The sequence below is a fragment of the Nitrospira sp. genome (genome assembly GCA_035968315.1).
GTDB lineage: Bacteria > Nitrospirota > Nitrospiria > Nitrospirales > Nitrospiraceae > Nitrospira_D.
This window is the reverse complement of the sequence record JAVYIN010000003.1, coordinates 1-115,343: the sequence shown is the minus strand read 5'-3', so window position 1 is coordinate 115,343 and position 115,343 is coordinate 1. Positions and strand designations below refer to the sequence as shown.

Annotated in this window: 106 protein-coding genes (1 of these 106 running past the window's edge); 84 read left to right on the top strand and 22 right to left on the bottom strand. The window is 56.1% G+C overall.

The window, feature by feature from the left end; all coding sequences use genetic code 11:
* The 34 genes from RI101_02470 to cysE form a co-directional block, all read left to right on the top strand.
* Positions 1–580: the end of a radical SAM protein gene (locus tag RI101_02470; protein ID MEC4888901.1), read on the top strand. It extends 977 nt beyond the left edge of the window; only the last 580 of its 1,557 coding nucleotides appear in the window; the start codon falls outside the window, past its left edge; it ends in the stop codon at positions 578–580.
* 45 nt (positions 581–625) lie between these two features.
* Positions 626–1,627 (top strand): kinase, encoded by a 1,002-nt coding sequence (locus RI101_02465; GenBank protein ID MEC4888900.1) that lies wholly within the window; start codon positions 626–628, stop codon positions 1,625–1,627.
* Complete coding sequence (locus tag RI101_02460; protein MEC4888899.1) at positions 1,627–2,607, top strand: GDP-L-fucose synthase; 981 nt, start codon at positions 1,627–1,629, stop codon at positions 2,605–2,607. The genes RI101_02465 and RI101_02460 overlap by 1 nt, the downstream gene beginning before the upstream one ends.
* A 160-nt stretch (positions 2,608–2,767) precedes the next feature.
* Positions 2,768–3,367, top strand: coding sequence for a thiamine pyrophosphate-dependent enzyme (locus RI101_02455; protein ID MEC4888898.1), 600 nt, complete (start codon positions 2,768–2,770; stop codon positions 3,365–3,367).
* Positions 3,368–3,377: 10 nt separating this feature from the next.
* Positions 3,378–3,914: a hypothetical protein gene (locus RI101_02450; GenBank protein ID MEC4888897.1), complete on the top strand. Its 537-nt coding sequence runs from the start codon at positions 3,378–3,380 to the stop codon at positions 3,912–3,914.
* A 106-nt stretch (positions 3,915–4,020) separates the two neighbouring features.
* Positions 4,021–5,190, top strand: a complete 1,170-nt coding sequence (locus RI101_02445; protein MEC4888896.1) for a DegT/DnrJ/EryC1/StrS aminotransferase family protein — start codon at positions 4,021–4,023, stop codon at positions 5,188–5,190.
* Positions 5,191–5,197: 7 nt separating this feature from the next.
* Positions 5,198–5,902, top strand: coding sequence for a nucleotidyltransferase family protein (locus RI101_02440; protein ID MEC4888895.1), 705 nt, complete (start codon positions 5,198–5,200; stop codon positions 5,900–5,902).
* 41 nt (positions 5,903–5,943) lie between these two features.
* Positions 5,944–6,882 (top strand): NAD(P)-dependent oxidoreductase, encoded by a 939-nt coding sequence (locus RI101_02435; protein MEC4888894.1) that lies wholly within the window; start codon positions 5,944–5,946, stop codon positions 6,880–6,882.
* Positions 6,883–7,162: 280 nt separating this feature from the next.
* Positions 7,163–7,831, top strand: a complete 669-nt coding sequence (locus RI101_02430; GenBank protein ID MEC4888893.1) for a DUF268 domain-containing protein — start codon at positions 7,163–7,165, stop codon at positions 7,829–7,831.
* On the top strand, positions 7,824–8,576 hold the full coding sequence (locus RI101_02425; protein MEC4888892.1) for a class I SAM-dependent methyltransferase: 753 nt from the start codon (positions 7,824–7,826) through the stop codon (positions 8,574–8,576). Before RI101_02430 ends, RI101_02425 begins: the two co-directional genes overlap by 8 nt.
* Positions 8,577–8,825: 249 nt before the next feature.
* Positions 8,826–10,103 carry a hypothetical protein gene (locus tag RI101_02420; GenBank protein MEC4888891.1) on the top strand — a complete coding sequence of 426 codons (1,278 nt, stop codon included), beginning with the start codon at positions 8,826–8,828 and terminating at the stop codon, positions 10,101–10,103.
* Positions 10,104–10,224: 121 nt separating this feature from the next.
* A complete protein-coding gene (locus RI101_02415; protein ID MEC4888890.1) occupies positions 10,225–11,430 on the top strand; it encodes a glycosyltransferase in 1,206 nt (401 codons plus the stop codon).
* 3 nt (positions 11,431–11,433) lie between these two features.
* Positions 11,434–12,312, top strand: a complete 879-nt coding sequence (locus RI101_02410; protein MEC4888889.1) for a glycosyltransferase family A protein — start codon at positions 11,434–11,436, stop codon at positions 12,310–12,312.
* Positions 12,313–12,357: 45 nt separating this feature from the next.
* On the top strand, positions 12,358–14,328 hold the full coding sequence (asnB, locus tag RI101_02405) for an asparagine synthase (glutamine-hydrolyzing) (GenBank protein ID MEC4888888.1): 1,971 nt from the start codon (positions 12,358–12,360) through the stop codon (positions 14,326–14,328).
* A 4-nt stretch (positions 14,329–14,332) separates the two neighbouring features.
* The gene (locus tag RI101_02400; protein MEC4888887.1) at positions 14,333–15,499 is read left to right on the top strand and encodes a glycosyltransferase family 4 protein; all 1,167 of its coding nucleotides are present in this window, start codon (positions 14,333–14,335) and stop codon (positions 15,497–15,499) included.
* A 15-nt stretch (positions 15,500–15,514) separates the two neighbouring features.
* Positions 15,515–16,600: a glycosyltransferase family 4 protein gene (locus RI101_02395; GenBank protein ID MEC4888886.1), complete on the top strand. Its 1,086-nt coding sequence runs from the start codon at positions 15,515–15,517 to the stop codon at positions 16,598–16,600.
* A gap of 53 nt (positions 16,601–16,653) precedes the next feature.
* Positions 16,654–17,385 carry a glycosyltransferase family 25 protein gene (locus tag RI101_02390; GenBank protein MEC4888885.1) on the top strand — a complete coding sequence of 244 codons (732 nt, stop codon included), beginning with the start codon at positions 16,654–16,656 and terminating at the stop codon, positions 17,383–17,385.
* 15 nt (positions 17,386–17,400) lie between these two features.
* Entirely contained in the window at positions 17,401–18,636 is a 1,236-nt protein-coding gene (locus RI101_02385) for an O-antigen ligase family protein (protein MEC4888884.1), read from the top strand.
* Between the two features lie 9 nt (positions 18,637–18,645).
* Positions 18,646–19,449 carry a glycosyltransferase family 2 protein gene (locus RI101_02380; protein ID MEC4888883.1) on the top strand — a complete coding sequence of 268 codons (804 nt, stop codon included), beginning with the start codon at positions 18,646–18,648 and terminating at the stop codon, positions 19,447–19,449.
* Positions 19,446–20,270 (top strand): glycosyltransferase family 2 protein, encoded by an 825-nt coding sequence (locus RI101_02375; protein MEC4888882.1) that lies wholly within the window; start codon positions 19,446–19,448, stop codon positions 20,268–20,270. The genes RI101_02380 and RI101_02375 overlap by 4 nt, the downstream gene beginning before the upstream one ends.
* Positions 20,267–21,148: a class I SAM-dependent methyltransferase gene (locus tag RI101_02370; protein MEC4888881.1), complete on the top strand. Its 882-nt coding sequence runs from the start codon at positions 20,267–20,269 to the stop codon at positions 21,146–21,148. The genes RI101_02375 and RI101_02370 overlap by 4 nt, the downstream gene beginning before the upstream one ends.
* Positions 21,149–21,151: 3 nt before the next feature.
* Entirely contained in the window at positions 21,152–22,366 is a 1,215-nt protein-coding gene (locus RI101_02365; protein ID MEC4888880.1) for a glycosyltransferase family 4 protein, read from the top strand.
* Positions 22,363–24,255 (top strand): nucleoside-diphosphate sugar epimerase/dehydratase, encoded by a 1,893-nt coding sequence (locus tag RI101_02360; protein MEC4888879.1) that lies wholly within the window; start codon positions 22,363–22,365, stop codon positions 24,253–24,255. Before RI101_02365 ends, RI101_02360 begins: the two co-directional genes overlap by 4 nt.
* 176 nt (positions 24,256–24,431) lie before the next feature.
* Positions 24,432–25,001, top strand: a complete 570-nt coding sequence (locus RI101_02355; protein ID MEC4888878.1) for an HAD hydrolase family protein — start codon at positions 24,432–24,434, stop codon at positions 24,999–25,001.
* Complete coding sequence (locus RI101_02350; protein MEC4888877.1) at positions 24,998–26,443, top strand: mannose-1-phosphate guanylyltransferase/mannose-6-phosphate isomerase; 1,446 nt, start codon at positions 24,998–25,000, stop codon at positions 26,441–26,443. The genes RI101_02355 and RI101_02350 overlap by 4 nt, the downstream gene beginning before the upstream one ends.
* Positions 26,444–26,530: 87 nt before the next feature.
* Positions 26,531–27,931 carry a phosphomannomutase/phosphoglucomutase gene (locus tag RI101_02345; protein ID MEC4888876.1) on the top strand — a complete coding sequence of 467 codons (1,401 nt, stop codon included), beginning with the start codon at positions 26,531–26,533 and terminating at the stop codon, positions 27,929–27,931.
* 44 nt (positions 27,932–27,975) lie between these two features.
* Positions 27,976–28,743: a DUF3108 domain-containing protein gene (locus tag RI101_02340; protein ID MEC4888875.1), complete on the top strand. Its 768-nt coding sequence runs from the start codon at positions 27,976–27,978 to the stop codon at positions 28,741–28,743.
* 53 nt (positions 28,744–28,796) lie between these two features.
* Positions 28,797–29,801: a class 1 fructose-bisphosphatase gene (gene fbp, locus RI101_02335; protein MEC4888874.1), complete on the top strand. Its 1,005-nt coding sequence runs from the start codon at positions 28,797–28,799 to the stop codon at positions 29,799–29,801.
* Positions 29,802–29,839: 38 nt separating this feature from the next.
* Positions 29,840–30,763: a class I fructose-bisphosphate aldolase gene (locus RI101_02330; protein MEC4888873.1), complete on the top strand. Its 924-nt coding sequence runs from the start codon at positions 29,840–29,842 to the stop codon at positions 30,761–30,763.
* A 36-nt stretch (positions 30,764–30,799) separates the two neighbouring features.
* The gene (locus tag RI101_02325; protein ID MEC4888872.1) at positions 30,800–32,350 is read left to right on the top strand and encodes a DegQ family serine endoprotease; all 1,551 of its coding nucleotides are present in this window, start codon (positions 30,800–30,802) and stop codon (positions 32,348–32,350) included.
* Between the two features lie 52 nt (positions 32,351–32,402).
* The gene (locus RI101_02320) at positions 32,403–33,428 is read left to right on the top strand and encodes a TRAM domain-containing protein (GenBank protein MEC4888871.1); all 1,026 of its coding nucleotides are present in this window, start codon (positions 32,403–32,405) and stop codon (positions 33,426–33,428) included.
* Positions 33,421–34,161 carry a 2-C-methyl-D-erythritol 4-phosphate cytidylyltransferase gene (ispD, locus tag RI101_02315; protein ID MEC4888870.1) on the top strand — a complete coding sequence of 247 codons (741 nt, stop codon included), beginning with the start codon at positions 33,421–33,423 and terminating at the stop codon, positions 34,159–34,161. Before RI101_02320 ends, ispD begins: the two co-directional genes overlap by 8 nt.
* Positions 34,161–34,655 (top strand): 2-C-methyl-D-erythritol 2,4-cyclodiphosphate synthase, encoded by a 495-nt coding sequence (gene ispF, locus RI101_02310; protein MEC4888869.1) that lies wholly within the window; start codon positions 34,161–34,163, stop codon positions 34,653–34,655. The genes ispD and ispF overlap by 1 nt, the downstream gene beginning before the upstream one ends.
* Positions 34,656–34,667: 12 nt before the next feature.
* Positions 34,668–35,318, top strand: coding sequence for a serine O-acetyltransferase (gene cysE / locus RI101_02305; GenBank protein MEC4888868.1), 651 nt, complete (start codon positions 34,668–34,670; stop codon positions 35,316–35,318).
* Positions 35,319–35,487: 169 nt separating this feature from the next.
* Here cysE and RI101_02300 read toward each other — a convergent pair whose 3' ends face one another.
* The 3 genes from RI101_02300 to RI101_02290 form a co-directional block, all read right to left on the bottom strand.
* Positions 35,488–35,799 carry a PsiF family protein gene (locus tag RI101_02300; GenBank protein ID MEC4888867.1) on the bottom strand — a complete coding sequence of 104 codons (312 nt, stop codon included), beginning with the start codon at positions 35,797–35,799 and terminating at the stop codon, positions 35,488–35,490.
* Positions 35,800–35,868: 69 nt separating this feature from the next.
* Positions 35,869–36,603, bottom strand: a complete 735-nt coding sequence (gene truA, locus RI101_02295; GenBank protein MEC4888866.1) for a tRNA pseudouridine(38-40) synthase TruA — start codon at positions 36,601–36,603, stop codon at positions 35,869–35,871.
* Between the two features lie 28 nt (positions 36,604–36,631).
* A complete protein-coding gene (locus RI101_02290; GenBank protein MEC4888865.1) occupies positions 36,632–37,918 on the bottom strand; it encodes an N-acetylmuramoyl-L-alanine amidase in 1,287 nt (428 codons plus the stop codon).
* A gap of 121 nt (positions 37,919–38,039) precedes the next feature.
* Between RI101_02290 and RI101_02285 the strand changes: the two genes are divergently transcribed.
* Complete coding sequence (locus tag RI101_02285) at positions 38,040–38,555, top strand: NYN domain-containing protein (GenBank protein MEC4888864.1); 516 nt, start codon at positions 38,040–38,042, stop codon at positions 38,553–38,555.
* On the opposite strand, the gene RI101_02280 is transcribed toward RI101_02285, so the two are convergent.
* Complete coding sequence (locus RI101_02280; GenBank protein ID MEC4888863.1) at positions 38,542–39,321, bottom strand: TatD family hydrolase; 780 nt, start codon at positions 39,319–39,321, stop codon at positions 38,542–38,544. The two genes, RI101_02285 and RI101_02280, sit on opposite strands and share 14 nt — an antisense overlap.
* Positions 39,322–39,360: 39 nt before the next feature.
* Positions 39,361–40,419, bottom strand: coding sequence for a 3-deoxy-7-phosphoheptulonate synthase (locus RI101_02275; GenBank protein ID MEC4888862.1), 1,059 nt, complete (start codon positions 40,417–40,419; stop codon positions 39,361–39,363).
* 192 nt (positions 40,420–40,611) lie between these two features.
* Here RI101_02275 and RI101_02270 point away from each other — a divergent pair, with 192 nt between their 5' ends.
* The 4 genes from RI101_02270 to RI101_02255 all read left to right on the top strand — a co-directional run bounded on the left by RI101_02270 (position 40,612) and on the right by RI101_02255 (position 44,698).
* Positions 40,612–40,938, top strand: a complete 327-nt coding sequence (locus RI101_02270; GenBank protein MEC4888861.1) for a hypothetical protein — start codon at positions 40,612–40,614, stop codon at positions 40,936–40,938.
* 90 nt (positions 40,939–41,028) lie between these two features.
* Entirely contained in the window at positions 41,029–43,446 is a 2,418-nt protein-coding gene (locus RI101_02265; GenBank protein MEC4888860.1) for a TonB-dependent receptor, read from the top strand.
* A gap of 181 nt (positions 43,447–43,627) precedes the next feature.
* The gene (locus tag RI101_02260) at positions 43,628–44,062 is read left to right on the top strand and encodes an energy transducer TonB (GenBank protein ID MEC4888859.1); all 435 of its coding nucleotides are present in this window, start codon (positions 43,628–43,630) and stop codon (positions 44,060–44,062) included.
* Positions 44,063–44,140: 78 nt separating this feature from the next.
* Complete coding sequence (locus RI101_02255; GenBank protein ID MEC4888858.1) at positions 44,141–44,698, top strand: phosphatase PAP2 family protein; 558 nt, start codon at positions 44,141–44,143, stop codon at positions 44,696–44,698.
* Here the strand turns inward: RI101_02255 and RI101_02250 are convergent.
* The 3 genes from RI101_02250 to RI101_02240 form a co-directional block, all read right to left on the bottom strand.
* Positions 44,691–47,093, bottom strand: a complete 2,403-nt coding sequence (locus RI101_02250; protein MEC4888857.1) for a PAS domain S-box protein — start codon at positions 47,091–47,093, stop codon at positions 44,691–44,693. The genes RI101_02255 and RI101_02250 overlap by 8 nt on opposite strands.
* A 180-nt stretch (positions 47,094–47,273) precedes the next feature.
* Positions 47,274–48,230 carry a GTP-binding protein gene (locus RI101_02245; protein MEC4888856.1) on the bottom strand — a complete coding sequence of 319 codons (957 nt, stop codon included), beginning with the start codon at positions 48,228–48,230 and terminating at the stop codon, positions 47,274–47,276.
* Between the two features lie 71 nt (positions 48,231–48,301).
* The gene (locus tag RI101_02240) at positions 48,302–49,246 is read right to left on the bottom strand and encodes a cation diffusion facilitator family transporter (GenBank protein MEC4888855.1); all 945 of its coding nucleotides are present in this window, start codon (positions 49,244–49,246) and stop codon (positions 48,302–48,304) included.
* A gap of 158 nt (positions 49,247–49,404) precedes the next feature.
* Here RI101_02240 and RI101_02235 point away from each other — a divergent pair, with 158 nt between their 5' ends.
* Both RI101_02235 and RI101_02230 read left to right on the top strand, forming a co-directional pair.
* Entirely contained in the window at positions 49,405–49,671 is a 267-nt protein-coding gene (locus RI101_02235) for a BrnA antitoxin family protein (protein MEC4888854.1), read from the top strand.
* Between the two features lie 103 nt (positions 49,672–49,774).
* A complete protein-coding gene (locus RI101_02230) occupies positions 49,775–49,942 on the top strand; it encodes a hypothetical protein (GenBank protein ID MEC4888853.1) in 168 nt (55 codons plus the stop codon).
* A 137-nt stretch (positions 49,943–50,079) separates the two neighbouring features.
* On the opposite strand, the gene RI101_02225 is transcribed toward RI101_02230, so the two are convergent.
* The 8 genes from RI101_02225 to RI101_02190 form a co-directional block, all read right to left on the bottom strand.
* A complete protein-coding gene (locus RI101_02225; protein MEC4888852.1) occupies positions 50,080–50,619 on the bottom strand; it encodes a DUF6680 family protein in 540 nt (179 codons plus the stop codon).
* Positions 50,620–50,832: 213 nt separating this feature from the next.
* Positions 50,833–51,012, bottom strand: a complete 180-nt coding sequence (locus RI101_02220; GenBank protein ID MEC4888851.1) for a hypothetical protein — start codon at positions 51,010–51,012, stop codon at positions 50,833–50,835.
* Positions 51,013–51,086: 74 nt separating this feature from the next.
* The gene (locus RI101_02215) at positions 51,087–51,587 is read right to left on the bottom strand and encodes a VOC family protein (GenBank protein MEC4888850.1); all 501 of its coding nucleotides are present in this window, start codon (positions 51,585–51,587) and stop codon (positions 51,087–51,089) included.
* Positions 51,588–51,813: 226 nt separating this feature from the next.
* Positions 51,814–52,572 (bottom strand): hypothetical protein, encoded by a 759-nt coding sequence (locus RI101_02210; protein MEC4888849.1) that lies wholly within the window; start codon positions 52,570–52,572, stop codon positions 51,814–51,816.
* A gap of 107 nt (positions 52,573–52,679) precedes the next feature.
* Positions 52,680–54,740: a methionine--tRNA ligase gene (gene metG / locus RI101_02205; protein MEC4888848.1), complete on the bottom strand. Its 2,061-nt coding sequence runs from the start codon at positions 54,738–54,740 to the stop codon at positions 52,680–52,682.
* A 37-nt stretch (positions 54,741–54,777) separates the two neighbouring features.
* Complete coding sequence (holB, locus tag RI101_02200; GenBank protein ID MEC4888847.1) at positions 54,778–55,806, bottom strand: DNA polymerase III subunit delta'; 1,029 nt, start codon at positions 55,804–55,806, stop codon at positions 54,778–54,780.
* A 102-nt stretch (positions 55,807–55,908) separates the two neighbouring features.
* Entirely contained in the window at positions 55,909–56,292 is a 384-nt protein-coding gene (locus tag RI101_02195; protein ID MEC4888846.1) for a response regulator, read from the bottom strand.
* A 176-nt stretch (positions 56,293–56,468) separates the two neighbouring features.
* On the bottom strand, positions 56,469–57,035 hold the full coding sequence (locus RI101_02190; protein ID MEC4888845.1) for an AAA family ATPase: 567 nt from the start codon (positions 57,033–57,035) through the stop codon (positions 56,469–56,471).
* Between the two features lie 337 nt (positions 57,036–57,372).
* Here RI101_02190 and RI101_02185 point away from each other — a divergent pair, with 337 nt between their 5' ends.
* From RI101_02185 to glmS, 3 genes are read left to right on the top strand one after another with little or no spacing between them, the layout of a single operon-like run.
* The gene (locus RI101_02185; protein ID MEC4888844.1) at positions 57,373–58,041 is read left to right on the top strand and encodes a DUF502 domain-containing protein; all 669 of its coding nucleotides are present in this window, start codon (positions 57,373–57,375) and stop codon (positions 58,039–58,041) included.
* Positions 58,038–59,642, top strand: coding sequence for a bifunctional UDP-N-acetylglucosamine diphosphorylase/glucosamine-1-phosphate N-acetyltransferase GlmU (glmU, locus tag RI101_02180; protein MEC4888843.1), 1,605 nt, complete (start codon positions 58,038–58,040; stop codon positions 59,640–59,642). Before RI101_02185 ends, glmU begins: the two co-directional genes overlap by 4 nt.
* A 6-nt stretch (positions 59,643–59,648) precedes the next feature.
* On the top strand, positions 59,649–61,478 hold the full coding sequence (gene glmS, locus RI101_02175; GenBank protein ID MEC4888842.1) for a glutamine--fructose-6-phosphate transaminase (isomerizing): 1,830 nt from the start codon (positions 59,649–59,651) through the stop codon (positions 61,476–61,478).
* A gap of 257 nt (positions 61,479–61,735) precedes the next feature.
* Here the strand turns inward: glmS and wecB are convergent, their stop codons facing one another.
* Complete coding sequence (gene wecB / locus RI101_02170) at positions 61,736–62,836, bottom strand: UDP-N-acetylglucosamine 2-epimerase (non-hydrolyzing) (GenBank protein ID MEC4888841.1); 1,101 nt, start codon at positions 62,834–62,836, stop codon at positions 61,736–61,738.
* 558 nt (positions 62,837–63,394) lie between these two features.
* Between wecB and gatC the strand changes: the two genes are divergently transcribed.
* From gatC to glgA, 14 genes are all read left to right on the top strand, one after another.
* Positions 63,395–63,682, top strand: coding sequence for an Asp-tRNA(Asn)/Glu-tRNA(Gln) amidotransferase subunit GatC (gene gatC, locus RI101_02165; GenBank protein MEC4888840.1), 288 nt, complete (start codon positions 63,395–63,397; stop codon positions 63,680–63,682).
* Between the two features lie 108 nt (positions 63,683–63,790).
* Positions 63,791–64,156, top strand: a complete 366-nt coding sequence (locus RI101_02160) for an aspartate 1-decarboxylase (GenBank protein MEC4888839.1) — start codon at positions 63,791–63,793, stop codon at positions 64,154–64,156.
* Entirely contained in the window at positions 64,153–65,619 is a 1,467-nt protein-coding gene (gene gatA / locus RI101_02155; protein MEC4888838.1) for an Asp-tRNA(Asn)/Glu-tRNA(Gln) amidotransferase subunit GatA, read from the top strand. Before RI101_02160 ends, gatA begins: the two co-directional genes overlap by 4 nt.
* Before the next feature lie 112 nt (positions 65,620–65,731).
* On the top strand, positions 65,732–66,139 hold the full coding sequence (locus RI101_02150; protein MEC4888837.1) for a DUF948 domain-containing protein: 408 nt from the start codon (positions 65,732–65,734) through the stop codon (positions 66,137–66,139).
* A complete protein-coding gene (locus RI101_02145; GenBank protein MEC4888836.1) occupies positions 66,129–66,449 on the top strand; it encodes a YtxH domain-containing protein in 321 nt (106 codons plus the stop codon). The genes RI101_02150 and RI101_02145 overlap by 11 nt, the downstream gene beginning before the upstream one ends.
* Before the next feature lie 2 nt (positions 66,450–66,451).
* The gene (gene gatB / locus RI101_02140) at positions 66,452–67,882 is read left to right on the top strand and encodes an Asp-tRNA(Asn)/Glu-tRNA(Gln) amidotransferase subunit GatB (GenBank protein ID MEC4888835.1); all 1,431 of its coding nucleotides are present in this window, start codon (positions 66,452–66,454) and stop codon (positions 67,880–67,882) included.
* 33 nt (positions 67,883–67,915) lie between these two features.
* Positions 67,916–69,202, top strand: a complete 1,287-nt coding sequence (gene eno / locus RI101_02135; protein MEC4888834.1) for a phosphopyruvate hydratase — start codon at positions 67,916–67,918, stop codon at positions 69,200–69,202.
* Between the two features lie 18 nt (positions 69,203–69,220).
* On the top strand, positions 69,221–69,580 hold the full coding sequence (locus tag RI101_02130; GenBank protein MEC4888833.1) for a septum formation initiator family protein: 360 nt from the start codon (positions 69,221–69,223) through the stop codon (positions 69,578–69,580).
* Positions 69,577–70,461, top strand: coding sequence for a GTPase Era (gene era / locus RI101_02125; GenBank protein MEC4888832.1), 885 nt, complete (start codon positions 69,577–69,579; stop codon positions 70,459–70,461). The genes RI101_02130 and era overlap by 4 nt, the downstream gene beginning before the upstream one ends.
* A gap of 7 nt (positions 70,462–70,468) precedes the next feature.
* Positions 70,469–71,932 carry a magnesium transporter gene (mgtE, locus tag RI101_02120; protein ID MEC4888831.1) on the top strand — a complete coding sequence of 488 codons (1,464 nt, stop codon included), beginning with the start codon at positions 70,469–70,471 and terminating at the stop codon, positions 71,930–71,932.
* Between the two features lie 55 nt (positions 71,933–71,987).
* The gene (gene recO / locus RI101_02115) at positions 71,988–72,746 is read left to right on the top strand and encodes a DNA repair protein RecO (GenBank protein MEC4888830.1); all 759 of its coding nucleotides are present in this window, start codon (positions 71,988–71,990) and stop codon (positions 72,744–72,746) included.
* A gap of 22 nt (positions 72,747–72,768) precedes the next feature.
* Positions 72,769–73,128 (top strand): DUF971 domain-containing protein, encoded by a 360-nt coding sequence (locus tag RI101_02110; protein MEC4888829.1) that lies wholly within the window; start codon positions 72,769–72,771, stop codon positions 73,126–73,128.
* Between the two features lie 20 nt (positions 73,129–73,148).
* Positions 73,149–73,634, top strand: coding sequence for a hypothetical protein (locus tag RI101_02105; GenBank protein ID MEC4888828.1), 486 nt, complete (start codon positions 73,149–73,151; stop codon positions 73,632–73,634).
* A 21-nt stretch (positions 73,635–73,655) separates the two neighbouring features.
* Positions 73,656–75,164, top strand: coding sequence for a glycogen synthase GlgA (gene glgA / locus RI101_02100; protein MEC4888827.1), 1,509 nt, complete (start codon positions 73,656–73,658; stop codon positions 75,162–75,164).
* A 23-nt stretch (positions 75,165–75,187) separates the two neighbouring features.
* Here the strand turns inward: glgA and RI101_02095 are convergent, their stop codons facing one another.
* Complete coding sequence (locus RI101_02095) at positions 75,188–75,691, bottom strand: hypothetical protein (protein MEC4888826.1); 504 nt, start codon at positions 75,689–75,691, stop codon at positions 75,188–75,190.
* Between the two features lie 178 nt (positions 75,692–75,869).
* Positions 75,870–76,409, bottom strand: a complete 540-nt coding sequence (locus RI101_02090; protein ID MEC4888825.1) for a LuxR C-terminal-related transcriptional regulator — start codon at positions 76,407–76,409, stop codon at positions 75,870–75,872.
* 399 nt (positions 76,410–76,808) lie between these two features.
* Between RI101_02090 and RI101_02085 the strand changes: the two genes are divergently transcribed.
* From RI101_02085 to RI101_01990, 20 genes are all read left to right on the top strand, one after another.
* Complete coding sequence (locus RI101_02085) at positions 76,809–77,156, top strand: PilZ domain-containing protein (GenBank protein ID MEC4888824.1); 348 nt, start codon at positions 76,809–76,811, stop codon at positions 77,154–77,156.
* A gap of 94 nt (positions 77,157–77,250) precedes the next feature.
* The gene (locus RI101_02080) at positions 77,251–77,907 is read left to right on the top strand and encodes a polysaccharide biosynthesis/export family protein (protein ID MEC4888823.1); all 657 of its coding nucleotides are present in this window, start codon (positions 77,251–77,253) and stop codon (positions 77,905–77,907) included.
* An 84-nt stretch (positions 77,908–77,991) separates the two neighbouring features.
* The gene (locus tag RI101_02075; GenBank protein ID MEC4888822.1) at positions 77,992–78,591 is read left to right on the top strand and encodes a polysaccharide biosynthesis/export family protein; all 600 of its coding nucleotides are present in this window, start codon (positions 77,992–77,994) and stop codon (positions 78,589–78,591) included.
* Positions 78,592–78,636: 45 nt separating this feature from the next.
* Positions 78,637–79,938 (top strand): hypothetical protein, encoded by a 1,302-nt coding sequence (locus RI101_02070; protein MEC4888821.1) that lies wholly within the window; start codon positions 78,637–78,639, stop codon positions 79,936–79,938.
* Positions 79,939–79,957: 19 nt separating this feature from the next.
* On the top strand, positions 79,958–82,297 hold the full coding sequence (locus RI101_02065; protein MEC4888820.1) for an AAA family ATPase: 2,340 nt from the start codon (positions 79,958–79,960) through the stop codon (positions 82,295–82,297).
* A complete protein-coding gene (locus tag RI101_02060; GenBank protein ID MEC4888819.1) occupies positions 82,272–83,348 on the top strand; it encodes a TIGR03013 family PEP-CTERM/XrtA system glycosyltransferase in 1,077 nt (358 codons plus the stop codon). Before RI101_02065 ends, RI101_02060 begins: the two co-directional genes overlap by 26 nt.
* 328 nt (positions 83,349–83,676) lie before the next feature.
* Entirely contained in the window at positions 83,677–85,521 is a 1,845-nt protein-coding gene (locus tag RI101_02055) for a carbamoyltransferase (GenBank protein MEC4888818.1), read from the top strand.
* Positions 85,522–85,961: 440 nt separating this feature from the next.
* Positions 85,962–86,114: a DUF5989 family protein gene (locus RI101_02050; GenBank protein ID MEC4888817.1), complete on the top strand. Its 153-nt coding sequence runs from the start codon at positions 85,962–85,964 to the stop codon at positions 86,112–86,114.
* Positions 86,115–86,326: 212 nt separating this feature from the next.
* The gene (locus RI101_02045) at positions 86,327–87,604 is read left to right on the top strand and encodes a 4Fe-4S dicluster domain-containing protein (protein MEC4888816.1); all 1,278 of its coding nucleotides are present in this window, start codon (positions 86,327–86,329) and stop codon (positions 87,602–87,604) included.
* 439 nt (positions 87,605–88,043) lie between these two features.
* Positions 88,044–89,183: a hypothetical protein gene (locus RI101_02040; GenBank protein ID MEC4888815.1), complete on the top strand. Its 1,140-nt coding sequence runs from the start codon at positions 88,044–88,046 to the stop codon at positions 89,181–89,183.
* Positions 89,184–89,648: 465 nt separating this feature from the next.
* The gene (locus tag RI101_02035) at positions 89,649–91,157 is read left to right on the top strand and encodes a lipopolysaccharide biosynthesis protein (GenBank protein ID MEC4888814.1); all 1,509 of its coding nucleotides are present in this window, start codon (positions 89,649–89,651) and stop codon (positions 91,155–91,157) included.
* 87 nt (positions 91,158–91,244) lie between these two features.
* Positions 91,245–92,402, top strand: a complete 1,158-nt coding sequence (locus tag RI101_02030) for a glycosyltransferase family 2 protein (GenBank protein MEC4888813.1) — start codon at positions 91,245–91,247, stop codon at positions 92,400–92,402.
* Between the two features lie 137 nt (positions 92,403–92,539).
* Positions 92,540–93,967 (top strand): glycosyltransferase, encoded by a 1,428-nt coding sequence (locus RI101_02025; GenBank protein ID MEC4888812.1) that lies wholly within the window; start codon positions 92,540–92,542, stop codon positions 93,965–93,967.
* A gap of 95 nt (positions 93,968–94,062) precedes the next feature.
* Complete coding sequence (locus RI101_02020) at positions 94,063–95,265, top strand: hypothetical protein (protein MEC4888811.1); 1,203 nt, start codon at positions 94,063–94,065, stop codon at positions 95,263–95,265.
* A 22-nt stretch (positions 95,266–95,287) separates the two neighbouring features.
* Entirely contained in the window at positions 95,288–96,595 is a 1,308-nt protein-coding gene (locus RI101_02015) for an O-antigen ligase family protein (GenBank protein MEC4888810.1), read from the top strand.
* A complete protein-coding gene (locus RI101_02010; GenBank protein MEC4888809.1) occupies positions 96,592–97,680 on the top strand; it encodes a GDSL-type esterase/lipase family protein in 1,089 nt (362 codons plus the stop codon). The genes RI101_02015 and RI101_02010 overlap by 4 nt, the downstream gene beginning before the upstream one ends.
* A gap of 56 nt (positions 97,681–97,736) precedes the next feature.
* The gene (locus RI101_02005; GenBank protein ID MEC4888808.1) at positions 97,737–98,864 is read left to right on the top strand and encodes a hypothetical protein; all 1,128 of its coding nucleotides are present in this window, start codon (positions 97,737–97,739) and stop codon (positions 98,862–98,864) included.
* Positions 98,865–98,950: 86 nt separating this feature from the next.
* On the top strand, positions 98,951–100,840 hold the full coding sequence (gene asnB / locus RI101_02000; GenBank protein MEC4888807.1) for an asparagine synthase (glutamine-hydrolyzing): 1,890 nt from the start codon (positions 98,951–98,953) through the stop codon (positions 100,838–100,840).
* 40 nt (positions 100,841–100,880) lie between these two features.
* Entirely contained in the window at positions 100,881–102,011 is a 1,131-nt protein-coding gene (locus RI101_01995) for a glycosyltransferase (protein MEC4888806.1), read from the top strand.
* A gap of 106 nt (positions 102,012–102,117) precedes the next feature.
* The gene (locus RI101_01990) at positions 102,118–104,301 is read left to right on the top strand and encodes a bi-domain-containing oxidoreductase (GenBank protein MEC4888805.1); all 2,184 of its coding nucleotides are present in this window, start codon (positions 102,118–102,120) and stop codon (positions 104,299–104,301) included.
* A gap of 69 nt (positions 104,302–104,370) precedes the next feature.
* Here the strand turns inward: RI101_01990 and RI101_01985 are convergent, their stop codons facing one another.
* Positions 104,371–105,438: a glycosyltransferase family 4 protein gene (locus RI101_01985; GenBank protein ID MEC4888804.1), complete on the bottom strand. Its 1,068-nt coding sequence runs from the start codon at positions 105,436–105,438 to the stop codon at positions 104,371–104,373.
* A gap of 375 nt (positions 105,439–105,813) precedes the next feature.
* On the opposite strand from RI101_01985, the gene RI101_01980 reads away from it, so the two are divergent.
* From RI101_01980 to RI101_01965, 4 genes are all read left to right on the top strand, one after another.
* Positions 105,814–106,425 carry a hypothetical protein gene (locus tag RI101_01980; GenBank protein ID MEC4888803.1) on the top strand — a complete coding sequence of 204 codons (612 nt, stop codon included), beginning with the start codon at positions 105,814–105,816 and terminating at the stop codon, positions 106,423–106,425.
* A gap of 61 nt (positions 106,426–106,486) precedes the next feature.
* Positions 106,487–107,449: a D-glucuronyl C5-epimerase family protein gene (locus RI101_01975; protein ID MEC4888802.1), complete on the top strand. Its 963-nt coding sequence runs from the start codon at positions 106,487–106,489 to the stop codon at positions 107,447–107,449.
* Between the two features lie 4 nt (positions 107,450–107,453).
* A complete protein-coding gene (gene asnB, locus RI101_01970; protein ID MEC4888801.1) occupies positions 107,454–109,328 on the top strand; it encodes an asparagine synthase (glutamine-hydrolyzing) in 1,875 nt (624 codons plus the stop codon).
* On the top strand, positions 109,325–110,470 hold the full coding sequence (locus RI101_01965; GenBank protein ID MEC4888800.1) for a glycosyltransferase: 1,146 nt from the start codon (positions 109,325–109,327) through the stop codon (positions 110,468–110,470). Before asnB (RI101_01970) ends, RI101_01965 begins: the two co-directional genes overlap by 4 nt.
* 108 nt (positions 110,471–110,578) lie before the next feature.
* Here RI101_01965 and RI101_01960 read toward each other — a convergent pair whose 3' ends face one another.
* Positions 110,579–110,851 carry a hypothetical protein gene (locus RI101_01960; GenBank protein ID MEC4888799.1) on the bottom strand — a complete coding sequence of 91 codons (273 nt, stop codon included), beginning with the start codon at positions 110,849–110,851 and terminating at the stop codon, positions 110,579–110,581.
* A gap of 232 nt (positions 110,852–111,083) precedes the next feature.
* Positions 111,084–112,865 carry a hypothetical protein gene (locus RI101_01955; protein ID MEC4888798.1) on the bottom strand — a complete coding sequence of 594 codons (1,782 nt, stop codon included), beginning with the start codon at positions 112,863–112,865 and terminating at the stop codon, positions 111,084–111,086.
* A gap of 1,120 nt (positions 112,866–113,985) precedes the next feature.
* Between RI101_01955 and RI101_01950 the strand changes: the two genes are divergently transcribed.
* Together RI101_01950 and RI101_01945 are read left to right on the top strand one after the other, a co-directional pair.
* Positions 113,986–114,171, top strand: coding sequence for a hypothetical protein (locus RI101_01950; protein MEC4888797.1), 186 nt, complete (start codon positions 113,986–113,988; stop codon positions 114,169–114,171).
* A gap of 196 nt (positions 114,172–114,367) precedes the next feature.
* On the top strand, positions 114,368–115,162 hold the full coding sequence (locus RI101_01945) for a hypothetical protein (GenBank protein ID MEC4888796.1): 795 nt from the start codon (positions 114,368–114,370) through the stop codon (positions 115,160–115,162).
* The last annotated feature ends 181 nt before the right edge of the window (positions 115,163–115,343 follow it).

Here is a 115,343-nt window from a genome sequence, read left to right as displayed (position 1 = left end):
CTATGCGCGAGTCGATACTGTGCGTCATGAGTATATCGAACTGTTCAGAAAGGCTGGCATCAATTGGCTAGCACTCGGTATTGAAGCCGGCAATCAAACCGTGCGGCAAGAGGTCTCGAAAGGTTCCTTCCAAGAAGTTAACATTCGAGGAGTGTGCGAGAAGGTAAGAGCCGGCGGCATGAATGTTATCAGTAACTACATCTTCGGCTTCCCGGACGATACGCTGCAGACGATGGGGGAAACGCTGGATTTGGCGCTCGAGTTGAACACGGAGATGGCCAACATGTATCCATGCCAGGCGTTGCCCGGCAGTCCGATGTATCACATGGCCAGACAGTATGGATGGGCGCTCCCGGAAACCTACAGCGGGTATGCGTTTCTCTCCTACGATAGCCAGCCACTTCCGACGAAACACGTGGCGGCGGCGGAAGTGCTGAGGTTTCGCGATGAGGCGTGGCAAAAGTATTTCTCCAATCCGGCCTACTTGAAATTAGTTGAAACCAAGTTCGGGGAAAAGGAGCGGGCGAACGTCGAAGCTATGGCCAAAGTGCGGCTGCGGCGCAAGTTGCTCGGTGATTAGCTCTCCCTCTCGACTGGCCAGCCAGGAAAGGATGCGGTTGCGAACATGATTATCACAAGGACTCCTTTCCGCATTTCATTTTTTGGCGGCGGCACCGACTATCCCGCGTGGTATCAACAGCATGGCGGGGTTGTGCTGGCCACCTCGATCGACAAGTATTGCCATATTAGTTGCCGCTACCTTCCGCCGTTCTTCGAACATCGACATCGTATTGTGTATTCTGTGATCGAGAACGTGCAGCGGGTTGAAGAGATCAAGCACCCAGCCGTTCGTGCCATTCTTGATTGGGCAGGCTGCGACGATCATGGACTCGAAATTCATCACGATGGCGATTTGCCTGCACGATCAGGACTTGGGTCCAGTTCATCCTTCACGGTTGGGTTGATCCATGCTCTTGCCGCGTTGCGTGGAAAATATGTTTCGAAAGACGATCTGGCCGCGCAAGCCATCCACATGGAGCAGCAGATCATCAAGGAAAATGTCGGATCGCAGGACCAGGTTTCTGCGGCATTTGGCGGATTCAATCGAATCGATTTCAAGACGAATGACACATTCCAGGTTTCGCCCATCATTTTGACGAAGGACCGGTTGCATGAGTTTCAGTCGCATTTGATGCTGTGTTTTACCGGGTTTTCAAGGATTGCTTCGGAGATCGCCAAGTCCAAGATCGACAATTTCAAGAGCCGCGAGAACGAGCTCAATCGTATGAAAGAGATGGTCGATGAAGCCATCCACATCCTCCAAGACATGAAGACGCCGATCGAGGAGGTGGGAGGGTTACTGCATCAGAGCTGGTTGTACAAGCGAAGTTTGTCGGACAAGGTGTCAACTCCCGAGATTGACCATCTGTATGAGGAGGCTCTGCGTGTGGGAGCGACTGGCGGCAAGATCCTAGGGGCCGGCGGCGGAGGGTTCTTGTTGTTATTTGTGAAGCCTGACCTGCAGTCCAAAGTCCGAGAGCGGCTCAAGCATCTGATCCATGTGCCGTTCCGGTTTGAGAATTCCGGCAGCCGAGTTGTGCTATATCAGCCGAATGGGCTTTTCTGATGGCGAGGATGAAGAAAAATACGGTCGTGTATGTTGCGGGTCATGCCGGTCTGATTGGGTCGGCAATCGTCAGACGGTTGGAGCGTGAGGGCTATCAGGCTCCAATCACGAGACGCCGAAGTCAAATGGATTTGCAGAATGCCGGACAGGTCGACGAATTCTTCGCGGACGCCCGCCCTGAATGTGTGGTGCTGGCTGCCGGTCGAGTCGGCGGGATCGTCGAAAATCAGACATTCCCGGCTGACTTTATGGATGAAAATATTGCCATTCAGCTCAATGTCTTGAAGGCTGCGCGCAGGACCGGTGTGCGCAAACTGATCCTCTTCGGCTCTTCCTGCATGTACCCCAGAGAATGTCCCCAGCCCATGACTGAAGACGCCCTCTTATCAGGGAAGCCGGAACCGACGAGTCTACCGTACGCCATTTCCAAGCTTGCAGGAACATACATGTGTCTGGCCTACAATAAGCAAGATCGTGCCACCCGGTATATTCCTGTTATCCCCAATAGTGCTTATGGTCCGCATGACAACTTCGATCCAAAATCCGGTCATGTTCTGTCTGCGCTCATGGCGCGATTTCATCAGGCCAAGGTGAGCGGGGCCAAATCCGTCACGCTGTGGGGAAGCGGTTCGCCGCGGCGAGAGTTTATTCATGCAGACGATATTGCCGATGCCTGCCTGCATCTCTTGGCGCAGGACGATATCGCGGTCGATCTTCCTCTTAACATCGGGGTCGGTGTCGATGTTTCGATCAAGGAGTTGGCCGAATTGATCGCCGGGGTGGTGGGCTACAAGGGGCGGCTGGAGTGGGATCTCACAAAGCCTGACGGGGCACCGCGGAAGCTGCTCGACAGCGCGCGGATTCAGTCGTTAGGCTGGGCACCGAAGGTCAGACTCGCCGAGGGGCTGGCTGCAACCTATGGGTGGTATGTCGATCATGCCGATCGCGAGACTGCGCCCATGCGTGAGACCAGAGGATAGCGTCCTGTGCAGGCTTGCAGGATGTGAGCCCGTCACAATGAAGGTGAGGTGGTAGTTGCGGAATCGATATAGTATTTTGGATTTCCGCAGGAGCCGATATGAGCGAATCTGAGGGGATAATCGTCTGCGCCCGAGTGCGCAGCCTGCGAAGGATGGAGAGATGACGAAAGAACAGCTGATCGCATTCGAGGAAGAAATTGCCGCCCTGTTCAACGCGGGGAAAATTCGCGCGCCTGTACACCTGTATTTCGGCAACGAAGAGGCAATGATCGGAGTATTTCGGAACATTCGTTCCCAGGATTGGGTGTTTTGTTCGTGGCGGTCACATTACCAATGTCTTTTGAAGGGAGTGCCCACGGAATTGGTTCGTGAGGAGATCTTGGCTGGGCGTTCGATCTCCCTATGTTTCCCCGAGCATCGTATTTATTCCTCGGCCATCGTCGGCGGGGTGTTGCCGATTGCTGTCGGGACAGCCATGTCGATTCAGCGGCGAGGCGAGGACGCCAGGGTGTACTGTTTTGTCGGAGACATGACGGCTGAGACTGGGATCGCCCATGAGGCGATCAAGTACAGCCGAAATCACCGCCTGCCGATCCACTTTATTGTCGAAGACAATGCGAAATCGGTCTGCACCGATACCAGGGAGGCCTGGAATCAGCCCCGTCTGAGCTTCGAGGGCGCGGCCGATGAGTACATCAGTTACTACCGCTACGAAACCAAATATCCCCATGCTGGTGCCGGCGTGCGGGTTCAGTTTTAAGGTGATGGGTATGAAGTACTTTGACGAGTTGAAGCGATCGATGGAATTTTTGGCCCAAGATCCCCGTACGATTTTCATTGGGCAGGCAGTGGCCGTTCCAGGGACGGCTATGACCAATACGCTGAAAGATGTGCCCCGCGACCGTCTCATCGAACTGCCCGTTGCCGAAGAAATGCAGATGGGGATGACGACGGGTATGGCTCTGACGGGACTTGTCCCTGTCAGCATTTTCCCGCGCTGGAACTTTCTTCTCTGTGCCATCAATCAGCTGGTGAATCATTTGGACAAGATTCAGGTCATGTCGAACGGCGGCTACAAGGCCAAGGCCATTATTCGCACGGGGATCGGGTCGCAGCGGCCGTTGCACCCCCAGCATCAGCATGTGGGGGATTTCACCGAGGCGCTCCGCGCCATGTGTAGCACGATCGAAGTGATTCGGCTTGATGAGCCAGCGGATGTTTTCCCGGCCTACGAGCGTGCCCTGCTTCGCGAGGACGGGCGCAGCACCATCCTGGTCGAGTATGGCGATTACTATGGAGAGAAGTAGGCGGCACTCACCCAGGCAAGGGGCGGTCAGCGAGAAGGATTGCTTTAGCCGTATTCCGGAGTGCGAGTGTCATGAAATCGATCAGCCATTCATTGGGTAGGGATGTATGAAATATCCGTTGATGCGCAACAATATTCTTCGTGAGGATCTGGATGCAGTGATTGAGCATCTCAAGCAGGACGATCCCATCCTAACGCATGGCGCCCAGGTGCGGGCCTTCGAAACCGAATGGTCTGTGTGGTTAGGCGTCAGGCACAGTGTTTTTGTCAATTCCGGTGCATCGGCCAATCTCCTGACCATGGCCATCCTCAAGATCCGCCATCCGGATGGAGGAGAGGTCATCGTCCCGCCATTGGCCTGGGTATCCGATATCGCCTCGGTGCTGCAAAACGGATTCACGCCGGTTTTCGTAGATATCGATCCCCGAACGCTGGCCATGGATGCTAATAAAATTCTTGCGGCAATCACGGAGCGAACACGGGCGGTGTTTCTCACGCATGTCCAGGGATTTGACGGGCTCACGGATCGATTAGTGAGCGAGTTGCAGCAGCGGCATATTCCGTTGATCGAGGATGTGTGCGAGTCGCATGGCGCCACACATAGCGGGAAGAAGCTGGGGAGCTTCGGATGGATCTCGAATTTCTCTTTCTACTACGCTCATCACATGAGCACAATCGAAGGAGGAATGGTATGCACGAATGACCAGGAGGTCTACCAACAGATTCGCATGCTGCGCTCGCATGGCATGGTCCGGGAGGCCAGCGATCCGGCCGTCCAGGCGGCCTACCGGTCGGCGAATCCGGAATTGAACCCGGACTTCATTTTCGCCTTTCCTGCCTACAACATGCGAAACACTGAGATTGGTGGCATCATGGGCCGCAGCCAGCTGAAGCGCCTGGATTTCAACGTGAGGCGACGGACTGAAAATTTACTGCGTTTTCTCAGGCAGATTGACTCTACAAAGTACCGAACCGATTTCAAGCTTGAGGGATCAAGCAATTACGCGTTCAATCTGATTCTCAGACGTCCGGACGACGAGCTGGTCGAGCGTTTGATGAAGGTCATGCGTGAGTCAGGTATTGAGTTCCGGCGTGGAAGCGCAGGCGGCGGGAATCAGATTCGCCAGCCGTATTTGCAAGGGATCGTTCCTAAGGATCACCACCGGGCGTTCCCTGAAACCGAACATGTCCACTTCTACGGCTTCTACATCGGCAACTTTCCTGATCTGCGGGAAGGCGAGATCGATGAGTTGTGTAGGATTCTGAATTCAGTATGAGGCGGGTATGACCTCCGCCGTGATTCTTGCAGGCGGGCTCGGGACCAGGCTGCGCAGTGCGGTGCCTGATTTGCCGAAGCCGATGGCTCCGATCGGCGGCCGGCCGTTTCTCGAATATCAACTTGATTATTGGATTGCCCAGGGGATCGGGCGGTTCGTCCTGTCCGTCGGGTACCGGCGTGAAACCATCATGGATCACTTTGGGGCTCGATACAAAAGTGCTGAGCTCGAATACGCGGTTGAGGAGAAGCCACTGGGCACCGGCGGAGGACTCTTGATTGCCGCAGAGAAGGTCGTCCAAAGCGAGCCCTTCTTGTTGCTGAACGGGGATACCTATTTTGCAGTGGACTGGCGGGAGTTGAGCGCCTATGCCAAGGCTCATGACGCAGACTGGTGCTTCTCGTTGTTCAGGACCGAGGAGAAGGGGCGTTACATGGGGCTTGAACTCTCGCCTCAAGGGCGGATCATCTCCCTGAAATTGGGCAGCACACAGAAATCTCGCCTTGCGAATGGCGGCGTCTATTGGGTGCACCCCCGGGCGTTGCGCGGCGTCCGATTCGCATCGGGTGAAAAGGTGTCCCTTGAGGATGACCTGTTCCCCGCCGCGCTCGCTTCCGGTCAGCGCATGTATGGGATTGAGTGCACCGGGACGTTCATCGACATCGGGGTGCCCGATGACTATCATCGGGCCGCGAGCGTATTAAGAGGCTAGCTCCACGGGATCATGTTTCAATCACCCAAAAGGACATGTCTATGAGTTACAACATCCTTGTTACCGGCGGTGCGGGCTATCTTGGTTCCACTATGGTTCCGGATCTGCTTCAGTTAGGCCACAAGATCACGGTGCTGGACAGTTTTATGTACAAGCAGGCCAGCCTCAACCATGTGTGCCATCATCCCAACTTTTCAGTTGTCAAAGGCGACATCCGTATCGAAAGCGTCATGGCGCCGCTGATCAAGAAGGCCGATATCGTGATTCCCCTGGCTGCGTTGGTGGGCGCGCCGATGTGTAGCCTGGATCCGGTGGGTGCGACGACGGTCAATCATGACGCGATTACTCTCATGTTGAAGCTGCTGTCGAAGCAGCAGCTTGTATTGATGCCGACCACTAACAGTGCGTATGGAACCGGGGATAAGAATAATTTTTGTACCGAAGAGTCTCCGCTCAATCCGATTTCGCTCTATGCGAAGGAGAAAGTTGGGATCGAAAAAGAGCTCATGCAGCGGGAGAACGCGATCAGCTTCCGTCTGGCGACCGTGTTCGGGATGTCGCCGCGCATGCGCATCGACCTGCTGGTGAATGACTTTACCTATCGGGCGGTCCATGACCGCTTCGTCGTCCTGTTCGAAAGCTCCTTCAAGCGCAACTATGTGCATGTGCGCGATGTCTCGCGCGTGTTTCAGCATGCCATCGCGAATTTCGACAAGATGAAAGGCCAGATCTACAACGTCGGCCTTTCCGACGCGAACGTGTCGAAGCGAGAGCTGTGCGAACATATTCAGAAGCAGGTTCCCGATTTTGTATTTCTCGATGCGCCGGTCGGCAAGGACCCGGATCAGCGGAACTATATTGTCTCTAATGCCAAGATCGAAGCCACGGGTTTCAAGCCCATGTATTCGCTCGATGCGGGAATCGGAGACTTGATCAAGGGCTACACCATGATCAAGAACACGCGCTACGGGAATGTGTAGCCGGCTGTATCTTAACTTTGCTGGTTCAGTTTGTCGGGGCTGGTTCCTGCCCGATGGTGATGTTCAGCTGTCTTTCAGCGGGCCGCGCTTCCGCATGATGATAAGACATGCGTGATCCGCAGTGTCAGGGCTTGCAGCGTCGAGATGTTTTCTCCCTTGGCTCATTTATGCTCTATTGTTCCTCGTGAGACGACTTTCTCGTAACAGTGCAACCGTTCGCTGGGGGGCAGCGTTCTTCGGTCCCCATATCGCTACGAGTTTGCGGCAACTGCCTCGCTATGTGGCTGATTGGTTGGCCTACCGGAAGGCCGCGCCGGGGCAGCGGCTCTCATGGAACGATTCCTACCCCTGCTTGAGCGATCGCGTAAAGGCGACCCCGTTCGATCCGCATTATTTTTTTCAGGCAGCCTGGCTTGCGCGCCGGTTGCAGGTAGTCAGGCCGTCGTTGCACGTCGATATTGGGTCCAGCGCGATGATGATTAATGTGTTGAGCGCCAGTGTGAAGACAGTATTTGTCGATTATCGCCCGCTCCGAGCCCGCCTCTCTAACCTGAGCTCTCTTGCCGGAGACATCGTCAGGCTGCCTTTTCGGGATGCCAGCATTGCCTCGTTGTCGTGCCTGCATGTGATTGAGCATGTGGGGCTCGGTCGATATGGCGATCCTCTCGATCCGGAGGGGAGCCGACTGGCAGCTGCGGAATTGCAACGTATTGTGCGGCCGGGCGGCCGGCTCTTTCTTTCCACCCCAGTCGGGCGTGAACGGGTGTGTTTCAATGCGCATCGGGTTCACGCTCCGAATACCATTCAATCGTATTTCCCCGCCCTCCGGTTGGAAGCCTTTTCGCTCGTCGATGATGAGGGAGAGTTCCGGGAGCGCGTTTCTCCTGAGGCTGCGGCCCGTCTTGAATACGGGTGCGGGTTATTCGAATTCGTAAAGCCTGATGCGTAACTGGCTGCGGCGCCGTTTGGCTCAGAGTGAACTGTTTTCGTTCAATGTTGTCCGGCGAGACCGATGGATTGCCGCGCAGGCTGCGCAGTTGCCGCCGGGAACGAAAGTCTTGGATGTCGGTGCCGGATCCTGTCCCTATCGCCATTTGTTTGCGCACTGCGAGTATCGCGCGCAGGATCTGGCGCCGTTGCGCGGAGATCAGCTGCGGCACGGCGGATATGGGCAGCTCGATTATGTCTCCGATCTCGCGGCAATTCCGGTTCCTGACGGGAGCTTCGGAGCGATACTCTGCACGGAAGTGCTTGAACATCATCCGGAACCGATCCGGGTGGTCCATGAGTTTGCCCGGATTCTTCAGCCTGGCGGTAGCCTTATTCTCACGGCGCCTTTGGGTTCTGGCATCCATCAAGAGCCCTACCATTATTATGGCGGGTACACGCCCTGGTGGTACGAACGGTTTCTGGGGGAAGCCGGATTTGAGGCAATCACTATTGAGCCCAATGAAGGGTCCTTCCGATTTTATTCCCAGGAGACCTTGCGGTTTCTTCAGACAACGCTGCCGTTTCGAATACAGCTTCCGCTTGTTGCACAACTTATCTGGACTCCTCTCTGGATCGCATTGGCCCTGCCATTAGGGGGCCTTATTCCACTCCTGTGTAAATACCTTGACCGATTTGATGGGGAGAAACGATTTACGATTGGATTCCATGTGGCAGCTCGAAATTCCGGGAAGGCTTGCCGATGATGGAAGTGTCAGCTGGTACTGGGAGTTATTATTATCGGTTGATGGAGCCCTTGCTGATCGTGGGGTTATTTGACAGGTGTGAGGCTGAAGGGCGTGAGTAGCATCTCCATGGATAGGACCGGTAGAGTAGAAGTGTATTCGCCAGATGGTCGAGGAGCGGGAAGAGCAGCGCAATGGATCTTGATTCCAGGAGCACTCCTTTTCGCTACCGTAGCGCTCATGATGCTTTATCGAGAAGTCCTTCTCCCGATGTTTTTACCCGAGATTTCTTCGGGACTATTTGCGGGGGATCCGATCTACTTTCAACGCCTTGCCGTGGATCTGGTGGCCGACATGAAGGTGCAGGGGTGGAGTGCGTGGACTTTACGCCCCGCTGGGCAGGCCCCTGCGGGAATCTTGGCCGTCCTGTACTATTTTACCGGCCCCGATTCAAGAGGCGTTATCCCAATTAATGCGATCCTGCACGTGATTGGCACGCTTGCGCTCTATGGCGTGGTCACGCACTTCGTGTCTTGGAAGCCCGCGGTGCTGTTATGCGTGCCGTACTGGATCTCCCCCTACCACATGGCTTTGTATGCGCAGCCAAATAAAGATAGTTTTTCTGGGGCTGGCGCGTTGTTGCTCGTCTACGGATGGGTGCGCATTACCGACCTCTTTTTCAGTCCTCCCGTGGGGATGACCAAGTCATGGTTCTATGCGCTCTGCTCGGTGCTTGCCGGGACTGTGCTGATGGGAATCGTCAGGCCGTATATGGTTTCTATTGCGCTAGTTATGGGAATGGCCTGCTTCTGTTGGCTCGCGGTTCGCTCAATAGGATGGTATCGATCGGAAGAGGGGGCGCGTCGAGTGGAGCGGGGAATGAAGCTTGCCGGTATTGCATTCATCCTGCTGGCCAGCATCCCTCTGTCATGGTCGGATTTTGAGGAGAAGGCGCAGGAAAGGCGAATGGAATTCGTCAATCATTCCTCAACGACCGAGTTGTGGCGGCCGATGGGGTGGATTCCCCAAGCCGTCGAAAATAAAGTTGCCGCCATCGTAGTGGCTCATAGAGGGAGTTTTCGTGACTTTCTTACGGATCGGAATCAGGCATCTCGAGACGCTCTGATCGATATGAACCATGGTTTTGAAAGTTTGGCCGATGTGGTGGCCTATCTCCCACGTGCTGCTCAAATCGGGTTCTTCGCACCCTTTCCCAACCAATGGTCGTTCTTCGGGTTTCCGAGCCGGTCGGTATTCTGGAATGTGTCTGCTTGGCAGATGCTGAGTGCGTATGGGGCTTATGCGTTGCTGATCTGGGGAGTCTTTCGTTTACCAGAACGGCCGACCCTCATGGTGGCCATAGGGTTTGCCGTCTTGTTCATGGTCTTTTATGCCTTTGCCGTTCCGCACCTTGGGAATCTAGATCGATATCGGTACCCGTGGCTGTGCCTGTTGACGACGCTGGGGGGAGCGTGTGGAGTGCGGTGTTGGCAGAGACGGAAATCCCGGGCTGGTGCCAGGTCTTGTGCCGCTCGAACTCTTGTGTGAAGACTCGCTTGCCGGTCATGAGTCCGTTTCTTGTGTATTTACCTGTCCCTCCAGGGATATCGCCACGTGGCCATCAATTAAGGGCGTGGTGTTCCTGTCCATTCTTTCCTCGGCTCCAGCGATGAATATTCTCTGTGTCTTCGGCCGGCATGCCTATGGTGATCCTGCGAGGGGTGACGGCTATGAGTATGTGAATTTCCTGCCGTCGTGGCGGAGATTGGGGCATCAGGTCAGCTTCTTCGAGTCGTTTGCCCGTGAACCGTATGCCGATTTTGCCGCGCTCAATCGGGCGCTCTTGCGCCGGGTCGAAGAGACCGCTCCGGACATCGTCTTTTGTGTGTTGATGCAGTACGAGGTCTGGACCGAGACTTTGCGCCTGATTCGCAACAGCGGCGCGCTTCTGGTCAACTGGTCGACGGACGATTCCTGGAAATATCCGATGTTCTCCAGGTTGATAGGATCGGAGTTCGATCTCTTTGTGACCACCTATCCGCAGATGGTCGCCCGATATCAGGAAGATGGCATTGAAAGCGTGTATCTCTCGCAATGGGCGGCGAATGCCGAAACTCTCGATTCGCCAATCCCTGCAAAGGATTGCCGGTACCCAGTCAGCTTCGTCGGCGCTTCGTATGGACATCGTCAAATGATGGTCGATGCGTTGCGCAAACAGGGGATCGATGTGGTCTGCTTTGGCCATGGCTGGCCAGCGGGACCAGTTGAAGCGAAACGGATCGCAGAGATCGTTCGAACCTCGCAAATCAGCCTCAACTTCAGCGAGGGTTCTCAACCGGGGGTGGCCGGTGCGGCCGACCGGCAAATCAAGGCTCGGGTGTTTGAGGTGCCTGGGTATGGAGGATGTTTGCTCACGGAGGAGGCCCCGCATCTTGAGCGGTATTTTATCAAAGGGAAGGAGATTCTCACCTTTGAAGGAAGCGATGAGCTCGTGCATGCGGTCAAATCATTGTTGGCTGGTCCTGACCGGCGGGATGCCATTGCTCGTGGAGGATTCGACCGGGTGAGTAAGGAGCACACCTATGATCGGCGTTTTGCGGATGTAGTTGGGGAATTGATGCGGCGGTGCGAGCAACGGCCTCGGCGGTCTATTGAATGGCTGGCATTTGAGGTTGCGGCTCGCAGGCATTCAAGGGGGCTGCTGTTATGCGGACTCAAAGCGCTCGCGGTTTTGGGCGCTCGGCTGGTGTGGGGGGAGCAACGAGGGCCTCGCGCTGCGCGTCGAATCGCGTTTGAACTGTCTTGGCGTCTTTGCGGGAAGCGGACCTACTCTGCTGCGGGATGGCCTGGCCGCATGTTTTACAAAGAAAGCTGATTCGTGCCGACTCCGCTTATTACGGTTGCCATGTCGGTTCATAACGGTGAAAAGACCGTGCAAGCCGCGGTCCGGTCTATTTTATGGCAAACCTGCACCGATTGGGAATTGCTTCTGGTGAATGATGCCTCTACAGATGGGACCGCGCGCGTCCTCCGGCTGTTCCGGGATCCCCGAATTCAGGTGCTGGATGAACCTCAGCAGAAAGGCCTGGCGGTCAGGCTTAATCACTGTGTCACACTGGCCCGTGGGAAATACATTGCCAGAATGGATGCCGACGACATCGCATACCCCGAGCGGTTTGAGCGGCAGGTGCAGTACCTCACGGCGCATCCCGACATCGATCTCTTGGGCCATGGGGCCATTCTGTTTACCGGTGAGGGGCAGGCCCTTGGCGTCTATCCTTCTGCTCGTATCCATGAAGAGATTTGCGGCCGCCCCTGGTGGGGATTTCCGCTGGCGCATCCGACGTGGATGGGCAAGCATTCATGGTTTGCGCGGCATCGGTACGAGGAAGGGTTAGCCAAGGGGCAGGATCAGGATCTGCTGCTCAGAAGCTATCGAACCAGTCGGTTTGCTTCGCTCCCTGACTTGTTGCTGGGCTATCGACTGGAAGGGATTTCCGTAAAAAAATCATTGGTCGGGCGCCTGAACTATTGCCGTCAACTGGTAAGGCAGGTCCAGGATGCTTCGTCGGCCATCACGGCGGCGCGAGGAATGCTGATTCATGGTCTTGCGTTGGGGCGTGATGTGCTGTTGGAGGCGACAGGGTCTTTGAGTCATCGGTCTCGACAATCATTTCAGGTGGCGAACGATTGCGAGCAGGATGAATGGCGGGAGGTATGGCGTCGTGTCACATCTGAAGAGCGTGCTCTTCGGTAGGGTGTCTTTTCCCATGCAGATAGAGGGGATGCAGATTTTCTAAACATGTGTGGAATCGCCGGTGTATTGAATTATCGATTCGCTGATCCGGCCCGGACCGCCTCCGAGATGATCGGGGCGATGCGGTATCGGGGGCCTGATGACGCAGGAAGTTGGGCTGATGCCTCCGCTGGGTTGGGGCTCGGTCATGCGCGCCTGTCGATTCTCGATCTGTCTCCCGATGGACATCAGCCGATGGTATCGGCCAGCGGGCGCTACGTCATGACGTTCAACGGGGAGGTATATAACTTCTCGGAGCTTCGAGGCCTGTTAGAGGAACAGGGGGATCGATTCCGAGGGCATTCCGATACGGAAGTCATGCTGGCGGGGATTGAGCGATGGGGGCTTCAGGACGCGGTGTCTCGATTCGCCGGCATGTTCGCGTTTGGATTATGGGATCGTGAGACCAAGCAGCTCAGTTTGGTGCGCGATCGTCTCGGGATCAAGCCGCTCTATTTCGGCTGGGCTGGGCGGGCGTTTGTCTTTGCCTCGGAGTTAAAGGGGATTCGATGCGTCAAGGAATTTGACCCTCAGCTGAATCGAGGGGCGCTGGCGCTGTTCCTGCGTCTTGCTTATGTGCCTGCCCCCCTCTCGATATTCCAGCATGCGTACAAGTTGATGCCCGGCTGTATCCTCACGGTGACGCCAGATTCGGCGCGCTCGATGGAAGGGTTTTCACCTAATCCTGACGACGGTCAGGCGAGATGGAAGCCGGCTCGCTATTGGTCTGCGCGTGAGGTGGCTGAACGGGGCGTGGCGTTCCCGTTTCAAGGGACGGAGACTGAGGCGATCGAGCGTCTCGATATGCTGCTTCGTCAGGCGATTCGGCTGCGAATGATTGCGGATGTGCCGCTGGGCGCATTTTTATCCGGGGGGATTGATTCGTCCATTGTTGTGGCATTGATGCAAGCCCAGAGTGCAGTACCGGTGAAGACTTTCTCGATCGGTTTTCAGGAGGCCGAATACAATGAGGCGGGGCACGCTAAGGCTGTGGCAGCGCATCTCGGGACAGACCATACGGAGCTCTATGTGGCGCCGGAGGAGGCGCGTGCGGTCATCCCGAAGCTGCCGGCGATGTATGATGAGCCCTTCGGCGATTCTTCTCAGATTCCTACATTCCTGGTGTCTCAGCTTGCCAGAAAACATGTGACGGTGGCTCTCTCCGGCGATGGCGGGGACGAGCTGTTTGGTGGCTACAATCGGTATTTCTGGAGCCGCCGGCTCTGGGGCCGGCTTGCTCCCATTCCCCGGCCTGTGCGGGCCGGTCTCGGTTCGCTGATTCAGGCCGTCTCTCCCGATCGATGGGGCCGCCTCTATAATGGGCTTTCCTTTGCTCTGCCGGCAGTGCAACGTCCAGGTGATCAGATGCACAAGCTGGCCGGTCTGCTTGGGGCGAAAGATCCGGACGCCATGTACCAAGGCATGGTGTCTCTCTGGCAGCAGCCGGCGGAAGCGGTTGTCGGTCCAGCGGAGCCTCGGACCACGTTGAATGACCGGTCCTCATGGGCTAGGCTTCCCGAGTTTACGATGCGCATGATGTACCTCGATTTGGTGACCTATTTGCCGGACGATATTCTGACGAAGGTGGATCGGGCGAGCATGGCGGTCAGTCTTGAAGCGCGGGTGCCTCTCTTGGACCATCGGCTGGTGGAGTTTGCCTGGACGGTGCCGCTGTCGATGAAAATCAAGACAGAGGGAGAGGGAAAATGGTTGTTGCGGCAGGTGCTTGATCGCTATGTGCCTCGAGCACTGATCGAGCGCCCCAAGATGGGGTTTGGTGTTCCTCTGGACTCCTGGCTCCGCGGTCCGCTGCGGGAGTGGGCTGAGTCGTTGTTGGATGCCGGCCGTCTTGAGCGGGAAGGGTATTTTCATCCCGGTCCCATCCGCCAACGGTGGGCGGAACATCTTTCCGGCAAGCGGAATTGGCAATACGCGCTGTGGAATGTGCTCATGTTTCAGGCCTGGAATGAGCGCTAGCGCAATGCGGCCACGGCTTCTGTATCTCATCACGGAAGACTGGACCTTTTGGGAGATTCGGCGCGATCTTGCCCGTCTGGCACGGGATGCGGGCTATGAGGTGACGATCGCCACGCGCGTGACGGCCCATGCCGAGCGTATCCAGCAGGAAGGCTTTGACCTCATCCCGATCATGATGCTGCGGGAGAGTCGAAACCCGTTGAGGGAATTGATGACCTTTCTGGAGCTGGTGCGGATCTATCGCCGGGTCCGCCCACAAATTGTTCAGCATGTGGCCATGAAGCCAGTGCTCTACGGCTCATTCGCCGCTTGGGCGGCTGGCGTGCCTGCCGTCATCAATGTGTTCGGCGGACTGGGCTATGCGTTTACCGACCGGCCACAAGGCCCGTCCCTCCTTCGTGCGTTGTTGCAGTGGGGGCTACGGAAGGCGATTACTTTGAGTCGCGCTCTTGTGGTCGTGCAAAATCCTGACGACCGGGAGGTCTTGATCCGAGCACATGTCACTCAATCGGACCGGGTTCGACTCATTGCGGGGTCTGGTGTCGACATTCATCGATTTGTGCCGGTCGAGCCTCCGTCCGGAGATCCCATCGTGATGTTGGTGGGGCGGATGTTGTGGGACAAGGGCGTCGGAGAGTTCGTCGACGCCGTGGTGCGTTTGACACAACGAGGGGTGCGCGCGCGCTTTGTCCTGGTGGGACGATGCGATCAGGGAAATCCCACTGCAATCGGAGAGCCTCAACTAGAGCAGTGGAGGCGAGAACACGGAATTGAATGGTGGGGACATCGGGAGGACCTTCCAACAGTCATGGGGCAGGCAAGCGTGGTCGTGTTGCCATCGTATCGTGAAGGACTCCCAAAGGTCTTGTTGGAAGCAGCGGCCTGTGGGAAAGCCGTCATTGCGACGGATGTGCCCGGATGCCGGTCAGTCGTTCAACACCAACACACCGGGCTGCTGGTTCCGGTGCGAGATGCGGCCGCTTTGGCTGAGGCGATGGCGGAGCTTCTCGGGAATGCGGAACGGCGGGCGGTTTTGGGGGCGAATGCGCGGCAGTTTGTGGTGCGTGAACACTCGTCGGAAAAAATCAGCGCCGAGTTTCTTGCGTTGTATCGTGAATTGCTGGGGCAGACGGCCCTTTCCCAGACAATCGCGTCGGATTCACCGGCATAAACGAATTGATCATCCATGATGCTGTGGGGAGGGGTTGTGATCAGCGGTTTTGTGGCCTGGTGGCTGACCGGTCAGCTGGCGGGCGCGCGGTTTGCCTTGTCCGTGCTCGATCATCCCAACGAGCGGTCGCTTCATAACCGGCCCACGCCTCGCACCGGAGGGGTGGCGATCTTAGCCGGTCTGCTCTTCGGACTGGCATGGATGAGCTGGGGTGGGACTCCATGGAAGGGTATATCCGATCTGGGCTTATTGGGGTGGCCTGCCCCGGTGTGGATTGTGCTACTGACGTATGGAATCGGGTTGGTGTCGTTTGTCGATGATCGCGGCGGAGTCCCTGTGTCTGTCCGATTCGGGATCCATCTGCTGGCCGCTACGATGCTAGTTGTGGGGGCGGGGTTGCGGATTCCTGCCCTCTCTCTTCCTGTGGTAGGCGCGGTAGATTTCGGCTGGCTGGCGGTGCCCCTTTCGATAGGGTTTCTTGTGTGGATGACCAACCTCTATAATTTTATGGATGGGATGGACGGATTTGCCGGCGGCATGACGGTGGTGGGCGGAGGCTTTCTCGCCTGGTTTGGGTGGAGCGCTGGGCTTGGATTCCTTTTTGTGACGGCGGTCTGTGCCGTGGCTGCGGCGATCGGATTTCTTCTTCACAATTTTCCACCCGCCAGAATCTTCATGGGCGATGTCGGCAGTGTGTCGCTGGGATTTCTTTTTGGATCGCTGATGCTCCTCGGAGTTCATGACCGTGTATTCGATTTCTGGGTTCCCATCATGCTGTTTTCCCCCTTCATCGTCGATGCCACGGTGACGCTCATTCGGCGGAGTCTTCAAGGGGAACGTATTTGGCAGGCGCACCGCAGCCACTACTACCAGCGGCTCGTGTTATTAGGGTGGGGACATCGGAAAACCGTATTAGCCGAGTATGGCCTTATGGTCCTCTGCGGGTTGCTGGCATGGGGGTATCACATGGCTGATGTCTGGACGCGATGGGTCGTGCTTGGTTTTTGGGGGGTGGTGGTGGGGCTGGCTATGCTCGGAGTCCATCAGGCTGAGCAACGGGTTTTGCCTGCCCGCCGCGATGCCGGTCATGCAGGTCTGTGATAGGCTCAAGTTTCAGCGGTGTGATCTCAGATGGCCGTACTTGGCGTGTCGTTATGACGAGTGTTCAGCATCATCCTGCGGATGTCCGGTTGCTTGACGGCATTCTGGTTATTAATCCCAGGAGTTTCATTGAGCGGCGACAGAGTATTGAACGGCAGCTTCAGCCAATCGGCATCCCCTATGAATTTATCCACTCCTATGATGCCGGAGACCTGGACTCAACCATTGCGACTAAATACTTTGCGAACGCCTTCCTCAGCCCAGGGCAACAGTCCTGCGCGCTGAAGCATCTTCAGGCGCTACGACTGATTGTCGATCGCAACTGGCAGCGGGCGCTGGTTTTGGAAGACGATGCGCTGCTTGTTTCTCGGTTTATTCCGGAGCTTGACGCGGCGATCCGTGAATCTGCCCGATGTGAATCTCCGCACGTTCTGTTCATTGGGAGCGGAGGGAATCAGTATACGCCTCGTCGATTGCGAGTGCCCGGACAACGGCTCTACAAGTCCGAGAGAGGACGGTTGGGAGAGGCCTATGTGCTGGGTAGTCAGGCGGCCCGTTTACGGGTTGAGTGGATCGAACAGCACGGGATTCTGTTGCCCATCGACAATCTCTTCGAACAGATTGATCGGGAACGTGGGATTGCGATGTATTGGCTTGAACCTCCTATTGTGGAGCAGGGCAGCAAGACTGGGCACTTCCGATCAGTGCTGGAGCCGGCTCCTCCCAATTGTGTCCGGCGGGTGACGTCTGTGTTACAGAAGCTTCGGAGAAAGTATCTCTACTGAGCTCTAGCTAAAAGTATGGCATTGATCTCATCCCAACGACTGATCGATCTTGCCCGGATTACGGCCATCATTGCCTGCGTGGGGCTCTTGTATTCTCCCTCGGTGGGCACGATCGGTCTGGTTGTGACCTATGCGGCCTTTCTTGCGAGTGGTCAAGCTGTTGTTCGGTTCAAGGGTGTACTGGCGAGGCCGCTGGCCTATTGGGGGGTGGCGTTTCTCGGGGTGGTCTTGCTGGGGATGTTGTACGCGTCTGTGCCCTGGCAGGACCGATGGACGGATTTTTACAAATGGCGCACAATCCTCTGGTTTGTTGTGGCGCTGGCCATCTTTGACGAGGAGTGCTGGAAAGAACGGTTGCTGGTTATGTTTCTTGCCGGGACCGCGGTTGCAGTTGTGGGGTCTTTTCTTTCTGCCGCCGGGTGGGTCACCTTCCGGCGTGGGCCGCACGAGTTGCTGCGGAATTCTGGTACGCAGGGGATGGCATTTGCTTGCGCCTCGTTAATATGCGCGTGGATGACCTTGGAAAAGAAGACGCTTGGGCCTACCCCTCTGATCTGGCCTTCGCTGGGATTGCTGCATGTTGTTAATATTGTGTTTATTACCGATGGGCGGAGCGGCTATGCCGTCCTTGGATTGGGGCTGATCGCTCTATTGTGCTGGAACGCTTCGTGGAAGTATCGAGTGTTGATTCTGGTAGGTTTAGTTGTCGTAGGTTGGCTGGCATTTTGGGTGTCTCCGCGGTTGCAGGGAAAGGTGACAGCGGCGGTGGTGCAGTGGAGCAATGAGTCGGAGTCCGAGGGGCTCACAAACTTCGGCAGCCGCCGGGTGTTTTACAGAAACAGTGTGGAAGTATTGCAAGAACATTGGCTTCTGGGCGTTGGCACCGGGGGGTTCGCGCCGGCCTACGGTGATCATGTGTCGAAGAAGTACGAGGCGTCGGATTGGCGGTCGCTGCATACGACGGATCCCCACAACCAATACTTGTCCGTGGCGATTCAGCAGGGGGTCGGAGGCCTGGCTGTGTTTCTCGTGTGGATCGTCGCCATCGCACGTGAGCGCGAAGCACGCCATGATTATCATCGGCTGGCAGTGGCGATTCTCGCCGGCTGGTGCGTGACGAGTCTGTTTAGTTCGCATTTCAGAACATTTGCCGAGGGGCACATGCTGGCGACGTTCCTGGGTGTGCTGCTCGCCGTTGAATCACCATCAGCCGTCACGCCGCCTGGTGGGGGCCCGTCACGGGACGCATAGGACGAGGATATGCAGAAGGTTTCCGTCTACATTATCGCGTTTAACGAAGCTGCGAAAATCGCTACCACGATCAATAGCGTGTTGTGGGCGGATGAGATTGTCTTGGCGGATTCAGCCAGTACGGATGGAACCGATCGGATTGCGGCTGAGATGGGAGCGCGGGTCGTGCAGATCCCGTTCGAGGGATTCGGTCATCTGCGCAACCGCGCGATTGCCGCCTGTTCGCATGAATGGATTCTGAGCATTGATACGGATGAACAGTGTACGCCGGAAGTCCGGGATGAAATTCTGGCGCTGCTGGCCGGCACTCCCGCGCATGACGCCTATCTGGTGCCCAGGCGGAATTACTTCATGGGGCAATGGGTGACGCACTCCGGCTGGTATCCGAACTTCAGGCAGCCGCAATTTTTTCGCAAGGGCGCGATGAAGTATGTGGAATCCCCTGTTCATGAGGGCTACGAACTGCTGACGCCCAAACCGGTGGGACGTTTGAAGCAAGCGATCTGGCAGGTGCCCTTCCGGAACTTTGAGGAAGTGGTCAAGAAGGCGAACCGGTATTCCACGCTTGGCGTGCTCAAGCTCGCGAATCGGCGGGTATCGATGGGGCAGGCGCTGCTGCATGGGATCTGGTCCTTTATGAAGCATTATATTTTCAAAAAAGGAATTTTGGACGGCTGGCCTGGATTTGTGATTGCGTTCGGAAACTTCGAGGGCACGTTTTACCGGTATGCGAAGCGGTATGAAGAGCAAGAGCAGTGGCCGCTTCCGACGCAGCCGCCTCTGCGCCGGCCCGGAGGGAATTCCGCGGCATGAAGACCGCGGTGATTGTCACTACGTACAATCGACCCGATGCGCTGGCCGTAGTGCTGTCGGGCTATGAGGCGCAAACCGATCGGGATTTTGAACTGGTCGTCGCCGATGACGGATCGACGTCCGAGACCGCGGCGGTGATCCAAGATTATCAGCGCCGGAGTCAGGGACCGGTCCGGCATGTGTGGCAGGAGGATCGGGGCTTTCGAGCCGCCGCGATTCGCAATCGGGCGGCCGCGGCTACCACGGCGGACTATATTATCTTTACGGATGGCGACTGCGTGCCATCCCGGCAGTTTGTTCAGGCTCACAAGCGGTTAGCGGAGCCGGGGTATTTTCTCGGGGCCAATCGCGTGCTGCTCTCCGAGCGAGGGACGCAGCGGGTTCTGGATGGGCGGCTGCCTATTCACGAGTGGGGCTGGGTGCAGTGGAGTTTGGCGTGGGCCAGGCGCGAGGTGAATCGGCTTCTGCCGCTGCTCATTTTGCCGGATGGCTGTTTTCGCAAATGGGAACCTGAACGGTGGAAGGGCATCAAGACCTGCAACCTCTCGCTGTGGCGGAGCGATCTGGTCCGTGTCAACGGACTCGATGAGTCTTATGAAGGATGGGGGCTGGAGGACACCGATCTGGTTGTGCGGTTGCTGCGAAGCGGCGTCAAACATAAGACGGCCCGTTATGCCGCGCCGGTGTTTCATTTATGGCACCGTGAGCAGGCTCGAAGCGGGTTGGAGGAAAACCGGGCGCGGTTGGAGCACGTGTTGCGATCGCAGGACACACAGGCGGGCAAGGGGCTTACCCGCTATCTGATGGGGGCTGAGATATGACAACTGCTGGTGGTATGGTCGGTGCGCAGTTGATCGAACGTTGCCCGGTTGGATGCGAAGGCGACTTGGTGGAAACGGCGATTGTGTTGCCTGAAGGCGCGTTGCGCCGGTGTCTTGTGTGCGGACAGTTGGTCAGTCAGATTACGGCACTGGCATTTGCCAGTTCGATGAAGGAGTTTGATCAGCCGAGAGGAACGCTCCCGACTGAGCACACGCAGCGCAGGCATGATGCTCGGGCGGCGAAGTTGTTTGGGACTGTGGCGGCCCTCGTTGGTTCCAAGCCGGGACGAGCCCTCAGGCTTCTTGATGTTGGATGTTCCAGTGGAGCTCTGCTGAGGAGTGCCTTGCACCATGGGTTCGACGCCGAAGGAGTTGAGCCGGCGGCACAAGCTGCTGGGTTTGCCCAGGGTTCAGGGCTCAAAGTCTTTCAGGGGTACCTTCAAGAGGCGCGCTATCCGGATTCGAGTTTCGATGCGGTGACCTTGATGGAGGTCATTGAACATCTTCCGGATCCGCACGCGTTGTTGAAAGAGGTGTGGCGGATCCTCAGACCGAATGGTGTGCTCGTGGTGGGAACGGGCAATGGCGCGAGTTGGACGGTCCGTTTGGTAGGGGCCCGTTGGGGATATTTTCAGGTGGCGGGGCATGGCGGGCACATCAGCTTTTATAATCCCACATCGGTTGGATTATTGGCAGACCGTTGTGGATTCCAAGTGGAGCAAAGCACAACCCGTCGGGTCTCATTAGCGGAACCATACGAAGTCGGTCGGATCACGTATCGAGTGCTCAAAGTTATGGCGGAAATACTGACGATTCCGGCGAGGATATTGGGCCAAGGGCATGACATGCTGGTGTTATTGAGAAAGGTTCCCGCGTAAACAATGTCGAAGGTGGACCATCTTCCTAGGCTTAAGATCGCCGTCCTGATCAAGCGCTTTCTCCGCACCGGTGGCGCGGAAAAATACGCGATGGAAGTGGTGCGGCGTTTGGCGGTGGCCCATGATGTGCACGTCTTCGCCCATGAGTGGATATTTGACGGTTCCGAACCCATCACGTTTCACAAAATTCCCAGGGTTTGTCATAAACCGGCCTGGGTGAATCAGTTGTTTTTTTCTTATTTCTGCCGCCGGGCGGTGGATGACGGATTCGATGTGGTGCATTCCTTTGAAAAAGTCCCGACGTTCGATGTGATGACGGTTCAGTCGCCCTGTTTCAAATCTCCGGAACTCAAAGGATTAGGGCGCTGGCAGCAGCGGTTGGACTGGGTGCGCACGGCGCTGAGTCCTCGCAAGCTCGCCTGGCGGTGGCTGGAGGCCAGACAGTTCGCCGATGAGGGCGCACGAGTGATTATTGCCGTGGCTGAGAAGGTGAAGCGGAATGTGCAAGCCTGTTACGGGCTTTCCGACGATCATTTTCAACTGGCCTATACCGGGGTGGATGTGCCGAAGATCGAGCGGGTCTATTCACCACAGGAGTTGCACGACATTCGTGCCCAGCTGGGCCTCTCCGCCGATGATCTGGTGCTGTTGTTCGTGGGGACCGAGTTCAAACGGAAGGGGCTGGATGCATTGTTGGGAGGGCTGGCACTGCTCCCGCGCGGGATGTGTAAGCTGCTGATTGCGGGGGGCGGCGGCGGAAAGCTTGACTATTACAAACAGCTCGCGGCCAAGATCCATCTGGAGTCTGATGTTCGGTTTCTCGGGTTGGTTCAGGATATTGAACGGATGTATCCGATCGCAGACCTGTACGTGTTGCCGACATTGGCCGATCCCTGCCCGCTGGCTCCTTTAGAAGCCATGGCGGCTGGGGTTGCGACCATTATGAGTGCGCCGGATTTCAACGGGAGCGCGGAGTTGATACAAAACGGAGAAGCGCTCCTTCTCTCGAACCCTCGTGATCCGAAAGAAATCGCCCAAGCCGTGATGTCATTGACGGACAGCCGGGCACGGCAGGAGCTGGCTGAAAAGGGGCGCGCGTTGGTGCGGCAATTCACCTGGGACAAGACGGCTGAAGAAACGTTGTCGGCCTATCGGTCCGTGTTGCGGCGCAAGGGGGTGAGGGGGCAGCCCTGTTTAGAGATGCAAGGAGTGTCGTGAAAAGTATTGTCAGTCATCTCTTCCACAGAGTGGCGGGAAAGTACGGCCAATTGATCTTGCGCTTCCGATCGCTGTTGGTCGTTGCCACCCATTTGGCGTTGATCGTGGCGGCGCATCTGACGGCATTCATACTGCGGTTCGAGGGCGATATTCATGCGCCATTCGACCGGATGATGTGGCGCTATCTGCCGGCTGTCTTGGTGATTTATTGGGCAGGGCTGTGGGTATTTGGGATTCAACGCGGCTTGTGGCGGTATGTCGGGCTTCATGACTTAGGCCGTATTTTTTGGGCGTCCCTTGCCAGTTCAGCCGTGTTTTTCGGGGTGGTTCACCTGGCTCTCGGACTCGCCGAGTATCCGCGTTCGATCATTATCCTGACGGGGCTTCTGAGCGGTTTCTACATTGCGGGCATCCGGATGGCTGTCCGCTGGTTTCGGGAATGGCTGCAAATTATCGCGCCAACGGCCCGGCGAGTCCTGATTGTCGGCGCGGGCCGTGCCGGAGAGTTGCTCGTGAGAGATATGTTGTCCGATCCCAGTTATCACAGCCGGCCGGTCGGATTCATCGATGATGATCCGGTGAAGCGGAAGATGAAGATTCACGGGATTCCCGTGGCCGGCACGATCGGTGAGATCAAACAGGTTGCGGATCGCCTGGGGGCCCATGAGATTATTGTGGCCTTGCCGTCTGCGTCGACCGCGACGAAACAGAAAATTCTGGCGGCATCCGAAGGCTGCACTGCGCCGATAAAAATACTCCCCAATGTGAAGCAGTTGTTGGGCGATCCCGTGTCCCTCCAGCAAGTGCGCCCCATGAGTCTGGAAGACCTGTTGCAGCGGGAGCCAGTTCAAACGGACCGGCAGGAGTTGCACCCCCTCATCGAAGGGAAAACGGTCTTGGTCACCGGGGCGGGAGGGTCGATCGGATCGGAGTTGTGCCGGCAGATTGCCCGCTATAAACCGGACTCACTCGTCTTGTTCGAACGCTATGAGAACGCGCTGCACGCGTTGTTGCTGGAATTGCGCGCAGCCTTTCCCGATGTCGGCGTGTTGCCCATCATCGGGGATGTGACCAGCGCCGAACGGGTCACGGAGGTCTTTCAGCAGACTGGGCCTGACTTGGTGTTCCATGCGGCGGCGCATAAGCATGTGCCGCTGATGGAGCTGAATCCCAAGGAAGCGGTGCGGAACAATGTGCTGGGCACGCGCACGGTGGCCGAGGCCGCGCTGGCGGCCGGGGTCGATCGGTTCGTGTTGATCTCGACCGATAAAGCGGTGAATCCCACCAGTGTGATGGGCGTGAGCAAGCGGATCGCGGAACAGGTGATTCAAGGGTTCAATCATGTGGGGCAGACCAAGTTCACGGTGGTGCGGTTTGGGAATGTCTTGGGCAGCAATGGGAGTGTTGTTCCTCTCTTTGCCGAGCAGATTCGCAAAGGCGGCCCGATCACGGTGACGGATCCGGAGATCAAGCGATTCTTTATGACGATTCCCGAAGCGGTCCAGTTGGTCTTGCAAGCCAGTGTGCTCGGGCAGGGAGGCGAGGTGTTTGTGCTCGATATGGGGGAGCAGATCAGAATCGTCGATTTGGCCAGAAATATGATCGTGTTGTCCGGGTTGGTGCCCGGCAAAGATATTGAGATTGTGTTCACGGGCTTGCGGCCCGGTGAAAAGCTCTACGAAGAGTTATTCGACGAACAGGAGCAGGTGGCCCCGACCGCTCACGCCAAAATCAACCGGGCCATGGGCCCCCCACGGCCGGACGATCTCGATCAATGGATCGAGCAGTTGGACATCAACCTGTCCCAGTGGAGTGAAGAGGCTGTGGTGCAACAGCTTCGAGTGCGCATCCCGAGTTATACCCCCACCCTCCCTCAGCGGGTGCCCTGATCATTGCTGCTACTCCTGCCTTTCCGGTCCCTCTTCAGCCCATAGGGTCTATTGGGGGTGGCGATCGGCGGATCTTTGCGCCTGGTGTTATTTGTCTTTGTAAAGTCTCCACTGATGGGTAAGATACTATCAAGGTAGGGGTTCTTCCTTAGCGGTGTGTTTATGATGAGGCCGAGATGGTGAAGCGTACAGCAAGAAAACTGTCGGTTCGCAGCAAGTCGGTGCAAGACCGGTTACGGGCGATCAGGCTTTTTGCCACGGATGTCGATGGGGTCCTCACCGATGCCGGGATGTACTATGCCGAGTCGGGCGATGAGTGGAAGAAGTTCAATACGCGCGACGGGATGGGGATCAAGCTTTTGCAAAAGGCCGGTATTATCACGGCAATTGTCACCCAGGAGCGGACGAAGATCGTGGCGCGGCGAGCCGAGAAGCTGGCGATTCCTGAGTTGCATCAAGGGGTGATGGATAAGCTGACGCTCATTCGTGAGATGGCTGGCCGGCATGGCCTGTCACTCAACCAAGTGGCCTACATCGGTGATGACGTCAACGACTTGGAGTCGTTGCGCGCTGTCGGGTTTTCCGCCACGCCGGCCGATGGCATGCCGGTGGTGTGCGACGCCGTCGATTACATCTGCCAAAAAAAAGGTGGAGAGGGGGCCGTCCGGGAAATCGCAGAGCTGCTGCTGCAAGCACGGACCTCTTCTGAACCTATTCCCAAATCGAAGCGGAAGGGTGCGCGATGAAAGCCAGTAAGCACAGGCTGTATCCCGTGATCATGGCCGGAGGGAGCGGGACCCGCTTTTGGCCATTGAGCCGGCATTTGTTCCCCAAGCAGCTGCTCAAGATCGGCGGGGACCAGACGCTGATTCAGCAAACGATGCAGCGGGTCTGCGGCTGTGCGCCGGCTTCCCATGTGCTGATTTCGACCAATCGCGCACAGGCGGAGTTGATTCGGACTCAGCTGGTCGAGTGGAAGGACGATCTCGCGCAGGGGTTTGTGCTTGAACCGGAAGGGCGCAATACGGCACCGGCCATTGCGCTGGCGGCGCTGGAAGTGCTGCGGCGCGATCCTGATGGGGTGATGTTGGTCGTGCCGGCGGATCATGTGGTGACCGGGCAGCGGGACTTTCAGACCGCCGTGTCGTTGGCGGTGCAACTTGCGGCGCAGGGCTATCTGGTGACGTTCGGGATTCCACCGGTCAGGCCAGAGACAGGCTACGGCTATATTAAGCCCAATGGGCGGGCGATCCTTGGCAAGCAGGGGAAGCTGACGGGATACCGCGTGCAGCAGTTTGTCGAGAAGCCCGATGCCGCGAAAGCGGCTCGCTATCTCAAGGCAGGCAATTATTATTGGAACAGCGGCATGTTCATCTGGCGCGCTGCGGCGATTCTGGAAGAAATTCGCCGGCATCAGCCTGCGTTGGGCGCAGTCGTGGATCGTCTCGGAGCGCTGAAGGCAGCCGGGGCATCCCAGGCGGCGATGGATGAAGTCTATCGCCAGGCCCTGTCGGTCTCGATCGATAACGGGGTCATGGAATTGTCGTCGAACGCGGCGGTCGTGCCTGTGGTGTTCCGCTGGTCCGATGTGGGGAGTTGGGGGAGCCTGGACGAAGTCGCCAAGCAGGATCAATCCGGGAATATCATGACCGGGCGCGTGGTCGATTTCGAAAGTACACGGTCGATTGTCTATGCGGATCGGCGGGTGGTGGCCACCATCGGGCTGCAGGACATGGTAGTCGTGGATACGCCCGATGCCACGCTGGTCTGTCCCAAGTCTCGCGCGCAGGATGTGAAGAAGATTGTGGAAGTGCTGAAGCGGCAACAGGCGCCGGAGCATTTGGAACATCTGACGGTCTTTCGTCCATGGGGATCGTACACGATTTTAGAAGAAGGCCCCGGCTTCAAGGTCAAACGGGTGACGGTCAACCCTGGTGGGCGGCTGTCGTTGCAGCTCCATCATCAGCGGAGCGAGCATTGGGTGGTCATTGCCGGAACGGCACGGGTGACGAGGGGTGAGGAGGTGTTCGATCTCCAGGTGGGGATGAGCACCGCTATCCCGGTCGAAACCCGGCATCGATTGGAAAATCCCGGCCAGGATATGCTGCACATTATTGAAGTGCAGAATGGTCCCTATCTGGGCGAAGACGATATTGTCCGGTTTAAAGACGATTATGGGCGGGGTTAGATTCGACTGGCACGAGGTGTGAGGCATGAGGCAAGGGGCTGACCCCCTCGCTTCTCGTCCAGAGCCTCTCGCCTAGAAGGAGTGAGGATGGGTTTATTTCGCGAATATGATCTCAGAGGGATTGTCGGGCAGGAACTGACCGAGGACATCGCCGAACTGGTTGGGCGGGCCTACTGCACGCATGTCCAGGGGCGCGGGGTGAAGACGGTGAGTATGGGGCGCGATGGCCGTCTGAGTTCCCCCCAATTGCATCAGGCGCTGGTCAAGGGGTTATTGGCCGGAGGGTTGAACGTCATTGATATCGGCATCTGCCCTTCACCGCTGGTCTATTTCTCGCTGTTTCACTTGCCGGTGGACGGCGGCATCATGATTACCGGCAGCCATAACGCAGCCGAGTACAACGGGTTCAAGATTTGCGTGGGGAAAGAGGCGATTCATGGCGAGGAAATCCAGGCGCTTCGCCGGGTGATGGAGAAGGGGGAGTTCGTGTCCGGCAATGGGACACGGTCGGAGCACCCGATCATTCCCGATTACCTGGCCTATCTCAAGAAGAGTTTTGCCGGGGTGCAAGCCAGCCATCTCCATGTCGTGATCGATTGTGGCAATGGCGTTGCCGCCTTGGTGGCGAAGCAGGCACTGGAGTTGCTGGGTTGCAAGGTGACGGGCCTGTATTGTGACTTGGATGGCCGGTTTCCCAATCACCATCCCGACCCCACGGTGTTGGAAAATTTGGCCGACCTCACGCAGGCTGTCAAGGATCACAAGGCGGATGTGGGCATCGGCTATGACGGTGATGCCGATCGCATCGGCACAGTCGATGAGCAGGGGAATGTGCTCTGGGGCGACCGGCTGATGGTGATCTACTCGCGTGATATTCTGGCAGCACGGCCTGGCAGCACGATCATTTCCGAAGTGAAGGCCTCGCAGAGCTTGTACGACGACATTGCCAAGCAGGGTGGCCGTCCGGTGATGTGGAAAACCGGTCATTCCTTGATCAAAGCCAAGATGAAGGAAGAACAGGCCGTGTTGGCGGGGGAAATGTCCGGTCATATGTTTTTTGCCGACCGCTATTTCGGTTACGACGATGCGGTCTATGCATCCTGCCGTCTCGTGGAAATTCTGGCGAAGCGCAGAATGCCGCTGTCCGCGCTGGTGGCGGATTTGCCTGAGACGACGGTCACCCCTGAAATTCGTGTCGATCTCCCGGATGCAATCAAGTTCGATGTCGTCAAGCGGGTCCGCAGCCGGTTTGAGGAGCATGTGAAGTCCCAGCAGGGACTGGGGCCGGAACAGCGCCGGGTGAGGGAGTTGGTAACGATTGATGGAGTGCGGGCGATCTTCGACGACGGATGGGGCCTGATCCGGGCCTCCAATACTCAACCGGCGTTGGTCTTGCGATTCGAGGCCCTCTCGCCCGCGAAGCTCACAGCCATTCGTGCTATCGTGGAAGCGGAGCTGGCTGCCGCGCGACAGTTTGTCGAACGCTAGTGCCGATACGTCCTTTCCTTAACCGGCCGTTGGGCCGTTTCCCTATGACACCCGTATTATCCGTTTCGCTGTGCCTGTTCATCCTGGGGGCTCCGGCGTGGAGCCTTGCGGCTGAGGATGCCACACGGCCTTTTCAGATCGGCGAGCGGCTGACCTATGACATTTCCTTCCTGAATATCAGCGCGGGAACGGCGGTAATGGCCGTACAGATGGGAGACGAGGGGAACGATCGGATGGTCGGGAAGTTTGTCACCACAGCGGTCTCGAGTCCCACGGTCACCCGGTTCTTCCCTGTCGATAACCGCGTCGAGTCGGTAACCGATCTGACCGCCTTTCTTCCGGAACATATGACCTTTCGCAGGCGGGAAGGGAAAAAGAAGGAAGATATCGAATATACGTTTCATCAGCAGGACCATACCGTGACTGCCGTGCGAGGGGGCACTACTGAAACGGTGCCGATTCCAGCCGGGACCCAGGACCTGATTTCTTGCCTCTATTACGTGCGCAGCCAGTTACCGTTCAAGCAAGGGGCCTCAATGGCGTTGAATGTGTACCACGATAAGAAGGTCCGCCAGATCGATGTCCGCGTCGAAAACATAGAGATGGCCGAAGGGCCGTGGGGCAAGCTGGAAACGGCTCAAGTGCTTGTGATCATGCCGTTTCAGGGAATTTTTCTGAATCAGGGCAATATTCGGGTCTGGTTTACGACGGATGCCCGGCGTATTCCGGTGCGCATGAAGGCCAAGGTGATCGTCGGCTCGATTGTGGCGGATCTCATTGAAGGAATTCCGGAAGTGGCTCAACGAAAATGAGGACAGGACCTGTCATTGCCGGGCGGATCTAAACCCGCTATACTTGCTCCACGATGGGACAATTTCCCCTTACATTAGGCCGCTTTATCATTCGCAGTCAGGCGCAGCATCCTGGTGCGACCGGAGAGTTCTCCAGCCTGCTCAGCCAGATTGGTCTGGTGGGGAAAGTCATTGCGCACGATCTTCGCCGTGCGGGTCTCATCAACATCCTTGGCACGACCGGTGAAACGAATGTGCAGGGCGAGACGGTCAAAAAGCTGGACGACATTGCGAACGACACTTTCTTGCGCGCCTTCCAGCAAAACGGATTGGTCTGTGCCTTGGCCTCAGAGGAAATGGAGCAGATGGTCTCGCTGCCGGAGAACTGGCCGCAGGGGAAGTACATGCTGCTCTTCGATCCGCTCGACGGGTCGTCCAATACCGATTGTAATATGCCGCTGGGAGCCATTTTCTCCGTGCTGCGGTATGAGAGCAACGACCGGCCGCCGGTTGAGAGCGATCTGCTGAAAAAGGGGCTCGAACAGGTGGCGGCAGGCTATCTGTTGTTTGGCTCCAGCACCATGCTGGTCTATACGGCCGGTCATGGGGTCCATGGGTTTACCCTTGAACCGAGCATCGGTGAGTATCTGCTGTCGCATGAACAGATCCGGATTCCCGATCGCGGGAAAGTCTATGCGACCAACGAGGGGAACTACCACAAATGGACCCCGGGCATGCAACGGTACGTGGACTCTCTCAAGATCTCCGACAAGGCCACGGGACGGCCCTATAGCGGGCGCTACTCCGGCTGTCTGGTCGCCGATGTGCACCGTGTCTTGCTTGGCGGCGGGGTGTACTTCTATCCCGGTGAAACGGATAAGCCGGAAGGCAAACTCCGGCTCATGTATGAAGGCAATCCGCTGGCAATGGTGGTGGAGCAGGCCGGCGGACGGGCCACGACCGGCACCATGCGTATTCTTGAGGTGGAGCCCCAAAAATTGCACCAGCGGGTGCCCTTGATTATCGGCAGCAGGCAGGATGTGGAGACGGTCGAAGCGTTTATTCAGGGCCGGTCTTAGCCGGCATCATTCACGATACGTTGTTTTGGAGGAGTGACATGGCAGATCGGGTGCAGGAGATTCTGAGCTGGTATGAAAGTGACAATGCGGGCACCAAGGCGAATCTGGCACGCATGCTGCGGCACGGCAAATTGGCCGGGACGGGCAAGCTCGTCATATTGCCCGTCGATCAGGGCTTTGAACATGGTCCGGCCCGCAGCTTTGCGCCGAATCCGGCCGGCTATCATCCGCACTATCATTTTCAGCTGGGCATCGACGCCGGGTGCAATGCCTATGCGGCGCCGTTGGGGTTCCTCGAAGCGGGTGCCAGCCACTTTGCCGGGCAGATCCCGCTGATTTTGAAATTGAACAATCATGATGTGTTGCATGACGAGAAGGATCCGCTGCCGTCTGTGACGAGCAGTGTCCGGGATGCGCTGCGGTTAGGCTGCGTCGCGGTGGGATTTACGATCTACCCGGGGTCGGCCCATTGCCAGACCATGTATGAACAATTGCGCGCCATCACGGAAGAAGCCAAGGCTTCCGGTCTGGCGGTCGTGGTCTGGTCCTACCCCCGTGGCTCCTCGCTCAGCAAAGAAGGGGAAACGGCGATCGATGTCGGGGCCTACGCGGCGCAGATTGCGGCGCAATTGGGCGCGCATATCATCAAGGTGAAGTTGCCGACCGCGCATCTGGAGCAAGCCGCCGCCAAGAAAGTCTATGAGTCCACCCAGATTCCTATCAAGACCTTGGCGGAGCGGGTCAAGCATGTGGTGCAGAGTTCCTTCGACGGCCGCCGGATCGTCATTTTCTCGGGCGGCGCGAAGAGCGAAGACAAAAACGTCTTCGACGAAGCGCGGGCTATCAGGGATGGGGGGGGATTCGGCAGCATCATCGGGCGCAATTCCTTCCAGCGCCCCAAGGCCGAGGCCGTCAAGTTCCTTCATACGATCATGGGGATTTATGCCGGGGAGATTCAATAGCGTCACCGGTTTCCCGGGCAATCGAGAGGCAGCGTTATGATGGATCGTCACTATCAGTCACCCAAACCAGGTCGTCGCTGGATCGTGCCCGCGGTGCTCCTGACCGCCGGGATGATAATCGGATTCGTGGTTGCCTCAGATTTAGGCTGGCTGCCGACCGGCCATGCCGTGCCCGATAGCGCTCCTCCTCAGGTGAGACCGGTGTCCACGGCGCCGCAGCCGATTTTGCCGGGGATGGGGACCCAAAGCTTTGTGGAGATCGCCAAGGCGGTGAAGCCGGCGGTCGTCAATATTTATGCGACCAAGACAGCCGGCAAGGGTGAAGGCCCTCATGCCACGCCATTCGACGATCCCTTCTTTCGCAAATTTTTCGGGGATGAATTCTTCCGCCGCTTCGAGCAGCAGCAACCGCCACAGCAGAAAGAACGCAAGGAGCGCGGGCTGGGATCGGGCGTCATCGTCGAGTCGAACGGCCTCATCATCACGAACAACCATGTGGTCGGCAAGGCCGATGAGATTCGCGTCACCTTGTCGGATAAGCGGGAGTTCAAAGCCAAGCTCATCGGAACCGATCCGAAGACGGACATTGCCGTGGTGAAAATCGACGCAACCGGGTTGCCGACGGTGGCCTGGGCGGACTCCGATCTCTTGGAAGTCGGGGAATTCGTGCTGGCTGTGGGGAATCCCTTCGGACTGACGCAAACCGTCACGCTGGGCATTGTGAGCGCCTTGGGCCGGGCGGCGGGGATTGCCGAATATGAAGACTTCATCCAGACCGATGCCGCGATCAATCCGGGCAATTCCGGCGGCGCGCTGGTGAATGTGCGTGGTGAGCTGGCGGGCATCAATACGGCCATCTTCAGTCAAAGCGGCGGCAACATGGGGATCGGCTTTGCCGTGCCCAGCAACATGGCGCGCTCGATCATGGATCAATTGGTGAAGACCGGGAAAGTGGTCCGTGGCTGGCTGGGCGTGTCGATTCAGGAACTGACGCCCGAATTGGCGGCGCAGTTCGGTGTGAGCGATACCAAGGGTGTGCTGGTCAGCGATGTGATGGATGAGAGCCCTGCCAAGAAGGCTGGCTTCGAGCGGGCTGACGTGATTCTGGAGTATGACGGGAAACCGATGGATTCGCCCACGCATCTGCGGAACGCGGTGGCGCAAACCCCGGTCGGGAAAAAAGTCGCGGTGAAGCTGATTCGTGAGAAGAAACCGAAGACGTTGGACGTCACCATCGTCGAGCAGCCCAAGTCCATTGCCCAGGCCGGTGAGGAAGAGGCGGCGGAGTCGGCCGCGCCGACCGGTGTGTTGGCCGACGTGGATGTGCGTGAACTGACGGACGATCTTGCCGGCCGCTATGGCATCAAGTCCGGTGAACGAGGAGTGGTCGTGGTACGGGTCAAGTCCGGGAGCACGGCCGAAGAAACCGGGGTGCGAGAAGGCGATATGATCGTCGAGATCAACCGCCAGGCGGTGACGTCGATGAAAGCCTACGAACGGATCGCCGCCAAGCTCCCGAGCGATCAGGCGGTGCTGCTCTTGTTGAAGCGGCAGGGACGGACGATTTATCTGACGCTTCGACCATGACGCCATAAGACGGCGTCCGTGACCGGATGCCGAAATGAGAGGAGGGCCCGGTATGGTATCGCGAGCCATATTCATCCTTCTCAGTGCGCTGGCGGGAATGGCCCTGTTTCTAAGGGCCGAGAATGCCAGCGGAGCGTTCTGGCTCTACGGGTTTGGAATCGGCGCGGTGACGGGCGGGCTCATCGTAGCCGGTGAGTACGCCTTGCGGACGTTTTCTTTCGGCATCATCGTCGGTGGGACGGCCGGGTTGGCAGCCGGGCTGCTGATGACGGGACTGGTCGAGTGGGTCGGCGGGGAAATCTTCGACGTCGAGACGTTTCTGTTTCATATCGGCGGGTTGGTGTTTCTGCTGGGGTTTCCCTATCTGGGGCTGGTGATGGGGGCGCGGTTCGGGCAAGAGCGATTCCCCGGCCCCAAGCAGCGGCCGGCGGACCTGTCTGGAAGTTCGACCAGCCTCAAAGTGCTGGACACGAGCGTGATTATCGATGGCCGCGTCGCGGATCTCTGCGAAACCGGGTTTCTCGAAGGCACGTTTCTGGTGCCCCAGTTCATTCTGAACGAACTGCAGCACATCGCGGATTCCTCCGATTCGCTCAAGCGAGCGCGCGGCCGCCGCGGTCTTGATGTGCTCAATAAGATTCAGAAGATGGCCGGCGTGGATGTGCGGATTGTGGACGAGGATTTTCCGAACGTGAAGGAAGTGGATGCCAAGCTGGTGGTGCTGGCGAAGAAAGTGGGCGGCAGCATCATGACCAACGACTTGAATTTGAATAAAGTGGCGGAGTTGCAAGGGGTGCGCGTGCTCAATATCAATGAGCTCTGCAATGCCCTGCGTCCGGTCGTGCTGCCGGGGGAGACGATCCGTGTGTTTGTGTTGAAGGAAGGCAAGGAAGCCGGGCAGGGCGTCGCCTACCTCGATGACGGCACGATGATCGTGGTGGACAATGCGCGCCGGTGCATCGGCCGGAATGTCGATGTGGTCGTCACTAGTGTGCTGCAGACCACGGCCGGCCGGATGATTTTTACCCGGTTGAAGGAAGAGACCGAGCGAGAGGAGTTGCAAGTCGCTCGTGGCTAGGAGTGTTCTCCCGCGCCAGACTCCTCGTGTGGTCGCCGTCGTGCCTGCAGCCGGCAAGGGGCTGCGGATGGGTGGCGCCGTTCCCAAGCAGTTTCTGGCGTTGGGCGGAGAACCGATCGTCGTCCATTCGCTTCGCGCCCTTCAGTCTGCCGCCTGTATTCATGAAATCATTCTCGCCGTTCCTCAAGCCGATCTCGACTATTGCCTGAACGACCTCGCGGTCCGTTACGGATTGTCCAAAATCACCAAAGTGGTGCCGGGCGGGAAGGAACGGCAGGACTCCGTCCGCCACGCACTGGATCATGTGTCGGATGACACGGAGATCGTGGTCGTGCACGATGCGGTGCGGCCTTTTCTGACGGTGAGCATGCTGGACGGGGTGGTGGCGGCGGCGCGGGAAGTGGGCGGCGCGATCGTGGCCTTGCCGATGCGGGATACCGTGAAGGAAGTCGGCGCTGGGCATCGCATCACGCGGACGGTCGATCGGCAGCCCTTGTGGCTGGCGCAGACGCCCCAGGCCTTTCGGAGGGGATGGCTGCAAGAGGCGCACAGGAAGGCCCATGCCGAACATGTGCATGCGACGGACGATGCGTTTCTCTTTGAATGGGCCGGCCATCCCGTGGTCGTGGTCGAGGGGAGCGGGGAGAACATCAAGGTGACGAGACCCGAGGATATGATCATCGGGGAAGCGATTTTAGGAGCCCGCAAGGGCGGGCAGTCTGGAGGTCGGTGATGACAACGAAAATTCGGGTGGGATGCGGGTATGACGTGCATCCCCTCGGCAGCGGGCGCAAATTGATTCTCGGTGGAGTCGAAGTGCCGCATTCCAAGGGGCTGTTGGGCCATTCGGATTCGGATGTGCTGGTGCATGCCGTGTGCGATGCGCTGCTCGGCGCCATGGGGGAGGGCGACTTGGGCCGTCACTATCCCAGCTCCGATCAGAAGTACAAGGGCATTTCCAGCTTGAAGCTGCTCGAAGATGTGATGGGCAAGCTTGCGAAGAAGGGCTATCGCGTCGTCAATGTCGATACGATCATTGTGGCCCAGGCGCCGCGGTTGAGCACCTTTCTCTCCGCCATGCAGACGCAGATGGCGCAGGTGATGGGGATCGATGCCGATCTCGTGAATGTAAAGGTGAAAAGCGGAGAAGGCTTGGACGCGGTGGGGCGCGAGGAAGGCATGCAGGCCCATGCCGTCTGTTTGATTGAGGCGGTGTACCCGTCGTAGGATAGACGCGCCATGTTAAATGCCATTCGACAAGATCTGAAAGCCGTGTTCGATCGGGACCCGGCGGCCACGAGCCGTCTGGAGGTCATTCTGACCTATGCCGGTTTTCACGCCTTGCTGATCTATCGCATTGCCCATTGGCTGAAGATCCATGGGGTGCCGTTCTTTCCGCGAGCCTTGTCTCAACTGGCCCGTTGGCTCACCGGCATTGAAATCCATCCTTCCGCCAAGATCGGGACGGGGTTCTTCATTGATCACGGCATGGGCGTCGTGATCGGCGAGACGGCAGAAATCGGTGATTACGTCACGCTCTTTCAAGGCGTCACGCTTGGCGGCACCGGCAAGGAACGCGGGAAACGGCATCCGACGCTGGGCAATCACGTGGTCGTCGGCGCAGGCGCCAAGATCCTCGGCGGTATCAAAATCGGCGACAACGTCAAAATCGGCGCGAATTCCGTCGTCATCAAAAACGTCCCGCCCAACTCCACGGTCATCGGAGTGCCGGCCCGCGTCATCAAGACGCAGGGCGAGCGATTGCCCGATGTGACCATGGATCAAACGAACCTCCCTGATCCCATCAACGATCGCTTCGCCGCGCTTGAGCAGGAGTTGATCGAACTCCGCAAGAAGCTGGAGAGTCGCGACTCCCAACTGCCGTTCTAGCAGGATACTGAAAAAGGCCGCCAGCTTCGTTCTCGGCTCATAGAAATCCTCAACGTACCTCTGAGGGTACGCCTCCGGTTTCTATTCGCCTGCGGCCTTGCTGGACAGCCTTTTTGAGTATCCTGCTGTAATGGAATCCGTCGCGGCGGGAGCCGCGCCGGTACGGTTTCTAGTTTGACAGGCAGGTGCTCATGAATTTCTTCCGCTCGTCACCCTTCAGTTGTTTCTCCCCCGCCTCTTTGTTGCACGCCTTCATTTTCTCCTGCTGAGCCGTCTTCCCGTCTTTGACCGGCTTCGCAGAGAGACACTCCTTCATAAACGCCTTCCGCTCTTCGCCTTTTCCTTCGCCGAATCCCTTCGCATTCGCCTGTTCATTGCAGGCTTTCATCTTGTTCTGTTGCTCAGCGGCCTCGCTGACCATCGGCGCCAGACCCATTACGGCCAGAAACAGCGAGAGCACGATCATGCTGGCAATCTTCATTATCGATCTCCTTTCATGAATGAGAGGGGGGGATAAGTTTAACTATAGCAAAACGAACGGAAGCTGTCTTTAGTAGTCCACCCGAACGAGATAGAGTCCTTGCGGCGGCGCGGTCTTGCCGGCTTTTGAGCGATCGCGGGCGGCGAGGATGTCTTGCATACTGGTTGCCGGGCGTCTTCCTATCCCGACCTCCACCAGCGTGCCGACGATGCTGCGGACCATTTGCTTAAGAAACCGGTTGGCATAGATGTCGATGCGGAGTTCGTGGCCGTCGCGGGTGATCGTGAGCTGCTGGATATGGCAGATCGGATCTTCGTTTTCGGTGGGCTGCGTTTCAAACGAGGAACAATCGTGAACCCCGATCAGGTGGCGCGCCGCCTGGTTCATGGCGTCGTCATGCAACGGCCTGTGGACGTGCCATAGGCCACGCCGTTCGAGCGCGGGCCGCTCGGAGCGATTCAGGATGCGGTATCGGTAGAGTTTCCCTGTGGCCTTGTGCCGGGCGTGAAAATCCGCTGAGGGCAATTCTACAGCACGGATCGAGATGTCCGGCGGAAGATGGGCGTTGAGGGCTTTGATCCATTCATAGGGCGTCATCTCACGATCGATCCGGAAGCTGACGACCTGCCCGAGCGCATGGACGCCGGCATCGGTGCGTCCGGCCGCGACGACCGAGATCGTCTGTTGCGTCACGTTCTTGATCGCCGTTTCGAGCGCTTCCTGGATCGTGGGCTGGTTGAGCTGGCGCTGCCAGCCGGCGTACTGTGTGCCCTCGTATTCCAGTGTCAGCTTGATCGTCGGCATAGAGTGGCCTGAGAGGGCGCGGTGCGGGTTATCGGGCCGTCGGTTTGCCGGAGGCCAGGAATGATTTCACCCCCTGCAACAGCGACTCGGCGACATCGCGGACAAACGTGTGCTTGCGCAGGAGCGTTTCTTCCGAGGGATTGGAGATGTAGGCGATCTCGGCCAGGATGCTGGGCATGCTGGTATAGCGCAGGACGTAGAACGGCGCGGTTTTGACTCCGTGGTCGTTGATCTCATAGTGGCCGTTCATGCGGGCTACCATGGATTCCTTGGTCGTCCAGGCCAGCTCCAGCGATTCTTCGATCTTTTTGGTGGTGAGCAGATCTGCGAGCAGATATTCCACGCCGGTCCCGGTGCTATTGAGGGGGGTGCCGTTTTCTCGGGCGGCCACCTCAAGAGCCCGTTGATCCTTTGCCCGTCCGAAGTGGTAGATCTCGATGCCTTTGACGGCACGGGAGGGATGGGAGTTGACGTGGATCGAGACGAACAAATCGGCATCGTGCTCGTTGGCGAACTTCGCGCGGTCTCCCAGCTCGACAAACACGTCTTGGTCCCTGGTCATCAGCACGCGTACGCCCGGTTGCTTGCTCAAGAGGTCGCGCAGGAGCAAGGCGACTTTGAGGGTGATATCTTTTTCCTCGGTGCCATGAAGGCCGCGCGCCCCGGGATCTTTGCCCCCATGCCCGGCGTCCAGCACGATGGTCTTGTACGGTTTCGTTTGCGGCACGGTTGGTTGCGGCGGCTCACTGGCGGCCGGCGCTGGCTCGCGGGGCTCCGGTGTGGCGATGGCTGGAGCCGGAGTCGCCGGTGAGGCGGGCGCGGCTGGGGTGACATCCACGACGAGCCGCGGAGGGTTTTCGAGCGCAAAGTGCTTGTAGCGGCTGATGGCCCCGGTTGCGAGGGCAACGGTGATGGAGCGAGCGTCGTCTTGTGTGATCAGAAAGGGCGCCGGTACCACGCCGCGGGTGAGTCGATTGCGCGCAGAGCGGCTCATCGTCGTGTGGGGCAGCGAAATCAGAATGTCGTTGGAAGTTGAATCCTGGTGTTCCACGGCTTTGATGTGCCGATCCAGGTCGAGTACGAGTCTGGTGCGCCCCGGGGTCGAAAAGACACGGACATTCTGAACCGTGGCGGGCATCAGTGAGGCCGGAGTCCCTTTGGCTTTGGTCTTATGCGGGCGGTGGGATCGGCCGTCGTCGGCCGCGGCAAAGGCGTTGTGCGAAGCAGCCTGGAACGGAACCGGTATGAGACTGCCCAGACAGAGCAAGCCTGCCAGGAGCAGAGTGTGGGCCGAGAAGAAGGACCGTGGGCGCATGTTCCTACCAGGGCTGTCAGGGATAAAAACTATTCTCAGATGTTTCCCGGCTTGTCAAGGGCTTGGGCTTGTTCCAACGCGCATTGACAGGGGGGAAATCTTCCCGGTAGCGTGAGGAACCATGGCGACCCACCTCATCATCGATGGCTATAACCTTCTCGGGGGGAGCGCGTCGTCCAGATCGGAGATGGCGAGGGAATCCCTCCTGCAAGACTTAGCGGCGTACCGCCATCGAAAAGGGCATGCCTTGACGGTGGTGTTCGACGGGTGGCAGCAGGGCCATCCGGTGGAGCAGCGCGAACATCGGGCCGGGGTGCAGGTGGTCTATTCCCGGCGGGGGGAGAAAGCCGATCAGGTGATCCAGCGTCTGGTGCGCGAGTATGGATCAGATTGCGCCGTGGTCAGCTCGGACCATGAGATCATGGCGACGGCCAGGGCGCATGGGGCGATGACGCTGACGGCGGCGCTGTTCATGGGCAAGCTGGCAGGGCGTGCCGGCTCGTTGGGAACGGTGCGGGGGAAGGAACTCGATTCCGGAGAGGATGAGGCGCCCCGTCGAGGGCCGGAGAAAAAGGGAAACCCTCGCAAGCTTCCGAAGGCCCAGCGTCAGCGGAACCGGCAGCTCAAGCGATTTTGAAGAGGCGTTTGGCGTTGCGAGTGGTGGCGAGGGCGATTTTATTGGCATCCATCCCGACTTCGCCGGAGCGAATGGCCGCCAGTTGCGCAGCCACATGTGTGACATAGGCCGGCTCGTTCCGTTTTCCCCGGTGCGGCACCGGGGTGAGGTAGGGGCAGTCGGTCTCGATCAAGAGCCGGTCCAGCGGAACGGTCTTCGCAATATCCCGCAAGGCGGTCGCGTTTTGGAACGTGAGAATGCCGGAAAACGATAGGTAGAATCCGAGGTCCAGCGCATCGTGAGCCAGTGCCGCATTGCCGGAGAAACAGTGAAACACCCCGCCGACCTCCGAGGCTTTTTCTTCCCGTAATATCGCCACGGTATCCGCGTCGGCTTCCCGCGTGTGAATGATCACGGGGAGCCGGAGTTCATGCGCGAGCTGAATTTGCTCGCGGAACCGCTCGCGTTGTTCTTTCGGGGAGGAGTGGTTGTAGTGGTAGTCCAGTCCGATTTCCCCGTAGGCCACGACCTTTCTATTCTTGGCCAGCCGGCGGAACTCGTCGTACCAGTTGTCTTGAATGTGTTTCACTTCATGCGGGTGGACGCCGATGGAGGCATAGACAAAGGGGTGCTGGCCGGCAAGGGCCACAGCGGATTCGCTCGTGGCCAGGTCGCAGCCGATGGTGATGAATTGCTCCACGCCGGCTTCACGGGCACGGGCGATCATCGCGTCCCGGTCCTCGTTGTACCGGGCGTCGTCCAGGTGCGTGTGGGTGTCGATCAGCATGGCGGTGGATCGTGCGGCGAGCGGCCTTGATGCTGTGCGTCAGGCCGGGCGGGTGATGATCGATCCGGCCAGCTCGTTCAAGAGCGCTTCGGTCTCGTCCCAGCCCAGGCAGGCGTCGGTGATGGAGACGCCGTGCGCGAGCGTGACGCCTTGCTTCCAGGATTGTTTCCCGGGGTTGAGATTGCTTTCGAGCATCAAGCCCATGATGGAGTTGCGTCCCTCGCGGAACTGGCGGAGCACGTCACGGGCGACGAGGCCTTGGCGGCGGTGGTCTTTATTGGAGTTATCGTGCGAGCAGTCGATCATGATCGGGCGCGCGATGCCTTCTCCGGCCACGGCGGCCTCGGCTTTCGCCACATGTTCCGCTTCGTAGTTGGTTTTGCCGCCGCCGCCCCGGAGGACGATGTGGCGGTCGGGGTTGCCCGCGGTGCGAATGATCGAGATTTGCCCCTCGGCGTTGATGCCCATGAAGTGATGGGGCGTGCGGGCCGAGGTCATCGCATTGACGGCGACTTGCAGGCTGCCTTCGGTGCCGTTTTTGAAGCCAACCGGCATGGACACGCCGCTGGCCAGCTCACGATGGGTTTGACTTTCGGTCGTACGGGCGCCGATGGCGCTCCAGCTGATCAGGTCCGCGATATATTGCGGCGAGATGGGGTCGAGTAATTCGGTGGCGCAGGGAAGCCCAGATTGATTGATCTTAAGCAGAATGGTCCGCGCCAATTCCATGCCGGCGGCAATGTCGCAGGTGCCGTCGAGATGGGGGTCGTTGATCAAACCCTTCCAGCCGACGGTGGTCCTGGGTTTCTCGAAATAGGTGCGCATGACGATCAGCAAACGGTCGCGCAGGGCATCGGCCACCGGCTTCAGCTTGGCGGCATATTCGTAGGCGGCGCCGGGATCATGGATGGAGCAGGGGCCCACGATGATGAGAAGCCGATCGCGATCCTGGCCATGGAGAATCCGGCGGATTGCCATGCGCGTGTCCACGACCAGCGCGGCGGCCTCATCGGTGATCGGCAGCTTCGTTTTGATGGCGCGCGGCGAGGGGAGCGCGTTGATTTCGAGAATATGCTGATTGTCGATCGGTCTATTCATGATCGCTGTCCGCGAGCGGCTCGCGGCCTTTCATCTGATCCTAAGGGGCGACTCAATAGGGAATGTCTTAAGATATGCGAAAATGCCTGAGAAAGTCCATATCGCTTGACAGGAAGACGAGGCAATCGATAGGTTACTCGTGGTTATTCAACGTTCTGTTGTCCTTCGTCTGAGGGGTTTTCAAGAGTGCTCGTGACGCCGTCATTGCCTCGAATGCTGGTTCTCCTCCGTACGGTGCTCTCGCTGGGGATGATCGTCATCCTCCTTGGGCTGGCGCCGTTTGCCGTGGCGCAGGATGTCCATCACGAACTGGCCGCAGCAGATCACGACGGCCATGAGCATTCCGACACCGATCTCTGCCAGTGGGTCCAGCACCATACCGCCGGATCTGTGGATATTGATGCTCCCAGGCTGGTCTTTTGTGAGCTGGTCTGGCATCGAGCGCTTCCGGCTGAGTCGGTCTTACTCTCTCTCGATGTTGCCTCCGTCGGTCCTTCCCGCGCTCCCCCGCGTCGCTAAATTCCCTTCAACGAGTTGTACCGGGTTCGGCGCAGTCTGTGCCGGGGGCCGGTCTCTATTCTATTTCGATGTTGAATGTGGAGGCTGTGTATGCGGCGCGCATGGTTTCATCTCTGTGCCGGATTGATTGTCGGAAGCCTGACCGGTGTATGTGCGGGTCCATCCGTCGCTCATGGAGCAGAGGGGGAAGGGGCCAACATGATTCGCGGGACGGTCCAGAACCAGGACCTTCGCCGGGTCGGGCAAGCGGTGGTGGAGGTGAAGGATCAGGAAGGCGGGCTGGTGGCGACGGCGGTGTCGAATGACGCCGGTGAGTTCTCGGTCTCGGTTCCGGCGAATGCGACCTACTCGGTGAGCGCCGTGCAAGAGACCTACCGAAGCGAATATATCGTTCTGGTGCTGGGGCTGGAGCCGCCGAAGCCGGTCATATTGACGCTGTCAAAAACCAGGGAGATTGCCCTGGAGGTGGTGTCGCCGCTTCCGCCTATTCAATACAAGGCGTCGAGCGAAACCTATTCGGTGAGCCGCAAGGATATCGAGGCGCTGCCGCGCGGCAACAATAACGAACTGCACGATGTGTTGCTGACGATTCCCGGCGCGGTCTATGGCTCTCTTAAGCAAGTCCATATCCGGCAGGACCATGCCAATCTGCAGCTGCGCATCGACGGTGTCCCGATTCCGGAGACGGTCTCGTCCACATTTTCCGATGTCATTTCACCCCGCTCGTGGGAGCGCGCGGACATTGTGCTCGGCGGCATGGAAGCCAACGTCGGCAACAAGGCGGCCGCGCTGATCGATATTACGACCAAGAGCGGCACCAAGCCGGGATTCGGATCGCTGCAGATGTTCGGCGGATCCAACCGCACGGTTAATCCCTCGTTCGAGTATGGCGGGACGGTCGGAGAAAAATTCCGCTATTACATTCTCAACAGTCACACCGCGACCAATCGCGGCATCGAGCCGCCGACGCTCGGCCATTCGATCTTTCACGGGCAGAGCGAGCGGAATCAGACCATGTTTCGCGGCGACTATCAGCACGACAATACGAACAACTTCACGGTGCTGTTTTTGAACTCCGTCGCGAAATACCAGATTCCCACGATGCCGGGCCAGACGAGGAACGCGGCGATCACCGGCTTGCTGCCGGCGGGGTTCTCGGCCGTGCCGTCGGAAATGGTCGATGAAAATCAGCAGGAGCAGAACCAGTATGCGCATCTGGTCTGGCGGCATGACGTGTCGTCGAATCAGTTCTTCAGCCTGGCGGGCTACTTCCGGCACACCCGAGCCACTTTCAAGACCGATCCGCTGAACGTGCTTGCCTACGTGCCGGACGAGACGGAGCCCTTTTCCGCCGGCAGCCAGGATCGCACGGCCTACTCGGGCGGCCTTCGCCTGGACTACACCTATGTCCACAGCAAAGAGCATTTGATTAAGACGGGCTTCCAAGTCGACCGGACGCAGGCCGTCAACAAGACCAGGCTCTCAACCTTCCTGGATGACGGCGCGGGAAATCCGACGGGCAATGTCATCGGTCGCAATGCCGACAATCGCCTCATCGGCTACCGGCAGGAATTCTGGATTCAGGACCAATGGACGCCCAACGACCGGTGGACCTTCAATCTGGGATTGCGCGGGGATGTCGTGCAGTATCAACGGGACGAGGCGCAGCTGAGCCCGCGGCTCGGCGCGACGTACAAGGCCAGCCAATCGAACGTATTCCATGTGTTCTATGGGCGAATGTTCACGCCGCCGAATTTGGAGGCCATTTCCTTTGCGAAGCTGAATACCGCCGGCACGAAAGCGGCACCGGAGGATACGACGAATATCGCGCCCAAAGCCGAGCGCGCGCATTACTTCGAAATCGGCAGTTACCATGCGCTGTCCAGTTGGGCCACGTTTGAGCTGACGGGCTACTACAAGCTGGCCCGCAATCTGTCCGACGCCGGGCAGTTCGGCACGACCCCGTTATTGAACTACTTTGCCTTTAACTATGGATGGCAGCGGGGCATCGACGGCGCGTTGAAGCTCCAGGTGATGGACAATCTGACGGCCCGGCTGAACACGGCTTGGGGCCAGTGCAAAGGCTACGGACTCCAATCGGGGCATTTTTTGCTGGACGCGAAAGAGATTGGGGATGTCAATTCGCCCGGCGGAGTGTTTTGTGACCATACGCAGATGATCACGAGTTCGGCTCTGGTCAGCTATCGCTTTCAGGAGCGGACGACCGTGAGCGGGCAGATGCTGTTCGGCTCGGGGCTGCGGACGGCGGCGGATGAGGATGCGAAGACAAATTCGACCCATAGCCAGTCCTATACCGTCTTCAATACGTCGATTACACATGTGATTCCGTTGCCGTGGGACGGGCAGAAGTTTGTGCTCGGATTCGATGTGGTCAATCTGTTCGATCAGAAGTACTACATCAATCGCGGCGAAGGGAGCATTGGCTTGGGCGTCTCGCACGCGGGGATGCCACGGTCGTTCTTCTTTCGCGGCCAATGGTTCTTCTAATTCAGATGCTCAATAAGGTCCCCAGCATCGTTCTCAGTCGCCCGTCTCCCTGCGACGTACCGCAAGGGTACGCCTCAGTCGGCGGGCTCCCTGCGGCCTTGCTGGATGACCTTGTTGGGCATCTGATAGTATGAGAAAGCTTTTGAGGAAGATAGGGATGGGGATGAGAGGTGTGGTTACGATGAACATATCCTACTTCAGGATAGTGGTGCTCGGATTCTATTTTTGCCTCCCGGCTGCCGTATTGGCGGCGGCTGGCGATGAGGCGACGCATGCGTCGGACCATCAGGAGGATATGCTTGAGCTGCCGGAAGTGCATGTGCACGGGTTGTCGCTCAACAAGGACCAGCAGCTGGGGCCGGTGGCGAAAGCGACGCCCTGGCCGGCGGTGCCGCCATCCCTCGATGGACAGGAACTCGACGATTGGATGAAAGCCAGGGTGCTGGTGTCGAAGGAGTCCAAGGTGACCGTCGTGGTATTGGAGCCTGCCAAGCATCGTGAACTGACCGCTGCCGGCATTGCCGCGCTGAAGAAATGGACGTTCGACCCCCAGATGAAGGGCGATGACGTGATCGACGGGGAGTTGACCGTTCGCATCCACTTTCGGACAAAGTAAGTGAAAGGCGAGAGGCATGGGGCGCATGGCAAGGGGGAAGCGAGTAATGCCGGTCATCCCCCACGCCAGTGATTCTGTATGAGCCTTGACGAATCCCTCTTTCTCTCTATCAATGGGTTAGCAGGCCGATCGGAATTCTTCGATCATCTCTTTCTTCGTCTCAGCGCCACCAGCTCCCTCTATCTGCCGGTGGCCTGCGCGCTGGCCTATTGGATCTTGCGCCGTCGGTGGGAGGCGTTGCTAGGCAGTCCGTTTTTGGCCGGCGCGATCGGGTTGTCGGATTTTCTGGGCGGGCAGCTGAAGTGGGCCTTCGCGCGTGTGCGGCCCTGTCAGGCGCTGCATGAAGCCATTGTCGTCGGGGGAGGCGCCTGCGGGCGGCTCTTCAGCTTCCCCTCCAACCATGCGATGAACACGGCTGCCGCAGCGGCCTTCCTCCAGGTGCTCTATCCAAAAACCGGCTGGATCAGCTGGCCGATCGTCGCGCTGGTGGGGTTCTCCCGTGTCTATATCGGCGCCCACTATGTAACCGACGTGTTGGGCGGTTGGGCGCTCGGCAGCCTGATCGGTGGCGGTATCGCCTGGGCGCTGCTCCAGTGGCCGCGGTTCCGGGCCGCTGCTGAGCCTCGGATTAGGTAAGCCAGGACAGCTGTTGGGCGGAGTCCGAGTTCGTTTCCGGTGTGTCGAGCACGCTACGGATTTTTTGCAGCAGTACTTCCTGGGTGAAGGGTTTCTGGATGAATGGCGTCGTATCGGCCAGGTTGTCGGCGATGCTGAAGCCGCGATCGATGTAGCCCGACATCAACAGCACTTTGATCGTGGACCGTTGATTGCGCAAGTGTTTGGCGAGGAGCGGCCCGCCGCCCGAGGGCAGCACCACATCGGACAGCAAGAGATGAATGGTGTTGTCGTAGCCGTTGCTCAAAAAGAGGGCTTCTTCGGCGGTGGCCGCTTCCAGCACGGCGTAGCCATGGTCCGTCAGCACTTGGCGGGCGAAGGCTCGCACGATCGGCTCGTCCTCCACCAGGAGGACGGTCTCGGACCCTCTGACCGCCGCCTGGGGAAGCGCCGTTTTCGAGGGCTGCTGGACCGTGCCCGTGACGCGCGGGAAGTAAATCTGAAATCTGGTGCCCTGCCCGACCTGGCTGGAGACGGTAATCAACCCGTTGCTCTGCTGCACAATCCCATGCACGGTCGCCAAGCCGAGCCCCGTGCCTTTTCCCGGTCCCTTCGTCGTGAAAAACGGTTCGAAGATGCGCAGGAGCGTGGCTTCATCCATGCCGATGCCGGTATCCTGGATCGCCAGCATGGCATACGAGCCGGGGGACAATGCCGGTGCCTGCGCGGAGAGAAAGGCGTCGTCCAGTTCCACATGCTGGGTTTCGATGATCAGCTGCCCGCCGTGCGGCATGGCATCGCGAGCGTTGACGGCCAGGTTCATCACGATTTGTTCGATTTGGCCGGGATCGGCTTTGATGCGGCCGATCTTCTCGTCCAGCCGGCAGATCAGCTTGATGTTTTCGCCGATCAGGCGGCGCAGCAGCTTCTCCATGTTGACGACGATGGAGTTGACGTTCAGGACCTGCGGCTGCATGACCTGCTGGCGGCTGAAGGCCAGCAGTTGATGCGTGAGCGCGGCGGCGCGATGGCCGGCATTGAGAATCTGCTGCAGCCCGTTTTGGACACGCGGCGGAATGCTGCGGTTCGTGAGGGCCAGATCGCTGTAGCCGTTGATGACCGTCAATAAATTGTTGAAGTCGTGCGCGATGCCGCCTGCGAGGCGTCCGATGGCATCCATCTTCTGGGCTTGATGGAATTGCTGCTCCAGCCGGACTTGCCCGGATAAATCCTGGATCAGCGACATGATCGAGACGACCGCGCCGCGCTCGTCCGTCAAGACCGAGTTGTGCCAGACGCAATGGACGACGCCGCCGGCGTTGGTGTATTGGCGCCCCCGATAGATGTTCTGGCGTTCGCGGCCCTTCATCAGCCGCTCGATGACGCTGTGCAAGGCCTCCTTGTCGTCGGTGAAGACGAACCGCCATTCGTGGTGATATTTCCCTTCCACGTCCTTGGCCGGCCATCCGAATATCTTTTCCGCCTGAGGGGACCAGCGTTGCAGGCGAAAGTCCGCCGTCCATTCGATGACGGCCAGCGGCGTGTTCTCGATATGGAAGCTGAGCTGTTGATAGGCCGATTGCAGGGCTTTCTCCGCGCGCTTGCGTTCGGTGATGTCGCGGATAGCCACGAGATGCATGTCCTGGCTTTTGTATCGGTAGGGTTTGACGATCACTTCTTCTGCAAAGGTGGAGCCGTCTTTGCGGCGGCCCATGCATTCGCAGGGGTTGTGCTCGCCGCCGGCGACCTTCTCGCGGGCCTCCTCGTCCACCAGGTTCAGGATGGGAGTTCCGAGGAGTTCGCCCGGCGCATAGCCGAACATCCGTTCCAGCCCAGGGTTGGCTTCGATGATGATGCCCTGGTGATGGATGGCGATGCCGTCGAAGGTGGCGTCGGCCAGGAGGCGGTAGCGCTCTTCCCCCTCGCGCAAGGCCGCATTGATGGTGACGAGCTCGGCGGTGCGCTCCTGCACGCGGCGTTCCAGTTCCGCATGGGATTGCCGGAGATCCTGCTCGCTTTGCTTGCGTGCCGTGATGTCGATGATCGAGGCCAAATAGTGCATGCCGCTGGGGAGCGAGACCGGGTTGAGGCCGATCTCGATGGGGAATTCAGCACCGTCCTTGCGCCGTCCGTACAAATCGCGGCCGACGCCCATGGCGCGCGCGGTTGGGGCTTGGTTAAAGCTGTGCCGATGGCGCGTATGGTCAGGAGAAAACCGGGTGGGCATCAACAGTTCAACGGATTGGCCGGCCAGTTCTTCGCCCCGATACCCGAACATCCGTTCGATTTCTGCATTGGCCAGGATGATGCGGCCGTCCTGGTTGGTGAGGAGCAGCCCGTTCGGTGCGGCATCGACGACGAGCCGGAAGAGGTCGTCGCCCTGTTGGTCGGAAGGGGAATCCTGAGGGTCTGCCATCGGGCTATCCTTTATCTCGTGCATGCCGCAGTCTCCATGAGCCCGGCCTGACCCTCACGGAGGAGCATCCTACCATTGCGTTCCGCGGGAGACAAATCAAAATCGGCGGCTCGTGCAGGGGAACAGGTTTTGGAGAGAGGCATTGCCTCAACCCACGGGTCGCTGTTCACGTCTTATGTGTCACGACGTCATACAGGCCAGCAGGCGAGCCTGGCATTGTTCATGATCGAAGCCGCGCCCAATGAGCACAATGGCCGGATTGGGTTCGTCGAGCAGCATGATAGGGGTCACGGTAGCTTGTCCCGGCGGGGCGTACTGGAATTCCTGCAACTCCGGTTCGTGCTCAAATCGGAAGAAGCCTTTGGCGCGTTCGAGTTCCTTGGGCAGGGCGTTGCTCCAGGCTTGAAAGCGTTCACGATTCAGGGGGCGTGGGAGCCGTACGGTCGTGGCGATGGGATGGTAGTCCGCCCGCTGGGATGAGCCTGAGGGGCGAGGTGCGCCAAATGCGACATTTGTCCGGGCCGTGGGGCGGTTGGTTTGGATAGGAGCCAGCAAAGCGGCGGGGTCGATGCGGGCGTGGGCGGTTTCCCAAAGCCGGGCATAGGGGTTTTGTGCCACGATCCCGCGCTTGAACTCTTCCCAATGGCCGGGCACGTAGAGATCCTGCTTGTTGAGGATGAGTTCGTCCGCGCAACGAATCGCTTGCGTGGTGACGTATTGGCTGGAGTGGCTGGTCTCGCTGGCAATGGGATGCAGGAGGGCGATCACCCGTTCCAATGTGGCGAGACGGGCGGTATAGAGGTCTGTGACCGCATCGATCACTTCGGCCGGATCGGCGAGCCCTGAACATTCCAAGATCAAGAGGTCCGCGCCCGTATCGCGCACCAGTTGGGCGATCCCCCAGGAGAGATCTTCTTTGGTATCGCAGCAGACGCAGCCGCCGGCGAGGTTCATGACCTGCTCGGCGATGGTGCCGGCGCGCGGCCCGTCGATGCTGATCTCGCCCGCCTCATTCATCAGCACGCCCACGCGGCGTCCCTGCTGTTTCCAATATTCCAGCAGCCGCATCAGCAGCGTAGTCTTGCCCGCGCCGAGCGAGCCGCAGAGGAGATAGAACGGAACGGGAGCAGATGTCATGAATGATCCCACGGGTAACAGGTGCCTGACAGGAATCACATTCTACCGGGTGAGAGGGGCTGGTGGAAAGGTCAATGGTGATGGGTGTGGGATTCAAGGGGGTGGCAGTGGGCCGGAAGTTTGGTGAGGTCGCAGTGGACGGTGTCGGGTTCACAACAGTGGGTGCCCATTTGAATCGTCATGTGATGAATGCCGAAGTCCGACGACACACGATCGCGGATCGTGTGCAGCAAGGCGTTCGTCAGTCCCTCGTCGTTGCCATCTACCAGTACATGACAGGTCAGCATGATCAGGCGGGGTTCCACGGCCCAGATGTGGAGATCGTGGACGTTCTTTACGCCTGGCAGGGATTCGATGGTTGTGGCGACGTGTGATGCGCTAATCGTGGGCGGGGTGGATTCCAGCAAGACATCCAGCGATTCTCTGAACAGCGGCCAGGCCCCGTGAAGAATGGCGCCGACCACGAGCAGACTGATGAGCGGATCGAGCACCGTCCAGCCCGTCAGCATGATCGCGCCGCCGCTCAGCACCACGCCGAGCGAGACCCAGGCATCGCCCAACATGTGCCAAAAGGCGCTGCGAATATTCAGGTCGTCTTTCGCACCATGTTGGAGCAGCAGAGCGATGCTGAGGTTGGCGGCAAAGCTCATGGCGGCAATGCCCATGATCCATCCGCCATCGACGGGGACCGGATGCAGCAATCGTTTGATTCCCACGAGGGTGATGCCGATCGCCGTCAGCACCAGGATGAACGAGTTGAGGAACGCGGCAATGACGCCGGCGCGATGGTAGCCGAACGTGCGTGCGGCGCTGGCCGGCTGCTTGGTGAGGATGTGTGCGTAGAGCGCCAGAAAGAGCGAGCCCTGATCCACGAGATTGTGCCCGGCGTCGCTCATCAGTCCGATGCTATCGAGGATGAACCCGCCGATGAATTCAGCCGTGATGATTAGGGCATTGAGCCCCAGGGAGAGGTAGAGCCGGGAACGCAGATGCTCAAATGAGGCAAGGCCGGTCATAGGCGTAGTGTCGCACGGTCATCGGATCACGGCAAGCGGTGAAGTAATCAAGAGCGACTTCTTGGGAGTGCCGTTGACGTACATACATGATATATGTACGGTGTGCTGGACGGAGCTAGTTTTGATTCGGATTATCTCAGCGCGAAAGGCGAATACACGTGAAGAAAAACACTACCAAGAAGCGGTCGCGGACGAACTGGGCAAAAATTGATGCGCTCAAGGATAAGGCTATTGATACGTCCGATATCCTTGAGCAGGGGAAAGCCTTCTTCAAGCATGCGGTGCTCAGGCTGCCTGAGCCCAAGACGGCGGTCACGATCCGGCTCGATCAACAGGTCTTGAAGTGGTTTAAGGCAAAAGGCCCAGGCTATCAGACGCGAATCAACGCGCTTCTCAGGGCCTACATGGAAGCGCACAAGTCCTGAAACAGAAGGCGGGGTGAAAAGACTCCCGACCCCTTTGTTTCGACCCCTGCTGATTGTGACGTGGGATGAGGATAGTGATAAGGCAAAGGAGAATAATCGAATCGTGACGCTCTTCGTCGGCCCCATGGTGAAAGCGGGGCGCTCAGACCAGCGCATCACCCACTACAATGTCCTGCGCACCATCGAAGACCTCTACGGACTCTCCCATTCCGGCGCAAGCGCCGATGCCGAGCCGATCACGCAGATCTGGAAAGCCGCGACCAACCCGTAACAGTGCTGACCGTGGAGTTCAGCTCCAGACGCGCATCAACGCCTTCCTCGGAGCCTGATAGAAGCGAGTAAACCATTAGGCCGAAGGCAGGGCTGAAAAGATTTCCGACCTCTTTGCTCCCTGTGTTGATGTATAGGTTAGCTGTCACTGGATCCATCCTGTGTCCGTGCTGGGTTTGGTAGATTTGTGACGAACATATTGAGGGCCCTCTTGCCTTGCAAGAGTTCCAGAGTTTGAGCACGAATAGCTTCTTGCTCTTCTTCAATGCGTCCGTGTGCAACGGGCGAATATGTGCCGTTCTTGATTTGTGTTTTGTCAAACTTGTAGCCGAGGCACTGACCCATGACGTAGAGAAGTTCTACAAGAACCTCGACTCGCTTTTCCCCCCATCGTTCTAGCGTAAGCGACTTGTCGCCCAGATGGTCAAGATATTGTTTCCATACTTCTATAACCTTTCGTTCAGTAGCTTGATCAGTTGAGAACTCAAGGTCAATTCGGTTTAGCGCTTCAACATGAGCGGCGGAAAGAGAATAGGCGCGGGTAGCCATTAGGGTTTTGAATACCTGTAACTTCCGCCCTTTCTCTTCCTTACGTTCATCAACGTACCGCGTAACTTGTACAGCGATAACAGGGCCTAGCAGAGTTGCCAAAATTATCAATGCATCTGAGATAGTCATAGAGACCTCTGTTAAAGCTAGTTATGCTTGGATCGATGCGCATAAGATCTGGACCAACCAGCGTCAGTCCGTATAGCACGCCGCTATTGTTCGCGAACCATACGCCTTGCCTGTTGCCGTTTCAATGAGATGGGCCTATGGGACTATTTATTCTATCCCTGGTCCTCACGCGGAATGGCATAAGAACCTTCCTTAAAAGAACGTACATTTCACCTACTTCGCCACGAATTCCAGGAAATACTGCTTTGCTAGGAAACTGTGCTCCTTAGCGAGTTGATAGCCGGCTGCGGCTATTTCCTGAATGATGGTGTCACGTACAGCGAGGTGGTGTTTCGGGAATCCGAGATCGCTGGATCGTTCGTCGGGGTAAAAGTTGATGATGGCGATGCGCATGCACAAGGCCTGAGGTGGAAGGCATGGTTGAAAGCGACACCGTTGTTTTGATTGAGACCGTTGCCCCGACTCCCTCAAAAGTTCCCCGACTTCAGATTGCGCCGGAGTTCATGGCCTGCTTCGGTGGACCCGACAATCTCGGTTACGACGCCAATAACCCGACGCGTGTCGTAGTAGCCGACACGTAAGATGGGCAACCGGAAGCTCTGAATCAGGGGATAGCCCGAGGACTCCAGGTGAGCAGCCGCGGCATCATAGTCCGCATCATCCAGCCAGTACGCCACGTGCTGAACGGCGTCACCATGTCGATCAAGAGACTCCTGGTATATGCTGGCTCCCGAGACAGGCTGGATCAGTTCGATCTGGGTGTCTCCTGCGTAGGCGATGTGAAGGTTGCAGACCCAGTTCCCGGGTTTCCCGAGATACGTGCCCTCGGTGTCCTTTGCTGCAAGGTTGTCCATGTGCATGAAGCGGCTGATTCCCATCGTTTCAAGGAAGAATTTCTCGGCGGCTGCAAGGTCTCGGACGACCCAGGCAACTTGGCAGAACGCGGGAGCGATCACTGGCTTTGTCATGTTTGGACTCCTGTGGTTTCTGTGCGTACCGAAGCGGTCTAACTATGTTTAGGCCGATCCGCATAAGAGCCGGATCCACTAGTTCCTGTCCGTCTAACACGCCGCTCCTGGTCGCGACCATACGCCATGCCCGTTGCTGTTTCAATGAGTTGCGACTGCGGGATTATCTGCCATGGGTTTTTATGCGGATCGGTATAAGAGTGTTCCTGGAGCAGGACGATCGTTTTCATGGTGAGGACCTCTTGGGTGGCAACCGTTCGCTGAGGACCGGGTATTTGGCTTCGCCGATGCCGAAGTTGCCGTTCGACGGATCGGCCGCGATCACACGGAGGGTGATGCCGTCGGGGGCGTCTTTGAGGCGCGGGACGAAGAAGGGTGCTTCGAAGGCGGCCTTGTCGCCACTGTAGAAGAGTTGCAGGCGCTCGATCACCTGTGGGCCGATGAGCAGTTCGCCGTAGATGTGGACTTTGCGCGAGTCCCAATCGCCATGGGGCCGGACGAGCGCGCCGGAGAGGGTTCGCACGGAGGCCCGGAGCATGACGTCGTCTTTGGCGATGAGGCCTGCGCCGCCGGTTTTGGGCTGTTCGATCTGGACGATGTAGCCGTAGAGTGTCAGCACGATGCCGTCGCTGGTCAGGTCGTGGCCGGGAATCAGCCAGGTGCGGGTGGTGACGCGCTGGGTTGCTGCCGGAAAGGCGAGCGGCCCTTCGGCTGCGATATCCACGAGGATCGGCCGGACGAGATCGAGCGTGGCGGTGAAGGCGGCCGAGGGGCGTGTGCTGTAGTGCGCCTCTTCCATCAGGCGCGGGGTGCGCATGATTTGATTCTGATCGCCCGCGTCGCCTTGCTGGAGGCCGGATGCGAGAATCTCGCCGCTGGCCACGTCGGTGATCGTGACGCGCGCGCCGCCAACCTCCTTCCCCAGCACCATCGAGCCATGGGCGACGACACGCACCAGCACGGTGGTGGGTGTCGGTTCGTTCAAGTGCAGGTCCTGAGGCGGTGCCTCTTCAGCGGGGAGAGCGGAGCAGGGGAGCGGCGTAGAGAGAATTGTCGTAAGGCACAAGAGAGGAAGGATTGTGCGCACGAGGATCATTTGACCTTGGTGCCCGGTTCCACGTCTTCGAGTACAGTCGCGAGACCGCGTACTTCGCTGTCGCCGGCGGCCAGGACCATGCCTTGCGATTCGATGCCCATGAGCTTCGCCGGTTTCAGATTGGCCACGATGACGATCATTTTCCCGACCAGCGCTTCCGGCTCATACTTCTTGCCGATGCCTGCGACGATCTGCCGCTGCTCGGTGCCGAGGGAGACTTGCAGCTTCAGCAGTTTTTCTGACTTGGGCACGCGCTCCGCGCTGATGACTTTCGCGGTCTTCAGCTGAATCTTGAAGAATTCGTCGATGGTGATTTGCGGCGGATCTTGAGGTGCGGGGCTAGGGGCACTGGGTGCCGGAGCTGCCGGTACGGTTGTTGGCGTGGCTGCGGCAGGCGTTGGCTGTGGGGTTGCGGGTGTTTCGCTCACGGGCGTGGCTCCTTTTTTCGATGAGTCTTTTTGTACTTTGGTTGCGTCCTTTACAGGGGCGGTCTTTGTGTCAGCGGCGATCTCGATACGCGGGAACAATGGCGCGCTTTTGGCGATTGTAAGCTCGGCCATGGGGTTGTCCCACTGGTAGGCAGAAGCCGGGATGGCCGCGGAAAAATCGAGGTGGCAGCCGAGTTGCCGGACTAGGAGTTCCGTCGTGTCTGGCATGAACGGATGGAGCGATACCGCCAGCAGACGCAGGGCGCGGGCGGCGGTATTGAGGACGGTCTTCAACTTCGGCGCGTCGTCCGGATTCTTGGCCAGCTTCCAGGGTGCGGCTTTGTCGATGTATTCATCGCAGAGGCTGGCCAGTTCGCCGATTGCCTGCAGGTTGTCGCGGAAGGTGAGTGCGTTGAAGCCTCGTTCCAATGTGGCCGGCAATTGCGTGGCGGCCTGGGCGATCTTTTCTTCGAGTTCCGGAAGCGTGGGCGGACCGCTAGCCGGAATCTTGCCCTCCGCGAACCGTTCGATCATGGTGAGGGTGCGGCTCAAGAGATTGCCGATGCCGTTGGCCAGGTCGCTGTTGATGCTGGTGACCATGGCGGATTGCGAAAAGTCGCCGTCCTGTCCAAACGGCACTTCTCGCAAGAGGAAGTAGCGGAAGGCGTCGGCGCCGAAGGCATCGACCATCTTGTTCGGGTCCACGACGTTGCCGCGGCTCTTCGACATCTTTTCGCCATCGACGGTCCACCAGCCATGCGCGAAGATCGTCTCCGGCAGCGGCAGGTTGAGCGCCATCAGCATCGTGGACCAATAGACGGCGTGGGTGGTCAGAATATCTTTCCCCACCAGATGGACCGACGCCGGCCAGAATTGGTCGAACGACGGTGTCTTCGGCAAATATTCGAGGGCCGAGACATAGTTCACGAGCGCGTCGAACCAGACGTAGGTGACGCAGTCCTGATCGAACGGCAATTCGATGCCCCAGGAGAGGCGCGATTTGGGCCGGGAGATCGACAGGTCGCCGAGGGTCTGGGTCTGCAGGAAGCCCAGGACTTCGTTGCGCCGCGACTCCGGGCGAATGAAGTCCGGATGTTGCTTGATGTGCTCGATCAGGCGGTCCTGATACTGGCCCATCTTGAAGAAGTAGTTGTGCTCGCTGAGCTGTTCGACGGGGCGTTTGCAGTCGGGGCAGAGGCCGCCGACAACATCTTTTTCCGTCCAGAACCGCTCGTCGAACAGGCAGTACCAGCCGGTGTAGTCGGCTTTGTAGATCAGCTGGCGGTTGAAGAGGTCTTGAAGGTAGCGGCGGACGACGGACTTGTGCGGAGCATCGGTCGTGCGGATGAAGGCATCGTTCGAAATGTTGAGGCGTTTCCAGAGCTCCTGAAACTGGGGCGCCAGCTTATCGCAATGGGCTTGCGGGTCGATGCCAGCCTTGGCTGCCGCCTGTTGGACTTTCTGCCCATGTTCGTCGAGGCCGGTCAGGAAAAAGACGTCGCGCCCGCGCAGACGCCAGTAGCGCGCCAGGACGTCGGCGGCGACGGTCGTATAGGCATGGCCGATGTGCGGGACATCGTTGACGTAATAGATCGGCGTGGTGATGTAGAAACTGTGTTGGTCGCGCATGGCGAGTGGGAAGATACCAGGTTGGTGCCTCTGAATTCTAGGCGGCGGCGCCGGTGGGCGCGAGGGCGAGGGCTTCGCGGAGGCGGAGCAGGCAGGATTCCAAGGCCATGTGGAGATTCAAGTGGCGGGTGGCACTTTGTTCGAGCTTTTCGATGTCTTTCTGGAGGTCGAGCAGCAGGGTGAGGTCGGCCCGCTGGGCATAGTCGTGCAGTTGCGCGAGTTGTTCGAAGTGGAGGATTTGGTCCTGGTCGCCGCCGACATGGACGAGCATGAGATCCCGGATCCAGCGGCTGATCCAGATGAGGGTTTCCAGCCCGCGATCGGCTTTCGCCAAACTTTCTGCGGCGGTGAGAATGGCCGATGTGGAGCGGAGCGTCTGCGGCGCCAGCAGCTCGAGGCATTCCTGTTGGCGCTCGCGCAGGGCGGCAAGGTCCAGGGTGAGCGCCTCGCCGATCCGTCCGTCCGTGACGAGCGCCAGCAGGCGGGCGTCCGCCGGAGGAACGTCCCGTTTCAGAATTACGGCGGCTTCGACTTGCGTGCGGGCCGGTGTGGTGAAGCGCAGGAGCTGGCAGCGCGAGCGAATGGTGATGGGGAGCGCGTTCGGCCGGCTGGTGATCAGCAGAAACAACGCATGGCCCGGCGGTTCTTCGAGCGTTTTGAGGAGCGCGTTGGCGGCCCCGATGGTCATGCGGTCGGCATCGTCGATCAGGCAGATTTTCCGCTCGCCCATGAGGGGACGGTAAATAAATTGGTGCTCGATGTCCCGGATCTGCTCGATCTTGATTTGCGGGGTGGCCAGTTCACGGTCGGGCTCGATGACGATGAAGTCCGGGTGGGTGTGCGCGGCGATCTGCTGGCAGGCGCGGCAGGTTCCGCAGCTGTCGAGCGATTCGGGAGCCGAGGGCTGTTCGCAATTCAAGGCTTGCACGAGATGCGTGGCGGTCAGGCGTTTGCCGATCGCGTCTGCCCCGTGGAAGAGGTAGGCGTGGCCGAGCCGTTCGTGCGAGAGCGCGGCCCGAAGAATGGCGATCGGACGTTCATGGCCACTAATGTCTCGAAACGGCATCGGTGTGTCGTACTCTGCTGTGTGTGATGGGCCGGGCAACGGCTTGTGCGTGCGAGTGATTGTAGGTGGAAGGGTGTCCGGATTCAAGGGCGGAGGCGCGGGCTAGGCGGCTTGCGGAGACAGGGTATTCTGAATGAGCGTCAGCAGCTCGTCTGTATTGAAGGGCTTGAGAAGATAAGCGGTGGCTCCGAGCTTGATGGCGTCTTGGGCCGATTGGACGGTTCCCGATCCGCTGATGACGATGACTTTGATGCCGGCGAGGGGTTGCAGATCCCGTAGCAGCTCGATGCCGGTACGGTCCGGCAGGCCCACATCCGTAATAATGAGGTCGATCGGGTGATGGTGGATGATGTCGAGGGCGGCGTGAACGGTATTGGCGGTATGGACACGATAGTGCGGGCCTAGCAGGGCCGCGAGGACTTCTCGTGGGCCGTCCTGGTCCTCCACGATAAGAATGGTCAGAGCCTGTGGCGCCTGAGGGCTCATGCGTTACTTGGTCTCGGGTGAAGGCCCGTGTTCTATCCGAGGCATCCGAAACGGTTGAGTTATCCCAACATTTTGAAATCTACGCTGCTAGGTAGGGGCCGTCAATGAAGAATGTCTCTCGATCCATTAGGCCCTATTATCTAGGGCATGGTGGATCGGGGTCGGTGGTTGGAGGGTTAGGGCAGATGCGCAACGGTGTGTGCGACCCGAGCGTCCAGCGAGAGGATGCCGCGACCGATGTGGTGGACCTTGGCCGAAATCCGGTCGTCGTGACAGAGCCCGGCGATCAAGGTGTGGATGTGTTCTATATAGGCGTCGTGGAGTGCGGCTTTTCCCGGTTCAGGAACCAGGGGAATGCCGGGGGGGACAATGATCAGAGTGGAGAAATACCGGTTGGTGGCCGCGAGGCAGTCCGTAAGGTATTGCGTGAAGGCGGTTTCGTTGAGCGTGGTGGTGCCATGAATGTCGGCTAATGTGTATGCGGCCATGTCCAAGGGGGTCCGGTCGCTGATGAAGGGGCCTGCTGCCTGCCGCCATACGGCCTCTCCGGCGGCTAAGATTTCTTGTTGAATCGCCAACCTGGTGTCAAAGGCCATCGGTTTGGCCGGATCCAGCCCGTGCTGTTGGAAGATGTGGCTCGTGTGGGTTTTGAGAAACGGAATGCCCGTTGCGCGGCTGACCGCTTGCGCCAGCGTGGTTTTCCCGACTCTGTGCGCTCCGCAGAGACCAATGCCTGATGTCATGCGCGATTTCTCGTGTGGCGAATCCCGGTCTCTCTGGCTCATGGCTGAGGCGTTCCGTGCGCGCTCACAATGGGGCGGGATCCTATGCCAAGGGTCAGTGAATAGCAAGAACAGGATCCTGGATAGAATCCACGGAGATTGCCGGTCGCAAGTCTATGTGCGGAGACTCGACAGGTCATCGCGCGGCGGGTCTTTTCCTGGATGAGGTTGCGGCGCCGATATTCTGGCTCTAGGCCTATCTAACTCGTTGAAATTAACATGAAAAGGCTTGCGACGACTCAGAGAAACTCTGTATGATGAGCCACTACAATATAGCTTTTTTCTAACTCCTACATCTATGTTGAAAACCGCCTTAAAACGCTACTTTCTCACCGGGGTGCTGGTCATTACTCCAATCTGGGGCACGATCCTTATCCTGAAGACATTATTTCTTACTGTGGATGGGATTCTTGGGAATGTGCTGGCTCAGATGGTGCCGGAACATTATGTGCCGGGACTCGGGATTGTGACCTTGCTGGTGTTGATTTTCACGGTCGGACTCTTGGCCGCGAACTTCATGGGGCGGCAAATTGTGCGGATGTGGGAGGACTGGCTCAACCGTCTTCCGCTTGTGCGGGGCATTTATTCCACCTTGAAGTCGATGATGGACATCCTCTCGTTTTCGGACCACGGGTCGTATCGCCGCGTGGTGCTCATTCAATTTCCCAAGAACGGCCATTATTGTTTTGCGTTTGTCACCGGGATGACGAAGCCGGAGACGTCGGACTTGGGCCAGGATCCGTTGATTCACGTCTATGTGCCCACCTCGCCGAATCCGACCTCCGGCTATTTTCTGCTGGTGCCGGAGCGTGAAGTGTCGTCGGTGGACATCAGCGTGGAGGAAGCCATGAAGCTCATTGTCTCGGGCGGGTTGTATGTGCCTGCGACGTCGATGGCGTCGGTGCTCGAAGCGGATGCCAAGTGGAGCGGTGTGAAGCAGCCTGCGGCGGGAGTGCCGATCGGATGAACACGGCGCGCGCGGCATCGATGGCTTCGTTGGGTGTGGTGGTGATGGCGGCAGGCCGCGGCACGCGCATGCAGTCGAATCACGCGAAAGTGCTGCACCGTATTGCCGGGCGGCCCATGATTCACTACGCGCTCGATGTGGCCCGCCATGTGGCTGGGCATTCCGTGGCTGTGGTGGTCGGACATCAGGCTGACGCGGTGCGCCAGGCGGTGGACTCAGCCCTGTCGGGACCGCGAGACGGGGCGCCTGTCCATATCGTCGAACAAACGCAGCAATTGGGGACCGGCCATGCAGTGTTGCAGGCCCGGCCAGTGTTTGTGTCCGGCAAGGGCAAGCTGCCGGCGGCCTATCTCATCCTCAATGGCGATACGCCGTTGTTGCAGGAAACGACAGTGCAGGAATTGTTGCGGGTTCATCATGCGTCCGGTGCGACCGTGACGATGTTGACAGCCCTGCTCGACGATCCGAGCGGATATGGGCGGGTCGTGCGCCGGGCTGCTGTTAGAACGCAGGATGGCCTGTCCGCATCCGGCGATGTCGTGAAGATCGTCGAACATCGTGACGCTACGCCGGAGGAACGCGCCATTCGGGAGATCAATGTCGGGACGTATGTCGTCGACGGCGGGTTTTTGTTTGCGGCGCTGGACAAAGTCGAACCGCACAACGCCCAAGGCGAGTATTACCTCACCGACATCGTCGATATGGCGGTCACGCAGGGGCATCGAGTGTCGGCCATGGCGTTGCGTAATCCGGATGAAGGGCTTGGCGTGAATACGCGGCAACAGCTGGCCGACGCCGAAGGCGTGATCCGCCAGCAGATTCGCGCCCGATGGCTGGAGGCGGGTGTGACGATGGTGGATCCCTCGTCAACCTGGATCGAGGCCGGCGTGGTGATCGGCCAAGATACGATCTTGCACCCGCACGTAACTCTTGAAGGCCTGACGGTCATCGGTGAGGGCACGACGGTCTATTCCGGCGTGCGGATCAGCGACTGTGTCGTCGGCAACCGCGTGGAGATTTTGGATCACTGTGTGCTGCATGAGTCGCAGATCGATGACGAGGCGCATATCGGGCCCTTCGTGCATTTGAGGCCTGGGGTGCGGGTGCGGCAGAAGGCCAAGGTGGGCAATTTTGTCGAGATGAAAAAGACCGATCTCGGCGAAGGCGCCAAGGCGAATCATCTCAGCTATCTGGGCGACGCCACGATCGGCAAGGGTGTGAACATCGGGGCGGGCACGATCACCTGTAATTACGACGGGGTGCATAAGCATCGGACGGTCATCGGCGATCATGTGTTTATCGGGAGCGACACGCAGCTGGTCGCGCCGGTGACGATTGGCGCCGGGACGGTGATCGCCGCCGGGACGACGGTGACGCAGGATGTGCCGTCCGATTCGCTGGTCATCGCCCGTGTGCAGCAAGTCACTCGTGCCGGATGGGCGGCCAAGCGGCGGGCGTTGCAGGCCGGGGGCACTCGTGAAACGAAACACGTGAAAGGTGAAACGGCTTCGGCTCGTCTCGCGCCTCGCGTGTCACCTGTTACGAAGAAGCAGCCGTTGAATTCGAAGGGCAAGCCAGTCAAGAAACGCACTAGAGGATAAGCGATTATGTGTGGCATCGTTGGCTATGTCGGGAATCAGGAGGCGGTCCCTATCCTCATTGGCGGGTTGGCCAAGCTGGAGTATCGCGGGTACGATTCGGCCGGCGTCGCGGTGCTGCAGGGGGAAAAAATTGAGGTGCGCCGGAGCGTCGGCAAGCTGGTCAATCTCCAGCAATCGCTCAAGGCGAAAGAGTTGAGTGGGACAGTGGGGATCGGTCATACCCGCTGGGCGACCCACGGCAAACCGTCGGAGCAAAATGCGCATCCCCATCGCTCGAAGGGTTGCGTGCTGGTGCACAACGGCATCATCGAAAACTATCAGCCCTTGAAGCAGCAGTTGGAAAAAGAAGGCTACAAGTTCCAGTCGGAGACGGACACCGAAGTCGTGGCGCATCTCATCGACAAGTATCTCCAAAAAGGCAAGGGGCTGGCCGATGCGGTTCGCGCGGCGACCAAGGACGTGCGCGGGAGTTACGCGCTGGCCGTCATTTCGGAGCAAGAGCCGGGAACGATGATCGCGGCGCGATCCGGCTGCCCGCTGGTGATCGGCCGGACGAAAGACGCCTCCTTCGTGGCCTCCGATGTCATGGCGATGCTGGCTCATACGCGGGATGTCACCTATCTCGAAGAGGGCGACGTGGCTGTGGTCACCCAGCACGATGCGCAATTGACCGATGCCGACGGGCATGCGGTGTCGCGGAAGCCGGCCAAGATTACCTGGGATGCGTCGGCGGCCGAAAAGAGCGGCTATCCCCACTTCATGCTGAAAGAAATTCACGAGCAGCCGCAGACGATTCTGGATACGATGCGCGGGCGGTATTCGTACGAAACCGGCGAGGCCGATCTGCCGGATATCGGGCTGACGCCGAAGGAGTTTGCGGCCGTGGACCGGATCTGGATCGTCGCCTGCGGCACGTCCTGGCATGCGGGCTTGGTCGGCAAGTACTTGCTGGAGGAAATGGTGCGCACCCCGGTCCAGGTCGATATCGGCAGCGAGTTTCGCTATCGGGATCCCCTGGTGGGCAAGCACGATCTTTTCGTGACCATCTCACAATCCGGCGAGACGGCCGATACCTTGGCCGCGGCTCGCGAAGCGAAGGGGAAGGGCGCGAAGGTCGTGTCGATTGTGAACGTCGTTGGCAGCACGCTCGCGCGCGAGTCTGACGGCGTGCTGTATACCCATTGCGGACCGGAAATTGGTGTGGCCTCGACGAAGGCCTTTACCGCGCAGCTGACGGCGTTGTACTTGCTGGCCCTCCACCTGGCGCGGGTACGGAAGGTGATGGCGGTCGCCGATGGCAAGGCCTGGCTGGACAGGCTGGTCCGCTTGCCGGCCTTGGTGGAGCGGGTGCTGGGGCGGGAAGCGGAAATTGTGGCCATTGCGAAACGCTATTACAAGAAGCGGAATTTTCTCTTTCTCGGCCGCGGGATCAACTTCCCCATCGCGCTCGAAGGCGCGCTGAAGCTGAAAGAAATATCCTACATCCATGCCGAGGGCTATGCGGCCGGCGAAATGAAGCATGGGCCGATTGCGCTGATCGACAAGGATATGCCGGTGGTGGTGCTGGCGCCGAAAGACCGTCTGTATGAAAAGACGGTGAGCAATCTGATGGAAGTGAAGGCGCGGCGCGCGCCGGTGATCGCATTTGTGGCTGAAGGGGAGCGCGAGCTTGGGAAGACCGCCGATGCGGTGTTTACGATTCCGGAGACGCATCCCTTGTTGTCGCCGATTCTTTTCACGATCCCGTTGCAACTGCTGGCCTATCACATTGCCGTGCTGCGCGGGGCGGATGTGGATCAGCCGCGGAACTTGGCCAAGAGTGTGACGGTGGAGTAACGGGGCGGAATGACGCAGGTTTGTCTTTAGTGTGAGAGCCAGTTGTCCCCGCCGGGGCCTCTCCATTTTGAATCAGTGCCCTATCCCGATAGGCGGCTGTGAGGCACGCATCCCAGAAGAGGCGTGAGATCCTGGGGCACGGAAAAATCACGTCTGCCCTCATTGGGACTCCAGGGCGATCCGCAGGAATGTTTGAGAGAAAATCAATAAGGATATCTGGCGAAGTAAGGCGAGAACCGTGGAGCGGGGGAGTTGCGCTAGTTGTTTTGCAGCAACCGCTCAAGTGTTTCGACGATCCGCTCCGCCGTTTTGCCGTCCCATTTGGGCGGAATGGCACCTTTTTTCCACTGTCCAGCCATTAATCGCGCCAGCGCCGGAGGCAGCTTGCTCGGATCGGTTCCAATCAGTTCGTTGGTTCCGATTGTGATGGTCTCGGGACGCTCGGTATTGTCGCGCAGAGTGAGGCAAGGCACGCCGAGTACGGTCGTTTCTTCGGTGATGCCGCCGGAATCGGTAATTACCCCACGGGCGTGTTTCACCAAGTAGTTGAATTCAAGGTAGCCGAGCGGTTCGACATAATTCAGTTGCGGCATTTTGCTGTCGAGATCGCGCAGATTCTTGGCGGTCCGGGGGTGAACCGGAAACACCACAGGCAATCCACCGGTGCCTTCTGCTATCGCATGCAGGAGCCGGAGTAATTGCTGCTCCCCGTCGACATTTGCCGGGCGATGCAGCGTGATCACGAAGTAGTTGTTTGGTGTTAGATTGAGGGAGTCCCAGCACGCTGGAGGGCGCAAACGCGGGAGGTGCTTGAGCAGCGTGTCGATCATGGTGTTGCCGACGAAGAAGATGCGATCGTTTGCAACACCGCTCCGGCGGAGATTGTCGTTGGCGGTCTCACTAGTCGTGAAAAACCAATTCGTAATAGAGTCCGTCACGACTCGGTTGATTTCTTCCGGCATCGTCCAGTCTCCTGAACGGATGCCACCTTCTACATGTGCTACCCGTAATCCCAATTTGCGGGCAGCGATGGAACAGGCCATGGTCGAGGTCACATCTCCAACGACGAGACAAAGGTCGCTCTTCTGTTTCAGCAGGACCTTTTCATAGGCCACCATAATAGCGGCGGTCTGTTCAGCCTGTGTCCCGGAACCGACCTCCAGATTGATATCCGGGTCCGGGATTCCGAGTTCTTCGAAGAAGCTGCCTGACATCGCACGGTCGTAATGCTGGCCTGTATGGATGAGGCGAAAACGCAACGAACCGCCTCGCTTTTCGGCCGCGTTGAGCGCGTCAATAATTGGCGCAATTTTCATGAAATTGGGCCGAGCCCCTGCAATAAGGTCAATATGGTTCATTGGTTGGCCTTGATTAGCACGAATACACCCACCTTGGCGCGCTGTCGAGGAAGTTATGGCCGGTTTAGAGATGGGAGATACGCGGCCTGTTCAAAATAAAGCTATCTGATTCCTTCGGTTTGCGCAACGGATAAACATTTTCGACAGGTGGTTGCTTCTCCCTCTTCCAAAGGCCTGGTACATCCAGAACGCCTGGTTGTCACTACGTATTATCACCTTGCAGTGAGGATTTATTCGAGGAGGGTTATTTCCTGTCAAGCGGTACGTAATTCAGCAAAGGCTGCTGTATGGGGAGCGGAGTCTGTCTTGCCGTAAATCTTCGACATGTGGGAGGGGCTGTTTGCATAGTTCGCATGGCTGCGATGTCGTTTTGCGCTTGAATTTCCCTGGAATTTCTATGGGTTCAGTGATATTCTCCTCTCAAAATATGTCATAGTGGAAAAGTATGCTGGGTGTATTGGGGCCGGTCAATGGGATGTTGTTCGAGGACGTGTTGTTCTGAATTCCAATCCCCGTGGGGGTTGTGTCAAATTTTCTACTGGTGAGCGAGGCCGGGCAATGGAAATTACGAGACAGGATGTTGAAAAAGTGGCGAAGCTGGCGCGGCTAGATGTCTCGCCGTCGGAGACGGAGGCGTTTGCCAAACAGCTGAGCCAGATTCTGACCCATGTCGAGCAGCTGAAGCGGTACAATACGGATGGGATCGAGCCGACGGCGACGGTGTTGGGGCAGGTGAATGTGTTTCGTGAGGATGTGGTGCGGCCGTCGCTGCCGGTCGACAAGGCGCTGGCGAATGCGCCGGAGCGTGAGGCGGACGGGTTCTGTGTGCCGAAGATCATCGAATAACATGCTGTGAGTGGTGATGAGTGATGTGGGATGGGGGGAACCCCTAGAATCCACCGGCTCTCTTCACATACATCACGGATCATTTTTCACTCATTGCGAGGTTTGTACATGTTTCGACAAATGTTGCGGTCAAAAATTCATCGCGCCACGGTGACGGGGGCGCATCTGGAGTATGAAGGGAGCTTGACGGTCGACGAGGATCTGCTCGATGCCGCCGGCATTCTTCCCTATGAAGCGGTCGTGTGCTCGAATTTGAACAACGGCGAGCGGTTCATGACGTACGCGATCAACGGCAAGCGCGGCGGCGGCGAGATCGTGCTGAACGGCCCGACGGCCCGCAAAGGCGCCGTGGGCGATCAAATCATCATCTTCTGCTACGAGTACTACAGCGAAGAGGAAATCAAGACGCATGCGCCCAAGATCGTGCGGGTGAATGAAAAGAATAAGATGATCGACGCGTCGGCAAAACGATGAGCCTCCACAAACTGACACTCTGTGAATTGCAGCGAAAATTCACCGCGGGAGAAGTCACCGCGTCGGAAATCGTCCGCGCCTATTTTCTGCGCATCGGCCAGGTTGAACCCAAGGTGAAGGCCTATGTGACGCAGCAGAAAGAGCAGGCGGCGGCCCAGGCGGCGGCGCTGGATGAGAAGTTGAAAGGCTGGCGGAAGACGCAGCCGATGACCGCCATGCCCCTGGCCATCAAGGACAATCTCTGCACCGAGGGGGTGGCGACGACCTGTTCGTCGCGCATGTTGCAGCAGTTCGTGCCGCCCTATGACGCGACCGTGATCGGCAAACTGCGCGCGCAGGATTATCTCCTGCTCGGTAAAACCAATCTTGATGAGTTCGCCATGGGCTCGTCCACGGAAAACTCGGCGTTCGGCCCCAGCCGGAATCCCTGGAACCTCCAGTGTGTGCCGGGCGGATCGAGCGGCGGGTCGGCGGCCGCGGTGGCGGCGGATGAATGTGTCGCGGCGCTCGGGTCGGACACCGGCGGGTCGATCCGGCAGCCGGCGGCGTTTTGCGGCGTGGTCGGGCTGAAGCCGACTTATGGCCGTGTCTCACGTTACGGGCTGATTGCCTTCGCGTCCTCGCTCGATCAGATCGGGCCCATTACGAAGGATGTGGCGGATGCCGCGTTCCTGTTGGGCGTGATTGCCGGTCATGATCCGATGGATTCCACGTCGGCTGATGTGCCCGTGCCCGATTACATGAAGGCGCTGAAGAAGAAAGATCTGAAGAAGCTGAAGGTTGGGATTCCCGCGGAGTTCTTTGCCGAAGGGCTCGATCCGGAAGTCGAGCAGGCGGTGCGGGCGGCAATTGAGGAATTGAAGAGTCTCGGCGGCGAGATCAAGGAAATTCAGCTGCCGAGGACGGATGCGGCGGTGGCCGTCTACTACGTCATCGCGACGGCGGAAGCGAGTTCGAATTTGGCCCGGTACGACGGGGTCAAGTTCGGCCTGCGGGCAAAAGACACCAAAGACCTGCTGGAGTTGTATACGAAGACGCGGCAGGAAGGGTTTGGGCCTGAGGTCAAGCGGCGGATCATGCTCGGCACCTATGCGCTGAGTTCCGGCTACTACGACGCGTATTACGGCAAGGCGCAAGCTGTGCGGACGCTCATACGTCAGGATTTCGATGCGGCGTTCAAAGAAGTCGATCTGATCGTCACGCCGGTCACGCCGACGACCGCCTTCAAGCTGGGCGAGAAGAGCGAAGATCCCTTGCAGATGTATCTGTCGGATATCTTTACCATCTCGGTCAATCTGGCCGGTTTGCCGGCTATTGCCGTGCCCTGCGGATTCAGCAACGCAGGCCTGCCGATCGGGCTGCAGATGATTGGCCGTGCGTTTCAGGAGGACACGATCTTGCGGGCGGCCCATGCCTATGAGCAAGCGACTCAGTGGCGGACGAAGAAGCCGGTGGTACGGTAAATCGTGAAACGTGAAAGGTTAAACGTGATAGGTGGGGATGTAGTAGGAAAGACGGCCACGTCCTCGACGGTTGACGTTTTACGTCTCATGTTACACGCGTCAGGGAGGCCTTATGACCATGATTGAAATCGCTGCTCTTGTGGTTGCGCTGGCTTTTGCGGTGTTGGTGGGCTATCTGGTGCCGGTCTTGATCCAGGTGCGGAAGACCGTGGCTGAGTCCGAACAGTTGCTGGAGAAAATGAATACGGATCTGCCGCCGCTGATCGCGGAACTGCGTGTCATGAGCCAGAACGTGAACGACCTGGCGGGGCAGGTGCGCGGCGGGGTCGAGCATGCGGCGGTGCTGCTCCATGCGGTTGGTGAAGTGGGGGAGTCGGTGCAGCAGGTGCATGATGTGGTGCGCGGCTCGGGCGGCACACTGTTGACCAACGTGGCGAGCATGGTCGCGGGCTTCAAGGCCGCGTCGCAGGTGGTGCGTGAACGGTGGCGAGGGGAAGGAGACCATCACAATGGCGGATGATCGCGGAGCCTCAACCGCAGCAGTGATATTGGCATTTGTGAGTGGCGCGGCCCTGGGAGCGGTTGCGGCGCTCTTGTTGGCGCCCCAGTCCGGCCGGGAGTCCCGCGAGCAGCTTCGGGGCTACGCGCGCCGGGCGGAGGAGAATTTGCGCGATTTGGCGAGCCGGGCCGGCGAGACATTCGAAGAGGCGGTCGATCAGGGGAAAGAATTTGTCGAAGCGAAAAAGTCGGTGCTGCGCGAGGCGGTCGAGGCGGGCCGTGAGGCGATGCAGCGCGAACGGGATCGCGCGCGTGGCGAGGAACAAGGCTGAGGATGAACTACGAAGTTGTCATTGGGGTCGAAGTGCATGCGCAGTTGCGGACGAAGTCCAAGCTGTTCTGTGGGTGCGGGACCACGTTTGGGTTGTCCCCGAACAGTCAGACTTGCCCGGTCTGTCTGGGGCTGCCGGGCACCTTGCCCGTCATCAATCGCGCGGCGGTTGAAATGGCGGTCCGTGCCGGGCTGGCGCTGAACTGCACGATCGGAACGAACAACCGCTTTGCGCGGAAGAATTATTTCTACCCCGATTTGCCCAAGGGCTATCAGATTTCACAGTACGAAGCGCCGATCTGCGAACATGGCTGGATCGAGATTGCCGCCGGCGAGACGACAAAGCGTGTGCGCATCCGCCGCGCACATCTTGAGGAAGACGCCGGAAAGAATGTGCATGAGACAGGTACCAGCGGCAGCCGCGTGGATCTCAATCGTGCCGGGACGCCGCTGCTGGAAATCGTCACCGAGCCGGATATGGGCTCGGCGGATGAAGTGGTGGCCTATCTCAAGGGGCTGCGCGATGTGCTGATGTATCTCGATGTGTGCGACGGCAACATGGACGAAGGCAGTTTCCGTTGCGAGCCGAATCTCTCGCTCCGTCCGGTGGGGCAGAAGGAGTTCGGCACCAAGGTCGAGTTGAAGAATATCAATTCCTTTAAGTTTGTGAAGGATGCGATCGAGTATGAAGTGAAGCGGCACACCAAGGTGCTGAATGAAGGCGGCAAGATCCGGCAGGAGACGCGTCTCTGGAATCTTGAGCGTGGCGAAACGGCCGTGATGCGTTCAAAAGAAGAGGCGCATGATTACCGCTATTTCCCGGATCCCGATCTCGTTCCGCTGAAACTCGATCCGAAGTGGGTCGAAGGTTTCCGGAGCTCGGTGCCGGAAATGCCGGTGGCGCGGCTCAAGCGCTTCGTGAGCGAATTCGGGTTGCCGGATTACGATGCGGGTTTGTTGACCGCCTCGAAGGGCCTTGCCGACTATTTTGAAGCCTCTGTGAAGCTCTTCAATCAGCCCAAGACGGTCAGCAATTGGGTGATGGGGGAGCTGACGCGGGAGTTGAACACGTCCGGAACCGACGTGAGCGCGTCGCCGGTCTCCCCGGAGCGGCTGGTTAGTTTGTTGGAGCTGGTGGACAAAGGCACGATCAGTCTGAAAGTGGCGCGCGAGATTTTCCCTGAACTGTACAGCAGCGGGAAGACGCCGGAGCAGATCGTTCAAGAGAAGGGCCTCACGCAGGTCTCCGATGAAGGGGCTCTGGAAGCAATCATCGATGACGTGCTGGCCAAAAGCTCGGCGCAGGTGGCGCAGTTCAAAGAAGGCAAACCGCAGGTGGTTGGTTTTCTGGTCGGGCAGGTGATGAAGGCGAGCGGCGGCAAGGCCAATCCAGGCAAGGTCAATGAGTTGCTGAAGAAGAAATTGAGCCGTTAGACATTAGGTATTCACGAAGGAGCGTGGAGACGTATGAGTTCGATTGTAGACATTAAGGGCAGGCAGATTGTTGACTCACGTGGAAATCCTACGGTTGAAGCAGAGGTGACGCTGGAGAGCGGCGCGGTTGGCCGGGCGGCGGTGCCGTCTGGCGCGTCGACCGGTGAAAAGGAAGCGATCGAGCTGCGTGATGGCGATAAAAAGCGCTGGATGGGGAAAGGCGTTTCCAAAGCTGTGGCGAATATCAGCAAAGTCATCTCGCCAGAACTGTTGGGGCGAGAGGCGCTTGATCAGGCCGGCATCGATCACGCCATGATTGCGCTGGATGGGACGAAGACCAAAGGCAAACTGGGAGCGAATGCGATTCTCGGTGTGTCGCTGGCTGTGGCCAAGGCGGCGGCGAATGAAACGGGGCAGCCGCTCTACCGGTATCTGGGTGGCACGAATGCCCGAGTGTTGCCGGTGCCGCTGATGAACATCATCAACGGCGGCGCGCATGCCGATAATCGGCTGGATCTGCAAGAGTTCATGATCATGCCGGTCGGCGCGAAGACGTTCAGCGAGGCGCTGCGCATGGCGACGGAAGTGTTTCACACATTGAAGGGCATCTTGAAGAAGAAGGGGCTCAATACGGCGGTGGGCGATGAGGGCGGATTTGCGCCGGATTTGCAGTCGAATGAAGAGGCGCTCAGTCTCATCTCGCAAGCGATCGAGGATGCGGGTTACAAGACGGGGAAGGATATCGCCCTCGCCTTGGACTGCGCCGCGAGTGAGCTGTACGACAAGGGCCGGTATACCCTGGAAGCGGAAAAGAATCCGGAGCGCTCCTCGGAAGAGATGGTCAGTTATTACAGCAAATTGTTGGACCGGTATCCCATCCTTTCCATCGAGGACGGGTTGAGTGAGTTGGATTGGAAGGGTTGGAAGACGCTCACCGAGAAGCTGGGCAAGCGCGTCCAGCTCGTCGGCGACGATATTTTCGTCACGAACGTGGAGATCTTTGCCAAGGGCATCAAGGAAGGCATCGGCAACTCGATTCTCATCAAGTTGAACCAGATCGGGACGCTGACGGAAACCTTGGATGCGATCGAACTGGCCAAGCGGTCCGGCTATACGGCAATCATCTCGCATCGGTCCGGCGAGACTGAGGATACGACGATTGCGGATGTGGCCGTGGCGATGAACACGGGCTTGATCAAGACCGGCTCGCTGTCTCGTACCGACCGGATTGCGAAGTACAATCAGTTGTTGCGGATCGAGGAAGAACTGGGGCGCACGGCGGTGTATCTTGGCCGAGAAGCGGTGCCTGGACGTCTCTAATTCGAGCAGCGCGAACGCATGATTATTAAACAAAACCGAGGCAGGCAGTGGCTGGACTGGCAGCGGCGTATGCTGACTGTGGCTCAGGTGATTGGGGCCGGGGCCTGTGTCTGGCTGCTGGCGGCGCTGCTCTTCGGTGAGATGGGGCTGCCGCGCTATCTGTCGATGCGGGATCATGCGGCGCAATTGGATCGCGAAATTCTGGCGTTGCGGCAGGAGAATGGCGGGTTGCGCGGAGATATTTCACGGTTACAGCACGATCCGGCCAAGATCGAGCAGTTGGCTCGAGAGCGGTTGGGCTATGTCCGAAAGGGGGAAACGGTGTATCAGCTTTCACCGGAGTCCGCGAAAGAGCGGCCTCTTCAGGAGGGGCGATGAAGTTCGGGACGGTGGCGATCATCGGCCGCTCCAACGTCGGGAAATCGACGTTGATGAACCGGCTGCTGGGCGAAAAGATTGCGATTGTCTCGGAGAAGCCGCAGACGACGCGGACGAGAATTCTGGGCGTGGCCCATGTGCCTGGCGCGCAGATTGCGTTTCTCGATACGCCCGGCTTGCACAAGCCCGATCACCTGTTGAACCGCCGGATGGTGCGGACGACGGTGGACACGCTGGATGACGCCGATGTGCTGTACGTGATCATGGAGGCGGTTCATCTGCCGGGTCCCGGCGATCTGGCGGCGATCGGCCATGTGAAAACCGCGCTGGCGGATCATCCACGGCCGGTGATTCTGGTCATCAACAAAGTCGATCTAGTCAATAAGCTGAAGCTGCTGCCCGTGATCGAGGCCTATGCCAGATTGTTCCCCTGGACGGAGGTGGTCCCGGTCTCGGCGGAAACCGGGGACAATGTCGATCGTTTGTTGGCGGTGACGGTGGCGCATCTCCCCGAAGGCGAGGCGGTGTATGACGAGGATATGGTCACGGATCAATCGATGCGGACGCTGGCGGGGGAGATGATCCGCGAGAAGATTTTGCAGGCCACGGAGCAGGAAGTGCCCTATTCGGTGGCGGTGGAGATCGAGCAGTTTGTGGAAGAAGGCAAGCTGGCCCGCATTCATGCCGTGATCCTGGTGGAGCGTGAAACCCAGAAGGGGATTCTCATCGGGAAACATGGTGACCGGTTGAAGGCGATCAGCACGCAGGCGCGCTTGGATATGGAGCGCCTGTTCCGGATGAAAGTATTTCTTGAGGTGTGGGTAAAGGTGCGGGAATCCTGGCGGGAAGACGAGCAGACGCTCGCCGAATTGGGCTATTGAGAGGCCTGTGATACAGCCAACTGAAAAACCAGTCGAGGTGAAACCGGTCGAGCCTCGTCCACGTTCGTCGGATCGGGATACGATCCGTGAGACCTTCCGTGATCAAACGGAGCGCGGGCAGACCAAGTCGGATATCGTGCTGCTCTCCGTGCAGCGGCTGTTGCGCCGCGGCGCGATTACGAACCTTGCGAAGATGCTGGGCCGCATGCACCCGGCGGACGTCGCGAAGGTCGTGACCCACCTCTCCTCTCCCAAAGATAAGCGGGAAGTGTTCGAGCTGGTCCGCGGAGAAATGAAGCGCGGGCAGGTGTTGAGCGAGCTCGACGGCGACAGCATTCAGCAAGTCCTGGCCGATTTGCTGCATTCCGACATTGCCTGGCTGTTGAAGGATTTGGGGCCGGATGACGTCGCCTATATTCTCGGGTTCCTGCCGGAAGAGCGGGGCAAGGAAATCCTGGCCCTGATGAAAACGGAGGACTCGACCGAAGTCGCCGACATCCTGAAATACCCCAAAGATACGGCCGGTGGCATCATGACCACCGAGTTCTTCTCGATGTCCGAGGACGCGACCGCGCAGGAGGCGATTCGGCGGCTGCAACAGGCGACCGACGCCGAAATGGTGTTTTACATTTATGTGACGGACAAGGACGAGCATTTGGTCGGTGTGTTGTCGCTCCGCCAGCTGTTGACGGTTCCGCCGGCGACGCCGCTGAAGAATCTGATGGCGCGCGATGTGATCAGCGTGGCGGTCGATATGGACCAGGAGGAAGTGGCGCGGCAGGTGGCCAGCTACAACTTGCTGGCGATTCCGGTCGTGGAGAAAGACGGGAGGCTGGTCGGGATCATTACGGTAGATGACGTGGTGGACGTCATTCGTGAAGAGGCCACCGAAGACATGCTGAAGATGGCCGGCGCGATCGAGGAGGATTCGGTCTCCAAGTCGTCAAGCTTCGGGGCGGCCAAAGTCCGGCTTCCCTGGCTCTTCACAAATCTCATCGGAAGCCTCTTGTCCGGGGCCATTTTGTGGTATTTCCGCCTGACGATCCAGGAAGTCGTGGCCATTGTCAGTTTTATTCCCGTCATTGCCGCGATGGGCGGCAACGTGGGCTTGCAATCGTCCACACTGATTATCCGCGGGCTGGCGACCGGTTTGGTCGAATTGACCGATGTGCGCTCCGTATTTTTCCGCGAGGTCAGGATCGGGTTGCTCATGGGGCTCGCGTGCGGCATCATGCTGACCATCGTCGGGTGGGCGTGGCATCAGGCCTTTCTGGGCATGGTCGTGGGAGCGTCGCTGATCATTGCCTTTCTGGTTTCGACCAGTATGGCGACCATTATGCCGGTGATCTTGAAGCGCATGGGCGTAGATCCGGCCGTGGCGGCCGGCCCGTTCGTCACGACGGCTAACGATATTACCGGCATCACCATCTATCTCTCGCTGGCGACGTTGTTCTTGGAACATCTCCGGTGACGCGCCGGCCGCGTGCTCGATCCGGCGCGCATCCTCTGCGAAAGGGCCCGGGGTCATGCCCCTCGTAAAGACCGCCGCCATCATCCTCAAAAGCCGCAAATGGGGCGAGGCGGACCGGATCGTGACGTTCTATACGAAAGAATTGGGGAAGATTCGCGGAGTGGCTCGCGGCGCCAGGCGGATGAAAAGCCGGTTTGGCGCGTCGCTGGAACCGTTTACACGATGCCATTTGAATTTGTTCGAGAAACCCGGCGATTCGCTCTACCGCATTTCGCATGTGGATGTGCTCGAGTCCTGCCAGTCGTTGCGGGAAGAGCTGGGGTTGATGGCTTGCGCCGCGCGCATGGTCAATGTGGTGGGCGCGGTGACGCCGGACGGCGATCCGGATCCATCGCTCTTTGAGACGCTGGCGCAGGGACTGGGTTCGCTCAAAGCGAGCCGCGATCCGGTGTTGACGGCGCTGCTTTTCCAGATTCGGCTCTTAGGCCTCACCGGATTTCGCCCGCAAACCGATCATTGTGCGGCCTGCGGGATGACGCGCTTGATGGGGGATCCGCATTTCTCCCCGCTGGCGGGTGGGTTCGTCTGTCTGAGCTGCGCGGCCAGGCAGATGGCGCGTTGTGTGGCGATGTCGCGGGGAAGTCTGTCATTTCTGCAACAGGCGATCCGGATGGCGCCTTCGCTGCTGACGAGGCTCAAAGCCACCGGCCAGGTGCGGGCCGAGGTCGAGCAGGCGATCGAAGGGTATGTGACCGTGGTGGCGGGCCGGCGGTTGCCACCGGTGGATTTCTTGGCGGCCATGCCGTCAGTCTAATGAGCGTATGAGGAGTGCCGGCGTGAGTACTGAAACAGAACTGTATCCCAAAGACATGCAGTGGCTTGAGAAGGGTGTCTTGGGCATCGAGTGGAGCGATGGGCACAAAGGTGTCTATCCCGTTCGGGCGCTCAGGCTCCATTGCCCTTGTGCCGCCTGCGTTGATGAGTGGTCTGGCGAGCGCCGACTGAAGCCCGACGATGTGCCCTTGTTCATCATGGCGCAGGATATTCAGCCGGTGGGCCGGTACGCGCTGCAATTTTCGTGGAGTGACGGCCATGATACGGGGATCTACTCGTATGCGCTGTTGCGGCAGCTCTGCCAATGTAATGTCTGCATGCCGGTCAAGCCGGTCGAGCCGAAAAGCCGCCGATTGTTATAATCCGAGGAAGGAATAGCGTTGTGATGATACGGGTGCTCCGAAAGGCGGAAGGCCAAGCATGTAGGGCTTTCGCCCTGGTTGGCCTGGTGACGCTCCTCGTCACGATGGGATGTCAAGGGATGCCGCCATTGGGGGAGCAGGAGCGGCTGGTGCGGGATCGCCAGTTGACGCTCTTGAAGGTTTCTCCCATGGCTGTGGTGAATGTCTGGGGCAAGCCGGTTTATCACCATAGTGAGTTCACGCAGTTTTTTGTGATGCCGGATATGACGATGGTGCCTCGATCGCGGGTGGCGATCGGCGAAGTGCCGGCCGGATGGGACGCGGCAGTGGATGCGGGAGACGGCGTGTTTCTTGGCTACCCCGAACAAGGGTGGTTGTTGGTGTTCTTCGACGATCGGCTGGTCTATCGGGAAGAGCTGAAGGCGGATGAGGTGCATAAGCTTGGAAAGGCATGGCAGTATGAGGATCGTTTCAGGACCCGCCTTGAGGGTGCGTCTCCTCGCTAGAAATGCTCTGCAGTGACAGGCATGTCAGAACCTTACGATACACATAGCCTGAAAATTGTGATGGCCGCATCAGAAGCGGTGCCGTACGCCAAGACCGGTGGGCTGGCGGATGTGGTTGGGGCCTTGCCGGGCGAATTGGCCAGGTTGGGGCACGACGTCACCCTGATTCTTCCTCGGTACCGGAGTTTCCATACTCACGCACGCGCGCTTCGAGTCGTCGGCACGATTTCGGTGCAGACTGCCAAGGGGCTGGTCGATGCGACGCTGGAAGAAGAGCTGCTTCCTACTGGTTCGCACAGCTTGCCGGTGCGGATATTGGCCGTTCGGCACGACCCCTACTTCGATCGAGAGGGGTTGTACCAAGGACTGGGAGGGGATTATCCGGATAATCTCGATCGGTTCGTATTTTTTAGCCGGGCGATTCTTGAGGTAGTGGCGTGTTTGGCCAAGATGGGACAGCAGACGCCACATGTGCTGCATTTGCATGATTGGCAGACGGCGCTCTGCGCGGTGTACGTAAAAACCGTAGAGCGTCATCGGAAGGAGTTCCAGAATATCAAGACGGTGCTCACGTTGCATAATGTGGGGTATCAAGGCCTTTTCCCTGGCAATCAGTTTGCGGCAACGGGTTTGCCGGACTCACTCTTTACCCCTGCCGGACTCGAGTTCTACGGCTCGGTGAATCTATTGAAGGGTGGGATGATATTTGCGGATGTCGTCTCGACCGTCAGTCCGACCTATGCAAAAGAAATTATGACTTCTGCGTATGGATTTGGATTGGAAGGCGTGCTGGCTGGTCGCAAAGATGGCGTACTCGGGATTACGAATGGGATCGATGTAGAGGGTTGGAATCCTGAAACGGACGCATCTCTTCCTGCCCGATATTCAAAAACCGATCTGTCGGGCAAGCGAGTCTGTAAACGAGCGCTGCAGCAGGAGGTGGGACTTCCCAATTCAGCGATGCCTCTTATGGGCGTGATTGGGCGGCTGACTTCACAAAAGGGGTTTGATCTCCTCGTGGAAATTATCCCTGAGCTGATGGCGCTCGGGGTGCAGCTGGTCATATTGGGAACGGGTGATCGGGATCTCGAAGGCCGGTTCCGGGAGGCGCAGGCACGGTACCCGCAACAAATTGGATTGTCTCTCGGATTTGATGAAGGGCTGGCCCATCGCGTGGAGGCCGGGGCGGATATCGTGGTGATGCCGTCGCGCTATGAGCCATGCGGGCTGACCCAGCTCTATAGTTTGCGGTATGGCACGGTGCCGATCGTGAGAAAAACGGGGGGACTGGCCGATACGGTCGTGCCGTACAAGCCGAGCACGCTTCAGGCGGGGGAAGCGACGGGCTTTCACTTTGACGAAATATCGGCGGATGCGTTGCTCTCAGTCGTCCTCTTAGCCTTGAAGGTCTATGAGGATGAGCAGGCGTGGAGATCTCTTCAGCAAGCCGGGATGTCTGTCGATAGTTCCTGGGCGCGGGCGGCAAGGGAATATACTGCCGTGTTTCGAGGCGTAGCGGTACATCGTTGATGCGATGCGCAAGAGAGCAGCTACTACGGCGTTTTTAGAGAGATTTGAACGCCAGTCTCTATTTCAGCAAGGAAATTTTTAGCTTGTGCGAGATAGAAAGATGGCGTTTCGTCGTGGGCGTGGAGTGTGAGGACTTCCCCAAAAGCCTCGCGGGCAAGATCGATCCGTCCTTGCCCTAGCGCGACTTGCCCCGCGTGGAGCGAGCAGGAAGAGGCCATGGCCCGCACATCGACGGATAGGCGTGTGGCTGGAGTGGTCACCAGGCGTTCAAGCTTCACGGGCATGGGCAACACGAACCCGTCATATCGGTGATTCGTCAAGGCCGCTTCCGTTAGCGTATCCATATCCACGCGAGTTGCCTGAAGGTCTGCGGTTGATTTGCAGTGGGTATAGGTTTCCCACAGGGTCATAAACTGTGAGTTGTCCAGTCCTGATGTGTTGCTGGGTGTCACTGTTTGGCAGCCTGAAGCTAGAAGCAGGACTCCGGCAAGTCCACCGATGATCTGGCTTTTGAAAGATGCGGCCACGCTGAGCTCCGTATGGCGAAAGAAAGAAGTAAATCTTATAAAGAGAACACTGCAATACGTGGGCCGCATAAATTTATAAGTAACACATTGAATTAATTGGCATAAATACATTTATGGACGTTAATGAATGTTGTGACAATTACTCACTGTGGTGTCTTTGCAACAGGGGTAGTATGGATTAAGAATTGAAGATTTGAACGAGAATCCCAGTTCTTGTGGTGGCGGTCGTCTTGCGCATGATGTGCTTGATGTGTTCTTTCACGGTTTGCTCCGTGATTTGAAGGGCGTTGGCAATTTCCTTATTTGTCCAGCCTTTCGCAAGATGTTCGACCACAGCTTGTTCGCGATTGGTGAGTTGAAACTTCTCTCTGGCCAGATCCGTATTGAGGTTTTGTTTTCGGCCAAGCTCTTCCATCGTGACAACGAGGCGCGCATGATCCACTCCCCCCCGATCAGGGAGGCCAAATCCTCGAAGCAGTACGGGCTGATTTGGGTCACCTGTGACCCGCTTGATCTCAAATTGTTCCCAGTCCTTGGCCTCAGTTCGCACATGGAGGGCTTTGATGATCTCTCCGCACAACTCTGTAAGGGCGGCGGGAAGGACTCCGTGAGCAGATCTCGCTGCATTTCCGCTCTGTTCAGCAGCATTGATCTTTTTGGCAAGTTCGGAGGCCTGCCGATTCATATGGAGCAACTGCATCGAAGCGGTCAGCACCACAATGCCTGAGCCAGCTCGTTGATCGGCAAGCCCATCTGATTGATCGATTTGATGAATTGCGTCAGTCATGGAGTAGTAAGGGGATCAGTTGGGTGGAACGGTTACGCTAGACAATCGAGTAAACTCTGATAAAGTCCTCAAAGTAGATCCGCACTAGAAAGAGTACCTAACCCTTTCGGGGGAGTCAATACCTACATTAGAGAAATGCAGCCTACCTCATCGGTATTGTCCATAGTGCTCGTGTCACCTATAGTTCTACGTAACCTCAAGGAAAGACAATTGAAGGCAGGTTTGCGAGTTATGATTGGTATGTTGACTGAGAGGGGCACATGCCCTCCTTGAGGAGAGTGCTAGGCCAATTGTTTGAAGGAAACGATACCTTTGCAGAGGAGGCGTCCAGTGGCACAGGGAGAGTGGGAATGGGCGACGGTCGATTGTCTAAAAAATCACAGTGAGCGGGTGGCCTTATTGCGGCCGATTCCCTACGAGATGACGTCCCCGGTCGAACGCTTTTCCGAGGGGCCTTCAGAGGGGCGGGCATTGTCGCTCAATATCAGCAACGGAGGGATGTTATTGCTGATGGATCAGGCTCCAGATGTTGAGCAGGTGTTGAAGGTATATGTTCCGACTCCGATCAGTGCGGCGGAGACGCCCACGCTTGCTGAAGTGCGGTGGACGAGAAAATTGCCGTTCGGACCGGCAAAAGATAGAGGGGCGTATTTTGTTGGCCTGAAGTTTATGTTTTGATCTAGGGCCCGTATCTGCGTACAGTGCGGCAACTGGGGCACGAGGTTTGAGGCTAGTGGCAAGTTCTGAGTCTGTCATGCTGATGAGGACAATTATGAATGTGCAGGGTGTTCTGTCGTTGATAATGGTAGCCGCTCTAAGCATTGCGTCGGAAGCGGTAGCCCAGCATAAGTCTACGGTGTCTAGCTCTGTGCAGGATTCAGGTTTAGAGAAGTCTTCGCTGATCGTCACAACGGATTATATTATTGGCCCGGAAGATGTGCTGGATATCACTGTGTGGAAAAACGCAGATCTTTCCAAAATCGTGCAAGTTCGTCCCGATGGCAAGATTTCATTGCCGTTGATCGGAGATGTGGTGGCAGTCAACCGAACCAGCGCACAATTGACCGAAGAGATTTCCACCCGGTTGAAGGCCTATATGGAAAATCCGACCGTGTCTATAGTTGTGAAAGAGGTCAATAGTTATGCCATTTTCGTGCTGGGGGAAGTTGTCAAGCCGGGGCGCTATCCATTGAAGAGTAAGACGACACTGCTTCAGGCGGTTACGCTAGCAAGTGGGTTTACGCCAGCCGCATCCAGAAACAAGATCGTAATATTTCGCTTTGCAAAAGACGGAGAGCCGTTGACGAAGATCAAGGCAAGTTATGATGACATTGTCCTGCGGGATGGAACGAATCAAAATATTGAACTGAAGCCCGGCGATACCATCGTGGTGCCATCTGAGTCGATGGTGGTCATTCCGGGCCGGTAGGCCTGGTTATCAGTGAGCCCAATCCAATCTAGAAACGCCACGATAGTTAATGTCTCGTCGGTCGTTGTACAAAAGGGAGATCTGATGCGGTTTGTAACCAGTTGGTTTCTTGTTGTGGTTATGGTGTATGGCACGACTGGCTGTGTCCAAGAGCAGGTCAACTATAAAGTTGATTTAGTGCCGCCGGGTGAGTTTCTGTTAGGTCCGGAGGACGTGCTGATCGTAACGGTGTGGAAGAACCAGGACCTTTCTCGGGAAGTGGTAATTCGTCCGGACGGTATGATTTCGATGCCATTGATCGGGGATGTGCCTGCGGCGAATATGACGGCGAATAATCTTGCCAAACGCATTAGCGATCGACTCACCGAATATATGGCGTCTCCCATTGTGTCGGTACAGCTTAAAGAGGTGAATAGCTATTTCATTTATGTGATGGGGGAGATTTCGAAGCCGGGTAAATATCCGCTGAAGTCCTACGCTAATATTATGCAAGGGATTTCCCTGGCAGGCGGGTTTACTCCCTTCGCGAAGAAAAACAAAATTAAGGTGTTGCGTGTGACGACAAACGGCTCAGCAGAAAAGCAACAGATCGAAATTCCTGTCGAATTTGACAATATTCTAAAGGGAAATGCCACGGTGGGAAACTTCTACCTCCGGTCTGGCGACGTGATTGTGGTGCCCTAGTTGAACAGAACAAGGTGTGAGTACTGGGGCATAGGGATGGTTCTCGTGTGCACGCTGTGGCTGGATTCTTCCGGACAGGCTCAGGTTGGCGGAGGAGGGATGGGGAGTTTTGGGGGGGCCACTGATCCCAGTATGGTTCAGGTTGTAGATGGGTTTCGGCTCGTTCCATCGATTTCGGCAGCCGAACGGTACGACAGCAATGTGTTTCTGACACCCAAGACATCAGGCGTAGACAGGAGTGACTACGTCTCTACGCTGAAGCCACAAATTCGTGGCCTCTTTGACGAGGGCGGAATGAAGGCGAATGCTGTAGTCGGCGCGACCGCAGAATATTACGCGAAAAACAGAAACTTCAACTATATCGGGGCAAATGCGGGATTATCTCTTAACCTTGGGTCGATACTGGATCCGTTGTGGCAGGGAATGAAGGCCACGGTTACGGACACGTTTTCATATACTCCTGTGCCGCCTGCTTTTTTAGTAGGAGAGCAAACGGGTTCCACTACCACCTCAAGCCAAGTAGCGTACGGGGGGCCAAATGGAATTCAGGTGGGGCGTGTGAGCTCCATAAGCAATGCTTTGGGAGTCTCGCTGACCGCGCCTGTGAGCCAGACTCTGAATCTTGCCGGAAGCTATTCGCGAGGGTTTTTCCGATTTGGAACATCTGAGGTGCAGCAAACCGGCCTTTTGCTGAATACCAGTTCTGAAACTATTATGGCCGGGGTTCAGGCAAAGCTGTCGCCTCAAGACACTCTGAGCCTGAACTATACACAGTCAACGTTTACGTATGAGGATGCCTCGGGATTGGCTTTTACAACCAGAGGGGGGATGCTCGGCTGGGCGCATTTGTTCAGTCCAACTGTGACGATGACGTCAACCGCCGGGGTGCAAATTTTTGAGGGGGGGGGAGTTTCAAGCGTTTCCGGGAGTTCGAATTCGTCATCGTCCCTTGTTCCAACAGCTGGTCTGGGGTTGACTTGGAAGGATCAGACAACCATGTTGTCCCTGGCCTATGGGTTGTCCCTGACGCCAAGTTATCAGTTTGAGGCGCAACCCATTCTTACGAATACTGTCTCATTCTCGGTGAAGCAGGTGATGCCGATCCCTGATCTAGTAGGACTGCTGAGCGCCAACTATGCCAGAGGCGATCAATTTGGTTCGACTTCGGCAAACTCCATTTCGTATTCATCCTATGGGGGCAGTAGTGGCATTCTTTATAAGATTACAACGAAAACGTTTCTTAATCTGAATTATCAATATATGAAGTTTGATAGTCAGTTTGGCTCACAGGCATTCAGCATGGACCGGCATCTGGTATCGCTGAACATCACCCAGGCGTTTTACTGAACCATCACAGATAGTACTTATGAATATACAGGCGCTCACTCCAGAAGATTTACTCAGGGTATCGCTCAAGAGGAAGTGGTGGATTCTTGCCAGTGTGGTCGTGTGTATAGCCTTGGCTTATGTGGTCTGGATGTATTTCCCAAGGGTCTTCAAGTCAACTGCCATCCTAACCGTCGATAGCCCGAGAATTGCTAAGGAGTATGTGAAGGGGGTTTCCCCAGATGGGAAGGCGTATGAGGATCCAGCAGTGGCCGTCATGCAGCAGGTTTCCATCGGTCTCACTAGCAAAACTATCCTCATGCCGGTGCTTGAGACCCTTAAGCCGTATCCCGAGGCGGAGCGGGCATCGCCGGACCAGTTGATGAAACGGCTGCGCAAAGCCGTGACAATTGGCAGGCCGAAGGACGGAGTGGGGGTATCAATTTCCTATGTTCACTCGGACCCTCGTATGGCGCAGGAGGTGTTAGCGCTTCTGTGTTTGAAGCTGCAAGAGGATAATTTGAAGCGGCGTGAAAACCTTGTTGAGACCACGACGGAATTTCTTTCTGCGGAACTTGAAAGGGTGAAAGGCGATCTTGAAGCCAAAGAACGTGCGATTTCAGATTTTAAGCGGGCGCATATGGGAGAGCTGCCGCAACAGATGGATGCCAATCTCCGCACCCTCGACCGGCTGCAGGTTAACCTGGTAAGTACCAGCGATTCGTTGAATAAATTGGGGGAGCGGCTGACTGCCTTGGAAAAAGCAATTAAAGAGTTTTCAGATCTGGGACAGGCAGGAATCGTTTCCGAGCGACCGCAGCGGGTAGGCGATATCCGGCCCATTGATTCTCGCGTCGCAAAGCTTCGAGATCTGAAGCAAAAGTTAAATGAACTCTTGGGGGTTTACAAGGAGAATTACCCGGATATCGTATATCTGAAACAGGAAATCTCACGGTTGGAGTCGGTGATGTCGGATGAGCCGGGGCAAGCCAGTGTGGACGGGGAGGCCGGGAAGCTTGATGGCAACTACGGGAATTCTTCGAAGCCTGTCGATCCATATTTGCGAGAGTTGATGAAAGAGCGTAGCGAAGTGAAGAGTGAGATAGCCTTTTTAAAGGAAAAGCAGGCTCTAGCTGTTCGGCAAATCAAAGAGCTTGAGTCTCGTGTCGAGCGGGCGCCTATAAGGGAACAAAGTTTGGCTGAGTTGCTTAGAGATTATGAGAATATGCAGAAGGGCTATCAGTCCCTGCTTGATAAACGGACGAATGCCAGAATTGTAGAGAATTATGAGAGCCGTCAATTTGGGGAGCAATATCGAATTATTGAGGCGCCTAATTTCCCCTATACGCAGGAGCCTCCGACATTGCTCCATTTTTTGCTGGGTGGTTTTGCTCTAGGCTGCCTTATTGGGTTCGGGTCAGCTATTGGTTTGGAGTGCCTCAAGACAGGATTTCGCCGGCCGGAGGAGGTTGAAAGTCTTCTTGGCTTTCCCGTCATCGCTTCTATCCCGGCGTTCTCAACTGTGATGAGCGGACTGGGGGTGAAGCGCGCCCAGGCCTTATTGGCTGGTCCTGCCATGTCCACGAGCGCGACGGTCTCTGTGCCATCCTATCTTGGGTATCGTAATGAGGAAGATAGGGAGGGGCAGGGGCGTAAAAAAGAGCCAGCTAACTCTGGCGGGAGCTTGCCTCCGACATTCCACCTCGTTGCGAAGTGGGGGGCGGCCTCGTTGATGGCCGAGCAATATCGAGTGGCTGCGACCCGATTAATCCTCATGACGGTTGAAAAACAGAATGTGGTCACGCTCGTGACCAGCAGCGTGATGAGTGAAGGCAAAACAACAACGGCTGCCAATCTCGCGTATATTTTGGCGCACGATCTCGGTAAGTCCACTTTGCTTATCGATTGTGACTTCAAGCGCCCTATGGTGCATGAATATATGGGGATTCCCGCTGCTCCTGGTGTGGGTGATGTGCTGCAGGGGGGGGAGCTTCTTGAGAATTGCATCCATCAGTGCGATGGGGTGCCGCTCTGGATTTTGCCCTCTGGATCTTCCGGTGTGCGACCCGTCGGCCTGTCGGGCATTCAGTATGTAAAGAGCATTCTGCCAGAGGTCAAGAGACGCTATGACTATGTAATCTTGGATGGACCTCCGGTGATGCCGTTGGCGGATGTGAATGTTCTCGGTGGTATGGCGGATATGACGGCCTTCGTGGTTCGAGCTGGTACGACAAATCAGGATATCGTCAAGAAAGCGTTGAAGGTGCTCGGAGATAAGACGGAGACCGTTATTGTTTTGACTCAGATTGAAATGGAGCATGCTCCCTATTTTATGTATGCCGCAGCGTACGCCAATGAAGACAGTGGAATTCGAGCGTAACAAGTTTCAAGAGGAACCGATGCTGGCGCCGAGTCTCTTCCCCGGCCAAGCGAGGGGCTTATGGCGTATGCCAGGTCTCAAGAAACGGATCCTTATTCTTGGGACGGGGCAACTCGCTGTGGATTTATGCCAGGTCATCACATCGAGAAATCGGTGGCTGGTTGAAATCGTCGGATTTCTTGGCGGGAAAACTCAACGAGTAGAGACACGGCTGGTCAACCCAGGTATTGTTGGTACGTATGATCAATTGTCAGAAGTAGTTGAACAGCATCGGGTAGATACTATTGTCGTATGTCTGGAGGATCGCCGTTCGGTGCTGCCGGTTCAAGCGCTGCTTGATTCTAAGGCGATGGGCTTAGAGGTTCTTGACGGCCATCACTTGTTTGAGGAGGCATCAGGGCGTCTCTCGATTGATTCGCTCCGTCCCAGCGCACTAATCTTCTCAACTGGATTTCGCCGAAGGCTGCCATCATTGGTGAGCAAGAGGCTTCTGGATGTAGTGGCGTCGGCGGTGGGGCTTGTGGTGTTGACCCCTTTGTTTATCCTTCTTGCGGCCGTTATTCGATTGGATTCACCGGGCCCGGTATTTTACCGCCAGGTTCGAGTCGGGCTACGCGGTCGGCCCTATATGATTTGGAAGTTTCGCTCGATGAGGCAAGATGCCGAGAAGTCCGGCCCTCGATGGGCCCAGGCCAACGACCCTCGTATCTCGCGTGTCGGATGGTGGTTGCGGAAGACTCGTCTCGATGAGCTGCCTCAATTAATAAACGTGCTCAAGGGGGATATGAGCCTTGTCGGGCCGCGTCCAGAGCGGCCCGTATTTGTGCAGGATTTGCGCGTGAATATTCCCTACTACGATATCCGCCATACGGTCAGGCCTGGTGTGACAGGTTGGGCTCAAGTGAAGTTTCGCTATGGGGCTTCGCAGGAGGATTCCCATACGAAGCTGCAATATGATTTGTATTACGTGAAGAATCTTTCTCTTCTGCTAGACCTGAAAATTCTGATGCATACGATTCGAGTCGTGATGCTCGGGGAAGGGGCGCAGTGATGGATTTATGCGACATCTCTAGAGGGAGGCTGTCGCATGTGCTGTCATTTGGGGGAGAGGAGCAAGCCGAGACTGCACACGGGGGGGGCAGCTTGAGGGGGATAAGTACAGCAAGTCTTTTCGTGTCAGGCTCGAGTTGTTTCTGATCCGAAGAATCTAGCAAATATCTAAAACGCTAGGTGATGTGCTGGTTGGTCTGATAAAGTTTTCCCAGTTCGGTAATCTCCAGGTTCTGGGGCAGGTCAATCGGTCGTAGAGACTTGCTCCAAGGATGAAGCGAGTGTTGAAACCGGCCCATCCCGCAGCCCCTTAAAGAGGATCGAGGTCTATGTATATACTGGGCATTTCTGCGTTTTACCACGATAGTGCCGCCTGCCTGGTGCGGGATGGCGAGATTGTCGCAGCGGCACAAGAAGAACGGTTCACTCGAAAGAAGCATGATCCGGGATTCCCTCGTCGAGCGGTGGAGTATTGTCTGAGTCAAGCCGGCATTGGCATCAAGGATCTAAAGTACATAGTTTTTTACGATAAACCACTCATTCATTTTGAGCGATTGCTGGAAACCTATGTGTCGTTTGCTCCTCAAGGAATTCAATCGTTCCTGGCTGCAATGCCTGTCTGGTTGAAAGAGAAGCTCTTTTTGCACAACTTGCTTAAAAAGGAAGTGTTAGCCTGTTCGAATGGCCTCGATAAATCCGAACTGCCGGAATTCCTCTTCGGCGAACACCACGAATCCCATGCCGCGTCAGCATTTTTTGCCTCACCCTATCAACGGGCCGGGGTGTTGTGTATGGATGGAGTAGGGGAGTGGGCGACCACCTCGGCATGGCTGGGGGAGGGAAATACGTTGACCCCGCTGTGGGATATTCCGTTTCCTCACTCGCTCGGTCTTCTCTATTCAGCATTCACATACTATACGGGCTTCAAAGTCAATTCCGGAGAGTACAAAGTCATGGGGCTGGCTCCATACGGAGAGCCGAAGTATGTCAAGGCTATTTATGAACATTTGATCGATCTGAAGCCGGACGGCACGTTCAGAATGAACATGGAGTATTTCAATTACTGTACCGGGTTGACTATGACAAGCCGAAAGTTTGATGCGGTGTTCGGGGGGCCACCTCGCAAGCCGGAGTCGAAGTTCGGTCAGCGGGAAATGGATTTGGCTCGATCGATTCAAGAAGTGACGGAAGAGGTCATGCTGCGACTCTCGCGGACGATGCATCGTGAAACGGGAGTGGACTATCTTTGCCTGGCGGGAGGGGTTGCGCTCAATTGTGTCGGTAATGGAAGGGTGCTTCGGGAGGGGCCGTTCAAAGGGATTTGGATTCAGCCGGCGGCTGGCGATGCCGGCGGAGCGGTGGGGGCTGCGCTGAGCGCCTGGCATCAGTATGAAAATAAACCAAGGGGCGCAGATAATATCCACGACAGAATGAAGGGGAGTTATCTGGGGCCGGCATTCAGCAATGAGGATGTTGAAGCTCGGCTCAAGACCATTGGGGCGGTCTATTGTCGGCTTGATGAGAAGGATTTGTATGGCCGGGTAGCTGATGAGCTGGCAGCGGGAAAGGTCGTGGGGTGGCATCAGGGGCGTATGGAGTTTGGGCCGAGATCTCTTGGCGGACGCAGTATTTTAGGGGATGCCCGGAATACAAAAATGCAGTCGGTTTTGAATCTCAAGATTAAATATCGTGAGTCGTTCAGGCCCTTTGCTCCCTCTGTTTTGAGAGAGCGTGTGTCGGACTATTTTCAGATGGACTGTGATAGTCCATACATGCTGCTGGTGGCTCCGGTCCTTGAAAAGCGACGGCTTCCATTCGATCCAGGCCAGAAAGAACTATGGGGAATCGATTTGCTCAATGTGCCGCGGTCGGATATCCCATCCGTTACGCACATCGATTACTCTGCCAGAATTCAGACGGTTCATGAGGAGACGAATCCCCGGTATTACAAGTTGCTCAAGGCTTTTGAGGCGAAGACGGGGTACGCCACCTGCGTCAATACATCATTCAATGTGCGCGGTGAGCCCATTGTGTGTACGCCGGAAGATGCCTATCGCTGTTTCATGAGGACAGAAATGGATGTTCTGGTGATCGAGAATTGCGTGTTAAGGAAAGAGGATCAGAGACCTCTTGAAGGCGATTCTGATTGGAAAAAAGAATTTGAGCTCGATTAGCTGAACGGGGGGGATCTCGAAATGGAAGAAGTCGCCGCACGCAAAGAGTTGCGTCAATTCGGATTGTTGGTTGGGTCGATCATTGTTGTGATCGGGCTGTGGCCGCTCGTATTTCGAGGGGAGCCGGTGCGTCTTTGGGCGGCCGGAGTTGGAGGCGTGCTTATTGTCTGTGGTGCAATTCTCCCGGCGGTTCTGTCCCCCATATATAAAGGGTGGATGTGGGTCGGGCATATTTTGGGGTGGATTAATACCAGAATCCTTCTCGGTGTTGTGTTTTATGGGTTGGTGACTCCGATTGGGCTTCTATTTCGGCTCATGGGGAAGAATACAATGAGGCAAGGGTTTGCCGAGTCAAGTGAGACTTATAGGGTCCTCCGGTCTCCTAGGCCCCATTCTCATATGAAGTTTCAATTTTAACAGGTACTTGCGAGGAGGTGGATATGGGCGATTTCGTGATGGAGCTCTGGGCTTTCATGAAGGAGCGGAAGAAATTCTGGCTTCTTCCGATAGTCTTGGTGCTCGTGCTCCTCGGGAGTCTGATAGTCTTAACTCAGGGGTCAGCCGTTGCGCCATTCATTTATACCCTCTTTTAGTTTATTTTGGCTTAGCTATTGCATGTAGCCATGTCCGACTTAGCGCCAGGCCAGCCTTCCTAAAGCTGGTCTGGCCAGCATCCCCCCTCCCTCTTAAGAGGAATAGCGTAGGTTTTTGATCTCCACTATCCTTTACATTGAAACGGATTCTGTAAGCGCACAACATTCGTTGCTAAGTCTACACAGATCACCCGATCGGGAGGGGATGAGATATGAGCACCGTCGCTTCGCCACCTGCTCCGCAGCTCCCGCTTATTACCATAGAGACTCGCAAGGAGGAGTCCCACGGTTCCTGTCATGTTCATGCTCCGCTGAATCTCGCTCCAACCAGGCGGCATAAGTACCGTATGATTGCGCTGGCATTGGTGCATGTGTATATCGCATTTCATCTCATTGCATGGCATGTTTTTGGGATCGAGATTTGGGGCAAGACCGCCATGATGGGGGTGCCATCTCTTGCCAAGGGGACGATCAATGCCGCCTCTATAATGGTGTTGTTAATCCTTGGGTCGATCTTGGTTTTCGGACGGGGCTTTTGCGGGTGGGTATGTCACATGCGCGGAGCGATCGAGTTCGCCGATTGGATCCTCCGCAAGTTGAAGATCGCGCACTATGAAAAGATCAGGAACAAGAATCTTCTCATCAATACTCCTCACCGCTGGCTTTTGAGAATTGGCGCCCTGTTTATACTCTTATTGCCCGTCATCATCCTGATCCACAACGCTGGATTTTCACCGAAGGTGAGCCCCATGTCGCCGCCCCCGCTCGCGGACTTGCCTGGCTTTGAGGGGAAAGCATTCGCAAAAACGGCCTTCTTCAATATCGAGATCAATCCCACCTGGTCTGATTTCTTCATCGCATTCGGCTTGGCCGTTTTTATCCAATTTATGATGAGCGTCGTGCTGAATCTTCGCTATGGGCACGGGGCGTTTTGCCGGATACTCTGCCCCTATGTGACGATTATGGTGCCTCTCATGAACAGGTCGCCTCTGCAATCAAAGATTACCCGTGTTGCGCAGTGTACGGGATGTCGTGACTGCAGTAATGCCTGCCCGCAGGGAATTGATGTCAGTCGGGAAATCTGGCATTTCGATGGCAAGGTGACCAATCTCGAATGCATTAAATGCTACGCGTGCATTGATGCTTGTGATGACAATGTCCTGAAGGATACGTCTGCGCCAGGCGTGCCGCAAACCGATAGGTTAAAGCCCTATGAGAAGCGTCCATGGCAGCAAGAGACGGTTCGCAAAGACGGGTTGCTTACCAATGCCCGACACATGCAGGTCTTTGAGCCGCTAGGTCCGGTGGCTGATTTTATGTCGCTCATTGTCGCCTTAGTGTGTGGGGGAGTTACATCCCGTTTTGGTGGATTCTGGTTTTATCCTGGCGCAATCTTTTCCTTTATTGTATTTAGGGAGTGTTGCTTGCATGCTGAGAAATGGTTTTCCGCGCCAAAGGAAAAGGCCGCACCTACACCAGTTCAATCGTAGGCGATTTGCTGCGAAGTTGTTCGGTGAACAACGTTGTGACGAAGGGGGGACCGCTTGAGCACATCCACTAGAGGAAAAGATTATTATAATCTTGTCGTAGAGCTTATGCTGTATCTGAAGGAAAGTAAGTCCTACTGGCTGGCGCCTCTTATTTTTGTCCTCTTGGCGTTGAGTGCGCTTGCGTTTTTCCTCGAAGGAAGTGTTCTCGCCCCTGCTATCTATTCAATTTTCTAGGTCTAATTATGGCCCGGACGCGTCCCCTGATCTTGATTAGGGTACGCGTCAGGGTTGTGTTTGCCAGCCAGCCTTTCTTGTTAGTTCTGAAGAGGGCCTCTCACGGCACTCTCTTGCTCTGCGGTTTAAATTCGGAGGTGGATCACAAGGGAAAGCGAAATCAGTGGCCGGGCGTCTGGAGTAAGGGTTACAGTAGGAGTCAGAAATGGGGAGTCGGTTTGCAAGAATATACAGCTATATTGCGACATTCCTTCTTAGCTCGGTCCTAATTATTGTATTGGGCCACTATGCATTGGAGTTACGCGCTCAGTTTCACCGCTCTGCCTCGGTCGATCCGAACTCTCTAGCTATTGATGCTCGTGCATATATGGCTGTGTATGCCAACAACCCCGAACGGGAAGCGGTTTTTCAATATTCGCTGCAAGATCATACCCATTTTGAACCGTATATCCATTTCCGAAGGGATCCAATAAACACAAGGCATGTACATGTCGATCAAGATGGGGTTAGGAAAACCATCAAGGATCCAAAGGCGCACGCAAAAAAGGTTTTCATGTTGGGTGGATCAACGTTGTGGGGGACTGGCGCGTCGGACGAGATGACGATACCGTCGTTGCTACAGCATTCCCTCGGTGACGAGTACGATGTCTATAATTTGGGCGAAACGGGGTATGTATCGACACAGGAGCTAAATCAACTGCTAAAGAAGTTGGCAGATGGTGAAGTGCCAGACTATGTCATTTTTTATGATGGCAACAATGATGGCTATGCCGGGGCGTACTCTCCCGCAGTTCCTCGAGACCCACAGAATCTGCGAAAAGAGGCCGAGTCTCGGCGAAAATCGGAAAGCGATATCATCTATCGCCTTGTCCACGATTGGTTTGAACCGTCTAACTATGGCAAATTGCTTTGGAGCCTCAAAGAGCGAAGGGTAAGGCATTGGGAGGAGAGTATCGCCGACAGTGTAGGGATGCGAGCGGGAAAGGTTGTGGGGTATTACGATGCCCACATTCGACAAGTTAAAGCTTTGGCGAAGGAGTATGGATTCAAAGCGTATTTCTTTTGGCAGCCCAATTTATTTAATCCACATAGGCCACCGGCATCCTACGAAAAAGATATTCAGGAGAGTGCGGCGCCTGTTTTTGTCGAGTCTCAGCGACAGGTCTATGCTGAAGCCAAGAAGATCTTTGAGGGTAGAGAAAATGAAGGGGTATTTTTTATTGCCGACATGTTTAATGCCGTGTCTGAACCAATCTTTTTAGACTGGTCCCATACCTCTATGGAAGGAAATAAAATGGTTGCCGATAAGATATTTGCTAGCATTAAGCGGGATATCGCAAGGTGAATGAGTTCACGCAGTGTAACTGGCTCGGAATCCGCTGGGCCTGTTTCTCTTGGCGTTGGCCATCACTGTGACAAGGCCTGTATGGGCCAAGATGGCGGCGCAGGCTGACATGCATAAAGGAGAGGTCGTATTGTATGATGGTGCGCTGTGCTGATGATGGAGGTTGTGGTAGGAGTTTTTAACGACAACGTTGTGTGGTCTAGGTCTTCTTCATCCTCCGCTGCGTATCAGAGCCCATCGAATCCTCCCGCAATTTTCAAATCATAGAAATGTGATTATAGGGAAATCCCCTCTGGCATTGCGAGCGGTAATGAGGAAATGAGCAAATATGTGCCGGCTCCGGATTACTGTGGGCGATCACCGCGTACCCATGGAATTGTGTCGAGCCTTGAGACTGCTGGTGCTCTCCGTCTAGCGTCGTGCATTGACACCCCAGATGCGGCAAAAGAAAGTTTGTATTAGGCAATGACCAAACCAGGGAAAATCGTATTGGCCGAGCAGCAGCCCGGGAAGGCAAGCGCGCGTGTTTCCCGAGAGCTGGATCGTTCGTTAGTTCACGGTATGGCGTGGACAGGCGTCATGAAGTGGTCGGGGCAACTCCTGACATGGGTGGCAACTATCTTGGTGGCCAGAATCCTCACGCCGGACGACTACGGTATCATGGCTATGGCGATGGCGTTTATTGGCATTGTTGGAATGATCTCAGAGTTCGGTGTGGGCAGTGCCGTTCTTAATTTCAGAGACCTTGAGTCAGACCAAGTGTCTCAGCTTAACGGCATTTCCCTCATGCTTGGGCTCGGAGGGTTTATCCTCTCGTGCCTTGCCGCGGTGCCGCTAAGCTGGTTTTTCAAATCAGATGAACTGACCGTAGTCGTTATTGTGTTGGCATCAGGATTTATTCCGCTTGGGATGAAAGGGGTGCCTTACGCCCTGCTTCAGAAAGAAATGCGATTCAAATTCTTGGCACTGGTAGAGGGGCTTCAGATGCTGGTCCAAGCCAGCAGTGTCGTGGGATTTGCCCTCCTTGACTTCTCATACTGGGCACTCGTCTTGGGAAGTCTTGTTGGAACAACGATGGGGGCAGCCTGTCTAGTTGGTGCCAGACCGCATGGGTTTTCGATCCCGCGGTTCAATCAACTCCGCGAAGTTCTTGCGTATAGTTGGGATGTGGTGGGGGCGCGAATACTCTGGTACCTGTATAAGGTCTCTGACGCTTTTATTGTCGGGCGGGTGCTGGGCCAGGCAGCGTTAGGCGCCTACTCGTTCGGTTTTGCGTTGGCGAATATGGCGGTTGAAAAAGTGTCCGGCATGTCTTATCAGGTCACCACGTCGCTGTTTGGGGCGGTCCAGCATGATCATGCGGCTCTTCGACGCTATTTGCTTATTTTGACGGAAGGTTTCGCGGTTGTATCGTTTCCGATCACGATCGGACTTGCGCTCGTAGCGGAGGAGTTAGTCAGAGTGGTGTTCGGCGAAAAGTGGCTTCCCATGACGGCTCCCTTGCAGATTCTTGCTCTCTCGGCCTCCTACCGATCGATCTCCAGCATTCCAGGGCAAGTGCTGTTTGCTACTAAAGATTCTCGCCCAAGCTTGTGGAACAATGCGCTCTGTGCGGCCATTTTCCCTCCGGCCTGTTTAGTGGCCAGCCACTGGGGGACTGTTGGGATTGCGATGGTCTGGGCTCTTATCCATCCTCCACTCAATTATAGGCTGAGCGCATATGTCTTTCGTGCGATCGGATTGGCGCATGGTCAATATTGGCGATCGTTGATCCCGGCAGCCGTTGCCTCCCTGGCCATGACGTTGACGGTCATCGGAGTAAAATATGGCATGCCTTCTGACTGGCCATTGCCGGTTCGGCTGGGAACGGAAGTCTGTCTGGGGGGCATCAGTTATATTCTGATGGCATTCCTATTTTACCGAGCACATCTGCAAAAGTTTATTGCCTTGGTTAGAAGTCAGCGGCAAGGGTAAGCGGAGCAGGCAGCCGACCCGTCCGCGACGGCGCATAGGCGTGAAGCGGCCTGTAACTAATCAACGATTTCCTAAGGGGCAATAGCCATGAATTTGGGCCATTTTGAGATGGTGTGTCAGGTGCTGCTATTGGGCTCTCTCCTTGTAGTCCTGTATGCCTATGCGGGATATCCGCTCGTACTCTGGGCCTGGAGCGTGTTGCCACGGCGAAGGGTGTGTTGTGCGCCGGCTACCCCATCGGTCTCCATCGTCATCGCGGCGTGGAATGAGGCGCCGCGTCTTGCGGCGAGAATTGAGAATTGCCTTAAACAGGAATATCCTGTTGAATGTCTGGAAGTTGTTGTAGTCTCGGATGGGTCGTCCGATGACACGGAGTCAGTTGTCCGCCGGTATGCACCCGGTGTCGTCCGCCTGGTGACGCTTGCCACTCGGCAGGGGAAGGCGGTCGCGTTGAACGAAGGGGTTGCGCGAGCTGGTGGGGATATTATCGTTTTCGCGGATGCCAGGCAGCAGTTTAGTTCTACAACTGTTGCCAGTCTGGCAGAGAACTTTTCAGATCCTTCGGTTGGAGCCGTAAGCGGCGAGCTGATTCTTGAGTCAGATCCAGAGAGTTCAGGTGCGGAAGGTGTGGGTGTATATTGGAAACTCGAAAAATGGATTAGGCGCAAAGAGTCTGAACATGGCTCGATGGTTGGTGTGACGGGCGCCATTTATGCCATCAGGCGAGCGCTGTTTTCCCCTCTTCCCCCCGGTACGATTCTCGACGACCTTTTGATTCCGATGCGGATTGCCATGATGGGATATCGCGTCGTTTTTGAAGACCGGGCAAAGGCGTACGACCGAGTCAGTCGTAAGTATCGAGATGAGTTTGCCCGAAAAGTGCGGACGCTTGCCGGCAACTATCAAGCGATGGCGTTGTGTCCGGATCTTCTGAATCCGTGGCGGAATCCGCTGTGGTTTCAATTCATGTCGCACAAGGTGTGTCGATTGGCCGCGCCGTTCATGTTGATTCTGCTGCTTGTCACGAGTGCTGTCCTGGCAGCGGAATTTCCCTATGCCCTCGTGTTTCTTGCCCAAGTTGCTGTCTATTCCACCGCATTCATCGGATGGGGCCTCATCAAGGTGGGGGTGCGTGAACGATGGACCTCGGCGGCGTATACATTTTGTCTTCTTAATTATGCTGCGCTTGTTGGGGCGATTCGATTTGCCAGGCGTGATCCGGCGTTATGGGGAAAAACTTCGTAGGGCGTTTCTACGGGACGGAAATGAGACGCCAGTGGTTTGTGATAGTGGGTAACGGTCGCGCCTGATATTCTGGCTGGCCATGCGGTTCAGGACCTTGCCGCTGGGCTGCCGCCAATCTCCCTACCAGCCAGGAGCCCATGGTTTCAGTATCTTCCACTGGAGAGAATAACGTGAGACGCAGTGAGGCAGCCTCTGGCTTGACGGCAGGGGAAGGACGTCGTGTGCTCGTAATTACTTACAACTGGCCACCTGACACCTCTATCGGAGGAGTCAGGCCGGTCAAATTTGTGGCAGCGCTCAAAGCGTACGGGTGGGAGCCTATTATACTTACCGTCAAGGAACGCTATTACGAACAGATTGATGCGAACCTGGACGATTCAGATGCTGGCCTCGTGGTGATCAGGACTCGATGTCTGCCCAATCTTCCCCGCTTGTATGTCGCGGCGAGATCGTTTTTTGCGAAGGTTTTTGGTGGGGCAATGGGGGCACCCCCAGCTCAAGGCGTGAAGGCGCAGGACGTAACCGCTCGAGGACCGGGGAGGACATTGAGGCGTGTTCTGTTGTCTGTTCTGTATACACCTGATGAACATATAGGATGGTTGCCATTTGGATTGCTACAGGCAGTAAACGCTGTCAGGTTATATCATGTGTCTTGTGTGATCTCGACAGGGCCTCCCTTCACCGCACATATCGTGGCCTTGTTAGCTCGTGTCTTGTCGCGGGTTGTGTGGATCGCAGACTTCAGAGATCCTTGGGCCATGTCAGAGACACGTCCGTCTGAGTATACGAGTGGACTTTCAACCTGGATGAATAAACGGCTCGAACGAGCCGTGCTTCATTGCGCGGATCGTGTTGTCTGCGTGACTTCGTTTATGACGCACTGGTATCGGACCCATTATCCAGAGTTGCCGAGTAGTCATTGGGAGACAATTACGAATGGATTCAGTGCCGCTGAATTTGAAGCCGTTGCCGAGATTCCGTTATCAGCGAAGTTTAGGATCAGTTACCTTGGGAGCATTGAATACGAGAGGACTCCAGAACTTTTGTTCCAAGCAGTACGGGATCTTTGTGTGGAAGGTCTGATGAAGTCAGAGGATGTTGAGATCAGACTGGTTGGGAAATGCCATGAAGTGCGTGGCCGCCCCATAGCGGAGTTGATTGCCACGTATGGGCTTAGTGATATCGTTACTGTATCTCGTGCGGTCCCTCGGCATGAGGCGCTCAGCGAGATGCGTCAGGCTCATGTGCTTCTCTTATTAGCCACGAATCAAAAGCTTCAAATTCCCGGGAAAGCGTATGAATATATTGGGGCAAGCCGTAGAATTTTGTCCATCACCGAACAGGATGGGGCGACGGCTGAAGTGATTCAGAGCGTCGGAGGTGCGGTAGTTGCTCAAGGCGATATCAGAGAAATGAAGAGGGTGTTGGAAACATGGTATGGCGAATATCGCTGCGGGCTGGATAGGCAGGCGAAGCCTTTCGAATTAGGAGGAGTGGCTGCTGAATTTGAATGGAGTCGCTTGGGGGATAGGTATGCGCAGGTTATGAGATCGGTTTGTCAATAGCGTGTAGAGGTTTAGCCTAAGTGGGGTAAGCTGGGTGTCAAAGGAGCAAGATGGGTTGCTCCCTCGTTGCCCGGATCTTGTCGAGGAAGAAAATCGTGATGACCATATTTCTTATGATCGCCGTGGTGGTAGCAGGTTTCGTGGGATGGTTTGTTATCCGAGAAGCTCGGAGGTTGTATTTGTTTCTGTGGATACCGGGGTATCTTCAGCAGCGATCCCACAATCGGCAGGCAAAGCAATGCGCCAATAAGCAGGGGAAGACACATGTTCTCTTTTGCATGGTTGATCACTTTGAACCGGTCTCACAGGGGTCTACACAAGAAGAGGAGCGTGCTCGGATGCGGGTCTGGTTAGAGCAATATCCGAGCCTTGCGGCGCGCCATCGGGATTCTACGGGACGCCCAGTTCAGCATACGTGGTTTTATCCAATCGAAAATTATCGTTCGGAATATCTGGAAGGGCTCGTTGATTTGTGTCAACAGGGGCTTGGCGAAATTGAGGTCCATCTGCATCATGGGCATGATACAGGTGAAACGCTGCAGCAAAAGCTCCGACAAGGTTTGGCGGATTTCTCCAAGCATGGGGCGCAACAAACTCAAGAAATGCCGTCTCGCACGACCTACGCCTTCATTCATGGCAATATGGCTCTCGATAATTCGCGTTTTGATCCCGCATTTTGCGGAGCTAACGACGAATTAACGGTCCTGCGCCAGACTGGGTGCTATGCGGATTTCAGTCTGCCGACGGTGCCCTGTATCAGCCAATCCCGAAAGGTTAACGCGATCTACTATGCAACGGATGATCCTCTGAATCCCAAATCCTTCGATGTCGGTATTGATGTCGAGGTAGGCGGGCAGCAGGCGGGGGACCTTCTTCTGGTTCCTGGGCCATTAAGTTTCAATTGGCACAGCAGAAAGTGGGGCGTGTTTCCAAGGATTGAGAATGGTGAAATTCAAGGTTCCAATCCTCCCAGTATTGAACGGGTTCAGATATGGGTGGATCAACATATCCATGTCAAGGGGCGCCCCGAGTGGGTCGTTGTGAAGGTGTCTTGTCATGGGGCAGAGGAGCGGAGTTGGGATGCTCTTTTTGGAAATCCAGCAGAGAAAATGTATTCGTACCTGGAATCACAGTATCGAGACAGAAACGAGTATCGGCTCCATTATGTGACAGCGCGAGAGCTCTATAACATCATTAAGGCGGCTGAAGCCGGAAAGATGGGAGATCCGAGTCAGTATAAAAACTTTGTGATCCCTCCGTATCACACGCACAGCAACTCGGTGAGACGCACGTGTTGACGGTCATGTGTAGCGACTATCTATGGCTTCATTAATCCATCAGGTGCGACATGTTCCGGCCGGACTCGCCTCGTCGATTCAGGCTCTGGATGCACAGGTCGAGAAAGAAACAAAGTTCGCGTTCCAGTGCTTCGTCTGGTTTGGGGTGATCGTATTTATTGCTCCACAAGCCTTCGTCCCAGCCTTGTCGGCATTAGGGATTGGAAAGATAGTGATGTTCTTGGCCCTATTCTCATATGTCAAGTTCGCGTTCTCCCAAGGCCATCTGAGCTTTGCGGAGGGGAGTGAGCTAAAGATCGTAGCCTGGCTTCTTTTACTCTCTCTCCTCTCCGTTGGTTTTTCGCGGTGGCCCGGTGGCAGTCTGCAATTCTTTATGGATTATGCTTGGAAGGCGGGCGTAGTATTTTTTCTAACCGCGAATCTGCTGACTTCTAGAGAACGGGCGCAAAAGTTCTGCTGGATGTTCGTGTTCTTTGCCGCAGTGAATTCGTTGATCGGTCTTCAAAATTGGCGCACCGGCAATATGATTTCGGGCGCTGCTAATCGTATTGAAGGTGGGTTTGCACCACTTGCAATGAACCCCAACGACTTGGGGTTACTGTTAGATATGTGTCTTCCACTTGCGTGGTATGCCTATGTGACTGCTACCACTAAGGCGACACGGTACATGGCCGGGCTGACACTTATCGCTGCCTCGGTGACCGTCGTCATTACATTTTCGCGAGGAGCTTTTTTAGGCTTGCTTGTCGTTGCAGGTTTGCTTGTTTGGAAGATCGCGAAAGGCAAGCGGATGCAAGTCCTGCTGCTCATTTCTGTGCTGCTGCCAGTGGTGTTGGTTGTTCTTCCGGCGGGCTACTCTGATCGTATGCTATCGATTGTTCAAAGTGACTTGGATGAAACCGGGTCACGAGAACATCGTATTAAGTTAATGAAGGCAGGCGTGGCGTCCATGGTGGAGCACCCACTGGGGGTAGGCCTCGGTATGAATATCCTGACTGCGGCGGATTCCGGAGCAGGCTGGAATGTGATTCACAATGCTTATCTTCAGGTTGGTGTGGAGTTGGGAATAGTGGGGTTCATTCTTTACATTCTTCTTATATCGAAGACTTATCAAGGGCTGACGGCCATTGAACGCTCGCCCGTTCGTAATATAGCCAATTTAGCTTTTGCCATTCGACTGAGTCTCATCGCCTATATGGTTGGCGCATTTTTTGGCCCGGTTGCCTATAATTTTTATTTCTTCTATCCAGGAGGGATGGCTGTTGCACTGAAAAGTTTGGTGAAACGAGCCCCTCATTTAATGGACGCAAAGAAAGCAGAGGCAATATGAATGAACAACAGACACGAGGGCCGGTGTCTTTCTGGCGTGGCCTTACCTATAGTCTCGTGATCATGGCGGTCTTGTTGGGAGGGGCGGAAGTTATTTTGCGAGTCTGGGCTAACTATTTTCGGGTGGCCTATCTCACATATGATTCTGTCCGAGAACGCCCGGCGTTGGTGCCCAACGCACGTATTCAGAACAGTTCTGAGCATGTTGCCATTAACTCCAAGGGCTTTGTTGGTCCGGAATTCGAAAAGCAGAAGCCGGCCGGCACGATTAGGATTATCGCATTGGGTGACTCCTGTACATTCGCCGGGGGGTGGTATGAAACAACCTATTCAGGTCTGTTAGATCGCTTTCTCAAGGATCGGTATCCCGATAAACGGATAGAGGTCATCAATGCCGGCATCTCAGGATTTAATTCCGAATTTGCCTTGGCGAGGCTGCGCGACGAACTCTTGGAGTATCAGCCTGATATGGTCACGCTCTATATAGGGTGGAACGACCTGATGAAAACAAATCCGGTCAGCTCGGCGGCTACTCGGCAATATAAGTATAGTGGGATCTGGAAGGCTCTCAATGAGAGTTACTTGGTGAAGGCCTATTCTAAGGTGTTGTTTTACTACTTGCGGCCGCTCCTGATGAAGCCCAAGTTGGATGGAGATCCAGAGGGGGCGGCTGCATTTGATCAATTTATGCCGGTCGTCTACCAGTCGAATGTTGACGCGATTGCCGCAATATTAGAATCACAAAGCATTCACGCTTTGTTTGTGACGAGGCCAACTGCTGTCCGCTTGGGGATGACCCAGGACGATATCGAGCGGGAGCATATATTTTTCCCATATTTTGCCGGGGCCTACAGCCTTGAACGGTTTCTGAGTCTCCACCGATCATATAATCGCGCAATAGAGGATGTTGCGCGCCGTCATCAGATTCCCCTGGTCGATTTGGACGCGCTGTTCAATCTGCGGAAGAAAGATGGGCTGTTCCAGGATACGATGCATCTGAGCGATGAAGGCAATCGTGTGGTGGCTGAGGCGTTGGTCGAGCCAATAGGGCGAGCGCTGAAGCTCACGCAGGATAACCCTTCGTAGCGTACTCGGCAGATTGCGCAGACGGTGAAGGGTGCATACCTCATTTGGATGAGCGAATGACGGTTCAGTTTGCGGAATCAGCGCCGGCTATTTCTGGGTTGCCCTCGAACGCCGGACGCATCGACTATATTGATGTGTCGCGAGGCGTGCTGGTCCTGCTGATGTTTGTCGTGCATGCGGCAACTCCCTGTACGCCGTCCATTCGAGACCCGATTCAGAGATTGTGGATTCTTGAGATTGCGACCACCGGGTTTGCCATGATGGCCGGATATACTATTGGAGTCCGCTATGATGCGAATGCAGGTCTTCCTCAACCCAGGCGCTTATGGAAACGATCCGGTGAACTGTTGCTCGTGATGTTCTGGTCTAATTTATTACTCGGGCTAGGGAAGTTGTATGTCACGCAGAAGCCGGATTTTGCGATGCTCGCCTCATGGTTTCTTGGATTGATTACTTTACACACGGAGTACAATATCTCCGGTGTCCTTTTCCCCATCGCACTCGTGCTTCCACTGTTGCCGCTGATGTATTCTTCGGAACAACGAATCGGCAAGCTAGGAGGGCTTGTGTGGTTCGCCGCCATCGTGTCTCTCACGATGATATTGAAACAGTTCACTGTGGAAATACCAGCGATTGAACATGTGAGGAATATTCTGCTGGTGGGCCTGGGGGGGTTTTCAGTTTTGGGGTTTATCGCATATGGGGTGTTGGGCTATGTCAACGCGCGAATTCTTCACGCCTGTCAGAGAATGGGATGGTCATGGGGAACAGTCGTATCGGCCGGTATCATTCTGTCGTCAGGCCTATTGGCTGTTATGGGAAGCGTCGCAATGGAGGGAGCGCTTTGGTCTGGTGTAAGCCAGTGGCAGCACGCCCTATTGCCATTCGTTCGGTCCGAGGTGATGTTTCTCGGAGTGATCGCGTTTGGGGGACTCATTACGGCCTGGTGGTCTGAACGCTTTATGGTTGAACCGCTTCGCCTGTTGGGGACCTATGCCCTCTGTGCGTTTGTGTTTCATCGGTTTGTGGGGCAAGGCCTCGTCACGGCCTTCCCTCTCCACGGAGGTGGGCTGGGCACTTTTCTGTTTATGTTAGCCGTTATTTCTGGCTGCACGTATCTTCTAATAGTTGCGCGCCAGTCCATTGCCAGCGTCGATACTGGGCTCAGGCGGTTGTTTCTCTGACGCAGAGGTATTGTCCTTGGGCGAGTGAACGAGGGGTGTAGTATAAAGCGCTGAGACGGCTTGTCGGAAGGAGTCGTGAAGTTTCGATGTGTGGGATTGTCGGATATGTCAATGGATCTGCAGGCCGCCCTGCAGATGAACGGATTGTCCATGCCATGTGCAGGAGCATCCTGCATCGCGGCCCGAATGATCAGGGAATCTTTGTCGATGGGTTAGTCGGGATTGGGATGCGGCGGCTCAGTATTATTGCATTGAGTACTGGCCATCAGCCTATCAGTAACGAAGCAGGCACGATCTGGATCGTATTCAACGGAGAAATCTACAATTATCAAGATTTATCGAAAGATTTGATCCGGCGAGGTCATCGGTTTAAGACAGATTCCGATACAGAGGTCATCGTTCATCTTTATGAGGAGTATGGGGATGCTTGCGTTGACCATCTCCGTGGTATGTTTGCCTTTGCCATTTGGGATCGAACGCGCGATCGTGTGTTTATTGCCCGTGACCGCTTGGGGGTCAAGCCGCTTTATTATTGGTGGCGAAATGGCCAGCTTGTATTCGGGTCAGAGATCAAAGGGATTCTAGCGCATCCCGATGTCTTGCCGACCCTGAATGCCGAGGGGCTGTTATATTACTTACGCTACTTCTATATACCTGATCCCCTTACCATCTTCCAAGATATTCATAAGCTACCCCCAGGTCATTGTTTAAGTCTGACAGGAGGGTGTCTGTCCGTCAAATCATATTGGGACGGGTGTTTGCCGAAAACGCCTGATCCGCAAGCGATTACAGAGGGTGCGGCGCTTGAGCGGCTAGAATATCACCTGCGGGACGCGACGAGAGTGCGACTGATGAGTGAGGTGCCTCTGGGAGCCTTCCTTAGTGGCGGGATTGATTCAAGTTTGACCGTGGCGTTGATGGCTCAGGAAATGAGTCGGCCAGTATCAACCTTTGCGATCGGGTTTCAGCAAGAAGCGTATAATGAGTTGCCCTATGCGCGGCGGGTTGCGAGTCATTTGGGCACAGATCATCATGAATTCATCGTAGGGCCAGAGTCCTGCGATCTGATCCCCCGTCTCGTCTCGCACTTTGATGAGCCATTTGGAGACTCCTCTGCTATTCCGACCTATCATGTGTCACGCGCGGCAGCTGAGCAGGTCACGGTTGCCTTGAGTGGGGATGGGGGCGATGAGATGTTTGCCGGGTACGATCGTTATCAGATTGATCTTGCTCGACAGCGTCGACAGCTTCCCGGGTTAGCGCGGAATCTGCTGGGCACAGTTTCTGGATTATTGCCGGATGGCGCGAAGGGAAAGAATCTTTTGCGAAACATGTCGCTGCCTGGCCCGGCGCGATATTTAGATAGCATTTCGTATCTCCCGCCTGTCACGCTGCATCGGTTGTTAACTCGTGACTATCAACGTGAGCTGCAGCGGATAGACGATGCAGCGCCGATTTTCATGCAGTATTTTGACCGTGTGCAGTCATATGAGTGGCTCTCCCAGCTTCAATATGTGGATACCAAGACCTACTTAGCCGGTGATGTGCTGACCAAGGTAGATCGGATGAGCATGGCTAATTCCCTTGAGGTTCGTAGCCCCCTCTTGGACCATAGGCTGATCGAAGAGGTAGCTGGTTATCCGAGCCATTTCAAGTTGCGCCAAGGGGTCTCGAAATATTTACTGAAAAAACTTGCCAGGAAGTATCTCCCAGCCGATATCGTTGACCGACCTAAACAAGGATTTGGGGTCCCTCTTGAATATTGGTTTGCCGGGGATTTTCATCATTATATCCGGGATACTTTGCTGTCGTCTTCTGCGCGGGCTCGCCCTTACTTTAATGCCCCGGTAACGGAATCGATTATCAATCGACATGCAGCAGGTGAGAAATCGCTAAGTGCCGTCATTTGGAACTTGCTCGTTCTCGAGACCTGGTTTCAGATGTATCTGGACAGGTCCTCTATTACTCAAAGCTAGGGGAGAAGAGTATTTGTCAGAGGATAGGGTGCTATTCCATATGCCGAAACGAAGAGTTCTCGTTTTTACGAATAGTTTTAGGATTGGCGGATCAGAAGGACAGGCGCTCCAACTGATAAAGCATCTGAATCGATCATTGTTTGAAGTTCACGTTGCCTGTTTCGACCGAGAGGGGCCGCTGTTGGATCAGCTCCCATTGGACGTGGGAGAGGTTCCAGCATTTCCTCTGACGGGGCTTGCTAATCTCAACGCTGTTCGGCAAGCGGCCGCGTTTATTGCCTTTCTTAAAAAGGCGAAGATTCAAATCGTCCAGACGTTCGACCTCTATACAAACGTCTTTGGACTTCCGCTGGCTCGCTTGGCGGGAGTTCCAATCACAGTGGGAAGTCGGCGAGATCATGGGGTCAAGCGTACGGTTTGGCAAGTTCGCGCCGAGCGGTGGAGTCTCCGATTGGCGATGCGCGTGGTCGCAAACGCTGAGGCGATCAAGAGTCGATTGGTGGAAGATGGTACTCTGCCCATGGAGCGCATCATCGTGATTAAAAACGGACTCGACTTATCTCGCTTTTCTATTCCGCATCATACCCTACAGCATTCTGGAGAATGCGATTCTCAGCCGGTCATATTCGCCGTTGTCGCTAACTTGAGACCTGAAAAAGGGCATCTCATGTTTGTGAGGGCCGCTCAGATAGTTGCATCGGTATGCCCAGATGCGCGGTTTGCCTTGATTGGGGACGGGCCTATGCGCCAAAAGGTTTTAGCATTAATCGAAGGATTAGGTTTGCGTGAGAAGTTTCATCTGATGGGGGCAGTGACAAATGTGCCCCAGGCGCTTCAGAAAATCGATGTGGTTGTGTCTCCGTCCGATACCGAAGGGCTTCCAAATGCTGTCTTAGAGGGAATGGCTGCATCGAGAGCGGTTGTGGCAACAGATGCCGGTGGAACACGCGAGCTTGTAGCGGAAGGTGTCACTGGACATCTGGTGCCAACTGGCGATGTGGAGGGCCTGGCTAGTCGTATGATCGCACTCTATAAAGCGCCCAGTATCAGGGAAAGCATGGGGGCCCACGCAAGAAAGCAGGTGGAGCAATGCCATTCGGCTGAATATGTGGCGAGCCGATTCGGGCTGCTTTATGACGAGCTATCCGTTGCGTCTGGGATAGGCGTTTGATGTTGGCGTGGAGTGAGGTGTCCAGCGAGCCCACTGTTGCGCGGTCTTCTGAACGTTTGAGCACAGGTTCTTGCGGAAGCGGTAATCCAGAGGAAAGGGGCCGTCTATGAAACAAGTAATTCGTAGAGGTTTGAGGGAAATTATTGTAGATGAGGTAGCCGATCCCAAACCCTCTTCAAATCACGTGCTGGTGCATCCACTCTATTCGCTCATCAGCAGCGGAACAGAAACGGCGGATATTCACACCGATAGCTTAATGAAAGAAGTCGCCGATAATCCTTCTCATCTTCGAAAAGTCTGGAATATTATGCAGAAGACTGATCCGATTAGCACATTTCACGAAGTGCGGGCCAAATTCGCTGAATATGCGGTTTTGGGCTATTCGGGTGCAGGAATTATCGTAGAGAAGCATCCTACGGTGTTGGATCTCAGCTTGGGCCAACGAGTGGCGTATGGCGGCGAGGGTACCGGACATGGGGAAACGATCAACGTTGGCCGTAATTTGATTGCCCGTGTGCCGGATAATGTGCCGTTTCAGGATGCTTGTTTTACAACCCTTGGAAGTATTGCGATGAACGCCGTCCGCCAGGCAGAAATTCAAATCGGTGAATCAGTGGTTGTCATGGGTTTGGGTTTGGTCGGGCAACTCATCTCGCAACTGGTTCGGTGTCAGGGCGGGATCGTAATTGCATCAGATTTGATGCGGGAGCGAGTCGAATTAGCCCAAAAGCTTGGCGCAGACTTTGGTGTGATGGCCGGTGAAACGGCGGTGGCGGAGACAAACGCCTTGACTCAAGGTCGAGGAGCAGATTGCGTGATTGTGGCGGTGGCCTCTAAATCTTCCGCGCCAGTTAAGCAGGCTATTCAGATGTCGCGTGAACGCGGTCGGCTCGTTATTGTTGGCGCCTGCCCATTGGATTTATCACGAGATGCAATGTATGCAAAAGAATTGAAGCTGTTAATGGCAAGAGCATATGGTCCAGGGAGTTATGACCAAATTTACGAAAAGCAGGGGATCGATTATCCGTTTTCGTATGTTCGCTGGACGGAAAATCGGAACATGGAAGAGTTCTTACGGTTGCTGTCTGTCGGCAAGGTCAATGTTAAGCCTCTCGTGACGCACGAATTCAATCTCGTGGATGCGCCGAAAGGCTATGAGGCGATATTGAATCCTGAGACGAAAAGCCTAGCGGTGTTGCTTCGTTACCCGGCAAACGATACTCAGGACGCGATTAAAGCATATAAGCCGACTCGTAAAATTGAGCTGCCAAATGTTGCCGAAGCAGCTGAAGGTATACTCAAAATTGGGTTAGTCGGGGCTGGAAATTTAGCGAAGTGGGCGCATCTTCCGGCAATCAATAAAATTGGCGAAGCGAAGCTTCATGCTGTGTGTTCATCAAGCGGTGCGCGTGGAAAGAGTTATGCGTTACGATTTGGCGCAAAATATGCCAGCTCGGATTATGAGGAAATGGTGAAAGATCCTGATATCGACGTGATATTGGTGTCGTCTGCGAGTCACCATCATGCACGGGAGACCATCTTGGCATTGAGGTCTGGGAAGCATGTGTTTGTAGAAAAACCAATGGCGGTGTCCATTGCTGAATGTCGGGAAATTTATCAGGCTGTGAGGGAGACCGGGAAGCAAGTCTGCGTTGGGTTTAATCGACGGTTTGCGCCGTGTTATTTGGAGATGAAACGGCAACTTGCTGGTAGGTCGGTGCCGATGATTGTCACAACGAGAATGAATTCTCCCGGAATGCGCGGAGGGTTTTGGGGCGGTGATCCAAAGTTTGGCGGGGCGACGGTTGGTGAAGGCTGCCATTTTATAGATTTGATGTATTGGCTTACCGCCGCAGAGCCTGTGAGCGTTTCAGCGCACTGCTTGCCTATTGGCAGTCAAGAGCCACTGGGGGTCAATAATCTTGCTGCGAGCATTCGGTTCGCAGATGGTTCTGTGGGGAGCTTCTTGTACTCGACTGTTGGAAGTGAATCTTCTGGCGGTGAGTATGTTGAAGCGTTTTCGCAGGGTGTTGGCGTTTCGTCTGAAGACTTTAAGCAAGTGACGGTCAAAAAATCTTCGAGAAAAAGTAAGAAGATGATGTTTGCCGATAAGGGCTACGTTGAGCAAATGAAATCGTTTGTGGGGAGCTTGAGGTCGGGAAAGGCGCCAGCCGTTTCTGTGATTGATGGTGCGCGGGCGACCATCGTATGTTTGTTGATGATAGAATCAGCTAGAATTCGCAGAACGATTGAGTTTGACTTGATCGATATCTTGGAAAACGGTTTGTAATGGATAGATGCTGGAAGGGGGTTGCAAGGCTGTTCAGTTGATGCCGCACAAGTCAGTTGGGTTAGATCGCTAGCCGGGGGGGGGCAAGTGCAGGTCTTCGTAAAGTCGAACAACTTCACGAATGTTTCCCCAGCCGTCTTCGCTTGAAATATTTCTCTTCTTCACGGTTACGTTTGTCAGCTCCTGCGCTATCGCGTTCTCAAGTGCTGTGTGGTCATGTATTGGGATCAGGTGAACGCCTAGGGGGCGCATTCCAGTGTCGGTTGCAATGACCGAGGTGCCTAGATATAAGGCTTCGCGGATAGAAATTGCGTCACCATCAAAAATGGTTGTTCTGAGCAGAACGTCACACTTGTGTATCAAGTGAAGAACCACATCGTGTTCGGTGTCCCCTGCCAGCAAAATATGTTGGGCGTATGTTTTGGCCGCAATTACACTCGCGAGTTCAGCCTCCATCGATCCCGAGCCAATTATTATTAATCCAGTGTTTGGAGCCTTTCGTATTACATGCTCCAGTACATCTATCTGCATCGCCAGATCATAGTGTGGCTCCAATAAGCCAACGGTTAATAGTATTTTGTCGTGCCTGGCAAGAAATGTCTGAAAACGTTGAGGGGTGGAGACGGATTGTTTGGGCCTCTCTAAAACAAAAGGATAAATCAAGCGGATCTTTTCATCGCGTACCCCGAATTTCTTGAACATTCTTACCATCAAGTTATTAACAACGATGATTCTGGTTAGCCTTCTGAATACGAAGCCTTGAAGCGTCCAAGCGGTTGCTTTGTCAGAGTTTGCAATTGCGAATCCACCAGAGTGAAGTGTCATCACCGATTTCCCTCGCGCCACCATCGAACAGGCAGCTATCAACAATAAGACGCGCAAAGGGATTTCGCCTCCTATGTGAAGATGCAAAACGTCGTAGCGCATGGAAAAAAGGAGCGTTAGCAATGCAAGGGGGCTGCGCGGATGGTAGACGTGGTCTTCGGGCCCGACTATTTCTGAGCGGGTGATAGAAATAATCGAACATTGGTGGCCACTGCGAAGCAGCTCTTTCTTGATCGCGAGCATATTGGTCTGCACGCCACCCCGGGGAGGCGGATATGGACCGAGTAGTAAAATGTGAAGTTTCTTTTTCATGGTAAGCGGCGTTGCGGGTAGAATAGTTGCTTGAGTATGGGCATGACAGCGGTATTGTTAGGGCCTAGTTCGATGATTGGCGGGCGGTTCATGTTCGCCATCAATTCCTCAGCATAGAATAGATGAGCGCAAAGATCGCGTTGTTTACTAAGATTGATGGACTCAATTAGAAAGAACAAGTGCTTAGATTTATAGAGCCTCATCGCTTATGAAGCGTAGCAAAGTCTTTCTTATTGAGGAAGTACTTTCTGGTAAGTTCTAGAAGGCTTTGTGTGGTGTTTCAGTAGAGGCTAGTGGATTAGTTAGGCAGATCTGCATGAACGGTATGAAAAATTGCATGGCCTTCGAGAGCGTTCATGGTATTGTTGGGAGCAGATGACGCTCCGCGATTTCAATATTCTATGGCGAGCCGATCTCTATAGGCACACGGGGGAACGCTCCGTGGGTGCTCTCCTCAAGCATCTTCTGCGTAGCGACGGGGACGAGTGCTATAGCGATGGTGTCAAATACGCATTTTATTTGAGGCTCTCCTCCTATCTCCGTACCGCCCACCCAAGATGGGTGATGCTGGCTCCTTATATTATAAGTAGAAGCGTTCTCACGCATTATAAGTATAAGTTTAACATATTCATTTCCCATTATGTTTCCATCGAGAGGGGGCTCTATCTCGGGCATGTGATGAACATTGTTGTTAGTGATTATGCGCAAATAGGGAAAAACTGCAACATCAGCCATGGTGTCACGATTGGGCAAGTCAACCGTGGTGCGCGCAAGGGAACGCCAATTATTGGGGACAATGTGTATATCGGGCCAGGGGCCAAAATCATTGGTCGGATAAAAATCGGGAATAATGTGGCGATAGGTGCGAATACAGTCGTAACCAAAGACGTGCCTGACAATGCCGTCGTGGTTGGCATTCCGAGTCGAGTCATTTCAATGGAGGGCTCAACGGGTTATGTGATGAATACTGATTACGAAACAGGTTAATGTTCACCGGCCGGTTGAACTGGGGCATGGAAAGGTTATTGGCTATAGAAGAATGGAAATCGTGCGAACGCTGATGTATGCCGTGCGAGCATTGCAACGTGAATGCTTTGGATTCCGTTTCCATTACCCAATTGAGGAGGTAATGGAAGCTGGGCGGGCAGATTCATTGCACTACTATGTTTGGAGTGACAGGCTATTTCTTGACAATATGGACTTTGACGGCCTGGGGGTTCCTCGGAAAATTTATCGCAGGCAAGGTGCCCAATATAATCCGCTTTTTATTGCCTGGTGGGGTCTTCACACGTTAGAGCGATACCTGCGGAATGGTGATAAGGCTGACTTAGAGAAGAGCTTGGTACAGGTTCGATGGTTGAAAGCCAACGCGGTGTGTCGTGCTGATGGCGCCGTGGTCTGGCCTTGTTACTTTACGTGGCGAGAGGGACATTGCGTACTTGAGAGCGGCTGGATTTCAGCAATGTACCAAAGTGTGGTCATTAGCCTTCTGGTCCGAGGCTATCGTGTGACAGGGGATAAGGAACTCTTGGATTTATGTTTGAAGGGGACGCGCGTTTTTCATCAATCCATACAGGAGGGTGGAGTGCGCACCTTCGAGCGTGGCTATGTCTTGTATGAAGAATATCCAGCTTTCCCCCTTCCGCGTGTGCTCGATGGGCTTATCTTTAGTTTGCTGGGGCTGCACGACCTAGCTGTTCAGACTCGTAACTCTGAGGTTGAGGCCCTATTAAAGCTGGGGATTGAGGGACTCAAAGCCTCTATTGGTATGTGGGATTACCGCGGGAAATGGACCTGGTACGGTTCACATGGGTATTTGTGCCCACCCCATTATCATACCTTGAATTGCCTTCTGCTCGGTATTCTTGGTCGGCAGACCGGCGATGCCACATTGATCGATCAGGCCGCTCAATGGAATGCACGTAATTTATCCATTCTCAGTAAAGTAGAAGTCTATGTTGTCTTTCTCTTGTTTAAGAACCTGGCTCGTCTGAGACTGCCGAGTAACTAAGCCTATGTGTGGGATCGCAGGTATCTTGAATCTCGACGGAAGGCCATTTGTCGATGAGGCTCAGCTTCATCGCATGGGCGATTGTATTGTCCATCGGGGGCCTGACGGACACGGACACTTTACGCGCGGTCCAGTTGGGCTTGTGCACAGGCGTCTGAGCATTATCGATTTGAGTACTGGTGCGCAACCCATGTTTAACGAAGATGCTTCGATCGTTGTCGTCTTTAATGGGGAAATCTATAATCATCTTGAGCTCCGATCGATTCTGGAGTCACGAGGTCATACCTTCAGGACCCATTCCGACACCGAAGTGATCCTGCATGCGTACGAAGAGTATGGGCTCTCATTTCCGACGCATCTGACGGGCATGTTTGCGTTTGCCCTGTGGGACATGAAGCAGCAACGTCTGGTACTGACCCGTGATCGGGTCGGGATCAAACCACTATATTATACGGTCCATAACGGGCAGTTGTTGTTCGCGTCTGAAATTAAAGCGCTGCTGACCGAGCGAGGTGTGCCACGACGAATTGATTACGATGCGTTACAAGCGTATCTCCGGGTTCGCTACGTTCCTGCCCCTAAAACGATGTTTCAGGGGATCTATAAGCTTCTGCCAGGCCATCAGTTGGTGGCTCAGGATGGACAAATATGTACTGATCAGTATTGGGATCTTACCTTTTCTGATGAGCCCCTCACCGAGCGGCAATGTCTTGATGATCTTGAGACGCTCTTTGCCGAAGTCTGCCAGCAGCATTTGATGAGCGAGGTGCCGTTTGGCGTATTTCTCAGCGGGGGACTTGATTCCAGCGCGGTCGTGGCTACGATGCGGAAATTGCTGAAAACAGATCCCCTGACATTTACCGTGGGGTATTCCGGTTCTGATGGCATCAACGAGTTTGATTATAGCCGTCTTGTGAGTAAGCACATTGGGACATCCCATCACGAAGTCATCCTCTCGCCGCAGCAATTCTCAGATTGGATTCCGACGCTCACCTGGCATCTGGATGAGCCTGTTGGGGATTCCGCCTGTGTGCCGCTATTTTTTCTGGCGCAGCGAGCCAAACAGCATGCCACGGTTTTGCATTCCGGTGAGGGGGCTGACGAAATTCTTGGCGGGTACTCCATCTACAAAAAGATGCTGCTGATGAATCGATTGCATTCTAGCCCGGTTGGCTCTATTGCCAGACTGTTTGACTGGAGCGTGAGTGGGGCCTCATTCGGCGGCAAGGCGGGGAGATACGTCCGCCATATAGCCATGCCATTACAGGATCGCTACCGGGGCGTGTCTTCTCTGTTTTTAGACGGCATCAAAACCCAAGTGGTCAATCCAGAGTTGCGGACTGTCTCAACAAAAGGTTCGTTCCTAGAAGACACGTTTCGTATGTATTACCAGCGTGTCCGATCCGCCACGGACCTGAACCAGATGCTCTATGTGGATACGAAGACGTGGCTGCCAGATGATTTACTCGTCAAGGCCGATAAGATGACGATGGCGGCGTCGATCGAGCTGCGGGTTCCATTTCTCGACCATCGTATGATCGAATTTGCCGCCAAACTTCCAATCGGACTGAAGATCAAAAATGGAGAGACCAAATATCTTCTCAAGAAAGTCATGGAGCCGTATTTACCCAAGGCCGTTATCTATCGGCCCAAAAAAGGATTTCCAGTTCCCATTCGGCAATGGTTTCAGCAGGGGCTTGCACAGATGGCGCGAGATATTGTGCTTAATAAGCAGAACACCGTCTCCCAGTTTATTAATGTCCGTGTTGCCGGGGCTATGCTGCATGCGCATCAGAATGGTCAGATTGACGCAGCTGATGAACTGTGGGCGCTTGTTGTTCTAGAGCAATGGTGCCGAACATTTGAGGTGTCAGCATGATGTCGGGTCTGAATATAATTTGTTTTGCGAACGATTGGGATGCAGACCCGACGAGCAAGCACCAAGTGATGCGATTGCTCGCCAGAGAAAACCGTGTGTTGTGGGTCGAGTCGATCGGGTTGCGGCGGCCGGGAGCATCGGCGGGAGATGCTTCTCGCATCCTCAAAAAAATCAAGAAATTCATGCGAGGGCCAGTGTGTGTTGCGCCAAATTTGCATGTGGTGACGCCGTTGGTGATCCCGTTCCACGGTGTAAAAGCGATTCAGGCGTTCAATGCCTGGTTTCTCGGCCGCTATATTCGCCGGCAGGCCCGCCGATTGGGCATGACAGATTTCCAGCTCTGGACGTTCCTTCCGACGACTGCGCCGCTGATTCGCTATTTGAAGCCTCAGAGCGTGATTTATTATTGTGTCGATGAGTGGTCTGCGTTCAGCTTTCTCAATGGTCAGCTCATGGAGCAAATGGAAGCCGATCTGATTAAACAGAGCGACCTCGTGATTACATCGGCGGAAAAACTGTATGCCAGTAAACGGCACCTTCACCCCCAGACATACTTGGTTCCTCATGGCGTTGATAGCGAACATTTTGGCAAGGCGCTCTTGCCTGGTACGGTGGTGCCGAAAGAGTTGGAGGCGCTTCCCGCCCCTATCATTGGATTTTGGGGGCTCATTCACGAATGGATCGACATCGATCTGATTTATCAGGCTGCATCTCAGCGGCCACAGTGGTCATTCGTATTGATTGGAAAAACAGGGGTTGATTGCAGTGCGCTCAAACAGCTGAGGAATGTGCATTTCTTGGGCGTTCGGTCGTATGACACTCTTCCGGCTTTTGCAAAAGGTTTTTCCGTTGGCATTATGCCCTTTCGGATTAATCGTTTGACGGAGAACGTGAATCCGATCAAGCTTCGGGAGTATTTAGCGGCAGGTCTTGCGGTGGTTTCAACTCCTTTGGATGAGGCGCGCGCGTATGCCAAGGTCGTTCGATTTGGCGCGAATGGGGAGGAGTTTGTAAAAGCTCTGGACCTTGCCGTGCAGGATACGTCCCAAGAGTCCGTTCGGTTGCGGCTTGACTCAGTGAGGGAGGAAACATGGGCGGCGCGGGTTGATCAGATCTCTCAGCTTGTCAAAGATCTTGAATGAGCATCGGATGTTAGTGCTTCCCCCTGGTGGCTTTGGTAAAGCCAGACTACTGCTTAGCACACCGTCAAAATTTCCAGATCCCCCTCTGCCGCAGCAACTAGGGATCAGTTAAAGCACCACACTACTTGTGGTGGAGTGAAGTGGCTTTGGTTGGTTGAAGAGTGTAGGCCGCTTCCTCAAGTGCGTGTGGCGGATTGCTGACCATGCGGCGGTTCGCTGCATCGTCAGATGGTCATGGTACGCCTGGTTTGGTGGCTGATCGCCACGCGCCTCCGCGGCCTGCACTAGCAATTGTTTTTCCCCTTCGGTGATCTGGGCGGGATGGACCTGAAACTGCTCGGCTAAGTCGGCCTGTGGCTTGTCACCTTTGACCGCCGCCAAGGCCGCTCCGTGATTCCGTTGTGTTCGCTTCGGGCTGAGGGGTGGCCGACGAAAGGGGCTAGGCCAGGGTGGGTGAAGTCAGGCTACCGCTTACCACACAGCCAGAATTTCCGGAGCCCCCTCTGAGAACGCCTCGTTAATGCACGAGGACGTGCGGAGTATTAATGGTTCAGCCAGGCTATCTCACAACGCAAACGAGATAGCCCGGCTCTTGCCAAATTTCTTGTCTTGTCTAGGGGGAGACAGTTACAGTTACGGTTACATTCTGTACCGTAGAAGAGGGAAATGCAGAGGCGCTTCCACCGCTCCGGACAGCATTATACACGCTGAAATTCACACCCTGATCAGTTCCGTCAGAAGCCGTATTCTTCGCGGGACTGCCAGCCTGCAGGGTATAATCCCGGTTGACGCGATCAGTCCACAGGAAGTTGGTGTAGCTTGTGGGGTAACTATTGGTGCCTTGGGGGTATTGCGCGATACTCTCCCCATTTCCTGTCATCGCAATACGATTATTCTTCCAATTCCAGGTGGTCCCAGACCAGGCCTCATTGAGGCGGGTTGTCCCGTAATTGCTAGAGGTCGAGCCTCCGCAATCAAAGAGGCCTCGTCCTGCATTGTTATTGATTAAGTTGTCTCTAAAATCTAAAGCGATCTGTCCATTTGTCGTAACGCAGAACAGCCGAGTCCCATCGTCAATTGTATTATGCGCAATTGTCAGATCTTCCATTTTACAGGTCGTCATGTAATCCTGACAGTTCGACCCTGACGCTCCGTCGACGATGTTGTAGATCGCTCCGCAGGATGCACCGCCTCCGCATGACCAGCCTAGGCCATAGACAAGATTGTTGTGGATGTACCAACGCTTGCTATGTTTGGTTTGAAGACCTGCTATGCCGAGGCCATCGTCGGCCGCAATCGAATTAATCCAGTTTGTGACATTTCTGTAGAGATTATAACGAATGGTGAGATCGCTCAACTCGATGATGCACCCTGGCCCCGAAGGACATAACAAGGAGTAGGAGTCATTGCGCGGGGTCAGACGATGGGCATACCCGCCATCGTTCCAGGGCATATTCTCCAAGGTATTGGCTTCAATCAGGATGCGCACACCGCACTTCAATTCCAGCAATGTTTTGACGAGCCACCCAGTGGAGCCCCACCAGGCAGAGTCTTTCGACAACAGGTTAAACTTGATGGTGATATCGCGTGGCTGTAGGGCGTCGCTCATCGGGCTTGCGCCGCACGTCATGAAGTTTTCTCCCGTGGACTGCATGAAGTTGTTTTGAATAAGAATCGGCCCAGGGTTGTTCACCGAGAGCCAGGCTTGTGTATCCGAACCTGTCGCTTTGATCCCGATAACGAGGCTATCGACGAGCGCGGTGTTCCCACGCTGAGCATCGCCATAGACCCCACGGAGAGTTGTGTGGGAGGGGTTTCTATCGCGGATGATCATGCGGTCAAGAATGATGTAACCCGTATTGGTTGCGCCAGACGAGGCGTAGCCGGTGGTGATCATCGCCCAGTTTGGCACCTTGGTGGCATTCTCGACGCAATCTATACCGATAATGCGGTAGCGTTGTCCTCCTGTGGCTACGGAGAAGCATCCCACATGGGCGACATTCGCATCCTCGCCATACTGGATCTGGGGCATCAGGGCAGCATCGGCTGTCGTCACTCGTGTTCCTGACGCCGGAAGGCTTGAATAATTAGCCCCCTTTATGAGAATCCAGCCTGTCCCTCCATTGTGGGACGGGAGTACATACGGGCCGGTACAGGTTGTCCCTGTGGCAAGGATGATCTGATGGGTGAGGTTGACGTCGAGTACCGCCGCTGCATTAAGTTGGGCTTGGAGCGTAGAACAGGTGGCCGTTAGGGTCGAGCCTGTGACTGTTGGCATGGTCACGTCCACTTGTGTTTGGGGTAAGTTGGGTAGCGTGGCCGCAGAGGCCGCGATCTCATTCCCGATCGTCAAGCTCATCAAGCCCGCGGCTAACAATTTACACATCGGTGTCATCTGTGTACTCCTTTGTATGCATGCAACGTATCAGAATTATACGAGCATGCCTCGTTTGTGCCAATTAAGACCTAAGTGGGCCTCGCTAATTATGGTTAGTGAGATGTGAGTGGTTCGCACTATGTCTCTTATAGTGTATTTCACGGCGCCGGATCCTCTGTATCGCATTGTTTGTTACTGTACCCATTTATTCTGAAATGGTCTTGGATTCAGTGCCATCCATAGAGGGAAGCCTGCTTGTGTAGTTGTGATGCGCGTTTGAACTGCCAGGTAAGCAAAGCAAGGGCTGTGCCTCATGCTGATCGCATGATTCCTTGACATTGTGGAATTGAAATAGCTTTTAAAAACAGTAGCTTGAATGGCTAGCGCAGTAAAATATTCCGGTCACCTAAGATGCGGTGGGTGTAGGATTGGATCGAGAATTCAACGGATTTGAACATGTCATGCTAACAATTCAGTAATGGCAAGAAGATGCTGATTTTAATATATTATATTAGACTCCAATGGTGTGGCTGTGGCGTTTGGCTACACTATATCGTTTCCCGTATAGCAGGGTAATGAATGAACCACCATCAAGAGGTGTGTGAATGAATTTCAGACGGGAGTCCTCTTCGACTGCTGAGTCGTGTTGCACGCCATGTTTCCTGACGATATCCTCCCCCATTCTGGGACAAAGGGGGCCTGAAATTCGGACCGTGCGCTGAGCGGCAATCTGGCTTCACTAAATCCACCAGGTGGTGGCAAGCTAGAGGCACAAGGCTATGAAGCAAACATGGTGGAATTACGGAGCGGCTTTGGCGGTAGTCAAATGTGACAAGCCGCAGGCCGACTTAGCCGAGCAGTTTCAGGTCCATCCCTCCCAGATCACTGAATGAAAGCAGCAATTGCTAGTGCAGGCTGCGGAGGCGCGTGGCGGTCACCTTCCAGACCAGGCGTACCATGACCATCTGACCACACAGCGGACTGCACATGGCCAGCAATCCGCCAGGCGCCACTTAAAGAAGGGCCTAGATTATTCAACCAATCGGAGGCTCTTTTCAGGATGCGGGAAAACTCTTGTTTTTTTCAGGTCCTTTTGTGTAGATAAGTAAAAATGTGTAGTGTTCACGTCGGGAGAGAGATGATGCGAGAGGCTGATCCCCAACATGCTGGACTGTTCAGCTATCTTTTGCCAGAGGCGCACGTGCAGACGTCTCTTCGCCTGCGGCCCATTCGGCAGCATGTGGACACGGTGGTGACCGCGTTGTCGCCCCACCTTCCACGCCATAGTTACACGGGCCGCCCCTCGATTGCGCCGGAGACGTAGCTGCGAGCTCTGTGACTCTAGGTGCTCTACAACCTTCGGAGTGAACAGCTCTTGATGGAAGCCCTGGATACAACCTGCTGCTCCACTGGTTTGTCGGTCTTGATCTGGATGCAACGGTCTGGGACGTCGCCATCCACACCAAGAATTGGAACCAGTTATTGGCTAGCGAGGTCGCCCCCGTCTTCCTCCGGCAGGTTTGGCCCAAGCCAAGGCGAAGCGCCTCTTGTTGGATGAGCATTTCACCGTCGATGGCACGCTAATTGAGGCCTGGGTCTGCCAGAAGAGCTTCAAGCTGAAGACCGAGCCCGCGCCTGTGCCATTGCCGGACAATCCGGGCAATCCCATCCGTGGACTTCTGGGCGAGCGGCGGACGAACGCCATGCATGCTTCAACAACCAATCTGGAGGCCCGGCTGCATAAGCCGGTGAGCCAGAAGGCGAGGCTGTGTTTCTTGGGCCATGTGCTGATGGAGAATCAGCGCGGTTTTGTCGTTAACGCTATGCTTACTTTAGCAACGAGGACGGCGGAACGGGAGGCGGTGTTTGCCTTGGTCAGTACACGGCTCGCCGCGCGACGCATCACGCTGGGGGGCGATAAGAACTATAACATCCACCAGTTCGTCCATGTGTTCCGGGCCGTGCAGGTTCCCCCCCCCACGTGGCCGCACACGACGAACCGGACTGGTGTCATTGACGGCTGGACCACACGCCATCTGGGCTACACGGCCAGTCAACAGACACGTAAACGGGTGGACGCGGCCTTTGGATGGTTGAAGATGGTGGGGGTACTGCTACAGTTCCGGTGGGGCAGCTGGTTCTTCATCTTCGCCGCGCCATGTACAACCTGGTGCGGATGCACAATTTTGCGGAGGCTGGGACCGAGCCGATGTGGGCCTGCGGTTCACCCTCAGGGATGGGGTGTTTTCGGTCTCAATCCAGTGGTCTCGAACTCAGAGCGCTTTGGCAACTCGTGTGTTTCCGCAGTCCGTTAGAGATCTGCCAGAAATCGAGAGACGATTGAAAAATCTTGAGTTTCTTGACGGGCTCTGAGGGGTCTGCCATGGTGAGGCAGGCGTGAACGTGGAGAATGGTATGAAAACAGCGCAGGCGCGTCGAGTGGCGGTAGTGGGGCTGGGGTATGTCGGGTTGCCGATCGCGGTGGCGTTTGGCAAG

What these genes read in the sequence shown, in the direction of transcription:
- RI101_02465 (MEC4888900.1), top strand. Translation starts at nt 626, where the DNA reads ATGATTATCACAAGGACTCCTTTCCGCATTTCATTTTTTGGCGGCGGC.
- RI101_02460 (MEC4888899.1), top strand. Translation starts at nt 1,627, where the DNA reads ATGGCGAGGATGAAGAAAAATACGGTCGTGTATGTTGCGGGTCATGCC.
- RI101_02455 (MEC4888898.1), top strand. Translation starts at nt 2,768, where the DNA reads ATGACGAAAGAACAGCTGATCGCATTCGAGGAAGAAATTGCCGCCCTG.
- RI101_02450 (MEC4888897.1), top strand. Translation starts at nt 3,378, where the DNA reads ATGAAGTACTTTGACGAGTTGAAGCGATCGATGGAATTTTTGGCCCAA.
- RI101_02445 (MEC4888896.1), top strand. Translation starts at nt 4,021, where the DNA reads ATGAAATATCCGTTGATGCGCAACAATATTCTTCGTGAGGATCTGGAT.
- RI101_02440 (MEC4888895.1), top strand. Translation starts at nt 5,198, where the DNA reads ATGACCTCCGCCGTGATTCTTGCAGGCGGGCTCGGGACCAGGCTGCGC.
- RI101_02435 (MEC4888894.1), top strand. Translation starts at nt 5,944, where the DNA reads ATGAGTTACAACATCCTTGTTACCGGCGGTGCGGGCTATCTTGGTTCC.
- RI101_02425 (MEC4888892.1), top strand. Translation starts at nt 7,824, where the DNA reads ATGCGTAACTGGCTGCGGCGCCGTTTGGCTCAGAGTGAACTGTTTTCG.
- RI101_02420 (MEC4888891.1), top strand. Translation starts at nt 8,826, where the DNA reads ATGTTTTTACCCGAGATTTCTTCGGGACTATTTGCGGGGGATCCGATC.
- RI101_02415 (MEC4888890.1), top strand. Translation starts at nt 10,225, where the DNA reads ATGAATATTCTCTGTGTCTTCGGCCGGCATGCCTATGGTGATCCTGCG.
- asnB (MEC4888888.1), top strand. Translation starts at nt 12,358, where the DNA reads ATGTGTGGAATCGCCGGTGTATTGAATTATCGATTCGCTGATCCGGCC.
- RI101_02400 (MEC4888887.1), top strand. Translation starts at nt 14,333, where the DNA reads ATGCGGCCACGGCTTCTGTATCTCATCACGGAAGACTGGACCTTTTGG.
- RI101_02395 (MEC4888886.1), top strand. Translation starts at nt 15,515, where the DNA reads ATGATGCTGTGGGGAGGGGTTGTGATCAGCGGTTTTGTGGCCTGGTGG.
- RI101_02390 (MEC4888885.1), top strand. Translation starts at nt 16,654, where the DNA reads ATGACGAGTGTTCAGCATCATCCTGCGGATGTCCGGTTGCTTGACGGC.
- RI101_02385 (MEC4888884.1), top strand. Translation starts at nt 17,401, where the DNA reads ATGGCATTGATCTCATCCCAACGACTGATCGATCTTGCCCGGATTACG.
- RI101_02380 (MEC4888883.1), top strand. Translation starts at nt 18,646, where the DNA reads ATGCAGAAGGTTTCCGTCTACATTATCGCGTTTAACGAAGCTGCGAAA.
- RI101_02375 (MEC4888882.1), top strand. Translation starts at nt 19,446, where the DNA reads ATGAAGACCGCGGTGATTGTCACTACGTACAATCGACCCGATGCGCTG.
- RI101_02370 (MEC4888881.1), top strand. Translation starts at nt 20,267, where the DNA reads ATGACAACTGCTGGTGGTATGGTCGGTGCGCAGTTGATCGAACGTTGC.
- RI101_02365 (MEC4888880.1), top strand. Translation starts at nt 21,152, where the DNA reads ATGTCGAAGGTGGACCATCTTCCTAGGCTTAAGATCGCCGTCCTGATC.
- RI101_02355 (MEC4888878.1), top strand. Translation starts at nt 24,432, where the DNA reads ATGGTGAAGCGTACAGCAAGAAAACTGTCGGTTCGCAGCAAGTCGGTG.
- RI101_02350 (MEC4888877.1), top strand. Translation starts at nt 24,998, where the DNA reads ATGAAAGCCAGTAAGCACAGGCTGTATCCCGTGATCATGGCCGGAGGG.
- RI101_02345 (MEC4888876.1), top strand. Translation starts at nt 26,531, where the DNA reads ATGGGTTTATTTCGCGAATATGATCTCAGAGGGATTGTCGGGCAGGAA.
- RI101_02340 (MEC4888875.1), top strand. Translation starts at nt 27,976, where the DNA reads ATGACACCCGTATTATCCGTTTCGCTGTGCCTGTTCATCCTGGGGGCT.
- fbp (MEC4888874.1), top strand. Translation starts at nt 28,797, where the DNA reads ATGGGACAATTTCCCCTTACATTAGGCCGCTTTATCATTCGCAGTCAG.
- RI101_02330 (MEC4888873.1), top strand. Translation starts at nt 29,840, where the DNA reads ATGGCAGATCGGGTGCAGGAGATTCTGAGCTGGTATGAAAGTGACAAT.
- RI101_02325 (MEC4888872.1), top strand. Translation starts at nt 30,800, where the DNA reads ATGATGGATCGTCACTATCAGTCACCCAAACCAGGTCGTCGCTGGATC.
- RI101_02320 (MEC4888871.1), top strand. Translation starts at nt 32,403, where the DNA reads ATGGTATCGCGAGCCATATTCATCCTTCTCAGTGCGCTGGCGGGAATG.
- ispF (MEC4888869.1), top strand. Translation starts at nt 34,161, where the DNA reads ATGACAACGAAAATTCGGGTGGGATGCGGGTATGACGTGCATCCCCTC.
- cysE (MEC4888868.1), top strand. Translation starts at nt 34,668, where the DNA reads ATGTTAAATGCCATTCGACAAGATCTGAAAGCCGTGTTCGATCGGGAC.
- RI101_02300 (MEC4888867.1), bottom strand. Translation starts at nt 35,799, where the DNA reads ATGAAGATTGCCAGCATGATCGTGCTCTCGCTGTTTCTGGCCGTAATG.
- truA (MEC4888866.1), bottom strand. Translation starts at nt 36,603, where the DNA reads ATGCCGACGATCAAGCTGACACTGGAATACGAGGGCACACAGTACGCC.
- RI101_02290 (MEC4888865.1), bottom strand. Translation starts at nt 37,918, where the DNA reads ATGCGCCCACGGTCCTTCTTCTCGGCCCACACTCTGCTCCTGGCAGGC.
- RI101_02285 (MEC4888864.1), top strand. Translation starts at nt 38,040, where the DNA reads ATGGCGACCCACCTCATCATCGATGGCTATAACCTTCTCGGGGGGAGC.
- RI101_02280 (MEC4888863.1), bottom strand. Translation starts at nt 39,321, where the DNA reads ATGCTGATCGACACCCACACGCACCTGGACGACGCCCGGTACAACGAG.
- RI101_02275 (MEC4888862.1), bottom strand. Translation starts at nt 40,419, where the DNA reads ATGAATAGACCGATCGACAATCAGCATATTCTCGAAATCAACGCGCTC.
- RI101_02265 (MEC4888860.1), top strand. Translation starts at nt 41,029, where the DNA reads ATGCGGCGCGCATGGTTTCATCTCTGTGCCGGATTGATTGTCGGAAGC.
- RI101_02260 (MEC4888859.1), top strand. Translation starts at nt 43,628, where the DNA reads ATGAACATATCCTACTTCAGGATAGTGGTGCTCGGATTCTATTTTTGC.
- RI101_02255 (MEC4888858.1), top strand. Translation starts at nt 44,141, where the DNA reads ATGAGCCTTGACGAATCCCTCTTTCTCTCTATCAATGGGTTAGCAGGC.
- RI101_02250 (MEC4888857.1), bottom strand. Translation starts at nt 47,093, where the DNA reads ATGGCAGACCCTCAGGATTCCCCTTCCGACCAACAGGGCGACGACCTC.
- RI101_02245 (MEC4888856.1), bottom strand. Translation starts at nt 48,230, where the DNA reads ATGACATCTGCTCCCGTTCCGTTCTATCTCCTCTGCGGCTCGCTCGGC.
- RI101_02240 (MEC4888855.1), bottom strand. Translation starts at nt 49,246, where the DNA reads ATGACCGGCCTTGCCTCATTTGAGCATCTGCGTTCCCGGCTCTACCTC.
- RI101_02225 (MEC4888852.1), bottom strand. Translation starts at nt 50,619, where the DNA reads ATGACTATCTCAGATGCATTGATAATTTTGGCAACTCTGCTAGGCCCT.
- RI101_02220 (MEC4888851.1), bottom strand. Translation starts at nt 51,012, where the DNA reads ATGCGCATCGCCATCATCAACTTTTACCCCGACGAACGATCCAGCGAT.
- RI101_02215 (MEC4888850.1), bottom strand. Translation starts at nt 51,587, where the DNA reads ATGACAAAGCCAGTGATCGCTCCCGCGTTCTGCCAAGTTGCCTGGGTC.
- metG (MEC4888848.1), bottom strand. Translation starts at nt 54,740, where the DNA reads ATGCGCGACCAACACAGTTTCTACATCACCACGCCGATCTATTACGTC.
- holB (MEC4888847.1), bottom strand. Translation starts at nt 55,806, where the DNA reads ATGCCGTTTCGAGACATTAGTGGCCATGAACGTCCGATCGCCATTCTT.
- RI101_02195 (MEC4888846.1), bottom strand. Translation starts at nt 56,292, where the DNA reads ATGAGCCCTCAGGCGCCACAGGCTCTGACCATTCTTATCGTGGAGGAC.
- RI101_02190 (MEC4888845.1), bottom strand. Translation starts at nt 57,035, where the DNA reads ATGACATCAGGCATTGGTCTCTGCGGAGCGCACAGAGTCGGGAAAACC.
- RI101_02185 (MEC4888844.1), top strand. Translation starts at nt 57,373, where the DNA reads ATGTTGAAAACCGCCTTAAAACGCTACTTTCTCACCGGGGTGCTGGTC.
- glmU (MEC4888843.1), top strand. Translation starts at nt 58,038, where the DNA reads ATGAACACGGCGCGCGCGGCATCGATGGCTTCGTTGGGTGTGGTGGTG.
- glmS (MEC4888842.1), top strand. Translation starts at nt 59,649, where the DNA reads ATGTGTGGCATCGTTGGCTATGTCGGGAATCAGGAGGCGGTCCCTATC.
- wecB (MEC4888841.1), bottom strand. Translation starts at nt 62,836, where the DNA reads ATGAACCATATTGACCTTATTGCAGGGGCTCGGCCCAATTTCATGAAA.
- gatC (MEC4888840.1), top strand. Translation starts at nt 63,395, where the DNA reads ATGGAAATTACGAGACAGGATGTTGAAAAAGTGGCGAAGCTGGCGCGG.
- RI101_02160 (MEC4888839.1), top strand. Translation starts at nt 63,791, where the DNA reads ATGTTTCGACAAATGTTGCGGTCAAAAATTCATCGCGCCACGGTGACG.
- gatA (MEC4888838.1), top strand. Translation starts at nt 64,153, where the DNA reads ATGAGCCTCCACAAACTGACACTCTGTGAATTGCAGCGAAAATTCACC.
- RI101_02150 (MEC4888837.1), top strand. Translation starts at nt 65,732, where the DNA reads ATGACCATGATTGAAATCGCTGCTCTTGTGGTTGCGCTGGCTTTTGCG.
- RI101_02145 (MEC4888836.1), top strand. Translation starts at nt 66,129, where the DNA reads ATGGCGGATGATCGCGGAGCCTCAACCGCAGCAGTGATATTGGCATTT.
- gatB (MEC4888835.1), top strand. Translation starts at nt 66,452, where the DNA reads ATGAACTACGAAGTTGTCATTGGGGTCGAAGTGCATGCGCAGTTGCGG.
- eno (MEC4888834.1), top strand. Translation starts at nt 67,916, where the DNA reads ATGAGTTCGATTGTAGACATTAAGGGCAGGCAGATTGTTGACTCACGT.
- RI101_02130 (MEC4888833.1), top strand. Translation starts at nt 69,221, where the DNA reads ATGATTATTAAACAAAACCGAGGCAGGCAGTGGCTGGACTGGCAGCGG.
- era (MEC4888832.1), top strand. Translation starts at nt 69,577, where the DNA reads ATGAAGTTCGGGACGGTGGCGATCATCGGCCGCTCCAACGTCGGGAAA.
- recO (MEC4888830.1), top strand. Translation starts at nt 71,988, where the DNA reads ATGCCCCTCGTAAAGACCGCCGCCATCATCCTCAAAAGCCGCAAATGG.
- glgA (MEC4888827.1), top strand. Translation starts at nt 73,656, where the DNA reads ATGTCAGAACCTTACGATACACATAGCCTGAAAATTGTGATGGCCGCA.
- RI101_02080 (MEC4888823.1), top strand. Translation starts at nt 77,251, where the DNA reads ATGAATGTGCAGGGTGTTCTGTCGTTGATAATGGTAGCCGCTCTAAGC.
- RI101_02075 (MEC4888822.1), top strand. Translation starts at nt 77,992, where the DNA reads ATGCGGTTTGTAACCAGTTGGTTTCTTGTTGTGGTTATGGTGTATGGC.
- RI101_02065 (MEC4888820.1), top strand. Translation starts at nt 79,958, where the DNA reads ATGAATATACAGGCGCTCACTCCAGAAGATTTACTCAGGGTATCGCTC.
- RI101_02060 (MEC4888819.1), top strand. Translation starts at nt 82,272, where the DNA reads ATGAAGACAGTGGAATTCGAGCGTAACAAGTTTCAAGAGGAACCGATG.
- RI101_02055 (MEC4888818.1), top strand. Translation starts at nt 83,677, where the DNA reads ATGTATATACTGGGCATTTCTGCGTTTTACCACGATAGTGCCGCCTGC.
- RI101_02050 (MEC4888817.1), top strand. Translation starts at nt 85,962, where the DNA reads ATGGGCGATTTCGTGATGGAGCTCTGGGCTTTCATGAAGGAGCGGAAG.
- RI101_02045 (MEC4888816.1), top strand. Translation starts at nt 86,327, where the DNA reads ATGAGCACCGTCGCTTCGCCACCTGCTCCGCAGCTCCCGCTTATTACC.
- RI101_02040 (MEC4888815.1), top strand. Translation starts at nt 88,044, where the DNA reads ATGGGGAGTCGGTTTGCAAGAATATACAGCTATATTGCGACATTCCTT.
- RI101_02035 (MEC4888814.1), top strand. Translation starts at nt 89,649, where the DNA reads ATGACCAAACCAGGGAAAATCGTATTGGCCGAGCAGCAGCCCGGGAAG.
- RI101_02030 (MEC4888813.1), top strand. Translation starts at nt 91,245, where the DNA reads ATGAATTTGGGCCATTTTGAGATGGTGTGTCAGGTGCTGCTATTGGGC.
- RI101_02025 (MEC4888812.1), top strand. Translation starts at nt 92,540, where the DNA reads ATGGTTTCAGTATCTTCCACTGGAGAGAATAACGTGAGACGCAGTGAG.
- RI101_02015 (MEC4888810.1), top strand. Translation starts at nt 95,288, where the DNA reads ATGGCTTCATTAATCCATCAGGTGCGACATGTTCCGGCCGGACTCGCC.
- RI101_02010 (MEC4888809.1), top strand. Translation starts at nt 96,592, where the DNA reads ATGAATGAACAACAGACACGAGGGCCGGTGTCTTTCTGGCGTGGCCTT.
- RI101_02005 (MEC4888808.1), top strand. Translation starts at nt 97,737, where the DNA reads ATGACGGTTCAGTTTGCGGAATCAGCGCCGGCTATTTCTGGGTTGCCC.
- asnB (MEC4888807.1), top strand. Translation starts at nt 98,951, where the DNA reads ATGTGTGGGATTGTCGGATATGTCAATGGATCTGCAGGCCGCCCTGCA.
- RI101_01995 (MEC4888806.1), top strand. Translation starts at nt 100,881, where the DNA reads ATGCCGAAACGAAGAGTTCTCGTTTTTACGAATAGTTTTAGGATTGGC.
- RI101_01990 (MEC4888805.1), top strand. Translation starts at nt 102,118, where the DNA reads ATGAAACAAGTAATTCGTAGAGGTTTGAGGGAAATTATTGTAGATGAG.
- RI101_01985 (MEC4888804.1), bottom strand. Translation starts at nt 105,438, where the DNA reads ATGAAAAAGAAACTTCACATTTTACTACTCGGTCCATATCCGCCTCCC.
- RI101_01980 (MEC4888803.1), top strand. Translation starts at nt 105,814, where the DNA reads ATGACGCTCCGCGATTTCAATATTCTATGGCGAGCCGATCTCTATAGG.
- asnB (MEC4888801.1), top strand. Translation starts at nt 107,454, where the DNA reads ATGTGTGGGATCGCAGGTATCTTGAATCTCGACGGAAGGCCATTTGTC.
- RI101_01965 (MEC4888800.1), top strand. Translation starts at nt 109,325, where the DNA reads ATGATGTCGGGTCTGAATATAATTTGTTTTGCGAACGATTGGGATGCA.
- RI101_01955 (MEC4888798.1), bottom strand. Translation starts at nt 112,865, where the DNA reads ATGACACCGATGTGTAAATTGTTAGCCGCGGGCTTGATGAGCTTGACG.
- RI101_01950 (MEC4888797.1), top strand. Translation starts at nt 113,986, where the DNA reads ATGATGCGAGAGGCTGATCCCCAACATGCTGGACTGTTCAGCTATCTT.